The following is a 112,528-nucleotide window of genomic DNA, read 5'->3' as shown; positions in this document are numbered from 1 at the left end:
CAGCGGGCACGGCCGGCTTGACGCGTGCGGGCAGAGCATGAAGTGCTCGGTCACGGTCGCCCGGTACGCCCGGTACGAGCCGGGAGGGCGGAAAGCCTCCGGTCCCTTGCCGAACGGCGCGGCGCCCAGGTAGATCTCCAGACCCCGGTCCAGGTCGGTGCCGGTCAGCTCGCACGCGGTGGCGGCCATGTACACCGCCTCGTCGTCGCCCGGCTGCTGCTGCGAGTCGAACACGACGATGCCGACCCGGGGCCGGACCGCGATGTTGCGGACCTGCGTCGCCTCCGGTGAGGAGATCCAGTAGAACGTCGAGTACCCGTCGGCCACGTAGAAGACCGGTGAGGCCCAGGGATCGCCGTCCGTGTTCGCGGTCCCCAGCGTCATGAAGCGGTTGCCGTCGATGATCGCCCGGCCCTTGGCCTCCAGAACTCCGGTGTCCATGCCGAAACCGTACCGTCGTCGCCGCGGCGGCGCCCGGGAAGACTGTGCCAGGCCGTTCACCAGGAAAAACGCTATTCTTGTCGAAATGTGCACCCCCGAAGGCTCCTCGCCGAACGCCCGTACCGAGATCCGCACGGCGGCCGGTTCCCGGCGCCGCGGCGGCGGGCGGTTGGCAGGCATGCTGGCCGCCGCCGTGCTGCTGGGGTCCGCCCTGACCGGGTGTTCGAGCGCGGCGGCCAGCCCTGAAGCGGACAAACCGGCACGAACATCCGCTCCTTCGCCGATAGCGCCCACCGAGTCACGAAGCCCCGAGCCGGCCCGTGTCGGGAACGCCACCGCCGCGCCGTCCTGGCTGGGCACGCGCGTGCTGCCGGTAGGGCCGCAGGGGACCGCGGCAGCCCGGCAGACCCCGCCTGAGCTGCGTAACCGGTCGATCATCACCGCCGACGAGCTGCCGCCACCGGCGGACGGCCGCTTCCACGCCACCGTCCAGGCGGTGCCGGCCGACGTCCTCGCCCGGTCCAGCTGGACGAAGAACTGCCCCGTCGCCGCCTCCGACCTGCGCTACCTCACGGTCGTCTTCCGCGGCTTCGACGGGCGCGCCCACACCGGCGAGCTGCTGGCCAACGCCCGGGTGGCCGACGACCTGGTCACCGTGTTCAAGCGGCTCTTCGCCGCAGACTTCCCGATCGAGCGCATGCGGATCTCCAGCGCCGCCGCACTGAACGCGCCGTCGACCGGCGACGGCAACACCACCGAGGTGTTCGCCTGCCGGCCGGTGCGCGGGAAGAAGGGGTGGTCCCAGCACGCCTACGGCCTCGCCGTGGACCTCAACCCGTTCCAGAACCCGTACCGCAAGGGCGAGGTCGTGCTGCCGGAGCTCGCCACCTCCTACCTCGACCGGGCCGACGCGCGGCCCGGGATGGCGCAGCCCCGCGAGGAAGCCGTCCGGGCCTTCGCGGCGATCGGCTGGGGATGGGGCGGCGACTACCGGTCGCTGAAGGACTACATGCACTTCTCCGCCACCGGCGGCTGAGTCTGCGGCGACCCCGCGCCGACCGCTGTCGAACGGTCGGCGCGGGGTCGCGCCCAGGTCGTGCTCACGCGCCCAGGGTCAGCGTCCAGGTGTCGATCCGGCCGACGTCGGCGGCCGCCGCGTCCTGTACGCGCAGCCGCCACGTGCCGTTGGCGGCCTCGCCCGACAGGTTCACGGTGTAGGTCTGGTGGATGTCGTCGGCGCTGCCGCCGGAGCGGTTGCTCAGCGAGTAGCTCGTCCCGTCCGGTGCGACCAGGCTGACCACGAGGTCACCGCGGTACGGATGGACGATGTGCACCTCCGCCGCCGACGACGCCGAGGCCGTCCCCGGGCAGCCGCTGATGGTGATCGTGCTCTCCACCGCCGCGCCCGCGTCCGGGATCGCCACATCGGCCGGGTTGGTCGCCTTGCAGCCGCCCGCCCCGTTGACGGTGAGCGTGTAGACCGCGGTGCGGGTGGCGCCGGTGCCCGTACCGGTGATGGTGATCGGATAGGTGCCCGGCGCGACCGCCGCCGTGGTGCTCAGGGTCAGTGCCGAGCTGCTGCCCGCCGTCACGGCCGACGGGTTGAACGACGCGGTCACCCCCGTCGGCAGCCCGGACGCCGACAGGGCCACGCTCTGCGCGGAGCCGCTGGTCACGGTCGTGGCGACCGTCGCGTTCAGCGTGCCGCCCGGGTTGGTCGCGCCCGCCGCCGGGGACAGGGAGACCGCGTAGTCGTTGCCGGTGGACAGGCCCGTCTGCGCGATCGTCAGCGTGCCGGCGACCGGGTTGAGCCGCAGCACGGCACCGGCCGGCGGGCGCAGCGTGTAGTCGTAGTCGGTGGAGATCACGACGAGGCCGATGCGGTGCCCGGCCGCGAACACGTAGTCCCTGGGCTGCATGGCGAAGTTCAGCGTGTACTCCGTGCCCTGGACGACCTTCTCGCTGGTGGCGCGGCTGTTGCGGTTCTGCGGGTCGATCCAGCCGCGGGTGACGATCACGGGGGTGGTGCTGGTGCCCGTGCCGCCGTAGTCGACCAGCAGCGCGGTGACGTTGGCGTCGTTGCGGTTGGTGACGGCGAGCCGGAGCGAGACCCGCGGCGACCCGGTCAGCGTGACCGCGCCGGCCAGGTTGCCGGTCCGGTAGACCAGCCGGCTGCCGCTGGCGCTGTCCGGGCTCGCGACCAGCGTCGTCGCGGTGCTGGTGCGGCCGTTGTCGGTGAACTGCTGTGCCGAGGTGCCGGCCGGGGTGCCGAGGGTCAGGCCGCCGGGCGCGGTGGCCGAGGTCGCGTCGAGCTTGAACACGGCCTCGGTGGCGGCGGGGTTGGGCCAGTCGGTGTACTGGCGCCAGGTGCCGTCCTTGAACTGCACCTCGGCCCGGGGCGTGGTGAGGATGCCGTTGTCGACGCCCTTCAGGAAGTACTCGAACCAGCGCTCGACCGTCGCCCTGTAGTCCGTGCGGGAGGTCGTGCCGTGGCCGCCGTTGTGCAGCCAGATCTTGCGGGGCACGTCGGCGGCCCGCAGCGCGTCCCACCACTGCGCGTAGTGCTGGCCCTTGACGTTCCAGTCGGCCTGGCCGTGGATGACGAACACGCCCGCGGTGACCTTGTTCGCCTTGCCGACGTAGTCCCGGTCGGCCCAGAACTGCTTCCAGTCGCCGGTGATCCGGTCCTGGTCGGCCTCGATCTGGTTGATCCGGCTCGTGCAGTCGGTGCGGTCGAGCACGGCACGGGCCAGCACGTCGGCGTCCTCGCCCTGGTATCCGCCCGGGGCGACGACGAGCCCGTTGGCCCGGTAGTAGTCGTACCAGCTGGAGATCGCCGAGATCGGCACGATCGCCTTGAGCCCGGCGACGCCGGTGGCGGCGGCCATGTTCGGCAGCGTGCCGTTGTACGAGATGCCGATCATGCCGACGTTGCCGGTGCTCCAGGACGCCGTCACCTGGGCGCCCGAGGCGCTGAAGCCGCGGGCGCGGCCGTTGAGCCAGTCCACGACCGCGGTCGTGGCCAGCGTCTCCTGCATGTCCCCACTGGTCGGGCAGCCCTCCGAGGCGCCGGTGCCGAGGCTGTGGCCGAGCACGACCGCGTACCCCTTGGGCACGAAGTAGTCGTCGTACCAGTCGGGCAGGTCCGGCACCGGCCTGGCGACACTGACACCTGCTCCGGCCGCCGGCGGTATGCCCAGCGAGAACAGGCTCTCCTGCGGCAGGGCGCTGACGTTCACGCCGTGGTTGGCGGCGTTGGCAAGGCCGTTGCGGTACGGACTCTGCTCGAACACGACGGGGAACGGCCCGCCCGTCGACGGCCGGGCGATGTCGATGGCGATCCGGTCGAGCCGCCCGTCGCCGTTGGAGTCCACGCTGGACTCGACGTATACCCGCTCCTCGATCTGGGCGAGCGCGGCCTGCGGAGCCGCGCTCGCGCCGGCGGCCGGCACCGGAGCGGCGGCTGCGAGCAGCGCACAGATGAGCGTGACGCGGTGGGGTAACCGCATGTGGCTTCCTTCCAGGGGTGTCGGAACAGTCGCCGAACGTCGTGATAGCACGATGGTTGTCGATGTTGTCAGATCGACGATCGTGATTCAAGGCGCCCTTCGGTCACCGCTCGGGCTTGCCCCGAGGAGCCGGTACACCTTCCCGGAGGCAGGATCGACGGCCGGCGGCCGGCCGGTTCGAGCATCGTATGGTTCTGCCTGTCGAGCGCCCGGCGCCCAGCGCCCGGTGAACCGGTGCGGTGTGCCGGGCGCGCGGCTATGCGCCCTCGCGGGTCTCCAGGCCCACCGCCGCCTTCAGCTCGTCGACGTCGGCGTGCAGCTGGGGCCGGCCGTCGGCTTCGGCGATATGGCCCATCAGGTCGGCCAGGCCGTCGGCGATCGCGTTGAGCTTGTGCTGCACCGCCTTGTCCGCCCGGGTCTGGGTGTTCTGCAGCAGGGCGACCATGAGGAAGGTGACGATCGTCGTCGCCGTGTTGATGATCAGCTGCCAGGTGTCGAGGTCGCCGATGAGGAAGTAGGACGGCGCCCAGATCAGCACCAGCAGCACGCACAGCGAGAAGAACCAGGCCTTGGAGAAGAAGTTCGACGCGTGCGTGGCGAACCGGTCGAACGGTCCGAGGCCGGGGGTGATGTCGGAGGGCATCCGAGGCGGCGGCCCGTCACCGGTGCCGGGACGGGCGGCTGCGTCGTGCTGCTGCGCGGGAACATTCGCCATGCCATGCCGATACCGGCTGGGGGACCTGCTCAAACCGTGAGGGCGCGTCCGGTGGCGCGGGCGGGTGTCACCGGAGCTTCTCGGCGTGCTGCTGGCACGTGACGCAGTGGGTGGCCCACGGCATGATCTCGAGCCGGGCGAGCGGGATCTGCTGTGCGCATCTGCCGCAGGTCCCGAACGAGCCGTCCTGTAGCCGCTGCAACGCCGAGGCCAGGCGCCCGGCCTGCTCGCTGAGGGCGGCCGTCACGATGTCGTGCTGGGCCGTGTCGCTGATCAGCGAACCGGCGTCGGCCATGTCGCCGGTGTCCTGGTGCGCGGCCTGGCGCAGATCACGGGTCTCGGCCGTCTGCGTCGCGATCTGTTCCAGGGTCTGCTGGTAGCGGTGCCGCAGCAGGTCGGCCACCTGCTCCAGGTCCAGGCCGTCGTCGACTGTCGTCATGGAACGCTCCTCGTTTCGGGCAGCCGCCGACATCAGCATCGGCTCCGGCATCCGGGTGAGACGCCGTGCGGCATGAGAGATGCGACCCTACCGGCCGGAGCGACGTAGTCGACGAAGAAACACCGGACCCGTGGGCGGTATCAATCCCGGAGGTTCGCGGCCCACCCGCGCGATCCGGCGCCCGGTGTCACCGGTCGGGACCGTACAACCGGGCGATGTCGGGCGAGTCGAGCCAGCCGCTGTACGCCGGGCCCTGCGGCCAGCCTTCCGGGGAGTCCTGCCACTCCTCCTGCCGCCCGTACGGCAGCACGTCGACCAGGGGGAACGTGAACGTGAGCTGTTCCACCCCCCGACCGCTGGTGTGCCAGGTGCGGTACACGGTGTCGCCGTCGCGCAGGAACACGTTGAACGCGAAGCCGCCGCCGGGCGGTGCGTCGACGTCGGCCCCGAACGGGCTGTCGGCGGTGGAGTACCACGTCATCCTGTTGCCGACGCGCTCGGCGTAGGCCAGGGCCGCCTCGATCGGCCCCTGGGTGACGATCACGAACCGCGCGTCGTAGTTGTCGAGGAAGTCCAGCCGCGTGTACGACGAGGTGAGGCTGGTGCAGCCGCCGCACTGCCACTGCGCGTCCGGGTCCCACATGTGGTTGTAGACGATCAGCTGCGACCTGCCGTCGAAGACGTCGACGAGCCGGACCGGCCCCTCGGCCCCGACCAGGGTGTAGTCGGGCATCCGCACCATCGGGAGCCTGCGCCGCCGGGCGGCGATCGCGTCGAGCTCCCTGGTGGCCGCCTTCTCGCGGGCGCGCAGCTCGTCCAGCTCCTTGCGCCAGGTGGCGGAGTCGACGACGGGTGGCAAAGCAGTCATGGCCGACATCTCCTTCGTTCGTCTCATCGACCGTATCGCCATACGCCGGCCGCCGCGGTCTGGAACTCGCCGACACGGGAATCCGCCGGGAAACCGCCAAAGCGCCGCCGCCGCCGAAGTTGTCACTGAGTTGTGAAATACCCAACCCGCCCTCGCCCCCGCATCGACCGTTTTCCCAGTTCAGAGCGGCCACTGGCGATCCCGGCCGGTTTCTGCTCCCAGGCCGGGGGTATCGGCGCGCCGAGGCCGCAACGTCAGCGGCAGCTTCTGGAGGTGACCACCATGGGTATCGGCGCAAGCATCTTCCTGATCGTGCTCGGCGCGATCTTCACGTTCGCGCTCGACTTCGAAGTCGCCGGCATCGACATCGACGTGATCGGCTGGATCTTCATGATCGGCGGTGCGCTCGGCCTGCTGTTCACCGCGTTCATCTGGGGTCCGCGCAACCGCGCCCGGATCGTCAGCGAGCCGGCCGAGTACCGCCGGGTCGAGGAGCGCACCGAGATCTGACACTCCCACGGCGCCCCGCCACCCCGCGCGGGGCGCCGTCGGCACGTGAGGAGGTTTCCCGTGCGGCGCTTCGAGGTGGTCGCCAACCACGACGTGTGGGACGTGCTCGACGGCGACGACGTGGTCGGCATACACCCGCGCAAGCCGGATGCGCTCTGGCAGGCCGTCACCGCGGCCCGCGCCAGCACCCCCAGCCGCCTGGCCGTCATCGCCGCCGACGGGCAGGTCGAGAACACCACCGAGTTCCACCCCGGCGGCACCGCCACGGCACGACCCGAAGACCCTCCGGCCCCGTAGCCGGTGGCGGAAGAGCACCCCGCCCCGCCGCAGTCCTCCAGGCGGCCGCCGAACGTGCAGGCTCAGTCCTCGTCCTCCGACGCTCGGTGGATGCTCTCCGCGATGGCGTCGGCGTCCCAGCCGCCGTCCGAGCCGCTGTCCCGCCAGGTGGCCACCGCCTCCTCGGCCTGCTCCTCGTCCCAGTCGTAGTTCTCGACGAGGGTCTGCGCGATCAGCCGGTCCAGCGTCAGGTCGTCCATGCCGGGAGTCTAGGGCCGCACGGCGGACTGGACGGGACGGCGCTCGGGCCGGTAGCTTGCATTCGACCGTGACTTCGCCCGAGGAGGTGAGACCCATGAACGCTGGACCGATGTGGGTGCTCCCCCTTGCCGTCACGGCCGGGCGACTGACGTAGGCGTCGCCGGGAGCGCCTCGCTGATAAGGCACTCCCGAAAGGCAACACCTATGCACACTCAGTTCACCGCCGAGCCGTCGTCGGCTGCCCCGGCCGGATACGACGTGATCATCGCCGGGTGCGGGCCGACCGGCGCGATGCTGGCCGCCGAGCTGCGGCTGCACGACGTGCGGGTCCTCGTCCTGGAGAAGGAGACCGAGCCCGCGTCCTTCGTCCGCATCGTGGGGCTGCACATCCGCAGTATCGAGCTGTTGGCCATGCGCGGCCTGCTGGAGCGCGTCCGCGAGCGCGCCCGGCAGCGCCCGGCCGCGGGCTTCTTCGCCGCGATCAGCAAGCCCGCGCCGACGGGCCTGGACTCCGCGCACGCCTACCTGCTGGGCATCCCGCAGCCGGTCATCGTGCAGCTGCTCGAAGAACACGCGACCGCGCTGGGTGCGCAGGTCCGGCACGGCTGCGCGGTGGCCGGCCTCGTACAGGACGACGGCGGCGTGACCGTGGAGCTGGCTGACGGGGAGCGGTTGCGCACGCGCTATCTCGTCGGGTGCGACGGCGCGCGCAGTACGGTGCGCAAGCTGCTCGGCGTGGGGTTCCCCGGCGTGCCGTCCAGGACCGAGACGCTGATGGGCGAGATGGAGGCGGGGGTGCCGCAGGCGGAGATCGCCGCCAAGGTCGCCGAGATCGCCGAGACCGACCGGCGGTTCAGCCTCACGCCCTTCGGCGCAGGGGTCTATCGCGTCGTGGTCCCCGCTGCGGGGCTCAGCGGCCGGGCGGAGCCGCCCACCATCGAGGACTTCCGGCGGGAGCTGCGCACCATCGCCGGGACCGACTTCGGCGTGCACTCCCCGCGCTGGGTGTCCCGCTTCGGCGACGCCACCCGGCTGGCCGAACGCTATCGGGTCGGGCGGGTGCTGCTGGCCGGCGACGCGGCGCACATCCACCCGCCCATCGGCGGGCAGGGGCTCAACCTGGGCGTACAGGACGCGTTCAACCTCGGTTGGAAGCTGGCCGCGCAGATCCGCGGCTGGGCCCCGGCGTCACTGCTGGACACCTACCAGGCCGAACGTCATCCGGTCGCCGCGGACGTGCTGGACAACACCCGGGCCCAGCTGGAGCTGCTGTCCGCCGAGCCGGGCGCGCAGGCGGTGCGTAGGCTGCTCACGGAGCTGATGGACTTCGAAGAGGTGAACCGCCACCTGATGGAGAAGATCACCGCGATCGGCGTCCGCTACGACTTCGGCACGGGCCCCGGCCTGCTCGGCCGCCGCCTGCCCGACATCGACGTGAAGCAGGGCCGCCTCTACCGCCTGCTGCATCGCGGCCGCGGCCTGCTGCTGGACCGCACCGAACGCCTGACCACCGGCGGCTGGTCGGATCGGGTCGACTACCTCGGGGATCCCACTGCGGCGCTGGACGCTCCCTGCGTCCTGCTGCGCCCGGACGGCCACGTCGCCTGGATCGGTGACGACCAGCGGGACCTGGACGCCTGCCTCCACCGCTGGTTCGGCGATCCGGCCGGAAGACTCCACTGACAGACCGCTGATCGGCGGAGCAGCCGCCCCGCCGCTGATGCGGGGCGGCTGCTGCGCGATTCGTCAGGCGCGGATCCACTTCTGGTTGGTACCGGGTCCGCAGGGCCAGAGGATCAGCTGGGTGCCGGCGGCCGTACCGTTGTCGTAGGCGTCCAGGCACTTGCCGGAGCCGACGCCCGGTAGTGTGCGTCGCCATGCGGATCAATGCGTCGTTGGGCTGGCGCGATCCACTGTTTCTCGCGGCCCGCCCCTGGCCGGAACGCGTGCACCGGTTCACCGCGATGCTGCTGGTCGCGCAGCGGGCCAGCTACATCCTCCCGGCGGCGGCGGGCGTGTTCGCCCACGCCACGCCCTATGTGGACCGGCACGTCAACGTCCTGCTCCTCGGTGCGGCGCTGGTGTGGAACATCGTGCTGGTGCTCGCGGTACGCAGGCAGGGCTGGTTCGCGCCGTGGACCGTCGCCGGGGACGTGGTGATGACGTGCGTGCTGGTGCTCGCGGTATCCGCCAACGTGCCGCTCGCGGACCGGGTGGTGTCCGCGGTCAACTGGTCCTCGCCGGTGATGCTGGCTACCGGCGCGCTGCTGGGCGCCACCGTCCCGGGCCGTCACCTGGCCCCGGCGCTGGTCCCCGCCGGGGTGGCGTACCTGGTCGCCCATGCCGAGGACCTGGGGGTGGAGCGCCACTGGGCGGTCGACTTCGCGACGCGGCTCAACTCCTACGTCTGGTTCGCGGTGATCCTGCTGTTCATCGTGGGCTACCTGCGCGGTCAGGCCGCGCGGCTGGAGGACCTGAACCGGCAGCGGCTGCAGGCGCAGACCGAGCGGGCGCGCTACGCCGAGCGCATGACGCAGTTCCGGCGGCTGCACGACACGGTGCTGACGACGCTGACCGCCATCGCCCGGGGCGGGCTGGATCATCGGGCCGAGCAGGTGCGCCGCCGGTGCGCCGTGGACGCGGACTACGTCCGCCTGATGCTGGCCGACGAGTCGTCCGGCGGGACGCTCGCCGACCGGCTGGCCGAGGTCGCCGCGGCGGCCGCCGATCTCGGGCTGCGGATCAGGGTGTGGGCGGATCAGATCTCCGTCGAGCTGCCCGACGAGGTGGTGGCGGCGATGTCGGAGGCGTGCCGGGCCGCGCTGAACAACGTCGCGCTGCACGCCGGGGTACGCGATGCCAGGGTGACCGTGGTGGAGGACGGCGGCGTGGTCACCGTGCGGGTGGTCGATCGCGGCGCCGGGTTCGACCCCGCCTCCCGGCCCGGCTTCGGCCTGCGCTCGTCGGTCCGGGACCGCATGCGCGAGGTGGGCGGCGCGGCGGAGGTGTTCTCCGTGCCGGGCGACGGCACCTGCGTGGACCTGATCTGGCCGGCCCGGTCAGCGCAGCAGGCCGTCCTCACGGACCCGGCTGGCTAGGTCGAGTTTCGTGTACGTGGGCCGGCCGGCCCGGCGGTACTTCTCCTTCACGCGGTCCAGATAGTTCTTGGCGGTGGCCGGCTGGATCCCCAGCTTCCGCGCGGCCGCGGTCAGCGTCATCCCCGAGGCGTACGCCAGCAGGATCGCGCGTTCCTGCGGCGAGAGCACCGGTCGGTCCTCGCTGCGGTCGGCCAGCCAGGCGAACGCCAGCTCGGGGGAGTGCACCTCGCCGTAGGCGGCGACCTCGCGGACCGTGTCCAGCAGCGCGCCGAGGTCGTGGTCCTTGGTCAGGTAGCCGGCGGCGCCCGCGCGTACCACGCGGCGGCCCTGTTCGGCCGAGGCGACCACGCTGATCACCAGCACCCTGCTGCCCGCCGCGACGAGCCGCCGGACGTTGTCGACGGGGTCGGAGTGGTCGGCGAGCAGCAGGTCGAGGATGACCACGTCGTCGGCCCGGACGTCGCCGTCGAGCAGCTCGTCCACCGTGCGCGCGGTGCGCCGCAGCGTGACGTCGGCGACCGTGGCCAGCCAGGCTCGGATCCCGTCGAGGAGCATCTGGTCGTCGTCGACCACCGACACGGTCAGCACCGGTGGAGGATATATCAATCGACATGTGTCAAGACGCCTGTTCGTCTCTCTTAACCGCGTGCACCCCTCGAACGGATCATCGACGCATGCGATGGGGGAACCCCGGCGAGGTGCCGCCGGAAACGCTGGCCGCGGCCCTGTGCCCGCTGCTGGGTGACCGTACGGCCGCGTTCGTCCGCGCCGGGGTGGCCGCCCTCGACGGGCTCGCCCCCAGCCGGTCCTGGGCGCACGTCGGCGTCGCGCCCAAGCGCCACCTCGACCCCGCGCTCTACCACGACCTGGCCGCGCTGCTGGCCCGGCTGGGCGAACGGCCCGACGTCGAGAACGCGTTCCTGATGCACAAGCCACCGGGCATCCGGATCAGGGTGCAGACCACGCCGCAGCAGCGCGACGCCCTCGCCGCCGAGCTGCTGGACGAGCTGGCCGCCCTGCCCGGCGTCGAGCACGCCGAACCCGGCGTCTACGAGCCGGAGGAGCTGCTGTTCGGCGGCCCGGACGCGATGGTCTTCGCGCACCGGCTGTTCACCGTGGACACGCTCGCGTGGGCCGACTTCCACGCCCTCGGCGGCACCACCCCCAACTGGGCCTTCTCGCTGGCGCTGCTGCGGCACACCCTCAACGGCCTGGAGATCTCCGGCTGGGAGGACCTGGAGGTCTGGCGGCGCATCCAGCGCCAGACCTACCGCCGGCTGCCCGAAGGGCTCGACCAGACCCGGATCACCCCGGTCGTCGAGGCGATCAGGCTCGCCTGGGCCGACCCGCAGCGGCTGCGCGATGCGCTCGCACCCGCCGCCGCGGCGGTCGTGGAACGCCACCGCCCGGCGCTGCTGGCCGCGGGGGCCGCCTGGACGGCGGGCTACTTCACCCGGCCTGGCACGCTGATCGGACCCCGCGAGGCCGCCGCCTTCGTCACCATCTTCCACTGGAACCGCGGCCGCCTCAGCGCGATGACCCAGGCCCTGGCCGCGGCGGCCCTCGCCGACCGGAGCGCGCGGCCGTGACCGCGCTGCTGCGCTTCGCCGCGCTGCCCCTGACCGAGCTGCGCGACGCCGCCTCGCCCGGTCTGTTCCGGCAGCTCGACGACCTGGTCGCGGTCGAGCGCCGCTTTGCCGGGCACGCCACGACGCTCGCCGAGCGGATCGGACACGAGCTGGTGCCGTCGAGCGGCCTGACTGCTCGGCAGCGTGCGCTGGCCCTGCGGGTGCGGCGCGGCCTGCACGGCGGCGCGGCCGACGCGGACGACGTCGACACCCTGGCCGCCGCCGCTGCGGGGCTGCGCCCTGACCTGGCCGAGGGCCTCGCCTGCCTCGCGGTGCTGGTCCGTGATCTCGGCAAAGCCCGAAGCGGCTGGGACGACGCGGTGGCGGCCGAGCGGGATCGGCTGCACGCCCTGCCGTGGCGGCTGCTGCACCGTACGCCCGCCGGCCGGCAGGCCCTCGCCGAGAGCGCGGTCGCCGCCGACGTGGCCCGGCGGCTCGCCCACGGCGAACCGTGGACGTCCAAGCGGATGCGCCAGCGCAGCGAGTTCCTGTGGCGGATGCTGGTCCGGGGCAGCACCCGGGCGACCCCGAAAGGCTGGCTGGCGCACGTCGCGCCACTGCCGGCCGCCGGTGGCTGGCAGGCCGGCGGCCTCCTCACCGTCGGGGCCACCGCCGCCACCGAGACGGTGCAGAACTTCGCCGGAGCCCGCGAGCAGTCGGCGGCGCCCGGAGCGCTGCTGTCGGCGGCGCCGCTGGCCTGGAACGACACCGATGCCCTGCGCGTATGGCGGGTCGAGGGCACCGACCCGCCCCGGCTGCGGCAGGTCACCGTTCGCCGGACCGCGGCGATGGCGGCCGTCTGGTCCCTGGTCCAGCACCAGCCCGCGCCGGTACAGGAGGTCGTGAACAGCCTGGCCGGTGACGATCCGCGCGGGCGGCAGGTGCTGCTGGACTTCGTGCACCACCTGGTCGCGCTCGGCGTGCTGCACCTGTCCGCCCCGCCGCGCGCGGTGCGCAGCCCGTGGGCCCCGCTGGACACCCCCCGCCCCGCGCCGCCCGCTGACGGCCACGCCTACACCGACGTCTACCGCCCGGCCGCCGCCGGGCTCGACCCCGGCCACCGGGAGCTGCTGACCGGCGCGCTGCGGGCGGCGCTGCGCCTGATGGCACTGACCGATCTGGACTCCCGGCCCGCCGGAGGCCGGCTGCCCGCCGCGATCGGCGCCGAGCCGCGACCGCTGCTGGAGATCGTGGCCCGCTGCCTCGACGCCGACGACCCGCCCCCGCCCCACGCGGCACACCGCCACGACTGGCCCGCCGCGGCCGATCCCGGCTCGCCGTACGGTCGGCTGGCCGCCTGGGTGTCCGCGCGCCTCGACGGCGATCCAGGCACCGTCGACATCCCCTGCGAGCTGCTGTCGGAGGCGCCGCCGCAGCCGGTCGACTGGCCGACCGACGTCCTGCTGCGGCCGCTGGCCATCCCGGACGGGCCGGTCGCGGTCCTGGCCGACCTGGCCCCCGCGGGCGTGCTCGACGCGCGCTTCGCTCCCGCGCTGCGACTGCTGGACAGGGACCTTCCGCAGGTCGAGGACTATCGGTCGTTCCTGGACCGGGCGTCGTCGCAGGCGGGTATCCCGTTCGTGGAGCTGCTCATCCCGCCGCTGACCGTGATGGCCGCCAACGCGGTCCGCCGCCCGGCGTACACCACCTGGTGGACCGGCGACCCGGACGCGACCGGCTACTTCCCGCAGGGCCCGCGGGACCGGGCCGCGTTCCTGCCCCTGTCCGAGATCACCCTGCACGCCGTGGACGGCCGGGTGGTGGCCAACGGCCCGCACGGGCCGATCTGGCCGGTGTGCCACAGCGTACGGGTGCCGCAGGCGCCCTGGGACACCATCCGCGACCTGCTGCAGCGCGCCTCGCCGCAGGACGACCGGCGCCACTGGCGGCCGCTGTACTACTCCCTGCCCGGCTGGCCCGAACGGCGGTACATGCCGCGGCTGACCCTCGGCGGGGTGCTGGTCGTCAGCCCGGCACAGTGGCGCATCCCGCGTGCCGACCTGCCCACCCGCGCGCAGAGCCCGGCCCAGCAGGTGCGGACCGTGCACGGGCTGCGCGAGCGGCTGCGGCTGCCCCGATGGATCACGGTCGCCGCCGACCCGCACGACGATCCGGCCGTCGTCGACCTGGAGAGCCTGCACTTCGCGCGCCTGCTGGCCGAACTGCCCGGCACCCGGGACACGATCTGGGCCGCCGAGCTGCTGCCCGACCCCGGGCAGGCGCCCGTGCGCGACGAGTCGGTCCCCGGCCACCACGGCGGCCACCTCGCCGAGCTGCTCTTCCGGATGGATACCACCACCACGGCCGCAGCCCCGGCGGGCCGGCCGTGACACCTCAGACTTCCCGCGACCGCGGGGAGCGCCGCGCCACAGCGGCGAACACACCGAAAGGCGGTTCCCAGTGGAGACCAAACCCGTCGAGCTGAAGCTCAACGACGTCGACGCGCTCATCGCCGACCTCGAGACGGACTTCGCCGAGCTTCGCGAGCTCGCGCCGAACGCGGCCATGCCGCTGACCAACAACAGCTGCTGCGGCCGCGCCAGCTGCCACACCTTCTGACAGACGCGGCCGGGGCGGGCGCCACCCGCCCCGGCCGCTGCGGAGCACCGCCATGACGTTCACCTTGCCGCTGCTCGCCCGGATGCGCGGCGAGCAGGACCTCGCCCCGCTGCTGGCCTGGGCCGCCGAACACCGCGCCGGGGCCGCGCCCGCGCGCCTGCACGGCGGGGGCCTCGCCGCGGTCGCCGCCGGGATGAGCCACGCCGCCGCGGCCCACCTGCGCCTGCGGCCGCTGCTCGAACTGACCTGCCGCAACCTCGCGGCCTGGGTGGACGCCCAGACCGCCCCCCGCAACCTGACCTCGCCGCAGTACGACGTCGTCAGCGGCATGGCGGGCGTCGTGCTGGCGGTGGCCGCGGCGGCCGACACCGAACCAGCGGCGGCAGCGGTGCTGGCCTCGGCCCAGCGGTGGCTGCTGGAGCGCTGCGATCCGCACCTGCACGGCCTGCGGCACGGCCCGCACGAGCCGGTCGCGGCCGCCGCCTGGAACGCGGGCCGGTTCAACCACGGCCTGGCCCACGGCGTGCCGGGGGTGCTCGCCGCGCTGCTGGCAGCCCACGACCGCGTGCCGCCGCTGCGCGACCGCAACATGGAGGCGATCGGCCGTCTCGCCCGGCACCTGCACCGCGCCTCGTTCACCGACGACCGCGGTGTTCTCACCTGGGCCCGCAGCGACGCCGACGAGGGGCGGCACGGGCACCGGCAGGCCTGGTGCTACGGCACGCCGGGCGTCGCGTGGCAACTCGCCCGCGCCGGTGCCGTGCTCGGCGACTCCGGGCTCACCGAGTACGCCGTCGCCGCGATGAGGTCGCTGTGCGCGGTCTGGGACGACGGCGCCTACCTCGACCCGGACCCACCGGAGCAGCGGTACGCCTTCTGCCACGGCATACCGGGCACGATGGCCGTGGCGGGGCTGTTCGCGGCCCACCACGGGCTCGCTGAGGCCGCCCGGCTGCACGAACACCTGCGCGACCGGCTGCTCGAAGGCCGTCGGCAGCTCCCGGCCGACCCGACCTTCCTCGCGGGCGGGGGAGGGGCCGCGGTGCTCCTGCAACCGGCGTCGCCGGTGCCGTGGCAGCTGCTCGCGGCGCTGCCCGTGCCGCTCGGACCGCCGTCCCCAGCCGAACACGCGTCCTGACGCGCCCCGCCACGGGCAAAGGAAGGGCACCTTCTTAACGCTTTACGTAGAAGAAGGTGCCCTTCTTAACGGACGCTGCCGCGTGGCCGGCTCGTCCGGCCGTCCAGCGCGGCCACCCGTTCAGATCTGCGTTCGTGCGTGTTCGATGTGCCGGATGATGGCGTGCGCGCCGTGCTCGTGCGCGATGGCAGACGCCTCGTCGAGGGTGGCGAGCGCGTCGGCGCGGCGGTCCTGGGCGGCGGCGATGTAGGCCAGCCCGATCATGTTGGACGCCACGCCAGGCAGGATTCCGGCCTCCCGGCGCAGCCGGCACGACTCCTCCAGCCGCTCGCGTGCCTCGTCCAGGCGGCCGGCCGCGTGCGCCGCCACGCCCAGGTGCCGCAGCGCCTCGGCCTGGGTCGGCTTGTCGCCCGCCTGCGCTGCCAGCGAGCGGGACCGCTCGAGGTACGGCACCGCGGTCTCGTCGTCACGGCGGATGAACTGGTGGACGCAGCCGATCCAGAACAGCGCCTCGCCCTCGCCGCGCGCGTCGCCCAGCGCCCGGTACGACTCGAGCGCGCGCTCGAACAGCGCCAGCTCGGCGGGATCCTCGGCGGGCGGTGTACCGGCGTCGGCGGACGCGCTCTGGAACCGTGCGTGCAGCAGCAGCCCGCGCGTCATCGCCGCATCGGCTTCGAGCGCATCCAGGCCCCGTCCGGCGTCGGCCAGCGCGCTGCTGTCGCCGCCGTACACCACCCTCGCATAGACCTCTCTGGCCCGTACGATCCGATCGTCAGTGCTCATCGCCGCCCCCGTTGACGTCGTCAATGCCGATCCGGCAGTCTAATCCGGACATGCGCCGGTCATGGGACCCGTCGCCGTACGCCCTGTGCTACGCCGGGTCCGGGGCGTCGGCCGTGGCGGCCGGATCGGTCAGGAACGCCATCATGGTGTCCTCGACGCGCCCGCTGACCAGGGTCACGCCGTGGCTCATGCTGGAGCTGATGATCAGCTTCTTGTGCTTGGCGACGGACAGGCCGTACAGCTCCCTGGCGTGGTCGGCGAAGGTGCCGTCGAGGTCGCCCGCGACGAGGATCGTCGGCACGTCCAGCTTCTTGACCGCGGTCAGCGCGTCGGCGTCGTACACGGTCGGCGCGGACAGGGCGATCACCCCGTCGACCGGCGGCGTGGTGGCCGCCGCGGCCGCCAGGGCGATGGTGCCGCCGCGCGAGGCCCCGATGACGAACACGCGCTTGGCGCCCTCCTTGCGCAGATGCGCGATGCCGGCCTGGGCGACCTCCACGGCGTCGCGGGAGGTGATGTCCGGCGCCAGCGCCCGGTAGCCGTGCTGCGCCAGGATCAGCGCGAACGGGTACCACTGGCAGGCGGTGCCGTCGAGCTGGTGCAGCAGGACGACCCCGGTGTCGCCCGTGCCGACCTGGATCGCGGCCGTCATGTCCTGCTCGGCGTCGGTGATCGCGACCAGCGGGCCGGGGTCGTCCAGGCAGTCGACGTTGGCGGTGTCGATCACGCGCTGGCGGGCGGCCGCGGTCGGGTCGAGCTGTGCCGGCGACGCCGCGTCCGCGCCGCATCCGGCGGCGGTGGCGAGCAGGACGGCGGTGACGAAGCCGCCGACGGCCGTGGTGATGGTCCTCATGACAGTGCAGACCCGCTGGATGATCTGTTCGGTGGGGCCTGTCGCGGGAAATGCGGCAGGTTCGGCGGCCGCCGCCACGATGCGGTCCCGCGCAGGTGCCCCATCACCGGCTCCGGAACCCCGCTGTAGGTTCATCCCGTGATCACGGTGGAGATCTGTGTCAGCGACGTGCCGACCGCGCTGGTGGCGGAGGCGGCCGGAGCGGACCGGCTGGAACTGTGCGCCGATCTCGGCCAGGGCGGCACCACGCCGAGCCTGGGCACCGTCGAGGTGGCCCTGCGGACGCTGCGCACCGCCGCGCTGCGGGTGATGGTCCGGCCCCGCGGTGGCGACTTCCGGGTGAGCGAACTCGAAGAACAGGTGATGCTCGCCGACATCGCCGCCGTCCGGGCCCTGCCCAACCCGCACGGTCTGCCGCTCGGCGTGGTCGTCGGCGCGCTCACCGGCGACGGCCGCCTCGACCTGGCCGTCCTGCGCCGCCTCGTCGCGGCCGCCGGGCCGCTGCCGGTGACCGTGCACAAGGCCTTCGACGAGGTCGGCGACCAGCTCCGGGCGCTCGAGGAGATCATCGACCTCGGGGTGGACGCGGTCCTCACCTCCGGTGCGGCCCCCACCGCGCTCGACGGCGCCGCACGCCTCGCCGAACTGCGGCAGCGGGCCGGCGACCGGCTGCGGATCGTCGCGGCAGGAGGCATCCGGTCGCACAACGTCCGGCTGGTGCTCGACCGGGCCGGGGTCGAAGAGATCCACCTGCGGGCACCGGTGAGCCGGGACGGCCGCGAGGCCACCGACGCCGACGAGGTGCGCCGGGTCGTGGACGCCACGCGCTCCCTGTCCTGAGTACGCCACGCGACGGTCACGACAGGAACGTGCCGTAGGGGCCGTTGAGGATCGCGGTCTTCTGGGCTTGGCTGAAGTGCGTGTTCGAGTAGAACGACGCCGACATGGGTGTGCCGTCGATCGACGTTTCGTGGCGGGCCGGGGGAGCGCGGATGGTTACCAGCGGGAGTTGAAGCGGACGTCGCGGCGGGTGGCGTCGGGGGCGGCGAAGGCGAGCAGCCGCTCGCCCTCCTCGGTCAGCTCCTGCACGTCGCGGGTCGGGATCTGGAACAGCGGCCGCACCACCAGCGTCGCGGCGCCCTTCCTGCGGTCGATCGACCAGATCGCCCGGACGGCACCGTCGACGAGCACCGTGCCGGGCACGACCCCGGGCACGGCGAAGACGTCACGCAGGTCCCGGTCGTCGATGATCCGGCTGCTGTCGTCGTACGCCGAAAGCACGGCGTCGAAGTCGGCGAGGTAGCGCCCCGGCGCCGGGGTGTCCGGGTCCGGCAGCGGCGCGCCCGGCACGTCGAGCAGCTCGACGCCGTCCTCGCCCCGGTGGTCCACGAGCCGGTCGCCGAGCCGCTCGACTACCTCCCGCAGCCCGCCGAGCCCCGACCAGGCCTGCACGTCGCGAACCGTCGCCGGGCCGAACGCGGCGAAGTACCGCACCACCAGGTCGTCGAGGGTCATCCGCGGCCCGTCGCCGACGCCGAGCCAGTGCTCGGTGCTGGTGTATGCGGGCTGCCCGACCGCGCCCCACAGCCCGTGCGGCGGCACCTGCACCAGCGGCACCCCGGCCCGCACCGCCGCCCCGAGCGCGGCCGGATCGGCGTCCGGCCACTGACCCGCGAGCGCCGCGCCCAGCTCCTTGACGGTGTACGGCCGCTGCTCGACCAGCGCCCGCCCGGCGTCGGCGACCTCGTCGGGGTCGGCGCCGCGCAGCCGCTCGCGCAGCGCGGCAGACAGGCTGCGCTCCTGCACGGCCCGCAGGAACGGCCGGATGTCCACGGCGTCCCGGGCACTGACCAGGTGCGGCGTGGCCCGCATCAGCGGGGTGCGCACGGCCGCCCGTGCGGTGAGCAGCTCCGACAGGTCCTCGACCTGGAACTCCCGCAGCCGCGTCCACAGCCCGACGTACGGCGGGTTCGGCGCCTGGGCGGGCAGGCCGACCAGGTGCTCGATCGCCTCCAGCGGCCCCAGCGGCGAGCGCTCCAGCAGCAGCTGCCGCGCGAGCAGGGCACGGTTGAGATCGCGGCGGGTCAGCATGGGTGGATCATTTCACGGGCGGGTGCCCGCCTCACGTATCGGCATCTCGGTGCGGCCACGCACCGAGCCCGGCGGGCACGGTGGCACGCAGCGCGGCGATCCCGGCCAGCAGCTCGTCGCGCCGGTCGAGCGGCATCATCCAGTCCGGCAGGTCGACCTGGTACGCGGGCAGGTAGGCACCCCCGCCGGCCAGCCGTACGCGGGCACGCAGGTGCTGCTCGATCGCGTCCAGGTGGCCCGTCCCGTACGCCCACAGCCGCCGCCCGCCGTCGCAGGGCTGCTGCAACCACAGCGGCAGCCGGAACACCGGATCGTGCACGACGCTGCCGTCGCGGCGGTTGCCCTGCTTGAACTCCGGCCGCCGCGACGCCGTGTACGCGCACTCGGAGCAGTCCACCCGCCACAGCACCCGCCCAGGGCCGGGCACCGGGCACGCGACCACCGCCGGGCCGTCGCACCGCGGGCAGCGCACCAGGGTCGGCACCCGCCCCTGGTCGACCTCGGACAGGATCGCCGGGGACCGTTCCACCGGCTCCTCGACCAGTCCGAGTTCCCGCAGGTAGTCCCGCCATTGGCAGGGCTTCGGCTCGGGCAGGATCCGGTTGCCGACCACCCACGTCAGGTAACCGGCACGCAGGCGTACCCCCTTGTCGGGGTGCTCGCCCAGCTCCCGCAGCCGCTCGCGCATGGCGTCGTCGACCAGGACGCGGGCCAGCCGGGCATAGCGCTCGTCGCCGAGCCGGTGCGGCCGGGCGGCCGCCACCAGCACCAGCCCGGCCAGCACCGTCCGGATCCACTCCGGCAGCTCGTCCACGTGCCGGCAGAAGGTCCGCAACAGGCTCTTCTTCGTGCTCCAGGACTTGGCATGCCAGGCCCACTCGTGCGGGAACCGCACCTCCCAGTCCAGGTAGAGCAGGCGGTAGCGCACCGCGCGCGGCAGCCGCGCCAGCCCCGGCCGGGACCCGATCCACAGCCCGTCGGGCAGCAGCCGCCGGCTCGCCTCCCGGTGCTCCTCGGGAGTGGCGGCGGCGGCCCGCGCCGCGCGGAGCCCGTCCAGCCGCAGGTGCGCCTCATCGCGCCGGGCGGGATCCTCGCTGATCAGGTCCCAGGCCCAGCCGAACCGCTCGTCCCAGTCGTCGGCCACCCGGGCACTCGACCATGGAACGCCTCGCCCCGGCAAGAGCCTGTGCGGTCACCGGCCTCAGCCGTTTCCGGCGGGGAGGATGCTCTCGTAGGCGACCCGCAGGTGGATCGGTCCGCGCAGTACCGGGCTCGGGCGGTAGGGCGGTGGATCGGCGACCAGGCGCGGGTTGTGCAGCCGCTTGGCCAGCTGGGTCAGCGCGATCTGCGCCTCCAGGCGGGCCAGCGGCGCGCCGAAGCAGTAGTGGACCCCTCCGGCGAACGACAGGTGCACGTTGTCAGCGCGATCGGGGTCGAATCGGTCGGCGTGCGGGATGCACTCCGGGTCGCGGTTGCCCGACGCCAGCATGACGGCGATCGGGTGTCCCTTGCGGATGGTGGTGTCGCCGATCTCGATGTCCGACACCGCGGTGCGGAACGGCAGGATGTGCACCGACGGTTCGTAGCGCAGCAGCTCCTCGACCAGGCGGATGGCGAAACGGGGTTCGGTGCGCAGCCGCTCCAGCACGTCGGGGTGGCGCTGCAGGGTCAGCCAGCCGTTGGTGATCAGGTTGACGGTGGTCTCGTGCCCGGCGATGAGCAGCAGCATCAGCGTCGCGAACAGGTCGCCGCCCTCCAGGCGCCCGTCGGGGCTGTCGTCGGTGACGTAGCCGGAGATCATGTCGTCGCCGGGCTCGGTGCGGCGGCGCTGGGCGAGTTCGAACATGTAGTTGGACATCTGCTGCCGTGCGTCGTCGCGGGCCTGGACCTGCTCGGGGGTGGGCCGGGCCAGCGCGTTGACGATCGGGTTCACCCAGGCGCTGAACTTCGGCTCGTCCTCCGGCGGCACCCCGAGCAGGTGGCAGATGACGGCCACCGGGAACGGGTAGGCCACCTCGTCGACGAGGTCGACCTCCTGCTTTTCGGCGATCTTGTCGATCAGCCCGGTGACGATCCCCGAGAGCGCCGGCGTCAGCCTGTCGATGAGATCAGGCCGGTGCGGCGGCCCGAACTGGCGCATCGCCAGGCGGCGCAGCACGTCGTGGCGGGGCGGATCGGTGGTGATGAAGCTGTGCGGCCCCTCAGCGGGCGGCACCCTGTCGGCGAACTGGGGCAGCAGGTTGGTCATGTCCGAACTCAGCCGCGGGTCGTGCATGAGCGCGTAGATCTCGCGGTAGGTGCTGACGACGAAGGTGCCGTCGGACTCCTGCCACACCGGCTGGGAGCGCAGCTTCTCGTACAGCGGCCACGGGTTCGCGCGGTTGGAGAAGTCGAGGATCTGGTCGTAGAGGCTGGCCTCGGTCATCGCGTGGTCTCCTGCTCAGCGCCGGCCGCGTACCAGGGTGGCGCGGCGCTCGCTGGGGTCGTGGCCGGTGACCACGACGGTCGCGTCGCGGCCCGGGTAGGTCATGGCGGGGAACTCGGCCGGCACCGGCGTCGGGTCGGCCGGCGGGTTGGTCATGTCGTACGGCGGCGGGAACGGCGCGGCCTGCTCGATGAGCTTCTCGTAGAAGTCGAGCCACTTGCCCTGGTTCCAGGCGACGGCCCCGACGACCCGGCCCTTGTAGCCGTACGCGGCGACGAACTGGCGCTTGTCCACCGACCCCTGGGTGATCGCGATCTGGTCGGCGATCACCGGCACTCCGACCGACTTGATGTTGTTGCCGAACTGCAGCGACCAGAACGCCGACACCTCCAGGTGCGGCCAGCGGTCGGTCTTGCCGCTGATCATGTTGTGCGCGGCGACCTGCGCCTGGGTGACCGAGTTGCCCCAGTGCTCCATGGCCAGGAATTGGTAGCCGAACATCGGCTGCGGCTGCCGGGCGACGTCACCGGCCACGAACACGTCGTCGGTCACCAGGCCGTTGGCGTCGAACGCGCGGCAGCCCGCGTCGCACGCCACCCCCCACATGCCCACGGCCAGGTTCGAGCCCTGCAGCCACTCCACGTTGCGGATGCCGCCCAGCGCGACCACGGCCACGTCGACGTCGAGCGTGGTGCCGTCGGACAGCAGCGCCCGGCGCAGCCGGCCGTCCTCACCCTGCAGCGAGTCGACCCTCGTGTTGACCCGCAGGTCGACGCCGTGCTCGCGCATGATGTCCGCCGCGATCCGGCCGATCACCCCGCCCAGCGCCCCGGCCAGCGGGGCCGGGCCGGCCTCGGCCACGGTCACCGGGATGCCCAGCTCGACACAGACCGACGCCATCTCCGACCCGGTGAACCCGGAGCCGATGACCAGCACCCGGCGCGGCTCGGCCATCAGCCGCTCGCGCAGCCCGGTCGCGTCGGCGCGGGTGCGGATGGTGAAGACGCCGTCCAGCCCGGCCTCCTCCGGTACGAACCACGGTCGCGCTCGGACACCGGTGGCGATCAGCAGCCGGTCGAACCCGACGTGCTGGCCGTCGGCCAGGGTGACGAAGTTGTGCTCCAGGTCGAGGCCGGTCGCGGCAACGCCGAGCTTCCAGTCGGCGGCGATGTCGCGCCGCCGCGGCAGGGTCGTGTCGGCCGAGGCCGCCCAGCCGGTCTGCACCTGTTTGGACAGTGGCGGCCGGTCGTAGGGCTCCTCAGGCTCATCGCCGATCATGGTCAGCTTGCCGGTGAACCCCTCGGCACGCAGCTGCTCGGCCGCTTTCAGCCCGGCCAGGGACGCGCCCACGATCACGATGCGGCCCTCGTGGCGCAGGCGGTCGTCGCCGTCGGCCGACACGGTCGCGGTCGGCGGGGGTGTCGGCAGGTCGGCCATGTCCACCTGCAGCGCCTGCACCGGGCAGGCGGCAGCGGCGCGCAGCACCTTCTCCTGCAGCTCGTCCGGCGGCGCCGGGTCGAACATCAGCGCCTCGTCGCCGACCATGCGGAACGCCTCAGGCGCCAGGAATGCGCACTGCGCGTACCCCTCACATTTCGTCAGGTCCACCACCACACGCATGGAAGCCATCGTCCCACCGAGGCTGGGCACATCCGCTCGTTTACGACATTTTGCCGTGCTGGGCAGCCCTCAGCGACCTTTACGCCTCATTCGGCTGTGCCTGAACGGCCGCGGGTTCGCCGCCGGGCGCGCCCGCCTGCCAGGCGGCCCGCCAATCCACGATCAGCGCGGCGTACCCGTCGACCGCGGCCCGCGCGGCGGCGACGGTGTCCTGCCGCCGACCCGCGTCGAGGCGCGGGAAAGCGGACTGGCCGTGGGCTCCGAACGCGCGCGCAGTCGCCGCGAACGCCCGGTCCGCCGCCTGGTACCACCCTGACTCGTGCCCGAACAGCCGCACCAGCGTGGCCATGTTCAGCTCGGCCTGCACCAGCCGCCGCCCCGCCGTGCCGGTCGGGGTGACCAGGTCGACCCGGCGGCCGAACGGCACCCGCCGAGCACGGGGGACCAAGGTGAACCTCGGCTCTCCAGCGGCGGCCACACCTTCCAGGTGGGCGACCACGGCGGCGAGATCGTCGGCGACCGCGCCCGGGACCGAGGCCAGCGCCTCACTGCTGCGCGGGCGGCCCGCCGTCAGCCGGGCCCACAACGCGACGGTACGGACCATCGGCAGCGCCACCAGCAGCACGGTCGCCCCGACGGCCAGGATCACCACCAGCCCCGCCCAGCGGCCGGTGACGTCGGCGGTCAGCCGCCAGTCGAGGATCTCGGTGACGTCCGGGCCGGGCAGCGAGTCGACGACGTGCCACGCCGCGGCGGTCAGCGCCTGCGACGCCTCCGTCCACGGTCCCGCCACCGGGGCGGACCCGGTGGCCGCGTGCGCCGACCGCAGCAGCGTCAGCGCCGCGGCCGCCGCGATCACGAGGTGCACCGCCCGCAGCAGGTACGCCCGTAGATCCTGGCGCAGCCCGCCGGCCGTGTCGCCGTAGTCGGCGTGGCCCAGGATCGGCTGCCGCCGGATCACCGCCCAGACCAGGTGCACGAGGAACGCGACGGTGAACCAGCGGCCCGCGGTGATGAGCAGCTGGTCCAGCGGCAGCCCCCACGGCTGCCACGTCGCGTGATGGTGCAGCCAGACGGCGGCCGGGGCGTCGCCGCCCAGGAAGCCGATCACCAGCGTGAACGCGAGCAGCGCCTCCAGGAACTCCGGATCCGACCACAGGAAGACCAGCACGATCAGCAGCAGCACCAGCCATACGGCCAGGGTCACGCCGAGCTTCTCCCATGCCCCGAACGGTCCGGCCGACGGCAGCAGGAGCCGCCGCGCCGGGCTGTCCAACCAGACCAGCAGGGCCGCGCAGGCCAGGGTGATGAGGGCGGCCTGCTCGCTCAGGACGTCGTACATCCAGCGCACGGCGACCGCGGCCACGAGGGCCAGGGCCGCCGCCACCACGACACCCACCAGCGTGGTCAGGGACAGGATCCGGGTCGGCGTGTGGCGGTACAGCTCGACCAGGGCCCACCCGGCTCCGGCACCGGCGGCGATGGTGGTGAGACGCGGATCGGCCAGGCTGCTCCACAGCCTGCGGGCGCGGAACCGGTGCGCCAGCGCCTCCGAGTACTCGCGCTCCCGGGCGCGGTCCTCGGCCTGGCCGTACAGGGCGATGCCGACGCGGACCAACGGCGGGATGACCACGAGGATGAACGCCAGTTCGAGCACGTGGCCCGCCAGCCCCGGCAGAACCGGCGGCTCCGCCCATTCCAGCCGGGCCGGGATGTCGAGCAGCGGCACGGAGCCGACCAGCCGCCACAGGTAGAACCGCTCGATGGTCCACAGCGGCGGCGGGTCGTCCGACAGGGCGATCGTCAGCGCGACCACGGCCTGGACGCTGGCCAGGATGCCCGCGCCGGAGGTGATGAGCGCGATGAGCAGCAGGCGCCGCTGGCTCGGGTCGGCCAGCGAGACGACCACGTTGCGGGTGACGACGACCAGCATGACCACGGCCAGCGTGCCGATGACGGCCACGACCGCCCAGCGGCCGAACGGGCCGAATCCGACCGCCGCGGCCAGCAGCAGCCGGAGCAGCCCGACGAGCGCGGCGGTGGCGGCGAACGCGAGCAGGACCGGGGCGATCCACGCCCGGATCGGCTTGCCGGCCGTCTCGTCGATCCAGGCCTGCGCCCGGTCGCGCCACCGGTCGTACCCGTCGAACATCGGCGTCAGAAGACGCTCCACACTGTCCACTTCGGCTCCCCACCTCGTGCGCGATGATGATCCGCCGCGCCCCGGCAGCCGTCAATCTGAAGCGGGCCGGCTGCCGGCCGGCCGCGGCTGCAGGGTCTGGTCGGACTCGTCGTCGACGACCTCCGAGGCGAGGGGGTCGGTGATCCGTCGCGGGCGCATGGCGGCGACGAGCAGCGTGGTGATGCCGCCGATCAGGAGCAGGTCGCCGACGCTGAGCAACACGGCGGTGCCGGGCACGGCGATGACGTCACTGAGCCAGTAGAGGCGGTGCTGCCCTGCCTCCCACGCCGCATGGCCGACCGTCGTGTCAGCACCGGTCTGCCCGGCGGGCTGGGCGTACGGCATCTCGCCGCCGTTGACCGCGATGGCCAGCGCGTTCGCGGCAGCTCCGGCGAGCAGGGCGCTCAGCCCGGCCTGCTGGCCCCGCGTACGCCCGCGCAGGTTCACGCCCACCCATGCCGCGCTGAGCGTCCACGTCGCCGCCGCGAGCGCGAGGCCGCTGTCCTGGCGCAGCGGCTGCGGCAGCCAGCCGGGGTCGGCGTACCGCAGGGCCGCGATCGCGGCGGCTGCCCACAGCAGGGCGATCCACCGCAGCCGCAGCCGGGTCAGGCGCAGCGGGTCGCGGCCCAGGAGCACGCCCATGACCCCGGCTACGAGCAGCGGCGATGCGATGAACAGAGCCGCGGTGAGGCTGGGGACGGCCGTCACGGCGCTTTCGGGTCGTTCTGGATCATCGGTGCGGCGATCGTGTAGAGCGTGGTGAGCAGGGTCGCGGCGGTGACGATCGCGCCGGTCACGCGGACCGCGGCACGCTCCTTGAGCGGCTTCTTCTTCTCCATGAGTCCTCCCATCCAGGTCGCCGACACCAGGGTCGAACCGGCAGAGCCACATGTCAATGCGCCTGTCGGCCTTCACGCCCCGGCTCCACGGTCCGGATCGGCCTCCGGCGGATTCCTCAGTCGCACCCTGCCGCCGCGGCGGTCCGGCGTGGACCGTCGCGGCGGGATGCTCAGCCCTTCGTGGTCTCCGGCGGCGGGTCCTTCGGGTTGATGGCCGAGACGGCGCCGCGCTCGGCGGCCGTCGCGGCCGTCAGCGCGGCGCCGCCCAGCACTGCGGCCAGCAGGGCCGCGACAGCGGCCACCCGGGTGGTCACGGACATGTGGTGCTCCTTCATCATCAGGCCGCACCGGTGGAGTGCGGCTCGGACAGGTAGGTGTTGCCGCCGGGCACGGCGAACCGGTGGAAGCTCACGGTGACCGCCGGATCGAGCGCCCGCACCCAGTGCCACCAGCCGAACGGGATGAACAGCGCCTCACCCGGCTCCAGGACGGTCTCCAGCACGGTCGCCGACGCGTAGTCGGGGAACCGCGACAGGTCGGGGGCGTCCGCGTCGACATGGCTGAACGTCCCGCCGCGCGGATACACCAGGTGCCGCTGGAACGACGGCACCAGCCGCACCCGCTTACGGCCCAGCACCTGGCACAGCAGGATGTTCATGTTGTCGTGGTGCAGCGGCGTGACCGTGCCCGCCGGGCCCAGCAGCAGCGTCATCTCCTCCGGCAGGACGTCGTCGGGCACGATCCCGGCCGGTGGCACGATGTCGTCGCGCATGCCGGCCAGGCCGTCGCGCCGCCAGTTCTCGTTGCGCGGCACCATGTAGTTGTCGTTGCTCGGGCCCGCCTCCACCAGGTCCAGGTAGCTGCCGAACGGCATCGGCGTGCGGTGGGCGTCGTAGCGCCAGGCATGGTCCGGATCGGCCTCCCGGCCCGTCATCACCTCGACCGTCACGTCGCCGAACCGGTGACGCAGCCCGCCGAACGTCCACTCGCGCGCAGGGCTGCCGTCGAGCAGCCCTTGCAGCACCACGGGCCGGTGGCCGTGGTAGTACCGGGCGAAGAACTCCGCGGGCGCGACGCCGCGGCGCCGTTCCAGCACGCCACCGCCGTCGGCCGCGCGCAGCTGCCCGTACGCGTCCAGCAGCGCCTCGGCCCGGCCGTACTCGGCGGCGATCCGGCGGGCGGCGGCCAGGTACGGGTGGGCCGAGGCCCGCTCGACCTCCGCCGCGGCCGTCACCGCGTCGTGCCCGGCGTCGCGCAGCGCCGAGACGATCTCGCCGTCCGGCACGCCGAGGGCGACGTTCTCCGCCACCCAGCCGCGCCAGCTCCCGTCCAGGGCGGTCGGCGAGGGTGCCGTCACGCCCCGGCCTCGCTGCCCGGGGCCGGCGGCGGGGTTGGCCGGCGCGGCGCACGCGCCGGCAGCGTGATGCACTCGACGTAGTTGCTGCGCACGTGCGCCGGGATCGAGTCGGGCGCGCCGCCCGTACCCGCGACGGGACGAAGGGTCGGCTTCATCAAGGCTCCTCTGGGCCGGGCGGCGGGCCGGTCCCGCCGCGCCCGGTCAACCTGCCGCCACCCGCTCGCAGCCCGCGTGCAGCGCGCTTGCACCGCAGCTCAGCCCCTACCGGCGGCCGCTGTGGGCAGCCAAGTGCACCGCGCCGGTACCGTGTGTCACCGCTGTCGACACACTGCCGAGGAGAGTTGTGGAGTTCCGGATCCTTGGGCCGTTGGAGGTTCACTCCGGCGGCAGCGGCCTGAACCTGGGCGGCCCCAAGCCCCGCCTCATCCTCGCCTCGCTGCTGCTGGCCGGACGGAGCGTGGTCACCGTGGACCGGCTCATCGCCAACGCGTGGGGCGAGCAGCCCCCGCCGAGCGCGGTCAACGCGCTGCAGACCTACGTGTCCCGGCTGCGCGCGGCGCTGGGCGGCGACATCCTGGCCCGCCGCCCGGCCGGCTACCTGCTCGACATCGCCCCCGGCCAGGTCGACGCGCACCGGTTCGAGCAGGCCCTGGACCGCGGCCGCCGGCTCCTGGCCGCGGGGGACGGGGCGGCGGCGCTGGAGGTGCTGGCCGCCGCGCAGGCCCTGTGGCGGGGCGGGGTACTGTCCGACCTGGCCGAGGCGCCCTTCGCCCAGGGCGAGATCCTGCGCCTGTCCGAACTGAGGCTCGTGGCGGCCGAGACGCACGCCGAAGCGCTGCTGGCCGCCGGGCGCACCGCCGAGGCCGTCGCCGCCGCCCAGGCCCTCGTCGCCGAGCACCCGCTGCGCGAACGCGCCCGCGCCCACCTCATGCTCGCCCTGTACCGCGACGGCCGGACCACCGAGGCGCTCGACGCCTACCGGGAGGCCCGGCGCCTGCTCAACGAGGAGTTCGGCATCGACCCGGGCACGCAGCTGACCGCGCTGGAAGGCGCGATCCTGCGCCAGGATCCGGCCCTGACCCCGGCTCACCCGGCGGCAGCAGGCCCGGCACACCAGCCCTCGCCATCGGCCGTCCAGGCTCCGGCCACGACGGCGGTGACCGGCCACGCAGGACAGGCCGGCCGGGTCGATCTGCCCGCCGACCGGTTCATCGGCCGGCAGCGGGAGACGGCCTGGATCCACCACGCCCTGACCGAGCATCGGCTGCTGACCCTCACCGGACCCGGCGGCAGCGGCAAGACCCGCCTGGCCCGGCACGCCTGCCACGACCGCGGCCTGCCCGTCCACGTGGCCGAACTCGCCGAGCTGACCGACGCCACGCTGCTGGAGGCCACGCTGGCCCAGGCATTCGGGCTCGCCGTGCTCGCCGACCTCACCACCGTGGCGGCCGCGCTCGGCGACGGCCCCGTCCTGCTGCTGCTGGACAACTGCGAGCACCTGACGCATGAGCTGGCCCCCGTGGTGGCGCGCCTGCTGGCCGACGTGCCCGGCCTGCGGATCGTCGCCACCAGCCGCAGCCCGCTCGGCGTGGCGGGGGAGCGGCTGCTGCCGGTGGAGCCGCTCGGCCTGGCCGAGGCCGCGGAACTGTTCGGCGACCGGGCCGCCGCGCTGTCCCCGCACTGGCAGCCCAGTGCCGAGGAGCTGGCGACGGTCCGTGCGATCTGCGCGTCCGTCGACGGCCTGCCGCTGGCCGTGGAGCTGGCCGCCGGTCAGACGGTGGTCCTGTCCCCGGCCCAGATCCTCGCCGGGCTGGACCGGCTGGAGGCGGGCAGCCTGCGCCGGGACCTGCCCGACCGGCACCGCACCATGCGCAACACCATCGACGTCAGCCACCGGCTGCTCGACGACGGCCAGCGCGACCTGTTCGGCCGCCTCAGCGTGTTCGCGGGGACCTTCGACCTCGACGCCGCGGCGGCCGTCGCGGGCACCGGCAGCGGCGTGATCCTGCCCGCGCTGACCGGGCTCATCACCGGATCCATGCTGGCCACCGTCCCGGACACCAGCCCGCGCCGCTACCGCATGCTGCAGACCCTGCGCCAGTACGCCGAGCGCGGCCTCAGCGAGACGGACCGCGTGGACCTGCACCGGCGGCACCTGCGGTGGATCTCGCCGCTGGCCGCCGAGGCCGACCGCGGGCTGCGCGGCCCGGACGCCCCGCACTGGCTCGCGGTGCTGCGCTCGGCGCAGGCCGACGTGCGCGCCGCGCTCGGCCACGCCCTGTCCGGCGCGGACCCGCACGCCGGGCTGCGGCTGGCCGCCGACGCGTCCTGGTTCTGGTACCAGCGCGGGCACATCGCGGAGGGGCACCGGTGGCTGCTCGGCGCGCTCGACGCCGCCGCGGGCGCGGCGGCCGAGGACCGGGCCCGCGCGCTGACCGGGTTGGCCTGCCTGCGCTACCTCATCGGCGACTTCGGCGGCGCTGGGCAGGCCATCACGACCGCCGTCGAGCTGGCCACCGCCGGAGGCAGCGCGGCCACTCTCGCCCGCGCGCACGCCTACCACACCTACTACCTGGCGCTGGTCGGGCGCGGGGAGGACGCGGCGGCCGCCGCCCGGGACGCGGTCGCCCGGTCGCGGGACACCGGGCTGGACTGGCTGCTGGCCGAGGCGCTGATCATCGCCGGGTTCGTGGCGCGGCTGTGCGGCGACTCCGCTGCTGCGGCGTCCACCCTGGACGAGTCGGTCGAGGTCGGCGACCGGTGCGGCTTCGCGTGGGCGGCCAGCTCGGGCCTGTGGAACCGGGCCGGTCTGGCCGTGGACCTCGGCGACCTCGACACGGCGGAGCGGGCCGTGCGCCGGGCCGTGCGCGAGCTGGACCGCCACGACGACCTCACCGGCTGGCTGACCTGCCTGAACCTGCTTGCGGGGATCCTCAGCATGACCGGCCGCGGCTACGACGGGGCGGTGCTGCTCGGCGCCGTGCGGGCCCTGGGCGGCCGGGTGGGCTACGACCCGCTGCGGATGGATCCGCTCAACGGCGAGCGCACCGTCGCCGCCGTGGCCGCGTCGGTGACCGCCGCCGACCATGCCGCCGCGCTGCGGCAGGGCGCAGGCCTGAGCCGGGCCGAGGTCAGCGCGTTCGTCACCGCGACCGACGGCGCCGCGCCTCACCGCAGCTGACCGCGTCGTCAGCCGCGCGGCCCCTTCGGCGGGATGTCGTACACCTCGGCGACGGTGCGCGGCGGCACCGGTGGCACGGCCCGCAGCGCGGCGGCCGCGGCCAGCGCCAGCGTCAGGGCGAGCAGGAGCGGGGCGGCCCGGCGGATCGTGATGGTCTGCATGTTCGTCTCCTCGGCACTCGGGATCGACGGCCCCGCCCGCCGCACGGCGGGTGCGGTGGGCGGGGCCGCGTCGAGCGTGCCGGGGCGGCCTTGCCGCGGGCGTGCAGACGGCGTGCAGCCGCTCGACGGGCGCGGGTAGGACCGTCGCCGGACGGGCCCGTATCAGGCGCAGGCGGACAGGACGGCCTTCTCCGCGGTTCGCATCGCGGGCGACTCGATGACGGCCCGGAGCTTCGCCTGCTCGCCGTCGGAGCCTTCGACGGCGACGATCGCCTGCTCGACCGCCAGCTGGTAGGCGGAGATCTTCGCCTTGAGCTTCGCATCGGCGGTGAGTTCGGCGGACCCGGCGACGCCGACGTGCATCGCGGTGTAGACCGCGTTCAGGTCGGTGGTGGCCTTGGCGAGATCGTCGTGCGACAGCCCGCTGCGGCCGAGAACCGCCGCCACCGGCGCGAGCGCGTCGACGGCGGTCCGGCGGGCAGCGGTCACCGCATCGCACGCGTCGGCGATCCGCGGATCGAGCGTACGCGCAGGGGCGGCCGGGGCGGTCGTCGTGCGAACCGCGGCGGTCGCGGTGGGGCTCACCGTCGCGGCCGGACCGGCTGGCGTGGTCGCGGCTGGTGTGCCGGGGCCGGCCGGCGTGCCGGGGCCGGTGGCGGCGGTCGGTGTGGCCTGACCGCAGGCGGCGGCTCCCGCCAGGGCGAGACCTGCCAGCGCGATGGCCACCAGGGCGGTGCTTGGACGGCGGCCGGTGTCGAATCGCATGGATACTCCTTGCTGCCCGCTCGGCTGCCGGGCGGGCGGATCGGGATCAGAAGGCGAGCGCGGCGCGAGCGGCCAGGCCGAAACCGACCACGATGATGACGGAGGCGGTCGCCTCGGCGGGCACGGTGAGCCGGCCGAGCCACGCCCAGCGGTCGCGTGCCCGGAGCAGCAGCAGACCGGCGGCCGTGAGCATGGCCGCCATGCCCAGGCCGTACACGATGATCAGAATGATGCCGAACCAGAGACGGCCCAGCGCCGCCGCGCCCAGCAGCACGACCAGGGCCGTGGGACTCGGCACGAGGCCACCGGCGACGCCGAGCGCGGTGAGGTTCCGGCGGCGGCCGTCATGACCGTGGCTGTGGCTGTGGCCGTGATGATGGTGGTGGTGCGCTCCGTGGTGGTGATGGTGGTGCGGCCCTCCGTGCCGGTGGGCCCGCCGGTGCCGCAGGCCGCTGACGAGCAGGCCGATCCCCACGACGGTGATCAGGACACCGCTGGCCACGCCGAGCCACCTGAGCACCGATTCGGCGGCCAGGCCGGCGAACGTGGTGGTGGCGATACCGAGGATCAGCACCCCGGCGGTATGCGTGAGCGTGACGGTGCCGCCGACGATGACCGCGTCCCGCCGCCGCCCCTGCCGTCCGGCCAGGTACAGGGCCATCACGGTCTTGCCGTGCCCGGGAAGTGCCGCGTGCGCGGCGCCGAGCAGCGCCGCGAAGAGCACGGCCAGCAGCAGCACCTGCGGGGACGGGTCGCCGACGGCGCCGGCGAGCCACGCCTCGGCGCGCTGCAGCCAGCCGCCCCGCGGCGCGGGAGCGGTGGCCGGTGCGCTCGCGTCTGCTCCGGGCTGCAGCGTCAGCTGTGCCGACCGTTCGTAGGGCGGCAGCGTCGCCGGCATCGGGACGCCCGCCCCGGCCAGCACGATCTGGTTGGCGCCGACCCGATCGGGCAGGTATCCGTTCACGACCGAGATGGACGCCGCCGGGTCCACTCGGGCCGGGGCCGACATCCGGCAGGTGAGCCGGATGGTCTCCATGCCCGCCGGGCCCTGCCGCTTCGCCTCCTGGGACTGCAGGGTCCATCGCAGCGGCGCCTGCCCGACGGCGGCCCGCAGCTCGGTGGCGAAGGCGGTGCAGTCGGGGGTGAGCTGTTTGGCCGCGACCTCGCCGACGTCGAGCACGGCGACGACGTCCACCCGGTCGGTGTGCAGGGTCACCTCGACCAGTTGGTCGATGGAGAAGGGGGTCAGCGGGTGGGCGGCGATGGCCGCGCCGAGCAGGACCGTGAGGATCACGAGACACACTCCGTGGCGGTTGTCGACTCACGAGGGCGGATGCGGCGGTGGCGTGTGGGGGCGGGCGGTCGCCGCACCCCCACACGGTCAGCGCACGTGCACGTACGGATGTGCGGCGTCCCGCGGTTCAGCTGATCCGGGTGACCTTCACGGCGTCGGCGATGACGTATCCGGTTCCGGCGGTCCACCGGCTGACGCCCACCTTGTTCTCGTCTCCGGCGGACAGGGTGAAGTTGCCGAGGGACACCCATTTACCGCCGTTGGCGCGCTGGTTGACGTTCACGATCTGGTTGCCGGTCGGGGTGACCACGATGTACGGCGTCACGTCGTTGTATCCGGCGTTGGCCGAGTACCAGACCGCGACCTGGTAGGTGCCCGTCGCCGGGATGTCCACCTTGTACCAGGCGGGGTCGCTGGCCGAGACGGGATCGGCGAACCGGTAGTCCGCCCCGTACCGCTGGCCGGAGTAGGTCGACGTCCCCCAGCTCGCGCTCGCCGTGAACCTGCCGGGGGTGGTGTTGTCGACGACGGTGCTCCACGCGGCGGGGATCAGGTTGAGGTTGCTGAGGACGAACTGGTTCGCCGCGTCGGTCTTGTACGTGTTGAGGAAGGGGGAGTAGGTCTTCACGTCGAGCGTCTTGGCGTTCGGGTCGACCGTCATGATGCGCAGGAAGCTGTTGGGGTCGCGCTGGGAGGAGTTCTGGTAGTCCGCCTGGATCTGGTGGACCGTGTTGCCCTTGGTGCCCTGCTGCGTGATCACACCGGCGTTGACGTAGTGGCCGGAGAACGTGAACCGGAAGTTGCCCTGCTTGCTGACCAGGTTGGTCCACAGGTTGTTGCCGTTGGTGTCCTTGGTGGTGCCGTTCTGGTAGGCGTGGGTGACCAGGATGGCGTTGTGGTTGGGGTGCGCGGCCACCACGGAGTTGGCCCACGTGATCTCCGCGGCGCTGGGCGCGTACTTCATCGCCACCACCAGCCAGTCCACGCCGCCCGCGCTGAACGTGTGGTAGGTGTTGTCGTTCTGGTTGGCGGGGTACGTCCCGCCGAACGACGGCAGCGCGGTGAAGTTAGACCGTGGGTAGTGGGTGTTGTAGCGGGTGGCGGCGCGGGTGGTGACCGAGTCCAGGTCGTGGTTGCCCGGCCCGATGATGTAGGGCACGTCGTCGGTGGGCAGGCCCATCGCGCTCTTGCTGTTGTTCCACTGGGCGAGCTGGTCGGAGTTGTCGACCACGTCACCGACGTGCAGCACGTACTTGATGTTCCGTGCCGTCCGCTGGTCGGCGACCCACTGCATCTGGGCCCGGTACACCTCAGGCCAGTACTCGGAGGCGTACTGGGTGTCCGGCAGCATGACGATGGTGAAGGTCTCCGCGGCCAGTGCCTGCGCGGGTGCCGCAGGGCCGTGTAGGACCGTCACCATGAGCGCGGTCAAGGCCGCCCCGAGCAACCGGGTGGTCTTGGTGATCCTCATTCGTTCCTTCCTTCGTCGGTCGGTGGAGCAGGACCGTGCGGCACGTGGCATGAAGGACCGTCCCCGGCCCGGCCTGGGCGGAAGGGGCATCCACATTGCACTGACGAAGAAAGTTTCCGAACGGCGCCGAAAGACCGCAACTAACCTTTAGCGATTGATGTCAATCTGTGACGTGGGGTCGCCCACGGTTCACGAACCGCTCACCTGCGATAAAGGTCGGCCCACGAAGCCACGGCGGCACCACGAGGTTCCCCGGTGGAGGGCTTAATCACCGGATAAGGTGTTTGATGCGGTATGAGCCCGTATGCAACAGCCTCCGCCGGCCGCGTAGCCGGCCGTGACCGCGTCCCGGAAAGGAACGCCACGTGAGCAGCCCCACTGAGCCGGAGACGGTGGCCCCACCCGGACAGGGCCGGGTGCTGACCGCGTTGATCCTGGTCGCGGCCGTGGCCAACCTGAACCTCGCCGTCGCCAACGTGGCGCTGCCGGACATCGGCCTGGCCTTCGACTCCTCGCAGACCGCGCTGAACCTGATCGCCGTCGCCTACTCGCTCGGACTGGCCTGCTCGGTGATCTACCTGGGTGCGCTCGGTGACCGCTACGGCCGCAAGCTGATGCTCTTGCTCGGCGTCGCCCTGTCGATCCCTGCCTGCCTGCTGGCCGCGTACGCCCCGACCGACACTGTCCTGATCGTGGCGCGGCTGCTCGGCGGCTTCGCCGCGGGCATGGCCTACCCGACGACCCTGGCACTGATCACCGCACTGTGGTCCGGCGCCGCGCGCACCAAGGCCATCGCGCTGTGGTCGGCGCTCGGCGGGGCGATCTCCGCGCTGGGGCCGCTGGCCGCGGGCTTCCTACTGGAGCACCACTGGTGGGGGTCGGTCTTCCTGCTCACCCTGCCGCTGGCCGCCGTCGCGCTCATCGCCGCGCTCGTGCTGGTCCCCGCCCACGTCAACGAGACCACCGAGCCCGTCGACAACCTCGGCGGCGTGCTGTCCGTGGCGCTGGTCGGCGCGCTCATCCTCGCCATCAACTTCGCCCCGGTGCCCGGCTCCGGGACCCTGGTCGCGGTCTTCACCGCGGTCACCGTGCTGGCCGGCGCCGCGTTCGTCGTACGCGAGCGCCGTGCCGCCAACCCGCTGTACGACCTGAACGTCGCCTCGCGCCGGATCTTCTGGGTCGCCGCGTGCGCCGGCATCGTCGTGTTCGGCTCGCTCATGGGCGCGATGTTCATCGGCCAGCAGTTCCTGCAGAACGTCCTGGGCTACTCGACCATCGACGCGGGGATGGCGATCCTGCCCGCCGCCCTGTTCATGGTCATCTGCGCGCCCCGCTCGGCCAGGCTCGTGGAGACCCACGGCGCGCGCTTCACGCTGCTGGTCGGATACGTGTTCGTGCTGCTGGGCTTCCTGACCATGCTGCTGCTGTGGGGTGAGGGCGCCGCCTACTGGAAGATCGGACTCGGCTACGCCTTCATCGGGGCCGGAGTCGGGTTCGCGGGCACCCCGGCCTCGCGCTCGCTGACCGGAGCCGTGCCGGTCACCCGCGCGGGCATGGCGTCGGGCACCGCCGACCTGCAGCGCGACCTCGGCGGAGCGATGATGCAGTCGATCTTCGGCGCCCTGCTCACCGCCGGCTACACGGCCGCGGCGACCGCCGACCTCGCCACGGCGCCTCCCGCCGACGTGAACGCGAGCGTGCAGGCCCAGCTGACCAAGTCGTTCGCCGGCGCCGCGGCCACCGCCCAGCAGTACCCCCAGTACAGCGAGCAGATCACCGCCGCCGCCAAGACCGCGTTCCTGGAGGGCGACCAGTGGGCACACCTGGCCGGCATCGTCGCCGTCCTGATCGGCGGCGCACTGGTGTACTTCTTCTTTCCCCGGATGCGGGATGAGCGCAAGCTGCTCGCCGCGTACCACGCCCAGGACACGGCGCGGGTGCCGGCGGCCGAAAGCCGCTGACCGGGCGGCTGTGCTCAGGGCAGCAGCTCGACGTAACCGTCACTGCCGTGCACGCGGATCCGCTGCCCGTCGGCGATGAGCCGGGTCGCGTCGGCCACCCCGACGACGGCCGGCAGGCCGTACTCCCGGGCGATCACCGCGCCGTGCGTCATCAGCCCGCCCACCTCCGTCACCAGGCCGGTGACGGAGACGAAGAGGGGTGTCCAGCTCGGGTCCGTGTGCGCCGTGACGAGGATGTCACCGGGTTCGAGATCCGCCTGGGCCAGGTCCAGGATGACGCGGGCCCGCCCCTCGACCGTCCCGGCGGAGACCGGCAGGCCGGCCAGCGCCCCGTCCGGCACGTCGTCGCGCCGGTACGCGCCGGAGACGGCCTCGCCGTCCGAGGTCAGCACCCGCGGCGGCGTGAGCGCCTGGTACGACCGGAACGCCTCCCTGCGCTCCGAGACGAGCCGCGCATCCACGGTGCCCGACCGCACGGCGTCGTGCAGCTCCTGGAACGTCAGGTAGAACGCGTCCTCCACGTCGGGCAGCACGCCCGACCGCACGAGGCGCTCGGCCTCGGCGACCAGGGCCTGCTTGTAGACGAAGTAGCGGCTGACGATGTCGTACTTCGGGTACTCCCGGTACCCGATGAAGGTCCGGACCCGGTCGATCATCCGCTTGGTCTCGGCGGCCTTGCGGTCCCCGTCCGGCAGGGCCCGCAGGCGTGACAGCACGTCCTGCTCCTTCTGCAGCGCCTGCTGCCGCCCCCGTTCGAAGCGCCGCGCTGCGGCGCCCGGCTCGAAGTTCCGGACGTTGTCGAGGATCGCCGGCACCAGCGTGGCCGGGCGCTCGCGCCAGCGCGGGCGGGTGATGTCGATCTCGCCGACGCAGCGCATGCCGTACCGGTCGAGGTAGGCGTCGACGGCGTCGCGCGCCTGCGCTCCGCCGGCGAGCTTCGGCAGCTCGTCAAGGAAGCCGTCGTCGCCCGCGACGTCCTGCAGGAACGCCACCACCTCCGGATGCGGGCGGATCACATCGGCGACGTCCAGCAGCGCCAGCCCCATCTCCGACGTGATGTTGCCCGGGGCGGACAGCGTCAGGGTGTCGGCCGCGTTCTTCTCACCCAGCCAATCCTGCAGCCGGTCGTTGAGCCACCAGGTGGCCTCCATACCCGCCATGATCGCCTGCATGCTCAGCGGCTGGGCGAGGACGCGTTTGTGCTCCTGGACCGCCTCCAGCAGGAACTCGAACAGTGCCGGTCCGCTGTGGTCCGCGATGTCGCGCCGCAGCGCGGCCAGGGACGCCTGGCTGCGCTCGATCAGCTCGGCGACGATGGCCGGATCGGTCTCGATCGGGGCGGGCGCGCCACCGGGCGGCGGACCGGCGGGACCGTCGTCAGGCAGCGTCGGGATGAAGTCGCCGCGCTCGAGGACAGTCTCCAGCGCGTCCCTGACCAGCGGATCGCCCTTGCCCATCAGATCCAGCAGGGCGGCGCGGTTCGCGGGCGAGGCCAGGCGCCGGGCGACGTCGACGAACAGCCTCCCGCCCGCCTCGTGCATCGGCGCCATGGCCGTCAGCTGCCACATGGACAGCCCCAGCGGCTTCATCGCGTCGGTCATCATCTGCTGGTGCCCCACGGACACGTAGAGATGATTCTCCTGGTCGTGCGCGGTGGGCACGGGGAACAGCGTGGTGATCGGCCGGCTCTGCACGATCTGGAAGCCGTCGCCGTCCAGGCACCACTCGATGTCCTGCGGACGGCCGAAATGCGCCTCGATCCGCCGCCCCAGCTGCACCAGCCGTACGACCTGGGCATGCGTCAGCGCCGGCTGCTCCTGCCGCGGCAGGTCGATCGCCACCTCCCGCGTCCCGCCGCCAGGCAGGGCACTGACGGCAAGCTGCTTGGCGGAGACCGTCTCGGCGATCACCTCGCCGTCGCGCACCTTGAAGACGTCCGGGTTCACCAGGCCGGAGACCAGCGCCTCGCCCAGGCCGAACCCGGCGTCCACGGTGGCGACCCTCCGGTTGCCCGTGACCGGGTCGGCCGTGAACAGGATGCCGGACACCTCCGCGAAGACCATCCGCTGCACGACCACGGCCATCTGCACCGTGCGGTGATCGATGCCGTTGCGCAGGCGGTACGTCACGGCCCGCTCGGAGAACAGCGACGCCCAGCACAGGCTGACGTGATCGAGGATCGCCTCCGGCCCCACCACGTTCAGATAGGTGTCCTGCTGTCCGGCGAAGGACGCCGTCGGCAGGTCCTCCGCCGTCGCGCTGGACCGCACGGCGTAGGCCGCCTGCTCGCCGTGCCGGGCGAGCGCGCTGGTGATCTCCGCCGCCAGCTCGGCCGGGACGGCGATCCCCGCGACGGTCCGGCGGACCTCCGCGCTGAGCGTGCGGATCGCCTCCCGGTCGTCCGGGTCCAGGCGCGACAACCGGCCGAGCTGATCGCCGAGCGTCGGCTCCTGCGCCATGACCTGCCGGAACGCATCCGTCGTCACGCAGAACCCGGCGGGCACGCGGATGCCCTCGATCCGCGACAGCACCCCCAGGTGCGCGGCCTTGCCGCCGACCACCGCCAGCTGCGTACCGTCGACCTCTTGCAGCTCCAAGACACCCACGTCGTTGCCCCCTGTCCTCGTCGGCGCCGGGTCGGCCGCCGATTCTGCGGCAAGACCGGGGTCTTGCCGCAAGACCCCGGGTGCGCTATACGTTAGAAGTGGCAGGGGGCGTTCTTCCTGCCTCTTCTTCTGCCGTCGCCGCGTGGCGGCCGCTCAGTCGAGGCAGAACTCGTTGCCCTCGACGTCCTGCATCAGCAGGCACGACTCGTTGAACTCGTCGGCACGCCACAGGTGTACGCGGGTCGCACCGAGCGCGACCAGCCGGGCGCATTCGGCCTCCAGCGCGGCCACGCGCTCCTCACCCTTGAGCCCGGTGCCGACCCGCACGTCGAGATGCAGCCGGTTCTTGACGACCTTGCCCTCCGGCACCCGCTGGAAGTACAGCCGCGGGCCCACCCCGAAGGGATCCATGGCGACGGCCGCCGCACCCTGGCGCTCGGCCGGCAGCGTGCGTTCGTAGTCGTCCCACGAGGCGAAGCCCTCCGGCGGCGGCGGGACGACGTAGCCCAGCACCTCGCACCAGAAACGGGCGACGCGCCCAGGCTCTGCGCAGTCGAAGGTGACCTGAACCTGCTTGATCGACTTCATCCCTACACCCTAAGGGCAAGATCTGTCCGACCCGAGTCCGATGCGGCGGGAGCACGAGCGCGCTCCCGCCGCGCATGGGTCAGCCGGCGAGGGCGATGTCGGTGACCTGCCCGCCGCCCGCCATGGTCAGCCACGAGGTGTACGGTCCCTGCTTGGCGTAGTAGTTACCGCTGCCGATGAAGGCGAACCAGTCCTGGCCGTTGACGGCGACGTCGCGCACCTGCCCGCCGGTGGCCAGCGCCAGCCAGTCGGCGTAGAGCCCGGCCTTGGCGTAGAAGTCGCCCGACTGGATCCAGCCGATCCAGTTCCCGGCGAGCACCACCCTGGTCGCGCCACCGGCGTTGACCGCCCGCCACGACGCGTACGCGCCGTCCTTGGCGTTGAGGATCCCGGCCGCGTTGACGAACGCGAACCGCTCGCCGCTGATCGCGATGTCGCGCACCTGCCCGCCACCGGCCATGCTCAGCCAGCCGCCGAAGATGCCCTGCTTGGCCAGGAAGTCGCCGCCCTGGATCAGCCCGATCCAGTCGCCGTTCAGCTCCACCCGCGTCGCCCCACCGGCGTTGATCGCCTGCCAGGCCGCGTACGGCCCGTCCTTGACGTACGCGACGCCCGCCGTGTTGACGAACGCGAACCGGTTGCCGCTGATCGCGATGTCGCGCACCTGCCCGCCGCCGGCCATGGTGAGCCAGCCGCCGTAGACGCCGTCCTTGGCGTAGAAGCTGCCGCCCTGGATCCAGCCGATCCAGTTGCCGCCGAGCACCGCCTTGGTCGCGCCGCCCGCGTTCACCGCCTGCCAGGAGGCGTACGCGCCGTCCTTGACGTGCAGCACGCCCGCCGCGTTCACGAAGGCGAAGCGTTCGGCGACGGCGCCCGCGGCGGGCAGGTCGGCGAAGGGCAGGTTGATCGCCGCGCCCTTGGTGACCGTGCCGCCGCAGGTGTACGCCGGGCTGATGCCGTAGACGGCGTTGTTGCGCCAGATCTCGAAGTGCAGGTGCGGGCCGGTGGAGTTGCCGGTGCTGCCGACGTACCCGAGCAGCTGGCCCTGGCCCACCGCCTGCCCCGCGCCGACCGACGGCGCCTGCACCATGTGCAGGTACCGGGTGACGTAGCCGGCGGCGTGGGAGACGGTCACGGTGTTGCCCCCGCCGGAGGTCCACCCGGCGAACGTCACCGTGCCGGGGTAGGCCGCGCCGATCGCCTTCCCGCTGTTCGCGGCGATGTCGACGCCGTAGTGGTCACTGTCGGTGCTGCCGCAGCGGTTGGACAGCACGCCGGTGACGACGCCGTCCACCGGCTGGATCATCGCGCCGGTCTGCGCGGCGGCCGGCTGCGCCGGGACCAGCACCAGCGCGCCCATGAGCGCCGCGACCGCGAGGCTCCACCATGTTCTCTTCGCCGCCCGACCTGTCATCGACCGTCATCTCCTTCCGGGGGGTGTGGCCGGAGAAGTTAGCAACAGCCGCGTACAGCGCGTGTACATGTCGGGATAGGAGCGCGCGGGACGGCTGTGCGCGGCAGGCGCTTCCCGTGAGAGCGCTCTCGCCCGTATCGTCGGGATACCGCTATCCACGGACGAGGCGGAGGGTGCAGGTGCCGCATGAGCAGGTCAAAGCCGACCATCGATGACGTCGCGCGGGTGGCGGGCGTGTCCCGGGCCACGGCATCACGGGTGATCAACAACGCGCCGGGCGCGTCCGGGCCGTTGCGGGTGCGGGTGCACGAGGCGGTGGCCAGACTCGGCTACCGGCCCAACGAGGCGGCTCGCGCCCTGGCCTCCGGCCGGCCGCGGGTGGTCGACGTGATCGCCGTGAGCTGCAACCTGCCCGGCGGCTGGCTGGGCTCGAACCCGTACTACGGCCGGGTCCTGGCCGGGATGATGCCGCTGCTGGAGGGCATCGGCGCCCAGCTGCGGGTGCACGCCCTGACGCACGAGTCGGCGGCCGAGTCGCTGGACGAGATCGCAGCCGGCGTCACGCTGGGCGCGGTGCTGTCCGACATCACCCCGGCGCTGGCCGCACGCTTCCACCGCCGCTGCCGGCGCGTGGTCTCGCTGGTGCCGACCGCGGAGACGGTCCCGGCGATGGTCGCCGACAACATCGGCGGGGCGTACGCGGCGATCACGCACCTGCACCGCCTCGGCCGCCGCCGGATCGCCGCGATCCACGGCCCGGCGGCCAGCACCTGCGCCGCCGACCGGCGCATCGGGCACCTGCGCGCCCTGCAGCGGCTGGGGGCGGCCGAGATCAGCGCCGAGGCGGCGTTCACCCGGGAGGGCGGCTACGACGCCGCGCAGCGGCTGCTGGCGCAGCACCCGGACCTCGACGCCGTCTTCGTGGCCTGCGATCTGATGGCGGCTGGCGCGGTCCAGGCGCTCACGGCCGGCGGCAGGCGCGTGCCCGAGGACGTCAGCGTCATCGGGTTCGACGACAGCGTGGCTGCGATCTGCGCGAACCCGCCGCTGACCACGGTGCGCCTGCCGGTGGAGGAGATGGCCGCCGCCGCGGTGCGGCTGCTGCTGTTCGGCGACATCGCGCCCGGCCACCGCCAGCAGTTCCCGGCCGAACTCGTGCTGCGCCAGAGCACCGCCCGCCGGGACGCACGCGGATCGTGAAGATCGTTCGCGGGTGGGTTACTGTTGCCAGCCGGCGAGCTGGTCAACGGTGTACGGAGAGATCGTGATGGCGACAGTGCAGTCTGAGTCCACCGTCCCCGCCCCCGGGCGCCGCGCCCCGCGGCAGTTCGCGGTCGTGCTCGCCCTGGCCGCCGTGCTGGTGCTGGTGGATCAGCTGACCAAGTGGTGGGCGGAGTCGAAGCTGACCGGCCGGGCGCCGATCCAGGTCGTCGGCGAGCTGATCCAGCTGCGGCTGACCTACAACCCGGGTGCGGCGTTCTCCATCGGGACCGAGTACACCTGGGTGCTGACGCTGTTCGCGGCGGCGACCGTCGCGGTGATCACCTTCGTCGCCCGCCGGGTGCGGTCGCGGGCCTGGGCCGTGGGGCTGGGCCTGGTGCTCGGCGGGGCGACCACCCACCTGCTGGACCGGCTGCTGCGGGAGCCGGGTTTCGCGCGCGGCCATGTGGTGGACTTCATCGACTACGGCCCGTTCGTGGGCAACGTCGCGGACATCGCGCTGGTGCTGGGAGTGGCCCTGACCATGGTGCTCAGCCTGCGCGACATCCCGATGAGCGGGCCCGCCGCCGAGCCGGCGACCGCGCCCGAGCAACCGGCCGCGACGCCGTAGCCACCCGCCCGCCGTACGCGGACCGGTGCGGCCCGGCGGGCCGAGTGGCCGCATCTTCGACCGGGACGGGCCGTTGTCCGTGGTCGTGATTCCGGCCGATGATTTTCGGCGGACGCTCACGTCCACATAGGTCGGAGGCACCGTGGACACCGGACAGCACCTCGCATCGGCCGCGTCGCCCGAGCAGCCGCCCGCGGCACCCGGTGACTGGAGCGATCCCCACGACCACTGGCTGCGCCACCCGCCCGAGCTCGCCTCCGCGCTGCTGGCCGAACGCCTCGCCACCGCCGCCGTGCTCGTCACGCGGGCCGACGCCGAGCAGGTGTCGCGCGAGGTCCGCAAGCGCGCCAAGCGCCGTTCCAAGCTGTGGCTGCTGATGCTGCTGCCATGCCTGTTCGTGCCGGTGTTCGGCGTGCTGGTGCTACTGGCCGTGGTGGTGTACCTGGTCCGTTCGCTGGCCGCCTTCGAGGAGCCGATCCCGTTCACGCTGCGGCTGCGCCCGCACGGGGAGGGCACCCGCGTCGTGCCGGCCGACCCGGACGTGCTGGACAGCGTGGTCGGCCGGGAGCTGCGGCGGCTCGCCGCCGAGTCGGGCACCGAGCGGCAGGTGCTGTCGGCCCGGCTGTTCGCCGGCCCGGTGCGCCTCGGGTGGGCGCGCCCGGCTGTGGCGAGCCCGCCCCGGCCCACGATGACCGGCGTCGGTGTGCCGCGCCTGCGCCGCGCGCCGACCTCGTGGAACGGGCAGCTGCTGGCGCTGGTGGCGGTCCCGACGGGCATGCTGCTGTACGCGATCTGGGTGTACTTCCTCTTCATCGGCGCTCATCCGGCGGTCACCGGGCAGCAGGCGCAGCTGGTGGCGTACTCGCTGGGCCCGATCTTCGCCGCCCTGGCCTGGCCCGCGCTGCGGACCTACACCTGGGGCAGGGGCTGGGTGATCCCGACGGCGTTCGCCGCCGCGGTGATCGCGCTGTGCACCTTCATCGTGCACGGCACGCCGTTCTACGGCACCGCGATCGTGCTGTGGGCGGCACCGGCCCTCATCGCGCTGCTGCTGAGCCGGGCCGCCCCCGGCCGGGCCGCGCTGCGGTTCAGCCCGGACTGGCAGCGCGGGAGCGACCACGCCAAGGACGCCTACGCCGCGGCGCTGGCGGCCTGGGCGTCCACGGCCGCCGCCCGGCCGGTGCCGCCTCCGGCGAGGCCCGTCTTCGTGTTCGGCGGAGAGCCCGCGTCCTGGGACCTGCTGACCACGACGCTGGGCAGCGCGGTGCTGGGCGGGGGCGGACGGCTGGCGGTCATCCAGCTCGGACCGGTCGCCTGCGCCACGACGCTGGCCGAACTCGCGGCCGCACGTGGGGTATCCGTACGCCACAGCGGCCCGGAACCGCGGGCCGGGGCCACCGGAAACGGTCCGCAACTGGAGATCGTCGACCTGGCTTCCGTGCCCGATGACGCGGCGACGGCCCTGACCGGTCACGCCGCAGCCGGATCCTGGCTCGTCGTGGCGGACGCGGGACGGCTCGCGCCGGAGCATGTGCGGTCGCTGCTGGCGGCTCGCGCAGCCCAAGCCGGGCTGATACTGCTGTTTGCCCAGCCCGACTCGGAGACGCTGAAACTGGCCGCGTCCACAGCGGCGACCACCGGGTTCCTGCGAGTACGCGAGCAGAGCAAGGCCGAGCTGGCCGCCGGGTTCATCGGGCCGGTCGCCGTCGAGGTCGGGCCGCTGCTCGGCGGTGCCGCCGCACCGGGGCCCGGGACCGCCGCGCCGCCCTGGCCCGTCCCTGTCCGGCAGGTGGCCGACGCCCGGCTGCTGGGCGCGCTCGACCCGGCCGACATGATCGTCGTGGACCTCGCCGCCGACGGGACCCGGCAGGTGAGCTGCGTCGGTATCGACCCGGTCCTGTCCTGGACCCCCGGGCCGCCGCCGCCGACCGCCGCCGCCCGGGCGCGGGTCAGCCGTCCGGGCACGCTCGTGCAGCGGGTCGCGGCCGTCGCCGCGGTCGCGGGCGTCGTGCTGTTCGCGGCGGTATGGTTCGAGCCCGAGCCGCCGTACGTGGGGCTGCCGCAGACGCCCCGGCTGGTGCTGAGCCTGCCGCAGTACCGGGGGGCCATGGGGATCGCGCTGAGCCCGGACGGCTCCATGGTCGCGGGCGGCAGCTCGGACGGCCGGGCCTACGTGTGGCATCTCGCCACGGGCCGGCGCACCGAGCTGACCTCGTCGACCAGCAATCTGAACAACGTGGACTTCAGCCCCGACGGCCGGATGCTGGCGGGCGGCGCCGGTTCGGGTGAGGTCGTGCTCTGGGACCTGGCCACCGGCGAATCCACCATGATCATGGAACAGGAGAACAGCTCCACCATGACGGAGGTGGCGTTCAGCCCCGACGGAACGCTCCTGGCAGCGGCGATGAGTGACGGCAGCATCCGGCTCTGGGACGTCAAGGCCGCGAAGATCGTGGCGCAGCTTCCCGATCCGGTTCTCAACGCGCGGCTGGTCGGCGTGCAAGCCATCGCCTTCAACCCGGGCGGCGCGACGCTCGCCGCCGGCTACCTCGACGGCAGTGTGCTGCTGTGGGATCCGCGCAAGGCCACGATCGTGGCCAGGCTGGCCGAGCCAAGCACCTTCGCGGGAGGGTGGCAGCCCACGATCGCCTTCAGCCGTGACGGCGCGATCCTCGCGGCCGGCGAGCCCACGGGCGGGATCCGGTTGTGGGACCGGTCCAGGGGCCGGACGATGGCCACGCTCCCGGGCTCGGAGTCCGCCCCCGTGCGGGCGCTGGGCTTCAGCCCTGACGGCAGGACGCTGGTCTCCTCCGACGGCACCGACACGATCGTGTTCTGGGAGTTCGCCGACGGCAAGCGCCTGGGCACGCTACCCGCGCGCCTGAGATTCGTCACCGATCTGCTGTTCTCCCCGGACGGCCACACGCTGATCTTCAGCGCCGTGTCCGAGACCTACGACTACGAGCACGTGCATCTGTGGGACACGAGCTGGTTCAGCCGCTGACCCGGCCGGCCGGGCCGGCCCGTACCAGGTCGCGGCGACCGCGGCGACCAGCAGTGCCGCCCCGGCCAGGGCCAGCGCGATGCCGCGCCGCAGCGCCCGCACCGACAGCAAGGCCTCGACATGCTCGTGGTACGCGGGGGAGTGGAACTCGTCCATGGGCAGCAGCCGCAGCCAGCCCGTCGCGGCTCGGATCAGCGACAGCGCGCCTGCGGTCCCGATCACGAGCGCCAACAGCAGCAGCACGCCGACCGCCCGTGCCCACGGCGGCGTCAGCTCACCGATGTCGGAGCGCCCCTTCACGATGCCGAACCCGGCAACGGCCGCCAGCAGCCCGCCGATGCCGTTGCGCCAGGAGGCCGCCGCCGCTCTGACCCGGGCGAGTTCCGTGCGACGCAGGGCGTCCAAGGCCTGCGCGGTGTGCAGTTCGTGCACGGTGGCGGCGGGCCCGGGCCGCAGTACAGGACTCATCAGGCCGCCACCTCGACGATCATCTTCCAGTAGGCCCCGCAGCCGCTGTACCCCTCCGGCCGGCCCGCGTGCTCCAGGGGACACGTGCATATGAACAGCCGCGACGACGGGTCGGACGAGCCGTCGGGAGGCGGCGGGGCCGGCCCGTCGTCGCGACCGGCGAACACCGTGTTCACCAGGACGATCTCCATTTCCCCCCGGCACTGCGGGCACGGGCCGGTGACCAGCACGATGCCGTGCCTGGCCTCGGCGGTGGTGAACGTCTCGGCCGCCGTGTTGGCGTAGGAGCCGTCGGTCCGCTCCTGGTACGGCGACGGGTCGTGCGGCGCGGGCGGTGGGCTGGTCGTCATCTCGCTCCTCGTCGGTGGGCCTCAGGGCCCGGTGTGGGTGAACGGGGCCCAGACGCTCAGGGAGTTCTTCTCGTCGAGCCGCAGCGCGTCGACAGCGTGGTGCAATGCGCGGGCGGCCTGATCGGGGGTGAACGCCGGGCGGGCCAGCTGCGCGTAGAAGTGCTCCACGAGCGGTGCCGTCACGTGGTCTTCGATGGACCACATCGTGCCGACGACGTGGCGGAATCCGGCGTGGTGCAGCGCGCTGGCCAGCGTGATCACCTCGTCGGGCGCCGTGGTGCCGCCGACGTTGGTCTTGCACGCCCCGAGGAAGGCGAATTCGCCGACTCCGTGCGGCGCCCGGCTGATGTCGGCGATGCTCAGGGTGGTGTCGTACAGGATCGGGCCGCCCTGGAACGGGTCGGTGAGGTCCTGGTCGGCGTGGCAGCTGAAGTGCACCCAGTCGTGCTCGCGCAGCCCGGCGCGCACCGCTGCCGCGGTGGCGTCCTCGCCGGACAGCACGGTGCATCGTGCGGCGAACGTCTTCACGAGCAGCCGCTCCACCTTCTCGGCGCTGAGGAGCCGGGTCGCGCCGGGTTTGTCGCCCAAGGCCACCAGGAGCATCTTCCTCTCGGCGGCCGACGGTCGATGCTTCCTGGCCCGGGTCAGCGCGTCGAGCGTGGGCGTGTACGACGACACGACGTGCGCCATGACGCGATCGTCCTGCCTGCCGGACCGGTGGTAGCCGGCGGCGTGCAGCGGCAGCAGCGTGAGCAGGCCGGTCGGGCACCACCACAACCGGGGCGCGACTCCGTCCGTGGCGGGTCCGATGCCGAGCATGTCCAGGACCGGTGCGGCCAACGCGTCCCAGAGCCATTCGGTGATCTCGATCAGCCTCTTGTCCAGCAGCGCTGACGCCTCCTTGTAGGCCTTGGACGCTACGTCCAGCGCCTGAAGCGCGGCAGGGATGCCGCCTGGGACTTCCTGCGGCTGAGCCTCGGCGAGCATCCGCCGTTGATACGCGGCTTTCTCCCTGGCGTAGGCCTGCTCGACCGACTGCTGCGCGTGGTCAAGCCGTTGCCTGTTCTTCTCGACCGCGTCTGTGGTCATCGCGCGGAGCGGGACGACCTCGATGCCGGTGGGCAGCACGACGACGGCGTCGCTGCGCCACTTGCTGACGTTGACCACCACCACCGGACCGTCAGCCGCCACGGCGGTGTAGTCGTCCGGCTCGTGCTGTTCGGTGGGCGGGGGCGTCATCACGGCCGCCCTTCGTGGCGCGCTCGCAGATCGCTGTGCAGCAGGGCCAGCACCCCGGCGGCCAGGATCGTGGACAGCACCGAGGTGAGGAACGCGGCCACGCCCTGCAGCGGCGGCCACATCACGAACAGGCAGCCCACCAGCAGGAAGATCGCCGTGGCGAGCAGCGTGAGCAGGATCAGGTAGCCGAAGGCACGCCAGAGGTTCGAGCCGAGCAGCGTCCATGACCGGCGCAGGGCGGCGGCGGGGCGGAGGCCTTCCACGGCCTGCACGCACAGGGTGACCGCGGTCGTGGTGACGACCGGGACCGCAGCCAGCACCGTGGCCGCCAGCGCGGCGGTATGGCCGAGCGCGTCGGCCGCGAACCATACGGCGATGACGGATGCCGCGGCGAGCAGCGCGGTGAGCAGGAGGCGGCCGGGCCGGCAGTCGCGCAGCGCGCCGAGCGCGCCGATCTGCTCCCCCTGGATCGACCGGCCTGTGGCGGCGACCAGGGCGTATCCCGTGACGAGGAGGATCGCGGCGGCGGGGGACAGGAACAGCAGCCATTCCGCCGTGGTGGTATGCGGGAGGAGATCTGCCAGCACCAGCAGGCAGCCGGCGGCGGCGGCGTTGCCGGCCACTGCCAGGACGGTGCAGGTCACCCGGTTTCGCCAGGCGAGCAGGGCCGCCGCGCTGACGATCTCACCGGCGGTCAGCGGTCGCAGCGGGATGCCGCCGGGCGGTGGCGGTGGGGCGGTGTTCCAGCCGCCGGGGCCGGCGGGGTCCTGCTCGTCAGAGTGCGGCGGGTTCGGCATGCGCTGCTCCGGCGTTGTCGTGCGCTTCCTGCAGTGTCTGCGCGAAGATCACGCATCTCCCCTGTTCCAGCACGGCCAGGGCATGGGCCGCCGAACCGCGGTTGAGTTCGGCCGCTGCGGCGTCGGATGCCAGCGCTTTGACGTTCTCGAGGATACGTTCGCGGCTGCGGTGGGACATTCGTGCTGGCGCAAACCCGTCCAGTAGCTTGACGGCGCGGCCGAGGGCGGCCGCCGTGCTGTCCCAGTCGAGCTGGTCAGCGTGGATGTCGGCGAGTGCCCGCCCGGCGGCGATACACACCGCGGGCAGGCCGGGGCCGTCGAGGCTTCGTCGCAGGGCGGCGATGGCCAGGTCCCGGTCCGCGGGCCGGCCGGTGGTATGGAACCGCTGCTCCAGGGCCAGTCCGTGAAGGTGCTGGCCCAGCGCGTGGTCGAGGCTGTCCGGCCGGATTCGGGCGGCGGCACGGGCGGCGGTCGACACCGCTCTGTCCAGTGTCCGCGCGGCGGTGCGGGGGTCGGTTCGGCGTTGCGCGTCGGCGTGGACGCGCAGCACGCGGGACAGTCTCAGCTCGGCCACGGCGCGCTGGGCCGGCCGGTGCTGGCTGCGGACGGAGTCGTGGGCCGCGAGCAGCGCCTCGGTGAGCAGATCGGATCGCTGCGGGTCGGCCTCGTACATCGCGAGCCGGGTGTCCACGTAGGCCGCCAGGTGCACGGCCCGCAGCGGGTGCTGCGACGGCATGCGCCGTACGAGGCCGCCGAAATCGGCTTGGCCCTGTTCCACGGCGGCGGCGTCGACGCGGCGCTCTACCGGGTCCGTGGCCACGGCGACGTACTCGATCCAGAGGTCGTCGGCCTCCACCGCCTGGAACGGTGTGTCCTGCTCGCGCAGCCACCGGCGGTGTCACGCCGACTCGTCGCGGCGGGCGGGGTCGCCGCTCAGCTGGAAGTGGTCGTCCAGGATCGCGCTCAGGTGCCGGGCGCAGCGGAACTCGGCTTCGGGCTGGTCGCGGTTGCCGTGGTGGACGCGGTGGCTGAGGCCGACGATGGCGTCGAGCGCGTCCAGGCCAACCAGCTGCCGGCCGGCCACGTCCATACGGGCCCGCTGCACGGCGAAGAACAGTTCCAGCAGGCCGGACCGGGCCTCCTGGCCGCTGGCGGTGATTGCGGTGGCGAGCCGGGCCGCGGTTTCGGCCAGCAGCCGTCCTCCGTCGAGGCCGCCGCCGTCGGACAGCGACGTCGTGAGGTCGTGGGCCAGCCGCAGCCGTCGGGTCGACGCGGTGCGGCGCAGCCGGATGCAGCGGCGCAGCGCGGCCAGTGCGTCGGCCACGTCGGCGCGCGCGGCGGTCGTGTGGGCGGCCCGGTCGTGGCAGGCGGCGCGGGCCAGCAGGTCGGTGATCAGCCAGCACAGGCACAGTTCGGTCCGGGGGCTGAGCAGGGTGCCCCACCGGCCGGAGCCCAGGTGCAGGTCGTTGACATGCTCGCTGACCTCGGCGAGCTTTCGGCTGATCCGGACCAGGGGGTGCAGGGCCCGCGGACCGGGCCGCCCGGCGCGCAGTATCCGCCGCCATTGGGCCCTGCGCCGCAGCACCAACGCCACCAGCCGCGCCCGCCGCGACGGGTACGAGCACACGTACAGCAGCAGTAAAAGAAACCGCGTCATCAAGGGCGAGCATCGCACAGGCGTTGTCGAACCGGCCTCCTCCGCCCGGCTCGTGTCCGCATACGACAGTGCATTTTCGCAGGTCCTCGGCCTCGATCGGCGGCGCTCCTTGCAGGCTGCCAAACCGTTGCTAAGAGATAGATAAACTTCCAGGAATCGTTGGCGAACGGGGTCGTTGTCGGCTTACGTTGGAGGCGTCGCAGGGGCCTCTCCGACAAATCCCGAAACATCCGCCCGACGAAACGGGGAACCAACGATGAACCGTGTCCTTCGGCGTGCCATCTGCGCGCTGGCGGTGAGCGGAGCACTGGTGCTGAGCGCCGCCCCCGCGGCGAACGCCGCACCGGACCAGTCCGTGTCGCAGGCGGCAGTGGCAAGGCCCGCCGCCACCGCAGCGAAGCCCGTCCCGGCCTCGGACCTCGGGGTCCTGGCCCTGTCCTGTCCCTCCGGCATGCTCTGCGTCTGGCCCAACACCGACGGCAGCAGCGGCCGGTGCACCTGGGTGAACGCCGACAACGACTGGCGCGTCACGCCGGTCGTCTGCTCCTGGACGTCGTCACAGCGGGTCAAGGCGATCGTCAACAACGGCACCAGCACGACCTATGACGGCGTGTGCCTGTATCAGGGCGCCAACTACTCGAACGCGCAGGTCTGGGTCGCCCAGGGCTATGGGCTGACCGACGCCACCGGCTGGACCCTGCGCTCGCACCGGTGGGTCCGCCCCACCGATCCCTGCTGATCAGCTGATCACCACACCCAGGCCGTCACGCCACATCGGAGTGCGGCCGAGGGTGAACACACCGCTCGCCGGGGCCGGGCGCGGACACCATCCGCACCCGGCCCCGGCCCGTCCTGCTGGATGGGCGCCGCGTTGCGGCATCGACGATCACGCCATAGCTTCGACTGCGGCCATGACGGACGTGCGTATTCAGGTGCTCGGCCCGGTCGGCGCCTGGCGCGGCGGGGAGCCGGTCGACGTCGGCCCGGCCGGTCAGCGCGCCGTGTTCGGGCTGCTGGCGTTGCACTGCGGCCAGCTGCTGCGCCGCGAGGACCTCGTCGCCGGGCTGTGGCCGGACCGGCCGCCGCCGCCGAGCGCGACCAACGTGATCCAGACCTACGTGCTGCGGCTGCGCAGGTTGCTGGAACCCGGGCGGTCCGCCCGAGCCCCGAGCACGGTGCTGCGCAAGGCCGGCGACGGCTACCGCCTGTGCCTGCCCACCGCCGCAGTGGACCTGCTGCGCTTCCGCGATCACGTCACCGCGGCCGTATCGGCGCAGCAGCTTGGCCGATACGGCGACGCCGCGGCCGCGCTGGCCGAGGCGCTGCGGCAGTGGCAGGGCGCGCCGCTGGCGGACGTCCCGGTGCTCGCCGAGCATCCCGGCGTCGTGGCGCTGACCGCCGAGCGGCAGGAGGCGCTGGCCCGCTACGGGGAGCTGGCCGTCGCCGCGGGCAGTCCCGCCGACGGGCTGCCCGCGCTGGAGGAGGCGGTGGCGGGGCAGCCGCTCAACGAGGCGTGGCACGCCAGGCTCATTATCGCGTATCAGGCCGCCGGCCGGCGCGGCCAGGCGTTCGCCGTCTACCACGACGTACGCCGGCGGCTGGCCGAGGAACTCGGTGTCGACCCCGGCGCCGAACTGGCCGCCGCGCACGCCGCCCTGCTGCACGCGGAGCGGGCGCCGCGCAGCGCGGCCACGGTCCCGGCGCAGCTGCCCGCGGACACCCACGCCTTCACGGGCCGCACGGCCGAGCTGGCGCAGCTCGACCGGCTGCTCGACGCACCGGCCGGCGTGCCCGCGATCGTCGTGTCCGGGGCGCCGGGGGTGGGCAAGACCGCGCTCGCGGTGCACTGGGCCCACCGGATCGCGCCCCGGTTCCCCGACGGTCAGCTCCACCTGAACCTGCGCGGATTCGATCCGGGCGGCGTCGCCATGGCACCGGCCGACGCGGTCCGCCGCGCGCTGGACGCGCTGGGCGTGCCCGCCGAGCGGCTGCCGCCCACTCTGGACGCCCAGGCCGCGCAGTACCGCAGCGTGGTCGCCGGGCGCCGTCTGCTGATCGTGCTGGACAACGCCCGCGACCCGGCGCACGTGCGGCCGCTGCTGCCCGGCACGCCCGGCTGCCTGCTGCTGGTCACGTCCCGCGATCAGCTCGCCGGGCTGGTGGCGGCCGACGGTGCGCACCCGCTCCCGCTCGAACCGCTCGCCCCGGAGGATGCCCGCCTGCTGCTGACCCGGCGGGTGGGCGCCGCGCGGCTGGCCGCCGAGCCGGCCGCGGTGGCCGAGATGCTCGACCGCTGCGGCGGGCTGCCGCTGGCCCTGGTGATCCTCGCGGCCCGTGCGGCGCTGAACCGCCGCCTGCCGCTGGCGGCCGTCGCGGGGGAGCTGCGCGGCGACGGGCGGCTCGACGCGCTCACGACCGGCGACCCGGAGACCGACCTGCGAGCCGTGTTCTCGTGGTCGTATCACGCCCTGGCCCCGGCGGCGGGACGGCTGTTCCGGCTGCTCGGACTGCATCCGGGGCCGGAGGTGACGGCCCCGGCGGCGGCGAGCCTGCTGGCCGCCTCGGTCACCGAGGCCAGGAGGCAGCTCGCCGAGCTGGTGCGGGCGGGCCTGGCGGACGAGCCGGTGGCGGGCCGGTACACGCTGCACGACCTCGTACGCGCCTACGCCGCGGAGGTCGCCCGGCTCGAACCCGCCCGCGGCCGCCGCGCCGCCGTGCTGCGGATGCTCGACCACTACCTGCACACGGCGTACGCCGCCGAGCAGCTCACCCAGCCGCGTCCGGACGATCCGCTGGCGGAGCCCTCCCCGGCGGCCGCCGCCCCGGCCGAGGTCACCGACGCCGAGCAGGCGCTGGCCTGGCTGGACGCCGAGCGGGCCGTCCTCGTCGCCGCCGTCGAGCGAGCCGCCGACGTGTCACCCGGGCGCGCGTGGCGGCTGGCCCGGACCCTGGCGACCTATCTGGACCGCCGTGGGCACTGGGCCGACCTGGCCACGGTCCAGCAGCTCGCCGTGGCGGCGGCGCGGCAGGACGGCATGCCCCGGGCCCGGGCGGTGGCGCACCGGTCGCTCGCCCGCGCGTACATCCGGCTGCGCCGCATGGACGAGGCGCAGGCCGAGCTGCGGCAGGCCGGCGTCCTCTACCGAGAGGCGGGCGACCTGACCGGGCAGAGCCGGGTCGAGCTGGACCTGTCGCTGATGTGGGAGCGGCGGGGCGGGTTCGGGCAGGCGCTGGAGCACGCCCGGCGGGGCCTGGAGATCCTGGTCGCCGCCGGTGACGCGCACGGGGTGGCGCGGGCCCGCAACGCGGTCGGCTGGTGCCACGCGCTGCAGGGTGATCATGTCGCGGCGCTGGAGCACTGCCGCGCGGCGCTGGCCGGGCTGGAGGAGCTGGGCGACCGCAGCGGCATCGCCTCGACGCTGGACAGCATCGGCTACGCCCACCACCACCTGGGCGAGCACGAGCGGGCCGCGGCAGCGTTCCGGCAGGCCCGGGGCATCTATCACGAGCTGGGCGACGGCCACCTGGAAGGGCTCGTGCTCAGCCACCTCGGCGACGCCCTCGCCGCGGCCGGTGACGGCACGGCCGCCCGTACGGCATGGCAGCAGGCGCTGGCGCTGCTCGACGACCGCGACCCACCTGAGGCGGCGCAGGTCCGGGCGAGGCTGGCCGGCGACCGGGTCGGCACGCGGCGCTGACCGCCGGGGCCGGTGGCCTGCGGCGTCCAGTCGCGGTTCAGTCGCGGTCCAGTCCGGGGTGCCAGGATCGGGACTCGACCGGCATCGCCGTGCGGGAGCAGCTCCCGGCCGGGCCGCGGCTGTGCGTCCCCTCCGGACATGCAGAGGAGAGCATCGATGAGATCGTTCCTGAGGCGCTCGGCGGCAAGGTCGCTGCTGGTGGCGCTGGCCACGGTGGGCGCCCTGGTGCTGCCCGCCGCCGCCACGCCCGCGCACGCGGCGTGGGGCCCGGCGCAGCCGGTGACCATGCAGATCCGCCACTACTACCCGACCGGCGCCAGCGTGCAGCTCGGCTGGGTCGAGGGCACCGTCCAGTTCGACGACGGCGGCAGCGCGCTGCGCTACAACCTGACGGTCTGCCGGCAGTCCAGCTACATGCTGCCGTACCTGACGATCAACGTGAACATGTACTACGCGGGCGGGCGCAAGTACTCCACCTTCGTCACGAACGTCTACCCGAACTACACCGGCAACGCGACCGGCCAGCCGTGCTACTCCTCGACCGGCACCGCCTCCGGCGAGTTCACCTCGGCGAACTTCAGCAACGTCGAGTTCCTGGTGTACGGCAGCACGTTCGAGGGGCAGTCCTACGTGGTCAAGAGCCAGGACCGGGTCCTCTACAACCCGTACTGAGCCGTGCCGGTGCGGGCGGGGTCCGTCGCGGACCCCGCCCGCACCATCGATCGGCCCGTCCGGCGGACAGGTGGGAGTGGCGACGGTCGATGTAATTCGCGCCGTCTTGGCCTATGCTGCCCACAGGGCGAGCCGTTGGGCGTGTGATCGGTACCGGTTACTCCTCACACTGCTGGAGACGTCTGCCATGCCCATCTCCGACCTGCTGTCCCGGCCGCTGCGTGCCCTCCTCGCGCTCGCCGCCGCGGCCGCGATGCTGCTGGCGGCGGCGCCCGCGGCCCTTGCGGCCGCCGACACCGCGGCGCCGACCGCGCCCGGCACGCCGACCTTCACCCAGGTGACCGCGTTCGCGGTGACCCTGACCTGGACACCCTCGACCGACGACGTCGGGGTCAGTGAATATCTCGTCCGGCGGACCCTGCCCACCGGCGGCACGTGGACCGACGGCACGCCCGGCACCACCAACACGATCACGATCCGGGACCTCACCCCGAACAACGAGTACACGTTCGCCATTCTCGCCACCGACGCGGCCGGCAACACGTCGGCGGCCTCGCCCGCGGCGAGTGTGCGCACCCTGCGCTACACCGCGGGGACGATGTGCTCGGTGACCTACCGGCCGATGAGTTCGGGCAGCGGGTCGTTCTTCGCGCAGGTCGACATGACCAACCTGACCGAGGGCCCGTGGCAGGAGTGGACGCTCGCCTTCACACTCGCGCCCGGCCAGCAGATCCGGCCTGAGTGGGGCTTCCGGCAGAACGGCACGCGCTGGAGCCAGACCTTCGTCTGGCTGTGGTCGAGCGGTGCCGGGCCGCTGCAACCCGGCGGCACCAGATCGACGACGTTCGCGGGCACCTACACCGGCACCAATGCGCCGCCGACCGAATACGCCATCAACGACCACCCGTGCACCGTGACCGGCGTCGCCGTCCCGCCGGGCCAGCCCGGGAACCTGACCGCGACCGACGTCAGGCCGGGCAGCGTCTCGCTGTCCTGGACCGCGGCCACGCCCGGGAGCAGGCCGATCAGCGGGTACGAGGTGCTGGTCGACGGATACCGCTACACCTGTGTCGGGGTGAACCCGCTGGGGTGCCTGGTCTCCGGCCTGTCACCGGCGACCAGCTATGCGTTCTCGGTGCGGGCGGTGGACACCGCGGGGCTCACCGGCGCCGCGGCCACCATCGTGGTGTGCACACCCGCGGCGACCCCGCCCACGCCGCCGAGCGGACCCGTGGTCTCCGGGATCACCGCCACCGGCGCCACCCTCACCTGGACGCCGTCGACGGCGGGCACGGCCCCGCTGGCCGGATACGTGGTCTACCGCCTCGACGGCGCCACGGAGACGGCGGTCTCGGTCACCCCCAACGCCACGACGACGACCGCGACCCTGACCGGGCTGACCCCGGGCGCCTCCTACGCGTTCCGGGTGCGCGCCCGCGACACCGGCGGGGTCCTGTCGGCCCCGTCGCCCACGGCGGCGTTCACCACCTCGGCGCCGCCCAGCACGTGCAAGGTGGCGTACGCCGTCTCGGACTGGGGCAACGGCTCCGGCTTCACCGCGAACCTGACCATCACCAACACCGGGACCACCGCCGTCTCCGGCTGGACGCTGCGCTTCGCCTACCCCGCCGGGCAGCGCGTAGTGCAGGGCTGGAACGCCGCCTGGGCCCAGACCGGGACCGACGTCACGGCCGCGAATCTGAGCTGGAACGCCACCATCGCACCGGGCGCGTCGACGGCCGTCGGCTTCAGCGGCGCGCACACCGGCACGAACCCGAGGCCGGCTACGTTCACGCTCAACGACGTCACCTGCACGGTGTCCTGAAGGGCCGGCTGTGACGGCGAGTCCAGGCCCGGTTCCCGGCGGCGATGAGCCGGGATTGGCAGGATTCGTCGTGTGAACACGACGGGCGGGGAAGCCGCCGCAGCAGGTCCGCGACGTGGACAACCGCGGGACGCGGCCGCTGCGGCGGCCCTGGCGAAGTACGACCGCCGGGCCCGGATCCCGATCATCCTGTCCGCCGTGCTGCCGCTGATCGTGGTCCCGGAGCAGGGCAACTGGATCGCCGTCCTGATCAACGTCGTCTCGTGGTTCGTGTTCGTCGCCGACTTCCTCGTGCACCAGCGGCTGTTCGTGGACTACCTGGGCACCCGCCTGGGCAGGTTCGACCTCGCGATCGTGCTGCTCACCGCGCCGTGGTTCCTGCTCTCCGGGGCGCACGGCGGCGGCATCGTGGTGGTCCTGCGGCTGGCCAGGCTCGGGCGGCTGCTGATCGCGACCAAGGGCGTCCGGCACCTGTTCGCCCGGCTGGGGCGGGTCGCGATCGTCGCGGGGGCGGTCCTGTTCGTGGGCGCGGCGATGGCGTTCTACGCCGAGCGCCCCGTCAACCCCGAGTTCGCCACCTTCGGCGACGCCGTCTGGTGGGCGACGGTCACCCTGACCACCGTCGGGTACGGCGACATCGTGCCGATCACGACCGCGGGCCGGGTCGACGGCGCCGCGATCATGATCATGGGTGTCGCGCTGCTCGGCCTGCTCGCCGGTTCGCTCGCCAGCTTCTTCGGCCTCGAACCCAAGCCGAACGGCACCGGTCCGGAGCCCTCGAACGATCCGGTGCTCGCCGAACTCGCCCGTCTCCGGGCCGAGGTCCAGGAACTCAACGCCCTGCGGGAACAGCTGGCCGTGCTCACCCGTCAGCTCTCCCCGGGCGACGGATCGGCCCCGGGCCCCGACTGAGCCACCCCGCGCGCGGCGGCCCGGACGTCCGCAAGGAACTTCTCGTCGGGGCTGCACGGATCGCCCTGGTGGATGCCCTGGCGGGCGGAGAGGCGGCGAACCTCGGCCAGCTCTTCGCGCAGCAGCGGCAGGCAGTCCGCGGCGGCCGGGCCCATCTCCGCCCACACCCCGACGATCGTGGGGCGGGTGAGCGGATGCGCCTGCCACTGCCGGGTGAGGACCGGCTGAACAGCGCCGGCGTCACCGGTGACTGCCCACAGGGCTCGTGCCACGTCCACGTGCAGCCAGCCGGCGGGGGTGTCCCGGCGGCGCAGCACACGTCGCAGCGCGCTGAGGGCGGCGGGCGCGGCAGTGCCGATCTCCGCGAGTGCGCCTGCGGCGTCGCGGACGGCGCCGGCCTCCCCGGTCAGCAACGGGGTCAGCAGCGCGGCCGCCTCTGCCGCGTCCCCGCCGACCTGATACGACGCGACCGCGGCGGCAGGGGCGAGCCGCGGGTCCCCGGCGGCGGCGACCCGGCGCAGCAGCGGCAGGGCGGCGGCGGCCGCCGGGCCGAACGACCCGATCGCGGCGAGCGTCCACCGCTCGGGCGCCTTCGCGAGCAGCTCGGGCAGCGCCTCGGCACCGCGCGGGCCGAGGGACTTCAGCGCGAACGCCAGCGAGACCATCCGCTCGTCGCCGTCGCTCAGGCCGGCAACCCGCCGCCGGATGACCGGCACCAGCTCGGCGGCTCGTTCGCCGAGCCCGGCGAGCAGATAACCGGTGTTGCGTGGCATCTCCTCCTGCTCCAGCGCCCAGGCCAGGACCGGGAGTACGCGAACATCGCCGAGCTGGGCGAGCCTGGCCGGGACCGGGCCGAGCGTGGGCAGGCCGTGCGCCCAGCGCACCGTCCAGGCCGTCTGCTGGTCGTCGTCGTTCCAGGACGCTTCCCGCACGCCGTTCGCGAGCGTCTCGGCCAGCGCGTCGGCGGCCGGCGCGGCCAGGCTGCCGAGGCCGTCCAGGACCCGCACCGCCCGGCGGCGCAGCTCGTCGTGCGGGCTCGCGAGCTGCCGGCCTGCGAGCGCGGCCACGTCCTGATACGACCCGCGCCAGCCCTGTGCGAGGTGGAGGGTCGGATACATGGCGTCGAGGCGCCGTTCCCAGTCGTCGGCGGCGAGCAGGTGCGTCACCAGCGCGGTGCGCTCGGCGACGCGGTCGCCGAAGGAGTTCACGACGGCGCGGACCAGCGTGTCCAGCGCGGCCCGGCTGCGAAGGCGGTCGGCGGCTTCCTGCCGCTCCCGAACCGCCCCGATGAGCGTCGCGGTGTGGAAACCGGCCGGGGTGGGCGGCTCGCCGTGCTCGGCGTACCCGGCGTCGAGCAGGTCGAGGGCGGCGTCCAGGGTGAGTCGGCCGGCCGCCGCGGGCAGCGTGTTGAGCTCGGCGAACAGTGTCAGCCGGACCCGGGTGTCGGGTTCGCTCGCCAGCAGGTCGGCCACCCACCCCGCGACGCCGGCCGCGTGGCGTGCCCGGCCGAGGTCGGCGACGGCCGCGACGATCGCGGCGCGCACCGCCGGATCGGCCTCCTCGGCGTAGCGGGCCCGCAGGAACGAGGCGGCGTCGGAGCCGCGGGAGCGGCAGGCGCGCAGCGCCTTCACCGCGGCGGCGCGCACCGCGGGCTCGTCGTCGGCCGCCAGCGCGCACCAGAAGGGGAACTGGGCGGTGACCAGATCACGAGCCTGCGCGGCGGGTCCTTTCAGGCGGCCGTCGTGGTCGCCGCCGCCGATGCTCGCGACGAGTTCGACGACCTGGCCGGCGCCCGCCCGGCCTGAGCCACAGATCCGCAGCAGGAACGGGATCGCCTCGACGGTGCAGCGGTAGACGTCGCCCTGGTGGTGCACGGCGCCGTACATCGCGTCGAGCGCTTCCTCGCGGGCGGCCGGATCGGGGTCGGCCAGCCCGCGGATCAGCGCGGGCACCTCGCCCGCCCGCCCGTAGGCATGCCGCATCCGGCCCCACGGGATCGTGTCCAGCCCCGCGAACAGCGTCGTGTCATCGATCATGTCGTCCTCCGCCGCGGAGCATAGGCACGGGGACCGACAGCTGCGTGGCCGTCCGAGTCGCTCCATCCGGGGCCTCAGTCCGAGAAGCAGAGGCCGAGCCACCGGGCCGTGACCGCCTCGAACCTGCTGGGCTTCAGGGCAGCGGCCCCGGCACGGCGGTGCGAGACTGGCGCGGTGACTGATCCGTATCGGACGCTGGGCACCGGCTACGCGCAGCAGCGCAGACCCGATCCGCGCGTGGCGGAGCTCATCGAGCAGGCGCTCGGCGAGGCGCGCACGGTGGTCAACGTCGGCGCCGGAGCGGGCTCGTACGAGCCGGTGGGCCGTCGGGTGCTCGCCGTCGAGCCGTCACCGGTGATGATCGCGCAGCGGCCGCCGGGCAGCGCGCCCGTGGTGCGTGCCGTCGCGGAGCGGCTGCCGCTGGCCGATAAGAGCTTCGACGTCGGCTTGGCCGTCCTCACCGTCCATCACTGGACCGATCCGGTACGCGGGCTGGCCGAGCTGCGCCGCGTCTCGCGCCGCCAGGTGGTGCTCACCTGGGATCCCGTGGTGGTGGCGCGGTTCTGGCTGGTGGCCGACTACCTGCCGGAGATCGCCGCTGCCGAGGCGGCCCTGCCCACGTGCGACTTCGTCAGCGAGCAGCTGGCGCCGGTACGCGTGACCGAGGTGCCGGTCCCGCACGACTGCACCGACGGGTTCCTGGCCGCGTACTGGAACCGGCCGCGCGCCTACCTCGACCCGGCGGTGCGCGCCTCGATCTCCTCGCTGGCCAGGCTCGACCCGGCCCGGGTCGCCGCGGCGATGCGGCGCCTGAGCGACGACCTGGACAGCGGGCGCTGGCAGGAGCGCCACGGCACGCCGGGGGAGGCGGGCGCGGCCGACGTCGGCTACCGGCTGGTCAGCACCCTGGCGTAGCCGATCAATGCTCGTCGCCGGGGGAGGCGGTCCGCATCTCCACCATGATCTGCTCCGCGTCGAGCGTGTCGAGGGCGAGTTCCAGCTCGCGTGCGTCGTAGCGGCCGGTGGACCGTGCCGCCAGCAGCGCCGAGCGCTGGTTGTCGATGACGCGCAGCCGCAGCTCGCGATACTGCCGGACCAGCCGCGCCTTCGCGAGCACGTCGATGTCGTGGCCGGCCTCGTCGCGGACCACGTCGGCCCGGACCCGGGCCAGCACCTGCGGGTCGTACGCGCCGCCGTCGGCGCGGGCCAGCCCGGTGTCGTCGAGCACGTCGCGGGCGGCGTCCTGGCCGGTGCGCCGCAGCGCCGCCAGGTCGGCGCCCTCCTGGGGCGACGGATCGCTCAGGTTCAGGCGGCGGAGCAGCCAGGGCAGCGTGCCGCCCTGCACGAGCAGGGTCCCGGCCGCCACGGTGAAGGCGACCAGCACGACGAACGAGCGGTGCGGGAAGTCGACCGGCAGCGACTGGGCGGCGGCCAGGGTGACCACGCCCCGCATCCCGGCCCAGACCAGCAGGACCCCCTCCGGCTGTCGCAGCGGCCTGCTGGTGAGGTAGTCGATGTCGGCGATGCGGCGCACGATGGCCTGCCCCAGCCGTTCGGCCTGCGCGACCGGGAACGCGCGCGTCCCGCGCGGGCCGGTGATGACGACCTTGCCGTCGTCGCCGGCCTGGGCGGCCTGCCTGCCGACGGACTCGTGCCAGGACTGGACGGCGTCGCGCCGTGCCGCGGCGCGCCGGGCGCGCCGGGCCAGCGAGACCAGCAGCGGCGCAAGGTAGGCGGCGCGGACGGCCAGCACCGCGACGGCGGCCAGGGCGCCGAGCGCGACCGCGGTCCACACGCTGTCCCGTTCGGCCTTCACGTCCTCGACCAGGCCGAACAGTTCCAGGCCCATGAGCAGGAACACGCCGCCTTCGAGCAGTGTCTCGACGGTGTGCCAGTTGGAGCGTTCGGACAGCCGGTCCTGCGGGCCGAGGTAGCGGGCCGACCCGGCTCCGGTCACCAGGCCCGCGGTGACGACGGCGACCAGCCCGGAGGCGTGCAGGTGCTCGGCGGGCAGGTAGGCCAGGAACGGGATCACGAACGACAGCGCGGTCGACAGCGTCGCTCCGCCCGCGCGGCGGCGGGCGAGCAGCCCGAGCCAGCCGACGAGGGCGCCGCACGCCGCGGCGGCGGCCACCGCCCAGAGGAAGTCGCCGATGACGTGCCACACGCTGACGGCCGCGGCCGTGGCGGCGACCGCCGAGCGGAGCAGGACCAGTGCGGACGCGTCGTTGAGCAGCCCTTCGCCTTCGAGCACCGTGATGACGCGCGACGGTGCGCCGAGCCGTTTGGCGATCGCGGTCGCCACGGCGTCGGTGGGGCTGACGATGGCGCCCACGGCGATCCCGCCCGCGAGGCCGAGACCGGGGATCAGCGCCCAGAACAGCAGGCCGAGCAGCAGTGACGTCAGGACGACGAGGACGACCGACAGGCCGCTGATCGCGGTGAAGTCACGCCGGAAGTCCATCGTGGGCAGCGAGACCGCGGCGGAGTACAGCAGCGGGGGCAGCACCCCGGCGAGGATCACCTCGGGTCCGACCTCGACGGCCGGGACGAACGGCAGGAAGCTGACGGCGATGCCGACGGCGACCAGCAGCAGTGGCGCGGCCACGCCGGTGCGGCTGGCCAGGGAGTTGACGACGACGATGGCGACGACCGCGGTCACCGCGATGAGCAGCAGTTCCATACCTCAGACGAGCTTACGGGCAGCGGGCGCGGCCGCCGCGAGACGGCCGCGCCCGTCCGCGGTCAGCGCCCCAGGAGCGCCTTGGCCATCCTGCCGAACAGGCGCTCGATCTCCGACCCGAACGGGTTGTCGTGCACCATGTACGTCCACGTCGCGCTCGGGCGCTCCAGGCCCGCGTCGGCGGGCGTCCAGTCCGGCCGCTCGATCCGTGCCGCCATGAACGTCTCCGCCGTGTCCGCGTCGGCCTCGTCCAGCATCTGCTGGAAGGCGGGCACCGCGACCCGGTGGAACTCGTCCAGCGGGTCCTGCCGGCCCAGCGCGCGCAGGTGCACCCCGTCGCGCACGTTGGCCAGCATGCCCAGGTGGTCGGCCCAGCCGCGGTCCAGGTGGTGCAGCGCGATCTGCCGCGCCACCTCCTCGGCCGCCTCCTCGCCGATCGCGGCCACGACCTCGGCGTACCGCTCCGCGACGGTGACCGTCTCCAGGCCGCCGTCCGGCTCGCCGTCCTCATCGGTCCACTGACCGGCGGCGACCAGGCTCCGGTCAGCGGGGAACCGCGCCTTGCCCTCGCGCAGCAGCTCCGCCGCCGCGTCGGTGGTCAGCAGGGCGGTGCGGCGCCGCGCGAGCACCTGCCGCTGCCGCTCGATCAGGACGCCGTAGCGCCACGTGTTGCGGTGGATCTCGAAGTCGACGCCCTCGGCGACGCGCTGCGCGTGCCCGACCGCCCAGTCCACGTGCGGGCCGGTCACCCGGCCGTCCCCGGCGGTGGTGCCGCCGATACCGTCGCCGTGCCGGACGATCAGCTCGTCCTCGCGGCTGACGAAGAACACCGAGCCGCCCGGGTCGCCCTGGCGCCCGGCCCGGCCGCGCAGCTGGTCGTCGACCCGGCGGCTGTCGTGGCGGCCCGCGCCGATGACGTAGAGGCCGCCCAGCTCGGCCACCGCCGCGCGGTCCGCACCGTCGCTGCCGCCCAGCCGGATGTCGGTGCCCCGGCCCGCCATCTGCGTGGACACGGTGACCGCGCCCCGCCCGCCGGCCTCGGCGATCACCGCGGCCTCGTGCGCGTCGTTCTTGGCGTTGAGCACTGTGCACGCGATGCCGCGGTCCTGCAGCAGTGCCGCGAGCCGCTCGGACTCGGCCACGTCCAGCGTGCCGACCAGCACCGGCCGGCCCGTCTCGTGCGCCGCGGCCACCTCGGCGGCCAGCGCCTCCTCCTTCTCCTCGATGGTCGCGTACACCCGGTCCGGCTCGTCGACCCGGACGTTGGGCGTGTTCGGCGGGATGACCGCGACCTCCAGGCGGTAGAACTCGCGCAGCTCGTCACCGACGGTCGCGGCCGTGCCCGTCATGCCCGCGACGGTGGGGTAGAGGGCGATGAACGCCTGCACGGTGATCGTCGCGAGGATCTCGCCCTCGTCGGTCGCCGCCAGGCCCTCCTTCGCCTCGACCGCCGCCTGCAGCCCGTCGGGCCAGCGGCGGCGCCGGGCGACCCGGCCCCGGAACTCGTCGACCAGCGCGATCCGGCCGTCCTTGACGATGTAGTCCACGTCCACGGACAGCAGCGTGCGGGCGTGCAGGGCCAGGTTGACCGCGGTCAGCCGGTGCAGGTTCTCCGGCGCGTAGAGGTGGATGCCGCCCCAGGCCCGCTCGACCAGCGCCGCCCCGACGTCGGTGAGCTGCACGTTGCGGCCGTCGTCGATCACCTCGAAGTCCCGGCCCGGTCGCATCGCCGCGACCAGCGTCGCCGCCGCGCTGGCGTCCGACGTGGCGTCGGCCAGGCTGCCGGCCACCACCAGCGGGACCCGGGCCTCGTCGATCAGGATCGAGTCCGCCTCGTCGACGATCACGGTGTACAGGCCGGGCATGACCGTGTCCTCGGCCCGCAGCACCTGCTGGTCGCGCAGGAAGTCGAAGCCCGCCTCGCTCACCGACACGTAGGTGACGTCGCAGCGGTACGCCGCCGCGCGCTCGTCGTGCGTGCAGCCTTCGCCGACCGAGCCCACGGAGAGGCCGAGCATCCGGTACACCGGGCCCATCCAGCGCGCGTCGCGGTCGGCGAGGTAGTCGTTGGCGGTCAGCACCTGGACCTGGGAGCCGCGCACGACGTACCCGTAGGCGGCGATGACCGCGGCCAGCGTCTTGCCCTCGCCGGTGGCCATCTCCACGACGTTGCCCTGCAGCATCGCCATCGCCCCGAGCAGCTGCACGTCGAAGGCGCGCTCGCCGAGGGCGCGGCGGCCGGCCTCGCGGCCCGTCGCGCAGATGTCGGCCAGGTCCTCCGCGTCGATGGGCAGCGGCTCGGCCAGGGGCGCCTGCCCGTCGCGGGGCTTGCTGATGATCTCGCGCAGCTCTATGGCGCGCGCGGTGAACTCCGCGTCGGTCAGCGCGGTGAGCTCGTCCTCCAGCTCCAGGATCCGCGGCAGGATCGCCTCAAAACGGTCAAGACTGACCGTCGTACCGGGGCGCTGCATGAATGTGCGCAGCTTCATCTTCAAGCGATCAGCCAAACCCATGCCGCAAAGGTACGTCGTCCGCGGCGATATGGCGGCCCGGCTCCCATCCGTCCGGGCTGTGACGCTCCGGGGCGATCACGAACGCGATCCGTGATCATGTTCTGATGATCGGATGCGCGGTGCACGTATCGGCAGCCTCATCGGCTCCATCGGCGGTCTGGTGTTCATTCTGATCAACGCGGGCTCGCTGGCAGCACCGCTGGACACGGTGCTGCGGGTGCTCGGCGGGCTGGCGTTCGCCGCCGTGGTGTGGCTAACGGTGGTCAGGCCGCGGCCCGGCGGATCACCCGACGGACCCCCGTCCCGCCGGGCGATCCGCGTCTACGGCACGTCGGTGACCGCGATGGCGCTCGCCATCCCCGTCGGCGCCGGCCTGATCAACAATGTGCTGCACCGGCCGGAGCTGACCGTGCCCTGGGTCGTGCTCGCGGTGGGCCTGCACTTCCTGCCGTTCGCGAGCGCGTTCGAGGCGCCGGTGTTCGCCAGGCTCGGCTGGGTGCTGACCGCCGTGGCGGTCGCCGGGGCGGTGCTGAGCCTGGCCCTCGGCGCGACGGCCGCGGCGTGGACCGGGGTGCTGGCGGGATTCGTCCTGCTCGGGTTCAGCGCCTCCGGGCCGGGCCGGGCCCGCGAGCAGGCCGTCGTCACGGGCTGAACCTTCTCGCCGGCAGGGGGTCAGCCTTCGGCCTGCTGCTCCCAGAGTCGGACGAACAGGCGGTACGAGGCGTCGGCGGCGGCCGGGTCGGCGCCCGCGAGCAGGTCCAGGAGCAGGCCGCGGCTGGCGGCGACGCCAAGGCGGAGGGCGTCGCGGTCGACGGGCAGGCCGAGCTGCCCTGCCGCCGCCTCGCCCGCGTCGAGCCATGGCTCGGTCAGCTTGTCGAGGAACCCCTCGGTGCCGGGCGTGCCGTGCACGGCCACCCCGGCGACCTCGAAGAACAGCCGGACGTACGGCCGCAGCGCGGGATCGGAGACCTGCTGCCAGAGCAGCAGCATGAGCTGACCGGCCGAGCCGCCGGCCGCCGCGAGCCGGTCGGCCAGCGTGCCGAGCAGGTCGCGCTGCTGCTGCTCGATCAGGGCGACGATCGCCGCGAGCAGGCCCTCGCGGGAGCCGAAGTGGTAGATGAGCATCCGGTGGCTGGTGCCCACCCCGGCGGCGATCTCGCGCAGGCTCCTGCCGGTCAGGCCCTCGGCGGCCGCGTACGCGACCACACGTCCGAGCATCTCCTGGCGGCTGGCGGAAGCGTTCATGTACCAGATGGTACATTCGAGGTATGCGATGGGAAGACACACTCGTGATCGACGCGCCGGTGGACGTGCTCTGGAGTCTGACGGCCGACGTGCAGCGGTGGCCCGACCTCACGCCGACGATGACCCGGGTGACCCGCCTCGACGACGGGCCGCTGCGGGTCGGCAGCCGGGCGCGGATCAAGCAGCCCGGCCAGGCCGAGGCGGTGTGGACGGTCACCGAGCTGACCGAGGGCCGCGGCTTCAGCTGGCAGACCCGGTTGCTGGGCCTGACCATGATCGGCTCACACCGGCTGGCGCAGGTCGGTGACGGCTGCCGCAACACTTTGGGCATCGAGGTGCACGGCCGCGGCGCGGGGATGTTCTGGCTGGTGTTCGGCGCGCTGATGCGGCGAGCGGTCCGCACCGAGAACCGAGGGTTCCGCGACGCCGCGCTGCGGGTCTGCGGCAAGGCGCAGGAGGGCGCCGATCACCGGCACGCGTAGAGATCGACGCCGCCGCGGGCGGTGCGGTGTCGACGTCGATCGAATATTCTATCTAGCCTATGGGTTTTATATGATTTAGGCTTCGGCTGCTTCTCCGTTCCGAGTGCGAAGGAAGTCGAATGTCCCGTGCGCACACCGCCGCCGACCGCTACGGCGACCCGGCCGCCGTCCTCGGCGTGCACAGCGAGGTCCTGAGCCTGCAGCTCGCGCACCGGTCGGTGCGCCGGTTCGGCCCGCGCGAGGTCACCGACGACGAGCTGACCGCGCTGATCGCGGCCGCACAGTCCGCGCCGACGTCGTCCAACCTGCAGCCGTGGAGCGTGGTGGCCGTCCGCGACCCGGATCGCAAGGCACGCCTGGCCGCGCTCGCCGCCGGCCAGGCGTTCATCGCGCAGGCGCCGCTGTTCCTGGTCTGGGTCGCCGACCTGGGCCGCGCCAGCCGCCTGGCCGAACGCGCGAACACGCGGGCCGGGGCCGTGGACTACCTGGAGACCACCGTCATCGGCTTCGTCGACACCGCGCTGGCCGCGCAGAACGCGGTGCTCGCCGCGCAGTCGCTCGGGCTGGGCTCGGTGTTCGTCGGCGCGATCCGCAACCGCCCAGAGGAGGTCGCCGCCGAGCTGCGGCTGCCGCCGCACACGGTGGCGGCGTTCGGGCTGGCCGTCGGCACCCCGGACCCCGCCGAGCAGGCCGGGGTGAAGCCGCGGCTGCCGCAGGGCGCGGTCCTGCACCGGGAGCAGTACGACGTCGCCGCCGACGCGCACATCGCCGCGTACGACGAGCGGCTGTCGGCGTACAACGGCCGGTTCGGGCTCTCGGGCAACTGGAGCGACCGCGTGCTCGAACGGCTCCGGGGCCCGGAGTCGATGGCCGGGCGGCACCGGCTCCGGGAGGTCCTGGAGCGACTGGGCCTGCACTCGCGCTGAACGCCCGCCGGGCTGCTCAGCTTCGGCCGGACGGCTGCGGTGTCACCTCGACGACGAGGTGCTTGGTCACCGGCTGCTCGCTCTGGCTGCTCACGTCGGCCAGGCCGCACAGCACGTTCAGCTCCGGCATGTACCCCGCCGCGTTACCCCGCGGGATGTCGTACGCGACCGCGCGGTAGCCGTACACCGTGCGCCGGGTGCCGTCACGGGAGAAGCTGGTCACGTCGATCAGGTCGAACTCGGACAGACCCCGCTCGCGCATGTCGCCGGCGTTCATGAAGATCACCGTGCGCAGCCCGGTCAGACCCCGGTAGCGGTCGTCGTTGGAGTAGATCGTCGTGTTGAACTGGTCGTGCGAGCGGACCGTGGTCAGCATCAGGCGTCCCTGGCCGGGATCGACGTCGTCGGGCAGCGGCCCGGCCCAGAACTCCGCCCGCCCCGATGGCGTCAGCCACACCCGCTCGCGGGCCGGCTGCGGGAGGCGGAACCCGTGCGGGCGGCGGGCCTTGGCGTTGAAGTCGTCGAACCCGTCCAGGACCCGCGCCATGACGTCGCGGATGCGGTCGTAGTCGTCGACGTACGCCTGCCAGGGTGTGCCGCTGTCCGGCAGCGTGGCCCGCGCGAGCCCGCCTAAGATCGCGCACTCCGAGCGCAGCTGCGGCGACGCGGGATCCTTCATGCCGTACGAGATGTGCACCATCGCCATCGAGTCCTCGACGGTGACGCCCTGCTCGCCGCCGGCCTGCCGGTCGCGTTCCGAGCGGCCCAGGCACGGCAGGATCAGCGCACGCCTGCCGTGCACGACGTGGCTGCGGTTGAGCTTGGTGCTCACCTGCACGGTCAGGTCGCAGTTGCGCAGCGCCTCGAACGTGCGCGGCAGGTCCGGCGCGGCCAGCGCGAAGTTGCCGCCCAGCGCCACGAACACCTTCACGTCGCGGCGCTGCATCGCCTCGATCGCGGCGACCGTGCCCAGGCCGTGCTCGCGAGGCGGGTCGATGCCGCACACCTGCGCGAGCCGGTCCAGGAACGCGGGGGTGGGCCGGTGGTCGATGCCGCAGGTCCGGTTGCCCTGCACGTTGCTGTGCCCGCGCACCGGCGCCGGTCCCGCGCCCTCGCGGCCGATGCTGCCGCGCAGCAGCAGCACGTTCATGATCTCGCGGACCGTGTCCACGCCGTGCTCGTGCTGGGTCAGGCCCAGGCACCACGCGATGATCAGGCGCTGCGACCTCAGGTAGCTGCCCGCCAGGCGCCGGATGTCGGCCTCGGCGATGCCCGCGCCCCGCACGATGTCGTCCCAGGACGTCGCCGTGACCGCGGCCCGATACGCGTCGAAGCCGTTCGTGTGCTGCTCGATGAACTCGCGGTCGAGCGCGGCCGGGTCGGTCTCGGCCGCCTCCAGCAGGGCCTTGCCGACGCCGCGCATCAGCGCCAGGTCGCCGCCGATGCGGACCTGCACGTTCATGGTGCCGGTGCGGGTGGTGCGGAAGGTCGCCATGTCGGCGAACTCGTGCGGCACGATGGTGCGCCGCGACGCCGCCTCGATCAGCGGGTTGATGTGCACCAGCGCCGCCCCGCGCCGGTCGGCCTCGGCCAGCCAGGTCAGCATGCGCGGCGCGTTGGTGGCCGCGTTGTCGCCCATCAGCCAGATCGCGTCGGCCAGCTCCCAGTCCTCCAGGTCGGTGGTGCCCTTGCCGGAGCCGATCGCCGCCGTCAGCGCCCGGCCGCTGGCCTCGTGGCACATGTTGGAGCAGTCGGGCAGGTTGTTGGTGCCGAACTCGCGTACCCACAGCTGATAGAGGAACGTCGCCTCGTTGCTCAGCCGCCCGGAGGTGTAGAACGCCGCCTCGTCGGGGCTCGCCAGCCCGCGCAGCGCCTGGCCCACCATGGCGTACGCGTCGTCCCAGGAGATCGGCACATAGTGGTCGGTGTCCGGGTCGTAGCTCATCGGCTCGGCGAGCCGGCCCACCGCCTCCAGGTCGTGGTCGGTCCACCCGGCCAGCTCGGCGACCGGATGGGCCGCGAAGAACTCCCGGTCCGCGTGGGCGGGGGCCATCTCCCAGGTGACGTGTTTGACGCCGTTCTCGCAGATGTCCAGGCGCAGGCCGGTCGGGTCGTCCGGCCAGGCGCAGCCGGGGCAGTCGAAACCGCCGTCCTCCTGGTTCATGTTCAGGATCGCCCGGATGCCCTCGACCGGCTCCGGCGAGCGCAGCAGCACCTTGCCGACGCTGCGCGCCGCGCCCCAGCCCGCGGCGGGGTGGTGGTACTCGTGGCGGGAGTGGTCGCCGTCGGGGACCGGTCCGCGGCCGAGCGCGGCGACGCCGGGCACGGCGCCCATCATGAGCTGTTCGGCGTCGTCTGCCGGGTTCGGAGTCGGTGCCATCGGGTCCCGCCTTCCCCGGCCGGGCGCGGCGGCGCCGGCCGTGTCGGATGCCGGTGCGACCTGCTCACTTTATGCGGGTACGGCGGCCCGTTCCGGGGTTCCGGGCAACTCGCGCATGCCCGTGGCGGTCACGCACCGCCTGCTGCGGGTTTGCGGGCGCGGATGCGCTCGACCGTGCCGGCCTTGAGGCGCTCGGCCTCCTCGATCCGGAAGCCCGCGGCCTGGACCAGGGGCAGCTGGCGGCGGGTGAAGTGCTCCCCGGCGGTGCGTACGGTGATCTGCTCGAACAGCCGCTGGGCGGCCCGCAGCGGCAGCCACGTGCTGGCCACGTGGTCGACGAGCAGCACCTGGCCACCGGGCACCAGGACGCGGAACATCTCGGCGATGGCCGTGTCAGGGCGCGGAATGGAGCACAGCGAGAGCGCGCACACCACCGTGTCGAACGACGCGTCGGCGAAGGGCAGCCGCTCGGCGTCGGCTTCCCGCAGCTCAGCCGCCAGGCCGAGGTCCGCGGCCCGCTGCCGGGCGATGGCGAGCATCGCGGTGCTCAGGTCCACACCGGTGACGGTGACTCCGGGCCGGTAGTGGGGCAGGTTGCGGCCGGTGCCGACCGCGATCTCCAGCACCCGGCCGTGCGCGCGCCGCCCGAGCCACTCGCGGGCGCCCGGGAACCAGGCCTTCTCGAAGAAGGACATCTGCCTGTCGTACGCGGGCGCGGCCCTGTCCCACACCCGCCGTTGCCGTGAGGTCGCGTTCTCACCCGCCGGTGATGCTGCCGAGCCCGTCATGACGATCCACGATACGACGGCCGGGCGAACCGGCGGCGACCTGCGGCCTATCGCGACGCGGCGCCCGACCCCTCGCGGGGCAGGACCGTCAGCACCCGCACGATGTGGTCGCGGAACTCGGCCATGTAGCCGGCGAGGAACGCCCTCGTGGACTCGTCGGTGACCTGGCCGTCGCCGGGGAACAGCGTGTCGTTGAACTGGATGTACGCCTCGGGCGCGGTCATCTGCCGGGCGTTGCAGAAGCTGAGCACGCCGCGCAGCGCCTGCTGGGCGAGCGCCGTGCCGATCTGGCCGATGGAGGCGCCGATGACCGCCGCGGGGATGTGGTCGAACGCGTTCTGCCCCCACGGCCGCGACGCCCAGTCGATGGCGTTCTTCAGCGCGCCGGGGATCGACCGGTTGTACTCGGGCGTGACGAACAGGATCGCCTGGGACCGGTGGATGGCGTCCTTGAGCGCGACCGCCTCCGGCGGATAGCTCGCGTCGTGGTCCGGGCTGTACAGCGGCAGATTGCCGATCGGGATCTCGGTGAACTCCAGCTCCTCGGGCGCGAGCCGGATCAGCACCTTGGCTAGTTCCCGGTTGACGGACGTCGACGAAAGACTGCCGACGAAGTATCCGACCTTGTAGGTGGTCATGGCGCTGCCCTTCCTGGCGGCTTCTCCTTCGTCTGCATGCTTCTCCCTCCGGTGCCCGCTGTACGCCGGTTCGGGGGGTTCCGCGTAGGGCTTAGGACGGCGGCGACCGGGGCCGGTGTCCGGTGGCACGCTTGGTAGCGTCGCGGCCATGGCACGCCGATGGCTGTTTCCCGCACTGCTCGCGGCCGGTGGCGCCGCGATCGCCGTTCACCAGGCCAGGACCGGCTCTCCGGTCGCCGCGGTGGTGCTCGCGCTGGTCTTCGGCGTGCTGGCGGTGCTGCTGTCGCCGCTGGCCTTCCCTGCGTCCCTAGCCGCGGCCGAGGCGCAGCGCCGTAGCGCCGCAGACGGCGGCCCCGTCATCTACTGGCGGCCCGGCTGCCAGTACTGCATGCGCCTGCGGATCCGGCTCGGCGCCGTCGCGCGCCGGGCGCACTGGGTCGACATCTGGCGCGACCCGGAGGGCGCCGCGGCGGTGCGCGCGATCACCGGCGGCGACGAGACGGTACCGACCGTGGTGCTGGGCGGCGAGCCGCACGTCAACCCCGATCCCGGGTGGCTGCGCGGGCAGCTTGCCCGATAGTCCTCACTGGCTCAAGACCCGCCCCGGATCAGCCATGCCCGTCGATATACTCTGAGGGTATATACGCGGTGTATACTCTCGGGGTAGGGTACTCGGCATGAGTGTCCCCCTAACCCTCCTCGGGCTGCTGGAACGCAAACCCGGCCACGGCTACGACCTCAAACGCGACTACGACACGTTCTTCAGCCGCGGCAAGCCGCTGCCCTTCGGGCAGGTGTACGCCACGCTCGGCCGGCTGGCCCGCGACGGCAAGGTCGTGATCGGCGACGTCGAGCCCGGCGTCGGCCCGGACCGCAAGCGCTACGTCATCACCGATGCGGGCGCCACCGAGGTCGACACGTGGCTCACCGAGCCGGTCGAGGCCGAACCCCACCTGCAGGCGGTGCTGTTCACCAAGGTCGTCCTCGCCCTGATGCTGGACCGCCCCGCGGAGGACTACCTGGATACCCAGCGCGGCGTGCACCTGCGGCGGATGAAGGAACTCACCGAGCTCAAGCGGACCGGAACCCTGGTCGACGCGATGCTGGCCGACCACGGCCTGTTCCACCTCGAGGCCGATCTGCACTGGATCGACGTCACCGTGGCCCGCCTCGACGCGCTGCGCCAGGTGGTGCGCGCATGACGCTGCTCGAAGCACGAGACGTGGCCCTGTCCTTCGGCCAGACCCCGGCGCTGCGCGGCGCGACGCTGTCGGCGCAGCCCGGCGAGATCGTCGCCATCATGGGGCCCAGCGGCTCCGGCAAGTCGACCCTGCTGCACTGCCTGGCCGGGATCCTGGTGCCCGACCAGGGCGAGATCTGGTTCGACGGGCAGCGCATCGACACCATGAACGAGAGCCGGCGCAGCCTGCTGCGCCGCGACCGGTTCGGGTTCGTCTTCCAGTTCGGCCAGCTCGTGCCCGAGCTGACCGCGGAGGAGAACGTTGCGCTGCCGCTGCTGCTCGGCGGCGTACGCCGACCGGCCGCGCTGCGGCGGGCCCGGCCCTGGTTCGAGCGGCTCGGCCTGGCCGGGCTGGAGCGGCGGCGCTCCGGCGAGCTGTCCGGCGGGCAGGCGCAGCGCGTGGCACTGGCCCGAGGGCTGGTCGCCGAGCCGGGCGTGCTGTTCGCCGACGAGCCGACCGGCGCCCTCGACACGCTGACCGGCGAGCAGGTGATGGACCTGCTGGTGTCCTCCGCCCGGGAGCAGGGCACGACCGTCGTCGTGGTGACGCACGAGGCGCGGGTCGCGGCGTACGCGGACCGGCAGGTCGTCGTCCGCGACGGCAAGGTGAACGCGCTGGTGACGGCATGATCCGGTTCGGGATCCGGATGTCGCTGGCGGGCGGCCGGGAAGCCGCGACGCGGCTCGCCGTCATCGCGGCGGCCGTGGCGCTCGGCGTCGGCATGCTGCTCGCGTCCGTGGCCGGCATGAACGCCGTCGGCGCGCAGAACCAGCGCTACGCCTGGCTCAACAGCGCCATCGCGCCGCAGTCGGCCGAGCACGACCCGATGTGGTGGACGGTCCGGGAGGACTACTTCCACGCCCGGTCCATCGGCCGCGTCGAGGTCGCCGCGCTGGGACCGGACGCCCCCGTCCCGCCGGGCCTGCCGCGGGTGCCCGCGGCAGGGGAGTACTACGCCTCCCCGGCCCTGGTGGACCTGCTGGGCAGCACGCCCCCCGCGGAGCTGGGCGACCGTTTCCCGGGCCGGCAGGTTGGCGTCATCGCCGACGAGGGACTGCCGTCGCCGGACTCGCTGCTCATCGTCATCGGACGGACCCCGGCCGAGGTCGAGCAGCTCGGCGGCAGGCAGATCACGCAGATGATGGCCGCCGAGTCGGCCGGCTGCGACGGGTGCTTCATCGGGCTCAACGGCGACGCGATGACGCTGGTGCTGTCCGTCGTGGCGGCGGCGCTGCTGTTCCCGGTGCTCATCTTCATCGGCACCGCGACCCGGCTCGCCACGACCCGCCGCGAGCAGCGCTTCGCCGCGATGCGGCTGATCGGGGCCACCCCGCGGCAGATCTCGGTCATCGCGGCGGTGGAGTCCACGCTGGCGGCGGCCGTCGGCACCCTCGCCGGGTTCGGGGTGTTCCTCGGCATGCGGCCGGTGCTCGCCGCGATCCCGTTCACCGGTGAGCCGTTCTTCGCCGCCGACCTGTCCCTCGACCCGGTCGACGTGCTGGTGGTGGCGTTCGGGATCCCGCTCGGCGCGGTGGTGGCGGCGCTGCTGGCGCTGCGGCGGGTGCGGATCTCGCCGCTGGGGGTCAGTCGCCGGGTCACGCCCCGGCCGCCCGGGGCCTGGCGGCTCATCCCGCTGGTCGGCGGACTGGTGGAGCTGGCGTGGTTCATCGGCCGCCGGCCGGACGGCACCAACGCGCAGCTGACCGCGTACCTGTCCGGGTTCGTGCTGATCCTCATCGGGCTGGTGCTGGCCGGGCCGTGGCTGACGATGGCGGGCGCCCGGGTGCTGGCCGGGCGGGCGAGCCGCCCCGCCGCGCTCATCGCCGGGCGGCGGTTGTCCGACGATCCGCGAGCCGGGTTCCGGGCGGTCAGCGGGCTGATCGTCGCGCTGTTCGTGACCAGCGTCGCGACCGGCACGATCACCACGTTCGTGGCCAACCGGGGCGCGCCCCGCACCGACTCGGTCGCCGCGACGAGTCTGTCCAAGACGTTCTGGCAGGAGGACGGCGCGGGACCGGCGCTCAGCCAGATCCCGGCCGGGCTCGCGGCGATCCCCGGCGTGCGGAGCGTGACCCTGGTGCACGTCAACCCCGACCCGGAGGGGTGGCAGGGCGTCGTCACCTGCGCGGAGCTCGCCCGCCTGGCCCGGTTCGGGACCTGCCCGCCCGGGGCGCAGACCGCGGCCGTGTCGAGTGACCTGCTCGGCCGGCGCGACCTGACCAAGGACGAGCACGTGTGGGCGGCCTCGACCGCGACCCCGGCCGTGGCCGAGGCCCAGCCGATCCTGTCCGTGGTCGTCGACACCACCAGCCGGTCCGCGTTCGAGCAGGCCCGCACGATGCTGGAGCTGGCGTTCCCGGCCGGGCGATTCCCGGCCAGCGTGGCGGAGTGGGAGGCGAACAACGCCCGGCAGCTGGTCCAGTTCCAGCAGCTGGCCAACGTGATCATGCTGGCCAGCCTGCCGGTAGCCGGGTGCAGCCTCGCGGTCAGCATCGCGGGCGGGCTGAGCGACCGCAGGCGGCCGTTCAGCATGCTGCGCCTGACCGGGGTGCAGCTGAACACGCTGCGCGGGGTCGTCGCACTGGAGAGCGTGGTGCCGCTGGCGGCCGCGTCGGTCGTCGCGATCGGCATGGGCCTGCTCGCCTCGCACCTGTTCCTGCGGGCGCAGCTCGGATACGAGCTGCTGGCGCCGGGACCGTCCTTCTATTTCATGGTCGGCGCGGGTCTGGCCGTGTCGCTCGGCATCATCGCCTCGACGCTGCCGCTGCTGCGTCGCATCACCGGCCCGGAGGTGGCCCGCAACGAGTGAGCCGGGTACAGCGAAGGGGCCGGATCCGCTCACGCGGGTCCGGCCCCTTCGTCGGCGATCAGCCCAGGTACTTGGCCAGGTCGTCGAGGATCTTGTTGGCGGCGGTGACGCCGATGCCGGTCATCCAGGTCTCGTCCGCGACGACCTGCGTCTTGCCGGCCTTCACCGCGCCCAGCCCCGCCCACAGCGGACCGGCGGTGATCTTCTGCTGCTCGGCGGCGGCCTTCTCGCCGTACGCGGCGACGAACACGAAGTCGCCGTCCACCTCGGTGACGCGCTCGGCGCTGACCTTGTCGAAGCGCTTGTCGTCCTTGCCGGCCAGCAGCTGCCGCTCGGGCCGGCCGAGCCCCGCGTCGCCGAGCACGATGCCCGAGAACGACTCCGGACCGTACACGCGGATATGGTCGGGCATGAACCGCACGATCGAGATCTTCAGCGCGGCGGCGTTCGGGATGGCCGCGCCGACCTCGTCCGCCCGCTTCTCGTAGGCGGCGAGCAGGTCCTTGGCCTGCTGCTCCTTGCCCAGCGCCCTGCCGTCGAGGAGGAAGTTCTCCTTCCAGGTCTTGCCGACGTTCTCGGTGAACACGGTCGGCGCGATCTTCGACAGCTCGGCGTAGAACTTCTCCTGGCGGAACTTGCTGCCCAGGATCAGGTCGGGCTTGAGCCCCGCGATGGCCTCCAGGTCGGGCTCGGTGAGCACGCCGACCTCGGTGATGCCGTCGGTCGCACCGGCGCCGAAGTAGGTCGGCCAGCCGGTCAGCTCACCGGCGCGGGCCGCGCCCACCGGCTTGACGCCCAGCGTGAGCGCGGTGTCGACCTTGTCGGTGTCCAGCACGACCACGCGCTGCGGGGCGGCCGGGACCTTGCTGGTGCCCATCGCGTGGACGATCTCGACGGTGGCCGCGGTGTCCTTGTCGCCGCCGTCGGCGGTGTTGCCGCAGCCGGTCAGGGCCAGCCCGGCCGCGATCGCGGCCGTGAGCAGAAGACGCCTGTGCACAGCGTCACTTCCTTTCGGGTCGTTACTCAGGGTCGGGGGATGACCAGCGGCGCGCCGGTCAGCGGGCACGTCACGACGGCGCAGGCCAGGCCGAACACGTCGGTCATCAGCTGCTCGGTGACGACCTCGTGCGGCGCGCCGGTCGCGACGACGCGGCCGTCCTTCATCGCGATCACGTGGTCGGCGTGCCGGGCCGCCTGGTTCAGCTCGTGCAGCACCGCGACGACGGTGCGCCCGCCGTCGCGCAGCCGCTCCAGCAGCCGCAGCACCTCGACCTGGTGGGCCAGGTCCAGGTAGGTGGTGGGCTCGTCGAGCAGCAGCGCCTCCGTCTGCTGCGCCAGCGCCATCGCGATCCACACCCGCTGGCGCTGCCCGCCGGACAGCTCTTCCACGGGCCGGGCGGCCAGCTCGGCGATGTCGGCGTCGGCGAGCGCCGCCGCGACCGCCGCCTGGTCGCCGGGGCTCCACTGCTGCCACCAGCGCTGGTGCGGCTGGCGGCCCCGGGCGACCAGGTCGGCGACGGTGACGCCCTCGGGGACCAGCGGCGCCTGCGGCAGCACGCCGAGCCGCTGGGCGACCTCGCGCGGGGGCAGGTCGTGCAGCACCGCGCCGTCGAGCAGCACGCTGCCGCCGCGCGGTTTCAAGAGCCGGCCGAGGGTACGCAGCAGCGTCGACTTGCCGCAGGCGTTGGGCCCGATGATGACGGTGAACCGGCCGGGTGGGACGGCGACCGACAGCCCGTCGAGGACGGTCCGCTCCTCGTAGCCCGCGACCAGGTCGCGCCCTTCGAGTCTCATCGACGCCTCCGGATGAGCAGGTAGACCAGGTAGGGGCCGCCGATGCCGGCGGTGAGCACGCCCACGGGCAGCTGGGTCGGGGCCAGCAGCATCCGCGCGGCCAGGTCGGCCAGCACCACCAGCACCGCCCCGGCCAGCGCGGAGGCGACCAGGGGCGGCCGCTCCGCGCCCGTGAGCCGCCGCGCGACCTGCGGGGCGACCAGCGCCACGAAGTCGACCGCGCCCACCTGGGCGGTGGCCGCCGCGGCGAGCACCACGCCCAGCGCACCGGCGCCGAGCCGCCGGGCGGCGGGCCGTACGCCGAGGGCGCGCGCGGTGTCGTCGTCCAGGGCGCTGGTCCGCAGCGCGCGCGCCGCCCACAGCAGCGCGGGCAGGGCGAGCAGCAGCACCAGGCCGATCGCCCCGGCCTCCTCGTAACCGCGGCCGTTGAGGGAGCCGATGAGCCAGATCTGCGCGCGCAGCGCGTCGATGCTCTCCGCCGAGCTCATCACGACCTCGATGCCGGCCCGCAACGCGAACGCCACGGCGACCCCGGCCAGCACGAACCGGTGCGCGGCGAAGCCGCTGCGCGCCCCGAACGCGAACACCGCCACCGCCGCGAGCAGGCCGCCGGCCAGCGCGCTCGGCGCGACCAGCTCGTAGGCCAGGCCGGAGGTCAGCGCGATCGTCGCCGCCAGCCCGGCGCCCTGGGTGACGCCGATGACGTCGGGGCTGGACAGCGGGTTGCGGGCCACCGACTGGATCAGCGCGCCGCCGAGGCCGAACGCGACCCCGCAGACCACGCCGAGCACCACCCGGGGGAAGCGCAGCTCCCGCACGATCACGTCGTGTTCGGTGCCGCCGGTCAGCAGGGCGCGGACGACCTCCAGCGGAGGGACGGTGCGGGTGCCGATGCCCGCCGCCACCACCACCGCCGCGACCAGGAGGGCGGCCAGGCCGATGGTGACCAGCAGGGTACGCCGGTGCAGCACGAAGCTCGCCGGGCCGACTCTGATGATCATGCGGTGACCGTCCGGGCCCGGCGGACCAGCCACAGCAGCACCGGCGCGCCGACCAGCGCGGTGACCACGCCCGCGGCGACCTCGCCGGGCGGGCTGATCACCCGGCCGAGCACGTCGGCCAGCAGCAGCAGCGCCGCGCCCAGCAGCGCGGACAGCGGCAGCACCCAGCGGTGCGCGGCGCCGACCAGCGCCCGCGCGGCGTGCGGCACGGCGAGGCCGACGAACGCGATCGGCCCGGCCAGCGCGACCGCGGCTCCGGTGAGCACGATCGCGGCGACCGCGGCGAGCAGGCGTACCCGCTGGATGCGGTGGCCGAGGCCGCGCGCGGCGTCGTCGCCGAGGGCCAGCGCGTCCAGGCCGCGCGCCGTCACCACGGCCAGCACCAGCCCGATCGCCAGGAACGGGGCCATCTGCCCGGCCATGGCCGGGGTGCGCCCGGCGATCGAGCCGACGACCCAGAAGCGGTACTGCTCGAAGGTGGCCGCGTCGATGCTGAGGATGCCGTAGATGACGGCGCCGAGCCCGGCGTCGATCGCGGCCCCGGACAGCGCCAGGCTGACCGGGCCGGACCCGTCGCGGGTGCGCGCGGCGACCAGGAACACCAGGGCCCCGGCGAGCGCGGCCCCGGCCAGGCCGAACCAGATCCAGCCGGCCAGGCTCGCCACGCCGAAGAACGCGATGGCCGCCACCACGCCGGTCGCGGCGCCCGCCGAGATGCCCAGCACCCGGGCCTCGGCCAGCGGATTGCGGGTCAGCGCCTGCATGAGCACGCCCGCGACCGCGAGCGCGGCCCCGACTTCGAGCCCGACGAGGGTACGCGGCACCCGCAGCTCGCGGACGATCAGCGCCGCCTCGCCGGCCGACGGGTGGAGCAAGGCGTCGAGCGCCTCGCCGAGCGGGATCGGGCGGCTGCCGATGGTGAGGCTGGCGGCGACGGCGGCCAGCAGCACGAGCACGCCGAGCAGGAGGTATCCGCCCCGCTTCGCCGCACCGCGCATGACCGCTCCCTAGATCACTGACGATCCGCGAGCTTAGGTAAGGCAGCCCTTAGATGTCGACCCGGGGTGATGCACGCCTCAGCCGTGATCGGGCAGGTCCGAGCGGCTGCACCGGGCTGCCGGAGCCGTGGCGGCCAGCCCATAGAATCGGCGATCGTGCCGACGGATTCCACGATGGGCGAACGGGTGACGGCGGCACGATCCCTCGCCGAGTCGTTTCTGGACGACGCCCGCACCGCAGATCCGGTCACGCTGCGAGCGGTGGTGCGGCGCCTGGAGGAGCTGCGCGGGCGGTCGCCGGACGACGAGGTCGAGCTGCTGTTCCACACCGCGGCCGGGGTGGTCGGGGTCCGCACCCGCCAGCCGTACGCGAGCAGGCACCTCGACACCGCGCTGCGGCTGTTCGACCCGGACCGGTTCGGCCAGGACGAGCTGTACCTGGAGTGCGCGCTGCTGTGCGCGCTCAGCGCGATCCGGCCGCACGAGGCCCGCGCCCGGTTCGCGCACCTGGTGGACCGGCTCGATGCGCCGCCCGCCCGGCTGGCCCGGCTGCTCACGATGATCGGGCTGGGCGACGCGTGGTCCGGCGACGTGGCCCGGGGCCAGGCCGCACTGTCGCGGGCGCGAGCGCTGGCGATCGAGGCGGGCCGGGTGGACATCCAGGCCGAGGCGACCTCGTTCCTGGCCAAGGTCGAGGCGCTGCGCGGCGACACGGCCGCCGCGAGCGAGCACCTGAGCGAGGCCCGCGGCCTGGCCGCGCGGGCGGCGTCGAGCTGGGTCGCGGCCCACCTCGCCGAGTGCGCCGCACCACTGCACCTGGTCAACGGTGACGTGCAGGCCTGGGTGGGGGTGCTGGAGTTCCTGGTCGGCACCGCAGTCGGGGCGAACTCGGGGCTGTTCTACGAGCATCGCTGGGAGCTGGCCACCCACCACGCGCTGCACGGCGACCGGGCGCAGGCGCTGCGGCTGCTCGCGGCCATCCCGGACCCGCCGCTGGAGTGGCCGGGGGCGCCCGCGCTGCCCGCCTGGCGCGCGTGGATCACCGACCCGGACGACCCGGAGACGATGGCCCGGTTCGAGCGCTCCCTCACCGGGCTGAACCGCCCGGCCGAGCGCCTGTCCCGAGCCCGGATGGCCTGGCTGCTCGGCGAGCGCCACGCCTGGCTGGGCCGCCGCGCCGACGCCATCCGCCTGCTGGAGACGGCCGCCAGCGGGTACGCCGCGATGGGCGCGGGCGGCCCGCTGACCCGGGTCAGCGTGGCGCTGGACCGGGTGGCGGCCCCCGTGCCGGTGTCGCCGCGCCAGGATCTGCCGCTCACTCCCACCGAGCTGCGGGTGGCGCAGTCGGTGGCGGTGGGGATGAGCAACCGGGAGACCGCCGACCAGCTCGGCGTGTCCGCCAAGACGGTCGAGTTCCACCTTGCCAACATCTTCCGCAAGCTGGCCGTGCGCAACCGGACCGAGCTGGCGGCGAGCCTGACCCGCCCGGCCGGGGCATGACCGTGGCGCGGTCCCGCCGGACCGCGCCACGGCAGGCGGCTCAGGCCTTGAGGAACTTCTCGATCGCCGCGACCAGGGCCAGGGGAGTCTCCTCCATCGGGTAGTGGCCCGCGTCGGCGAGCACGCACAGCTCCGCGTTCGGGTACCACCGCAGCCAGGTGGCGCGCATGACGTCGGCCGACAGCGCCGGATCCTGCCCGCCCGCGATCACCAGGGCCGGGGTGGTGTTGCCGGCGACCTCGGCGTGGAAGTCGGTGCGGGCCCAGGCGGTCAGGTAGGCCCGGAACGCCTCGACGTTGGAGTTGCCGAGCGACGCGGCGACCATCTCGTCCAGCCAGGCGGCGGGGAGCCGGCCGCCGGTGGTGAAGTCGATGATCGCGCGCCGGTTGCCCGGCTCGTCGGCGGCGCCGGAGAACAGCGCCCAGCCCTGCTCGTCGAACGGCACGCCCGAGGCGGGCACCGGGTTGACGCCGACCAGCTTGCGGACCCGGCCGGGCGCGTCCAGCATGACGCGCTGGATCACGCTGCCGCCCATCGAGTGGCCGATCAGCGAGAAGTCGTCCCAGCCGAGCTTGTCGGCCACGGCGGTCACGTCGCCCGCGATCTCGGCGATGGCGTACTCGCCGGTCAGGTCGCGGGCCTGGCCGTAGCCGCGGTAGTCGGGGAACACGTAGGTGAAGGCGTCGCCGTCGAGATAGGGCACGACCTTCGCGAAGGCGCGGCGGTCACCGAACCAGCCGTGCAGCGCGATGACGCGGTGCGGCCCGGAGCCGTGGACGTCGTAGGGAAGGGCAACGGCTGACATGGTGGCTCCCTCGCCGATCGATGGTGATGCCCGGATGCCGGGTGGGTCAGTTTAGAAGCGGGAGCGCGGCCGACGGAAACACTCACGCGACGTGTCGCCGTATTCTAGTACTAGAATGAAGTCATGACGCTGACCGACGCCGAGCTGACCCTGCTCGGGCTGCTTCTCGAGCAGCCGCGCCACGGGTATGACCTGGAGCGCGTCATCGAGGAGCGCGGCGTGCGGGCCTGGACGGCACTCGGGTTCTCCTCGATCTACTACCTGCTCGACAAGCTCGCCGCGCGCGGCCTGATCGAGGCGGCCGCGACCCCGGCCGGGGAGCGGCGGACGGCCAGGTCGCGCGCGACGTATCGGGTGACGGAGGCGGGCCGCCTGCTGTGCGAAGCCGCCACGAAGGACGCGCTGGCGGCGCTGACACCGGTGCGCTCGCGCGTCCTCATCGGCCTGGCGAACAGCCCGGGTCTGCCGGACGAGGACGTGGCCGCCGGACTCGCCGCGCGGCTGGACGCGCTGCGGGATCAGCTCGCCGAACTGCACGCCGCCAGGGCCCGGCAGGAGCCGCTGCCCGCCGCGGCCGCGGCGATCTTCGACTACTGCGAGGCCATGCTGCGCGCCGACGCCGGCTGGACCCAGGCGACCCTCGCCGACCTGACCAAGGAGACCCCGTTGGACAAGTACGACGTCAAGAAGGCTTTCCGTGAGCTGTACGCGCCCCCGTCACGGGACTTCGCGGTCGTCGACGTCCCCGAGCTGCGCTACCTCGCGGTCGACGGCCACGGTGACCCGAACACGTCCGCCGCGTACGTGAACGCCGTCGAGGCGCTGTACGGGGTGGCGTACGCGGTGAAGTTCGCGAGCAGGAAGGCCGGCGGGCGGGACTTCACGGTCGGGCCGCTGGAGGGGCTGTGGCGAGCGGACGATCCATCGGTGTTCCTCACCCGGGACAAGACCGCCTGGTCGTGGACGATGATGATCAGCCAGCCGGACTGGGTCACCGAGGACATGGTCCGCGCCGCCGTCGCCGCCGTCGCCGCCAAGAAGCAGAACCCGGCGCTGGCCGAGCTTCGGCTGCGCAGCCTGGCCGAGGGCAGGTGCGTGCAGATCCTGCACGTCGGCTCCTACGACGACGAGGCGCCGACCCTGAAGCGCCTGCATGACCGTTACCTGCCCGAGCACGGCCTGACCTTCAACGGCGACCACCACGAGATCTACCTCAGCGACCCGCGCCGCACCGAGCCCGCCAAGCTCAAGACGATCCTGCGGCAGCCCGTCAAGGCCGCCTAGCGGGTCAGGGCGCGCAGAGCTGGGCGCGCAGGGTCTGCCAGGTCCACTGCTCCCACCGCAGCGGCGACCATCCGCGGTCGCGGGTGAACAGCAGGTAGAGCTGCGTGCTCAGCAGCGCGTACAGCAGGTCGGCGGCGGCTACTGGCTGCACGTGGCGCCCGCGCTGGTCATCCAGGGCTTCGGCACGGGCCTGACGATCCCGGCGGTGATCATGCGGGCGATGTCGAACGTGGCACCGGCCGGCGCGGGGCTGGCCTCCGGGGTCAACAGCACCGCGCAGCAGGCCGGGGCGGCCGCCCCGTGCTGCTGGCCGAGCTGCTCGACGAGTGGGAGCGCCGCTGCACCCGGGAGGTCATCGCCCGCGCCGACGCCGAGGGCGGCGACGCCGCCGACCGCATCCGCCGCGTCGGGCAGCTGAGCTCCTCGGACGACCTGCACCGGATCGACCTCGCCGTCCGCGCGTGGGCCCGGCACGACGAGTCCGTCGCGGCGCGGCTGCGGCGCATCGACAACGAGCGCATGGACTTCCTGCGGCAGGCGTTCGGGACCTTCGTCCCTGACCCGGCCGAGGTCGAGGCGCGCAGCACCCTGATGTTCGCGCTCGCCATCGGCCGCCACTTCATCGCCGCCGACCACCCCGCACGCACCACCCGCGACGCGGTCGCGCTCGCCGCGGAGCACCTGCTGCGCCCACCTCAGTGGGGCGGCGCATCGGGGTAGCGGGCGCCGTTGAAGGTGACGCGCAAGGTGTACACCGAGGTCCCGGCGGTGATGAACAGGTGGTTGAGCTTCGGGCCGCCGAAGGTGAGGTTGGCGACCGACTCGGGCAGCAGGAGCTTGCCGATGAGGGTGCCGTCGGTGGCGAAGCAGTGCACACCGTCCCAGGCCGCCGCCCACACCCGGCCCACGGCGTCGACGCGCAGGCCGTCGAAGCGCCCGGCGTCGCAGGTGCCGAAGACCGCTCCGCCGGTCAGCCGCCCGTCGGCGGTGACGTCGAAGACGCGGATGTGGCTCGGCTCCTGGCGGGTGTCGGCGATGTACAGCCGCTGCTCGTCGGGGGAGAAGGCCAGCCCGTTGGGCCGGCAGAAGTCGTCGGCGACGACGCTCAGGTCGCCCGTGGCCGGGTCCAGCCGGAAGACGTAGCAGGCGCCGTCGAGCTCGCTCTCGGCCTGGTTGCCTTCGTAGTCACCGGTGATGCCGTAGGGCGGGTCGGTGAACCAGATCGTGCCGTCGGCCCGCACCGCGACGTCGTTCGGGCTGTTCAGGCGCCTGCCCTGGTAGCGGTCCACCAGCACGGTGACGCTGCCGTCGTGTTCGGTGCGGGTGACCCGGCGGTTGCCCTGCTCGCAGGTGATCAGGCGGCCCTGGCGGTCGACGGTGTTGCCGTTGGCGTAGCCGGAGCCGTGCCGGAACACGCCGACGGCGCCGGTGGTCTCGTCCCAGCGCAGCATGCGGTCGTTGGGGATGTCGCTCCACACCAGGTAGCGGCCCGCGGGGAAGTAGGCGGGACCCTCGGTCTTGCGGGCGCCGGTGTGCAGGCGCTCGACGACGAAGTCGCCGTCGCAGTAACGGAACCGCTCGTCGAGCACGATGAACTCGGCGGGGATGGTGTCGGCCACGGTGGTGCCTCCCAGATCTGAACGGTGTATGACAGGAGCCTAGCTGTACCGAATCTGGTATGGTCAACTCCCGAGTCAGTTGAATCACATCAAGGATGTCGCGCATGGTGGATGATGTCGATCGGAGACTGCTGGCCCGCCTGCAGGAGGATGCCACGCAGTCCTATGCGGAGCTGGGCAGGGCGGTCGGCCTGTCCGCGGGCGCGGCCCACGACCGGGTGCGCAAGCTGCGCGAACGCGGCGTGATCCGCCGGACGACGGTCGACGTCGACCCCGCCGCCGTCGGCCGGGGCGTGTCCGCCTTCGTGATGGTGGACGCGAACGCGTGGATGGGCGACGCGCCCACCCGGGACGCGCTGCTCGCGATCGACGGCATCGAGGAGGCGCACATCGTGGCCGGGGCCGCCTCACTGCTGGTACGGGTCCGTGCCGCGACCACCGAGGAGCTGCAGGCCACCCTGCGGCAGATCTTCGCCGTGGACGGTGTCACCGGCACCCAGACCGTCGTGGTGCTGGAGACCTTCTTCGAGCGCCCGCTGCGGGTGCTGCCGTGAAAGTCGGCCGTCCTACGGCATGTTCCCAGCTCATGCACAGGAGGAGTGGCTAACGTCGGCGCATGGACGACAAACGTGCCCGGCGGGTGGTGGACGTGCTGCGCGAGCGGGGCATTCCCGCGCACCTCTCGCTCGCCGGTGGTCACCGCCGTGCGGGCATCCGGATCGTGCTGACCGACGGCCGCGAGGCGCTGTGGGACACCGACGGCACCGCCGGGCTGGAGGCGCAGGTGCTGCGCGACGGGATGCTGGTCGGCTTCGTGCCGCACATCCCCGGCTCCGAGGACTTCACCGAGGAGCAGGTCGTGGACGCGATCGCCCGCACCGACTACGACCAGCCGATCGCCCGGCAGCGCCGCGAGGCCCCGCCGCCGGCCGCTCCGCTGCCGATGGAGGGCGGGTTCTTCCGCCGCCTGTTCGACGGCTTCCGCTGATCCGCCGCGCGCCCGTGCCGCGCCAGGTTGGCACGAGCGTGCCGTGGACAGTCAACCGTTAAGTTTGTTAACTTCGATCCCCAAACATCGACAGATACCAACGTCCATCTGTTGATGCGTGCCGGAACGTGTGCGAACACCGACCGCCCGGAGCGAGGTGGATCCGATGCGCAGACTGACAGCCGTCCTTACAGCCCTGCTCGCCGCGACCGCGGGAGCGGTGATCGCGCCACCGCCCGCCGCGGCGGCACCCGTGTGCGCCCTCTACTGCGACACCCGCGACCCCTCGCTGGCCCGCCAGGAGACCTTCCCCGTGCCCGAGGTCAACCTCAACGGGCGGCGCCTGGTGCTGCACGTGTCCGACCCCGACCGGATGGCCTGGGCCAGCATCGACAACGGCGTGCTCGGCGACTCCGTGTGGCTCGACCGCAGCTGGACCGACGGATCCAGCTGGGACGGCCTGCTCGGCAGGGCGAGCATCCCGGCCACCTGGACCGGCACCCGCACCCTGATGTACAACTTCGCCGACCCGGCCGCGCACCGGCGCGGCATGGTCCGCGCCTGTGGCGACGCGGGCGGGGTCACCTGCACCGCCTGGGCGTACGTCAAGGTGTGCGACACCGTCTGCGACGGCGCCGACCCCGCGACCGCCGTCGGCGACAGCCTGCCGGTGCCCGGCACCGTCCTCAGCAACCGCCGCATCGACCTGCACATCGACACCCGCGGCCTGGCCTGGGCCACGCTCGGCTCCGGCCAGGCGGGCGACGAGGTGTGGCTCGACCGCTCCTGGGACGAGGGTGCGAGCTGGCCGGGTGGCTCGTCGCTGGGCCGGGTCAGCGTCGCCGCCGGGGCGACCTCCGTACGCACCACGATGATCAACACGCGGGATCCGCGGTCGCTGCTCTACGGCGGCGCGGTGCGTGCCTGCGGCCGGGCCACCGGCGGTGCCAACGGCAGCTGCACCGCCTGGGCGCGCCCGGCCGCCGATCGCGCGGCCGCCGCCGCCGACGCCCTCGCCCACGCCTACCGCACCGACACCGCGTGGTGGCCGTCGAGCTGGTGGAACTCCGCCGTCGCGGTCACCGCGCTCGGCGACTGGTCGGCCCGGACCGGCCGCACCGACTACCGCTGGCTGATCGACCGGACGTACGAGCTGAACAAGGGCGTGATGCCCGCCGGGCAGAAGAGCACCGACGCGATCGAGGGCAGCTTCATCAGCCGCGCGATCGACGACACCGGCTGGTGGGCGCTGGCCTGGCTCCAGGCCTACGACCTCACCCGCGACGCCAAGTACCTGAACACCGCCGTGACGATCGGCAACTACATGCATTCCTACTGGGACGGCGTCTGCGGCGGCGGGGTCTGGTGGAACCGCGAGCGCACCTACAAGAACGCGGTCACCATCGGCCTGTACGTCCGGCTCACCGCCGCGCTGCACAACCGCATCCCCGGTGACACCCTGTGGCTCGGCCGGGCGAACGCGGGCTGGAACTGGTTCGCGGCCAGCGGGATGATCAACGGATCCGGGCTGGTCAACGACGGGATCACCAGCGGGTGCGGCAACAACGGGCAGACCGTGTGGACTTACAACCAGGGCCTGGCCGTCGGTGCGGCAGTCGAGCTGTGGCGGGCCACCAGCAACGCGTCGCTGCTGGCCTCGGCGCGGCAGCTGGCCGACGCCGCGATGAACTCGGCCGTGCTGACCCGCTCCGGGGTGCTCACCGAGTCGTGCGACCCGGCCAACAGCTGCGACGACAACCAGAAGCAGTTCAAGGGCATCTTCATGCGGTATCTGATGGACCTCGCCGACGTCACCGGCGTGGCCGCGTACCGCACCTACGCGCAGCGGCAGGCGGACGCCGTCTGGCAGTCCAACCGCGACAGCCTCAACCGCATCGGCCTGCGCTGGGCGGGCGGCACCCCGAACGCGCGCGACTGGCGGACCCAGGCCTCCGGGCTCGGTGCGCTGCTCGCCGCCACCGCGGGCCCGGCGACGCCCCCGCCCCCGCCGCCCACCGAGGCAGCCTGGGCGCCGAACGTGTCGTACGCGACGGGCACGGTGGTCACCTACGCCGGGGCGCGCTGGCAGTGCCGCCAGCCGCACCTGTCGCAGGTCGGCTGGGAACCGCCGAACGTGCCGGCCCTCTGGCTGCGGCTCTGACGGGGTGGGCCGGCCCGGGGCCGGCCCATGCCCTCTCACAGCGAGGCGAGCTGCTTCACGTTCTGCCCCGCGCCCGGTTCGGACGCCGCCGCCGAGCTGCGGCTGCTCGCCGCCTGGCACGTCACCGCGTCCCGCCGGTGAGAGCGGGTCACGAGCCGTCGCGCAGCTCGGCGAGGCCCTCGGGCTTGAACGTGACCTCGCTGAAGGCGGCGGCGCAGCCCTGGCCCGTGGGGGATTGTGCCTCGAAGCCCACCGCCGCGGGCTCGTCGAGGGTGAAGTAGCGGATGAAGTGCCAGAAGCCGCCGTCGGCGGAGGCGTGGAAGGCGTACGCCCGCCCGGTGCGCGAGACCCGCAGCCAGGCGGTGTCGCCCTCGACGGCGAAGGCGTTGGCGTCGTCGGACACGCCGCGCGTCACCACGGAGACGATCATCGGCTTGGCCTGCGGCGACAGCTCGAAGCACAGTTTGGCCCACTGCGTGTCACCGGCGAAGAGCAGCAGCACGCCGGCGTCGTAGGTGGCCGCGAAGCCCACCGTGACCTTGGCCGACAGCTGGAAGTCGCCGTCGGCCGGCATCGTCAGCCGCGGGGCGTTCACGGTGGGCGCCCCGCCCGCCGGGTCGACGAACATGTCGGTGCGCGGACCCGCGGTGATCTCGACGCCCGTCGGCGTGGACGCCCAGGCGGCCGGGGCGAGGCCCCAGGTGAGCGGCGTGGGGATCCCGCTGATGGTCACGGCGTCCGGCATGCGTCCATGAAACCACGCCCGGCCGTGGCCGGTGGGGAGCGTATCGCCGAAGGTGGATGATGTGGGCCAACACACCCGAAACCGGCAGGCGCGGAGACGGCGACCAGGACTAGCGTCCCCGTCATGCTCACCCGGTTGATCAGCCGCCTGCCCGCCGACCAGGCCACCCGTGCCCTGATCCTGAGCACCCTGGCCGGGTCCACCTCGCGCGGCCTGTTCATCACGGTGAGCGTCATCTTCTTCACCCGCTCGGTCGGGCTGTCGGCCGCCGAGGTCGGGCTCGGCCTCACCATCGCGGCAGTGGTCAGCCTGTTCGCCGGGGTGCCCGCCGGGCACCTGGCCGACCGGATCGGCCCGCGCGGCGTCATGGTCACCTTCGGTGCCGCACGCGCGGCGCTGATGCTCGGCTACCTCGTCGTGGACGGCTTCATCGGCTTCGTCGCCGTCGCCTGCGCGGTGCAGCTGCTGGAGACCGGGTTCAGCGCGGCGAACGGCGCCCTCATCGCCGGATCGATCCCGGGTGAGCAGCGGGTGCGCACGCGTGCCCTGCTGCGCTCGGTGACGAACGTGGGCTGGGCGGTCGGCGCGGTGATCGCGGGCGTGGGGCTGAAGTTCGACACCCGGACCGCGTACTCCGTGATCATCGTGGTGTGCGTCGCGATCGCGCTGCTGGCCAGCACCCTGGTGCTGCGGGTGCCGCCGGTCGCGCCGCAGCCGAAGGCGGCCTCGGGCCCGGCGCTGGTCGTGCTGCGGGACCGGCCCTACCTCGCCCTGGCGGCGCTCAACGGGGTGCTGTGCATCCACTACGGCATGCTGAACGTGGCCGTGCCGCTGTGGGTGGTCGAGCGCACCGACGCCCCGACCTGGGTGGTCGCCGGGATGACGCTGCTCAACGCGATCGTCGTCGCGCTGTTCCAGGTCCGGGCCAGCCGTGGCACGGCCACCGTGGAGGGCGCCGCCGCCGCCCAGCGCGTCTCGGGGTTTCTGCTGCTCGGCGCGTGCGTGCTGTACAGCCTCGCCGCCGGGCTGCCCGGCTGGGCGGCCGCGCTGATCCTGTTCGCCGCAGCCGGTGTGCACGTGCTCGCCGAGCTGCGCCAGGCCGCGGGCTCGTGGGGCATCTCGTTCGGCCTCGCCCCCGATCACGCCCAGGGCCAGTACCAGGGCCTGTTCGGCACCGGCTTCTCGGTCGCCGGGGTGATCGCCCCGGCCCTGCTGGCCACCGTGGTGGTCGGCTGGGGCTGGCCGGGCTGGGTGCTGTTCGGCGTGGTGTACGCCGCCGCCGGCGCGGCGGTGCCGGTCACGGTGCGCTGGGCGCGGCGCGCTCGCGCCCACGCCGTGCAGCTCGAACCCGCGCTGGTCTGAACGCAGGTCCGGCAGGCGGCGGGGTCGCGGCGCCGGACTCCCGTACGGTGCGCCGGTCCGGATCGGACCACGGGTCCGTCTGCGCCGCATCGGCGCTGATATAACCGTGCGGTGCGCGTGCGGCGGCAGTCCTGGCAGAGCTACTGGTACGAACTGCGGTTCCGTCCTGAGGGCGACCCGTCGTTCGCGCCCATGAGCCCCGACGGGCCCCGGCGGGTGCCGGACGAGTCGCTGGCGCTGGGCACGGTCGGCGAGTTCGCCGAGGGGCTGCTCGCCGCCGGTGCCGACGAACTCGACGACCTGCGCGGCGAGCTGCGGGTGCTGGTCTACACCGAAGCCGCGCCCGCCCCGGGCACCGAGCCGGTGCTGGTACGCACGGTCGAACTCGGGCGCCATTAATCGGTGGGACATCGGTAACTGTCGTTTCGGGTACTTGTCTGAGCACGGGAGTCGCGGTGGGCTGGAGCGGCGGTTCACAGGTGAGAAGTGGATGTTGTGGGCGCGCTGTAACGGGCTTCGGCGTGGTGGTGTGACGGGCGTGTAACCGGCCGTTTCTACCGTCGTGGTGCGGCTCGGTCGCCGACCGTGGCGCCGGCCCTGCAGGAGAGGGTGGTGCGTCGAGGTGCCCGAGGCAGAGGCCGCGAGCCAGGTCCGGACCGTGTGCTCGTACTGCGGCGTGGGTTGTGGCATGGTCCTCGACGTCGTCCGCGAGCCGGGCGGCCGCCGGGTCGTGCGCAAGGTCGCCGGGGACCGCACCCACCCGGCGAACCGCGGCCGCCTCTGCACCAAGGGTGCGACCAGCGCGGAGATGCTGGCCGCGCCGGGCCGGCTGGACACCGCCCGGATCCGCCCGGCGCGCGGCGCGGACCCGGTCGAGACCGACCTCGACACGGCCGTGGCCGAGACCGCCCGGCGGCTGCGCGCGATCGTCGACGAGCACGGCCCGGACGCGCTCGCCTTCTACGTCTCGGGGCAGCTGACGATCGAGGCGCAGTACCTGGCGAACAAGCTCGCCAAGGGCTTCGTGCGGACCAGCCGGATCGAGTCGAACTCGCGGCTGTGCATGGCGAGCGCCGGATCGGGATACAAGCTGTCGCTGGGCGCCGACGGCCCGCCCGGCTCCTACGACGACTTCGACCACGCCGACGTGTTCCTGGTGATCGGGTCGAACATGGCCGACTGCCATCCGATCCTGTTCCTGCGCATGATGGACCGGGTCAAGGCCGGGGCGAAGCTGATCGTCGTCGACCCCCGCCGCACCGCCACCGCCGACAAGGCCGACCTGTTCCTGCAGATCCGCCCCGGCACCGACCTCGCCCTGCTGAACGGGCTGCTGCATCTGCTGGCCGCCGACGGCTGCCTCGACGAGACGTTCATCGCCGAGCACACCGAGGGCTGGGCGGCGATGGCGGAGCTGCTGGACGGCTACCCGCCGCAGCGGGTGGCCGAGCTGACCGGCCTGGCCGAGGACGACCTGCGCCGCGCGGCCGGCTGGATCGGCGCGGCCGGGGCATGGATGAGCTGCTGGACCATGGGGCTCAACCAGAGCACGCACGGCACCTGGAACACGAACGCCCTGGTCAACCTGCATCTGGCCACCGGTGCGATCTGCCGGCCGGGGGCGGGGCCGTTCTCGCTCACCGGGCAGCCCAACGCCATGGGCGGCCGCGAGATGGGCTACATGGGTCCGGGCCTGCCGGGGCAGCGCTCGGCCCTGTCCGCGGGGGACCGGGCGTACACCGAACAGGTCTGGGGCCTGCCCGAGGGCAGCGTGCGGGCCGAGGCGGGCACCGGCACCGTGGACATGTTCGCGCGCATGGCCGCGGGCGAGATCAAGGCGTGCTGGATCATCTGCACCAACCCCGTCGCGTCGGTCGGCAACCGCCGGACCGTCATCGAGGGCCTGGAGGCCGCCGAGCTGGTCGTCACCCAGGACGCGTTCGCCGACACCGAGACCAACGCGTACGCCGACATCATGCTGCCCGCCGCGATGTGGGCCGAGACCGACGGCGTGATGGTCAACTCGGAGCGCGGCCTGACCCTGTCCCGGCAGGCCGTCGACGCACCCGGGGAGGCGCTGCCGGACTGGATGCTGATCGCGCGGGTCGCGGCCGCGATGGGCTACGCCGACGACTTCACCTACGCCGACGCCGCCGAGGTCTTCGCCGAGATCCAGCGCTTCACCAACCCGGCCACCGGCTACGACCTGCGCGGCGTGACCCACGAACGGCTCGCCGGAGGTCCGGTGCAGTGGCCGGCCGCACCGGACGGCCCCGACCGCAACCCGGTCCGCTACCGCAACGACGGGGTCAGCCAGCCCGTGCTCGTCCACGCCGACGGCACCCGCCCGCGGCTGGTGTTCCCGACCCCGACCGGGCGCGCGGCGTTCCACCCGCGCCCGCACCTGCCCCCGGCGGAGATGCCCGACGAGGCGTACCCGTACCTGCTCAACACCGGGCGGGTGCAGCACCAGTGGCACACCCTCACCAAGACCGGCAAGGTCGCCAAGCTCAACCGGCTCAACCCCGGCCCGTTCGTCGAGGTCAACCCGGCCGATGCCGCGCACCTCGGCGTCGCCGACGGCGACCTGGTCGAGGTCGCGTCCCGGCGCGGCCGGGCGGTGCTGCCCGCCACGGTCACCGACCGGGTCACGCCCGGCGCCTGCTTCGCGCCGTTCCACTGGAACGACCTGTTCGGGGAGTACGTCAGCGTCAACGCGGTGACCAGCGACGCCGTGGACCCGATCTCGCTGCAGCCCGAGCTGAAGGTGTGCGCGGTGGCGCTGACGAAGGTCGCGGTGCCGGGGGAGGCGCCGACGGCCGTGATCGTGCCGGAGCTGCCCACGGCCGAACCCGCCACCGCGCCCGGCGCGGTGCCGGACATGCTGCGGGGAGTGCTCGCGCTGGGTGACGACGTCGCCTTCACGCCCGACGACGTGCAGCGCCGTTACCTGGCCGGCTTCGTCGACGCCCTCTCGGCCGCCCCGCCGGGGCCGGGACAGGTGCCGGTGCTGCCCGCGACCGCGCCGTTCAGCGCGGATGAGGCGCTGTGGGTCGACGGGCTGCTCGCCGGGATGTACTCCCGCGCGTCACGCGACCGCGACGGCGGCTCGGCGGACACCGCGGCCCGCGCGGTGCACATCCTGTGGGCCTCGCAGACCGGCAACGCCGAGGAGTTCGCCACCACCGTCGGCCGCCGGCTGGCCGAGTCGGGCTGGCGGCCGGCCGTGCACCGGATGAGTTCCGCGCTGCCGCAGGTCCTCGCCGACGGCGCCGACCTGCTGTTCATCACCAGCACGTTCGGCGACGGCGACGCCCCCGACAACGGCACCGGCTTCTGGCAGGCGCTGCGGGCCGACAGCGCGCCACGGCTGGACGGGCGCCGCTATGCGGTGCTCGCCTTCGGCGACTCCAGCTACGCCGACTTCTGCGGCCACGGCCGCCGCCTCGACGCCCGCCTGGCCGAGCTCGGGGCCACCGCGCTGCTGCCCCGCGTCGACTGCGAACCCGACTACGACCACACCGCCCGCGGCTGGCTGGAACAGGTCCTCGGCACCCTGGCCGGGCCGGCCGCCCTGGCCGGTGGCGGCCGTGCCTCCCGGCCCACCAAGGACGCGCCGCTGACGGTCACCCTGACCGGCAACCGGCTGCTCAGCCTGCCCGGCTCGGCGAAGGAGGTGCGCCAGTTCACCTTCGACACCGGCGGTGCGCTGGCGTACGAGGCGGGCGACGCCCTCGGCGTGTGGCCGGTCAACTGCCCCGAGCTGGTCGCCGAGTGGCTCGCCGTCACCGGGCTGGACGCCGCGGAGCCCGTCGAGGTGCCCGGCCACGGTGTGCTGCCGCTGGGCGAGGCGCTGCACCGCCGCCTGGAGATCACGAAGATCACCCCGGATCTGCTGCGCCTGGTCGCCGACCGCGGCCACGACGCGCAGCTGGCCGCGCTGCAGCGCGCCGACAACACCGGCGAGCTGGCCAAGTGGACCTGGGGGCGGCAGGCGGTCGACGTCATCGCGCACCGGCCGGTGCGGGCCACCGCGCAGGAGTGGGTGAACGTGCTGCGGCGGCTGCAGCCCAGGCTGTACTCCATCTCCTCGACGCCGGTGGTCGAACCCGACCGGATCAGCCTGACCGTGTCGGTGGTCCGCTACCACAACCCGGCCGGCCACACCCGCAAGGGCGTCTGCTCGACCTACCTCGCCGACGCCGCGCCGGGCGCCGAGATGGAGGTGTTCGTGCAGCGTTCGCCGCACTTCCGGCCGCCGGAGGATCCGGCCGTGCCGATGGTCATGGTCGGGCCGGGCACGGGCGTCGCGCCGTTCCTCGGGTTCCTCCAGCAGCGGCACGCCCTCGGGGCGACCGGGCGCAACTGGCTGTTCTTCGGCGAGCAGCGCCGCGCCACCGACTTCTACTACGCCGAGGAGCTGGCCGCGCTGCGCCGGCACGGCACGCTGACCCGCCTGGACACGGCGTTCTCCCGCGACCAGCGCAGCAAGGTGTACGTGCAGGACCACATGCGCGAACACGGCGCGCAGCTGTGGTCGTGGCTGGCCGAGGGGGCACACCTCTACGTCTGCGGGGACGCCAGCCGGATGGCCAAGGACGTGGACCGGGCGCTGCGCGAGGTCGTCGCCGCGCACGGCCACCTGGACCCCGACGGCACCGCGGCGTACCTGGAGCAGCTCGTGGCCGACCGCCGCTACGTCCGCGACGTCTACTGACGGGCGCGGGTTTGCCGAGATGGCAACAATACTTGCCGTACGCGTGGTCGCGCCTACCGTAGAGGGCTCAGCGGAGGCCGTCCCGGCTGCCGCGTGACCTCAAGGGATCCCTGCGCATGAGCCACCGTCACGACCCGCACCCGGAACCGCAGGCGTTCGGCCCGCAATGGTGGGAGGACCACTACCGGCAGCACGGAGCCGGGCACGGCGCGCCGAGCCCGCAGCTGGTGGCCGAGGTGGCGGACCTGCCCGCCGGGTCGGCGCTCGACGCGGGCTGCGGCCGGGGCGCCGACGCGCTGTGGCTAGCCCGCCGGGGCTGGCAGGTGACCGCGGTCGACGTCTCGCCGACGGCGATCGGCCAGGCCGAGCAGCTCGCCGCGGCAGCCGGCGGTGACGTGGCCGCGAACATCTCCTGGGTCGCCGCCGATCTGGCGACCTGGCCGCCGCCCGCGCGGTACGACCTGGTGGTGAGCCAGTACGTGCACCCCGGCATACCCTTCGGCGAGTTCGTGGCGCGCCTGGCCGACGCCGTCGCGCCGGGCGGCACGCTGCTCGTGGTCGGGCACGACCACGCCGACGCGCACTCGGCGGCGCACGCCCCCGAACAGGCCTCGATCGGTCTCGACAGCGTCACCGGCGCGCTGCCCGCACCGCTGTGGAGCGTCGAGACGGCCGAGTCCCGGACCCGGCACCTCGACCACGGCGGGACCCGGAAGACCTTCCACGACCTGGTGGTCAAGGCCCGCCGCGCCCGGTGAAGGGGCGACCCGCGCTCAGAGCGTGACGCGAAACCGCACCCGGCCGACGCTACCCCGCGGCGGCCCGGTAAACGGCGGTCGGGCGGGTCCATGAGCGGGCTCACCACGGCGACGCCGTGAACAAGGCCCGTCCACGTGGGTTTGCCGCCGCCGGTTCCGGGGATGCAGATCGCAACCATGGAGGAGGCGAGCATGCCGGGCGTGCCACAGCAGTCGTCAGCAGACCTGATCAAGCTGGCGGGGGAGCAGCTGTCCGAACTCGTCCGCGCCGAGGTGGCGCTGGCGAAGGCGGAGCTGCAGGACAAGGCTGCCAAGACCGCGGTGAGCGCGGGCCTGTTCGGCGCGGCCGGGGTGAGCGTGTTCTGGGCGGGCGCCGCCCTGGCCGCCGCCGCGGTGCTCGGGCTGGCGCTGGTCCTGCCGGCGTGGCTGGCCGCGCTGGCGACCGCGGGGGGCCTGCTGCTGATCGCGGCCGTGCTGGCGCTGGCCGGCCGGTGGCGGCTGCGGCGCGCCGGTTCGCCGGTGCCGCAGCGGGCACTGCGCGGGCTGCGTGCCGACCTCGCCACGCTGACCCATCCCGCCGCGGACGCGGCGCACCTGGAACGGATGTGACCGTGAGTGACACGACCGCCGAGATCGCACGAATCGACGCACACGCCACGGCGGCACGTGCGGCGCTGAGCCAGACCCTGGCGCAGCTCACCGAACGCGCCGACGTGGCCGGCCGGATCAAGGCCAGGACCGCCGAGGTCACCGGCCAGGCCCTGAGCGCCATCCAGGACCGGCGTAACCAGCACCTGGCCTGGCTCGCGGCCGGGGTGCTGGTGGTCGCCGCGATGGCGTTCCTGGCCCGCCGCCGCTCCTGACCACCGGTCATGGTCGAAGCTCCCGTCCGCGGTGAGCCCGCGTGGCGGGAGCTTCGACCATGAAAGCGGGCCTGTGCTGGATTAACACGGGTCAGGCCGGGTAGACGGGCCGGGAAGCAATGACGAGCGAGGAGGCCAGCATGACGGAGCTGAACACCGAGCCCTGGGACCCGTGGAACTACCGAGCGGTGCTCGATTACAAGCCGGTCGCCGAGGGCGGCGAGAAGGACATCGTCGGCTTCCGGGTCGAGGCGAGCGACGGCGGCATCGGCAAGATCGACGAGCAGACCGGCGAGGTCGGCTCGCGGTACGTCGTGGTCGACACCGGCCCGTGGATCTTCGGCAGCAAGGTGCTGCTGCCTGCCGGGCTCATCAAGGACATCGACCTCGACGACGAGCGCGTCTACGTCGACTGCACCAAGGACGAGATCAAGGACGCGCCCGAGTACGACGCCGAACGCCACGACGACACGGTGTACCGCGACGCGCTGGGCTCGTACTACGGCCAGATCTGGCCACGCTGACCACACCCGGGGGTAGGACGCGGTGGCGGGCTGAGGGGCCCGCCACCGCGTCGCCGTTCAGTCGTCGTCCTCGTCCTCGTAGTCGTCATCGTCAGCGCCGTAGTCGAGCTCCCAGGTCTCGATGTCATGCTCGGCCATCACCGCCGCCTGCTCCTCCTCGCGGCCCAGCGCCCGCAGCGCGGTCGCGCGCACCACGTGCAGCCGGTACGCGTTCGCCCGGTCGGCGTCGCCGACGACGTCGCAGGCGAGCCGCTCGGCCTCGGCCGGCCGGTCCCGGCGCAGCAGGTGACGTGCGGTGAAGACGGCCGCCTCGACGCGCACGGCATCGTCGCGGCAACCCATCGCCTGCTCCGCCCGCGCCAGGGCCAGCTCGTCGTCCCGGTCGTCGTGCAGGCGGGCCGCCGTCAGGTGCAGCCGGCCGCCCATCGATTCCCACGCGTCGGTGTCGATGCCGGCGGGCGGGTCGGCGAGCCGGGCATCCGCTCTCTCCAGCAGCGCCACGGCCCGCTCCGGTGCGGCACCGGACAGGCAGACCACGGCGTCCTGCAGCGAACTCAGCTCGGCGAGCCGGTCGCCCGCCTCGCGGTGCAGCGCGGCCGCCTGCTCCCGGCGCTCGGCGCGCGGCTCGCCCCAGAACAGCAGCGCGGCCTGGTCCAGCAGCTCCGCTCGGCGCGAGGTCGGCACGGACGGCTCCGCCAGCAGCAGGTCGAGCACGGCGAGCGCGTCGTCGCGCTGCCCGGCCCCGCGGTAGAGGTCCCACAGCAGCTCGCGGGCCCGCAGCAGCGCCTCGGGCAGCCCGGCGCGCTCCACGGCCAGCGCGGCCTCCTCCGCGGCGGTCAGCCGGATCTCGCGGTCGTTGTGCTCGCGCAGCAGGTATGCCGCGTCGAGGCGGGCCAGCGCGGCCGCCGCGACGTCACCGGCGGCCGTGTGCTCGGCCACCCGCGCCTGCGCCTGCGCGATCAGCGGCCGGGTCCGCCTGCCCACGGTGTCCAGCACGCTCAGCGCGAGCTTCGCCAGCACCGGCTCGGCCGAGATCCGCTGCCGCAGCAGCTCGCTCTGGTACGTGTTGCCGTTGCGCGCGTCGAACCGCGCGGCCAGCTCCTCGGCCTGCGCCTGCAACCGCTCGCGCAGCACGTCGACGGTCACCACGGCGCGGCGGCCGTCCGGGCCCGTCGGACCCTGCACGGTGGCGGCGCCGTGCCCGGCCTCGCCCAGCCGGCGCAGCACCAGCACCGCCGGGCCGAGGAAGCTGAGCGTGTCGGCCGGCGACACCGGCGCTTCGAGCCAGGGCAGGTGCCGTTCCACCAGCTCCAGCGCGCGGGTCTCGTTGCCGGTGCGGGCGAGGAACTCGATGTGCACGGCCAGCGAGGCCAGGTGCAGCCGCTCGGTCCGGATGGTGCGGTACGCCAGGCGGTGCAGCTCCAGCGCCCGGCGGTGCTTGCCGGTGTGCAGGTACGCCGTCATCAGGCTGGTGCGCACCCGCGCCGGCTGGGTGCGGCACCAGCTGTTCTGGTGCGGAGCCGCCACCGCGATCGCGTCGGTGTGCCGGCCGAGCGTGTTCAGGTAGTCGGCCTGCGCCGTCGGCACGCACACCGAGCAGTTGGACAGGCTGTCCCGCTTGGCCGTGACCATGTCGTGGTAGGACGCGGCCGCCTGGTCGAAGTCGCCCACGTGCAGCGCGATCTGCCAGCGGGCCTGGTGCACCGGGTGCAGGCTGTGCCCGCCGCGCAGGTAGCGGGCGCGCATGTCGTCCAGCACCCGGTACGTGCGGTCCAGCGGGATGTCCGGGAAGTCCGGCAGCGCGTTGACGATCCATTTGAACTGCCACAGCAGCGAGTGCTCGGTGCCGGGGCCGCCGATCTCCGGATCACGGTCGTACGCCGCCAGCGACAGCGAGAACGCCAGGAAGGCGCGCCGGTCGTCGCCGCCGAACACGTACTTCTCGATCGCGTCGTCGCGGAACTCGAAGGCCAGCCGGTCCTGCCCGGCCGCGTCGGCGGCCCGGATCGCCGCGTCGAGCGCGGCGTGCTGCGCGGCCCCGTCCGGCATCGCCATCGCCGCCGAGAACGCCGTCCGCAGCTCCTGTTCACTTGTCGTCATGCCGCACCGCCCTGCATGGCCCGGCCGAGCAGGCCCAGGAACGACTGGTTGAGCGCCGCGGTGTCCACCGGCCGCAGCGGCTGCCGCCCCAGCAGCAGCGCCTGCACGTAGAGCCCCTCCACGACCAGCACGGCCAGGTCCGGCTCGGTCACCGTGACGGTCTGCCGGATCAGCGGGTTGCGGTGGTTGAGCACCAGCTGCGGCCGGTCGGTGCGGCCCGCGGTGAACGAGCCCAGGATCGACGCCCACACGTCGTCGACCTGCTCCTGGCCGCGCTGCATGTCGATGTGCAGCGCGGTGTCGCCGTCGAGCAGGTACAGCGCGGGCAGGCCGGCCGGGTCGAAGGCGCGGATCAGCACCTCGACGCCGAAGCGGTCCATGATGCGCTGCGCGCCGACCAGGAACGAGCGCAGCCGCAGCTCCTCACCGGGTGGCAGCTCCTCCAGCCGGGTCGACAGGTCGCTGGCCGACAGCGCCTCGACCGCGATCTTCTCGTCGAGTGAGGGCAGCCGCGCCAGCAGCTCCGCGTCGTACACGTAGCCGGCGTTGACGACCGCGAGGCCCTGTGCCGAGGCGACGGCGGCGATCTGGCGGAACTCGTCCAGCGACGGCACGTAACGCACCACGCCGTAGGTGTCGCGGAACTGGGCCAGCGACATCGGGCCGACCGTGGTCTCGTACGGCCACCACTGCTCGACCAGGCGCAGCATCTCGTCGTCGTGCACCGCCAGGGCCTTCACGCCCAGGTAGTGGATCTGCAGGAACTGCGCGAGGCGGGCCTCGTCGACCGTGCCCAGCCGGGTCATCCAGCCGCGCAGCCGGTCGCCCAGCTCGTCGCGCACCTGCGCCAGCAGCGCGTCGTCGTAGAGCGCCTCGCGGCTGGCGGTCGGGCGCAGCTCGCTGGTGTCGATGACACAGCGCACGAAGAACGCCCAGTCCGGCAGCAGCCCCTCCACGCCCTCGCTGAGCAGCATCTGCTTGAGATAGACCCGGTGCGCCGCGCGGGCGGCCGGGTTGGACGGCATCGGCAGCACGAACGCGACACCGCGCAGGCCCGCCTCGGCCACGTCGAGGTCGATCACGTCGAACGGGGTGAAGCCGAAGGCCTCCTCGGCGTACGACAGCAGCCGCGCCCGCCGGGCCACCGGCGCCTCGCCCTCGCCGGTCTCCCACGGGGCGAGCCCGGCCGTCACCGGCTCACCGTCGACGCGCACCGGGAACGGCAGCATCGAGCCGTACAGCGTGGCCAGCTCGCGGACCGTCTGCGGCAGCAGCCACTCCTCGGCACCGCGGCGCGGCCGCAGGGTCACCACCGTGCCCGGCGTGTCCAGCGCGTCGTCGCCGTCGAGCACCCGCACCTGGTAGCTGCCGTCGGATGAGCCGAGCCACTCCACGGTCGGGTTGTCGCCGCAGCGGGTGCGCACCTGGATGGTGTCGGCGACGAGGAAGCACGACAGCAGGCCGATGCCGAACTGGCCCAGGAACTCGTGGCGTGCGAAGCCCAGATCATCGCGCTTGGAGCTGCGCCCGATCGTGGCCAGCAGCTCGTGCACCTGCGGCTCGGTCAGGCCGATGCCGTTGTCGGTGACGGTCAGCGGCTCGCCGGGCTGCCCGGGGGTGCGGATCTCGATCGTCCCGGCGTGCTCGGGACGGGTCACCCGCACCGCGGTGATCGCGTCGACGGCGTTCTGCATCAGCTCGCGGACGTAGACCCTCGGGCTGGCGTAGAGGTGGTGGCTGAGCAGGTCGACGATGCCGCGCAGGTCCACGTGGAAGGTGTACGACACCGGTGTTTCCTCCGTGATCGGGGTGGGGAGCGCTGACGCTACCTTCCACCCCCGACGGAGCATGACGGGTTTTCCCGGAGACGGCGGGGCCCGGCCGATCACGTCGATCGGCCGGGCCCCGGTCAGCGGCGGGTCAGTTGAGGTCGAACCGGTCCAGGTCCATGACCTTCGTCCAGGCGGCGACGAAGTCCTTCACGAACTTCTCCTTCGCGTCCTGGCTGGCGTACACCTCGGCGAGGGCGCGCAGCTGCGAGTTCGAGCCGAAGATGAGGTCGACCGCGGTCGCGGTCCACTTCACCTGGTCGGTGCTCACGTCGCGGATCTCGTACACGTGCTCGCCGGTCTCCGCCGCCTTCCACCGGGCGCCGGGGGAGAGCAGGTTGACGAAGAAGTCGTTGGTGAGCACCCCGGGCCGGTCGGTGAGCACGCCGTGCTCGGTGCCCCCGGCGTTCGCCCCGAGCGCGCGCAGGCCGCCGATGAGGACGGTCATCTCCGGCGCGGTCAGGTTGAGCATGTACGCGCGGTCGACCAGCAGCACCTCCGGCATCAGCTTCTCGCCCGGCCGCAGGTAGTTGCGGAACCCGTCGGCCCGCGGCTCCAGCACCTTGAACGACTCGACGTCGGTCTGCTCCTGGGTGGCGTCGGTGCGGCCCGGGTGGAACGGCACGGTCACCGGGACCCCGGCATCGCGTGCCGCCTTCTCGACCGCGGCCGAGCCGGCCAGCACGATCAGGTCGGCGAGCGAGATCTTCGCGCCGTTCGAGGCGTTGAACTCCTGCTGGATGCCTTCCAGCGTCTGCAGCACGGCCTCCAGCTGCTGCGGCTGGTTGACCTCCCAGCTGCGCTGCGGCTCAAGCCGGATCCGCGCGCCGTTGGCGCCGCCGCGCTTGTCGGTCGACCGGAAGCTGGCGGCCGACGCCCACGCGGTGGAGATCAGCTGCGCGGTGCTCAGGCCGGACTCCAGCACCTTCGCCTTGAGCGTGGTGACGTCGGCGTCGCCGACCAGCTGGTGGTCGACGGCCGGCACCGGGTCCTGCCACAGCTGCGCCTCGGGCACCCACGGGCCGAGGAAGCGGCTGACCGGGCCCATGTCGCGGTGCAGCAGCTTGTACCAGGCCTTGGCGAACGCCAGCGCGAACTCGTCGGGATTCGCCAGGAAGCGGCGCGAGATCTTCTCGTACGCCGGGTCGACCCGCAGCGACAGGTCCGTGGTGAGCATGGTCGGGCGGTACTTCTTCGACGGGTCGTACGCGTCCGGGATGATCTCCTCGCCGTCCTTGGCGACCCACTGCTTGGCCCCGCCGGGGCTGGTGGTCAGCTCCCACTCGTGGCCGAACAGGATCTCGAAGAAGCGGTTGCTCCACTGCGTCGGCTTGTCGGTCCAGGTCACCTCCAGACCGCTGGTGATCGTGTCGCGGCCCTTGCCGCTGGCGTTGCTGCTCAGCCAGCCCAGGCCCTGCGCCTCCAGCGGGGCCGCCTCCGGCTCCGGTCCGACGTGGTCGGTCGCGACGGCGGCGCCGTGGGTCTTGCCGAAGGTGTGGCCGCCGGCGATGAGCGCGACGGTCTCCTCGTCGTTCATCGCCATCCGGGCGAAGGTCTCCCGGATGAAGTGCGCCGCCGCGGCCGGGTCGGCGTTGCCGCGCGGGCCCTCGGGGTTGACGTAGATCAGGCCCATCTCGGTCGCGCCGACCCCAGCCGCCATCTGCTTCTCGTCGACGTAGCGCTCGTCGCCCAGCCAGGCGTCCTCCGGACCCCAGAAGATCTCCTCGGGCTCCCACACGTCCGGGCGGCCGAAGCCGAAGCCGAACGTCTTGAAGCCCATCGACTCCAGCGCGACGTTGCCGGCGAGCACGAGCAGGTCGGCCCAGGAGACCTGCTGGCCGTACTTCTGCTTGACCGGCCACAGCAGGCGCCGGGCCTTGTCCAGGTTGGCGTTGTCGGGCCAGCTGTTGAGCGGGGCGAAGCGCTGGCCGCCGTCGCCCGCGCCGCCGCGCCCGTCGTGGATGCGGTAGGTGCCCGCGGCGTGCCAGCTCATCCGGATCATCAGGCCGCCGTAGTGGCCGAAGTCGGCCGGCCACCAGTCCTGCGAGGTGGTGAGGACCTCGGTGATGTCCCGCTTGAGCGCCTCGACGTCGAGCTTGCCGAACTCCTTGGCGTAGTCGAAGTCCTCGCCGAGCGGGTTGCCCTTGGCCGAGTGGGCGTGCAGCACCGACAGGTCGAGCTGGTTGGGCCACCAGTCCCGGTTGGTGCGCGGGCGGCCACCGGTCTTCGCGGTCGGCGAGGGGATCGCCGGGTTCTCGCTCTCACTGCCCTCCGCGGTCACCGAGTCGTGCGCGACCGGGCAGCCGGCCGCCTCCTTCTGGTCCACGCCCTGGGCGCTGGTCGGGCCGTTGGCCTGGGTGTCGCTCATTGCTTCCTCCGAACTGGCGGTTCACTGGAACTACGGTCGGCCGCGCAGCCGGGGCAGGTGCCCCAGTACACGACCTCCGCCTCGTCGACCGCGAAGCCGTGGTCGTCGGAGGCGGTGAGACAGGGGGCGTCGCCGACGGCACAGTCGACGTCCGCGATGGCTCCGCAGGAGCGGCACACGACGTGGTGGTGGTTGTCGCCGACGCGCGACTCGTAGCGGGCCACCGCCCCGGCCGGCTGGATGCGCCGGATCAGGCCCGCCTCGGTGAGCGCGCGCAGCACGTCGTACACCGTCTGGTGGGAGACCAGCGGGTGCTCGGCGCGCACCAGCGCGATCACCGTCTCGGTGTCGACGTGCGGGTGCTCGCGCAGCGCGGCGAGCACGGCCAGCCGGGGCCGGGTCACGCGCAGGGACGCGGTACGCAGCTGCGTCTCGAAGTCGGATGTCATGAGATCAAAGGCAACTCATCTGGAACAGTTCAAGTTTACCCTCGAAGTGTACAGGTGATTCGCCGGGTATTGCCGCTTTCAGTATTTCTACGCCACGGGCGAACACCGCCCGGGGACGGACACGCGGAACAGGAGATGGTTTGCGGCCCCATGGCAGGGGGCAGAAGGGCGGTGGCATTCATAACGCGCAAAGGAGAAGGTCATGACTGTCGCCGGAATCATCTCGGCCCTCATCGTTGGTCTGATCATCGGCGCGCTCGGCCGGCTGGTCGTGCCCGGCCGTCAGGGCCTGCCGATCTGGCTGACCATCGTGGTGGGCATCGTCGCCGCCCTCATCGGCACCGCGCTCGCGCAGGCCGTCGGGGTGGCCGTGACCGATGGCGTCGACTGGATCGAGCTGGTCTTCCAGGTGGGTCTGGCCGCGCTGGGTGTCGCGCTGCTCACCGGTGTCCGCGGGCGCAGCTCCGTGTGACCGGCACCTGGAACGCCGGGGCCGGGACGGTTCGCCGTCCCGGCCCCGGCGTCTGTCCGTCCGGATGAGATCGCCCGGCACCCTCGCCGAGGGCCGTCGCGAGGCGACGTACCCTACTCCGAGTTGCAAGTGACTCTGCTGGATCCGGCCTGTGAAGGTGGTCGCGTTGCTCCGTCCGGGAACGATGCTGGCACAGCGGTATCGGCTGGAACAGCGCGTCGGCAGCGGCGGCATGGGCGAGGTGTGGCGCGCCACCGACCAGGTGCTGGGCCGCGAGGTCGCGGTCAAGTGCCTGCTGGGCGGGCTGCCGGACGAGCCGGCCTTCGTACGCCAGTTCCGGGCCGAGGCGCGCATCATGGCGACCATCAGCCACCCCGGCGTGGTCGAGGTGTACGACTTCGGCGACGACCCGGCCGTCGGCGTGTACCTCGTCATGAAGTTCATCGACGGCGAGTCGCTGTCGCAGGTGCTGGCCCGCGCCGGGCGGCTGAGCGCGGCGGCGACCATGCGGCTGGTGGCGGAGGCCGCCGAGGCGCTGCACGCCGCCCACGGCAAGGGCGTCACCCACCGCGACATCAAGCCCGGCAACCTGCTGCTGCGCCCGGACGGCAGCACTCTGGTCACCGACTTCGGCATCGCGCGCTCCGCCGACGCCACCGGCCACACCGCCACCGGTTCACTGGCCGGCACCGCCGGGTACATCGCACCCGAACGGGCGCTGGGACAGCCCGCGACACCCGCCTCGGACGTCTACGCGCTCGGCGTCGTGGCCTACCGCTGCCTGGCCGGGCACGCGCCGTTCACCGGCGACAACATGGTCGAGCTGGCGCTGCGGCACGTGCACGACGCGCCCCCGCCGCTGCCCGCCGACGTGCCGCCCGGCGTACGGGCCCTCGTGGAACGGGCCATGGCGAAGGACCCGGCGCACCGCTGGCCGTCCGCCGCCGCGCTCGCCGACCAGGCGCGGCGCGCCCTCACCGAGCCGGTCCCCGACCTGCCCGCGACGGCGGCCGTGCCGACCCGGCGCCAGGCCGTCGTGCCGATGCCGGTGAGCACACCGGAACGCCCGGCGAACCGCGGGCACCGGCGCGGGCGGCTGCTCGGCGCGGCCGTGGCGTGCCTGATCGTCGCGGGCGTCGCGACGGCGGGGATCATCCTCAGCCGCCCCGGCGACCCGCAGCCGCACACGCTCTCCGAAAGCCCCGGCACCGTGCCGATGAGCCCGGTCGGCGACGCCGGTGTCCCCAGCCCGCCCGTCCGCCCCAGCGCGACGGCGGCAGCGAGCCCCGGCACCGTCACCGCCGCCCCCAGCGCCGCTGCCACCAGCCCGAAGGCGGGCGCCGCGACCGCGCCGCTGGCCGCGCCCGCCAACCTCACCGCGACCCCGATCAGCCACGACACCGTCCGCCTGCGCTGGACGGACCGGTCGTCGGCCGAACGCGGCTTCACCGTCATCGACGGCGTCACCTCACGCGACGTCGGCCCGAACACGACGACCTACGACTGGACCGGCCTGGCCGCCGACACCCACGCATGCTTCAAGGTCCGCGCGTACGGCGCGTCCGCCGTCTCGGCGTATCACCCGGCCGCGCAGAACAGCTGGGTGTGCGCGACCACCCTGCCCGGCGCGGGCCCGGCGGCGCCGTCCGGCCTCACGGCCACCACGCCCGGCCCCGACCAGATCCGGCTGCGCTGGACCGACAACGCCGGCGACGAGACCGGCTTCACCATCACCAACGGCAACACGACCCGCAACGTCGGTGCCAACGTGACCGGATACGACTGGACCGGCCTGGACGCCGGCACCTACATGTGTTTCAAGGTCCGCGCCCACAACGCCGCAGGGGTGTCGGCGTACACCCCGTCCGCGCAGAGCGACTGGGTCTGCATCACCACACCCGTCACGTAGCCCACGTCACCAGCCTGACGGCGGGGCTTCGAGGTGCACGGCCTTCGTCACGGTCATCTCGTCGAGCAGCTCCGGCCCGTACCCGAAACCCTGACCGCTGCCCCGGCGGGGATGCGCCGCACCGCCCGGTGCCCCGCCGAACACGGCGTTCACCTTCACCGTGCCCACGGGCAGCTCGCGCCACGCCCGCTGGGCGTTGCTCATCGAGCCGGTCAGCACGGTCGCGGCCAGCCCGTACGGGGAGTCGGCGGCCCGCGCCAGCCCCTCGTCGAAGGAGTCCACGGTCACCACCGGCGCGACCGGCCCGAACGTCTCCTCGCGGAGCACCGCCATGTCGTCGGTGCACTCGGCGAGCACCGTCGGCGGGTAGTGCGCACCCGGCCCGTCCGGGACCACCCCGCCGCACACCAGCCGCGCACCGGCCGCCACCGCGTCCTCGACCTGGGAGTGCACCGCGTCGCGCAGCCGCCGGTCGACCAGCGGCCCGACCTCGCCCGCCCACGTGCCCGCCTCGGCCGCCAGCGCCGCGACGAACTCCGCGGCCACCTGACGGTGCACGTATACGCGCTCCACCGCCACGCAGATCTGCCCCGAGTTGGCGAACGCGCCCAGCGCCGCCTGCCGCGCCGCCCAGACCGGATCCACGCCCGCGTCCACGATCAGCGGGTCGCTGCCGCCGTTCTCCAGCAGCGCCTTGGCGCCGGTGCGGGCGCACGCCGCCGCGATCGACCGGCCGGTCGCGGTCGAACCGACCTGCGCCACCACGTCCACCGCCGACCCGGCCAGCGCCGCCCCCACCGAGCCGTCGCCGTTCAGCAGCGAGAACACCGCCGCAGGGAAGTGCGGCGCCATGAGCCGGGCGAGCCGCCAGCCGGTGGCCGGGGTGCGCTCGCTCGGCTTGTACAGCACCGTGTTACCGGTGACCAGGGCCGCGCCGAGCAGCCCGCAGGAGACGGCGACGGGGTCGTTCCACGGCGTGATCACGGCGACGACGCCGCGCGGCCCGTACGCCATCAGGTCGACCGCCTGGTCGTCCCCGGCCAGCGCGCGGCCGCGATGGACCGGACCCAGCTCCGCGTACTGCCGCAACGTGCCGACGCCCGCGCCGATCGACTCCCGCGCGCCGTCGACGGGCTTGCCCATCTCGGCCGACATGGTCCGTGCCAGCTCGTCGGCTGCCTCCGCCACGGCGTCCGCGGCCGCGTGCAGCGCCGCCGCCCGCACCCCGGCCGCGGTACGCGCCCAGCCGGGCGCCGCGGCCCGCGCAGCGGTGACCGCCGCCGCCACGTCCGCCTCGGAGGCGATCGGGACCCGGGTCACCGGCTCGCCGTCGAACGGGCTCCGCACGACCAGCTCGCCGGTCCCGCTGCCGGCGCCCCAGCTGCCGTTGATCAGATGCTCGACCTCGTGCATGGGCAGTGCCTTCCCCGTGCGGCGCACACGAACGCGGCCGCCGTCCCCAGTGCCCGGTCCAAACTATCAGCGCAGGTGAAGCTGGGTGCGATAACGTCCCGCAGGGGCTGCGGCCCGATCCGGGCGTCTACGGTCAGGCGCGGCGGCGGGTGCCGGTGCGCCGGCCGGCTCCAGTAGCGTCGGTCTGTCCCGCGCCCGACCGTCCACGGAGCACCGATGACCGCCAACAGCCCGGCCGCCAGACACCGCACCCTGTCCCCGTGGCGGACGGTCGTCGTGTTCGGGCTGGTCAGCCTGTTCGCGGACCTGGTGTACGAGGGCGCCCGGTCGATCACCGGGCCGCTGCTCGGCGCGCTCGGCGCATCCGCGCTGGTCGTCGGCGTGGTGACCGGGGCGGGGGAGGCCATGTCCCTGCTGCTGCGGCTGGCGTTCGGGCCGATGGCCGACCGCACCGGCCGCTACTGGACCCTCACCCTGGCCGGGTACGCGCTGACCGTGGTGTGCGTGCCGCTGCTGGCCGTCACCCCGGCGCTGGGCGCGGCCGGGCTGGCCGTGGCCTGCGCGCTGATCCTGATCGAGCGGGCGGGCAAGGCGGTGCGCAGCCCGGCCAAGTCGACGCTGCTCGCACGGGCCGCCGCGACGGTGGGGCGCGGCCGTGGCTTCGGCGTCCACAAGGCACTCGACCAGGTGGGCGCGTTCGCGGGCCCGCTGGTGGTCGCCGCGATGATCGCCGCGACGGGCGTGATCTGGCCCGCGCTCGCGGTGCTGGCCGTGCCCGGCGTCGCGGCGATCCTGCTGCTGCTGTGGCTGCGCCTCCGGATGCCCGATCCCGCGCCGGCCGACCATCCCGTTCCGGCCGCGACGCCGGGCCTGCGCGGGTGGCTCGGCGGTGGTCTGCCCCGGCCGTTCTACCGGTTCGCCGCCGCCGCGGCGGCCGCCACCGGGGGACTGGTCACCTTCGGGCTCATCTCGTATCACGCCAGCCAGACCGGGCAGGTGCCACTGGCCGCCGTGCCCCTGCTCTACTCCGCCGCGATGGCCGCCGGGGCGGTCGCCGCCCTGGCCAGCGGGCACCTCTACGACCGCTGGGGCGCCCGGGTGCTCTACGCCCTGCCCGTGCTCGGCGCGGCCGCGCCCGCCCTGGCGCTGGCGGCCGGCACCGCCGCGATCGTGGCGGGCAGTGTGCTGTGGGGCGCCGCCGTCGGGGTCCAGGACTCCACCGTGAAGGCGCTCGTCGCCGACCTGGTGCCCGCGCCCCGGCGCGCGACCGCGTACGGCCTGTTCGCCGCGATCCAGGGCGCCGCCGCGCTGGCCGGCGGCATCCTCGCGGGCCTGCTGTACGAGCGCTCGCTGACCCTGCTGATCGTCGTGCTGGCACTGCTTCAGCTGCTGGCCATGGTCCTGCTCGCCTTCACGACCCGCGCCGCACGGCGGAGCTGACCGGCTTTCGTCAGCGCCTCGCCGACCGGGTGCCACCGGCCGGTCCGGGCCATGGCGGGCTCTGCCTTCTGCCCACTTCGGACTCGTAACAAACCTGCCCCCGGCTGTTCTCAATTGACACTTCCGTAGATCGACATCTGCTGCTACGGTCACACAGAAAGGTTTGTTAACAGATCCATGGACTGGAGGAAGCATGGCCCCCACCACGCACCTTGACCTGGACGTTCAGGACGTCTCCACCGGCGACTGGGACCAGCTGGTCGGCGAGATCATGCGCAACGCGGGCGAGCTCAGCCCGCAGGACCCGGAGTTCGCGCCCATCACGGGCTGCGGCTGCGGCTGCTCGTGCGCCTGCGCCTGCGGCTGCTGATCCACAGCTAGATCGCGACGGTGGCCGGGTCATACCGCGCCACCGTCGCTTCTTATCGGACGTCGTCCCGGGGGAGGGGTCATGAGCGTCGATCTCGGTGCACTGGTCAGCCCGCTGGGCGTGGTCAGCGGCCTGCGGCCGCTGCTGCCGGACCGCGGCCTCGACGGCCTCAGCCACGTGGTGGCGTCCAGCGGCGACTCGCACATCGGCCACCACGACAACAACCCCCAGGTCGGCACCGGGCGCAGCTTCGACGCCGCGCTCGCCGACACGATCGCGATCGCCGAAGCCGCAGAGCGGTACGTCGGCAGCTACCCGGAGGCCGAGACCGTCCGGGCCCGCGCCGCCGACCTGCCCGGCCCCGCGATCGACCTCACCATGCTGCCCCGCTGCTCCGAAGCTGAGTACGCGCACCCGGACTGCCGGGCCGTCCCGCCCGATCCGGACGCGGAAATCCGCTGGCTGCGCGGCACCGACCTGATGACCGGCGACCCGATCTGGGTTCCCGCCGTGATGGCCTGCTACGGCCTGCACCCCGAGCCCGCCGAGCGCTTCGTCCACCAGATCTCCACCGGGCACGCCGTGCACGTCGAGCCGGCGCGGGCGCTGCTGGGCGGGCTGCTGGAGGTCGTCGAGCGCGACGCCATCGCCGTCACCTGGCTGCGGCGGCTGCGGCTGCCGCTGCTCGGGCCAGCCTCGATCAGCCCGGCGGTGCGGGAGCTGCTCGACCACGGCCGCCGCCGCTTCCTGAACAACGTGCTGTTCAACGCCACCACCGACGTGGGCGTGCCGACGGTGTACGCCCTGCAGCAGGCGCCCCACGACCCCGAGGCGGCCAACGTGATCGGTGCGGGCACGGGCCGCACCCTGGCGGAGGCGGCGCAGAAGGCACTCATCGAGATCCTCAACATCCGGCAGCTGTTCCACCACGGCGAGGCGCCGGTCACCGACTACGCGAAGTTCGGCGGCGTCATGGACGGCGCCCGCTACATGGCCGTCGCCGAGCGCGCCGAGGCCTTCGCCTTCCTCACCGAGGACCTCGACCGGCGGCCCGTCTCGGACCGGTGCCTGGAGCTGCCCGACGACCCGCGGCAGGCGATCGTGCTGGTGCTGGAGCGGCTGCGCCGGATCGGGGCGCAGGCGGTCTGCGTGGACCGCACGTCGGCCGAGCTGCGCCGGGTCGGGCTGGTCGCGCTCACCGTGCTGGTGCCGCAGCTGCAGCCGATGTCGCTGGCGCCGCTGGTGCAGTTCCGCGCCCATCCGCGATTGATCGAGGCGCCGGCCGCGATGGGCGTGCCGGCCTCCCCGGAGCAGGAGCAGAACCCGTGGCCGCAGCCGTTCGCCTGAGGGAGACGGCGGTCGCCGCCGTCGGAGAGTTCGGCCGTGCCGTGCAGGCCCGGCTGCTGGCCGGGGGCGCGACCGCGCTCGACGCCGACCGGCCCGAGCCCGGCCCCGCCCGTGCCCTGGTGCTCGTGTCCTGGCGGCCCGAACCGGACCGCGCGCAGCGCTTCGACGAGCTGGCCCGCCGGGCGGGCATCGGCTGGCTCCCGGTGGTGCTGGACCATCCGCTGCTGGTCGCCGGACCCTGGCTCGCCCCCGCCGGGCCGTGTTACGACTGCTACCTGTTCCGCCGCGAGCAGCACGACCCGAAGTCGCGGCATCGCGCCGACCTGCTGGCCGCATACCGTGCCGACGACACCCTCGGGGTGTACGGCCACCTGCCGCACCACGTCCGGATGGCCGAAGGGCTCGTCCGGCTCCTGCTCCAGAACCCGCGACCCGGCATGACCACCATGGCCGACCTGGCCACCATGACGGTGAACCGGGCCGACCTGATCGCCCGGCACGGCTGCCCCCGCTGCCGCGCCGCCGACACCTGGGGCGGCGACGCCGGGCTGGCCGCGATCCTCGCGGCGACCGCAGGGCGCCTGCCGGAAGGAGCAGCGCGATGACCCGGCTGGATCATCCCGCGACGGCGGCCGGGCTCGCCGTCGTCAGCACTCGTGACGGCCTGCTGGTCGAGGGCGGCCGCACCCGCCGCCTGTTCACCGGCGCCGCCGCGCACGAGTTGCTGCCGGTGCTGCTGCCGCTGCTCGACGGCCGGACCAGCCTGGCCGCGGTGGCGGAGGCGACCGCGCTGCCGGTCCCGCAGCTCGCCCAGGCGATCGCCCTGCTGCATCGCAGCGGCCTGCTCCACACCGGACCGGTGGACCGCGCCGACCCCGCCGAGGCGTTCCTCTCCCGCGCCCTGGCCGCCGCTGGAAGCGGGCACCAGCCCGCGACGGTGCGCGAGAAGCTCGCGGCGACCACGGTCGCGGTCGCGGCCGCGGCCGCGGATCCGCTGGGCGAGCTGATCGCCGCCGACCTGGTGCAGTCCGGCGTCGGCACCGTGACGCGTGAGCCCACCGGCACGGCGGCGCTGGCCGTCGCCACCGACGACCGGCTTGCCGACGCCGCGGCCACCGGGGTGCCCGTGCTGCGCCTCGGCGGGGACGACGACGGCGTCGAACTCGGTCCGCTGTTCGCCGGGCCGGACACCGGTTGCCCGGACTGCTTCGGGCAGGCGCCCCGGCCGTCGTGGCCGCCCGGTGCACCGGGCGCGGGCACCGGCCGCGCGGCCGACAGCACGGACACGGGCGCGGCGCAGCTGCTCAGCGCGCTGGCCACGGCTGAGGTGATCAGCTTCCTCACCGGACTGTCCACCCCGGTCACCATGCGCCGCCTCCACCGGATCGGCACCACGGACCTGCGCCGCAGCGTGTACGAGGTGACGCCCGCCGCCGGCTGCGCGACCTGCGCGATGACCGCCGACAGCCCGATCGGGCGGCTGGAGTGGCTCAACCGGAAGTCGCCAGGGCAGGCCCGGGACGCCCGGTCGGTGCCCACGACCGCCGACCTCGACCTGGCGACCTCGCCCCGCATCCCGCTGAGCGACGCGCCGTCCTGGCTGCACCCGCTGCTCCCGGCGGCCACGGCGCGGCCGTACGCCGACACCTACCTGCTCGGCGTCGCGGGCCTGCCGCACCCGGTATACCGCTGGTCGCCGACCGCGCAGACGCTCATCGCGACCCGCGGCGACCTCGACACCTGCCCGACCGTCGCAGGACTGCCGGGCGCGCCAGCGGCCGTGCTCGTCTACGTCGCCGCCACCGCCCGGCTGACCCCGTCCTTCGCCGAGCAGAGCCTGCGCCGCGCCTTCCTAGCCACCGGCCGCGCGCTGGCCTCGCTCACCGCCGCAGCGGCCGACTGCGAGGTCGTGCAGGCCGACGACGTCGACCCGGCGCTGGCGGAGCTGCTCGAACTGCACCCCGGCGGCGAACACGTCGCCGCCGTGGCCGGCATCTACCCGAGGGGGTCCTGATGCCCGTCCAGCCCAGGGACACCACCCTCGACGACGCGCTGCGGCTCGACTTCGCCGGACCGCTCCCAGCGCGCCCCGACGACCTCGGCGCCTGGGTGCTCGACGCGCTGGCCGCCGCGCCGGAGCCGCTGAGCGCCTGCGTCGTCGTGCACCGCTTCGGCGACCTCGCGGCAGGCACGTACTGCCTGGACTCGGCCGGGTGTCTGCATCGGACCGCCCCGCCGCTCGCGCACCTCGACGCGGACGTGGCCGTGCTGCTGGGCGGCCCGGCCACCAGCTCGCCCGCCGCGTTCCGGCGGCTCGGCGTCGCCGCGGGGGTCGTCTCCCGGCACCTGGCGCTGCGGCTCGGCCCGCGCTTCGTGCGGGTGGCGTCCGACGACGAGACCACAGCCTGGCCGCTGACCACTGCGAACAGATCGCTGACCCACCTCACCACCGTCACCGGCAAGGAAGCGCGATGACCGCATACCA

The 112,528-nt window shown here is 73.4% G+C and carries 101 protein-coding genes and 1 pseudogene (2 of these 102 only partly in view); 50 read left to right on the top strand and 52 right to left on the bottom strand.

The window, feature by feature from the left end:
- Window positions 1–441, bottom strand: the 5' portion of a protein-coding gene (locus Cba03nite_RS14560; RefSeq protein ID WP_203746057.1) for a pyridoxamine 5'-phosphate oxidase family protein. 42 nt of this gene lie to the left of the window's left edge; only the first 441 of its 483 coding nucleotides appear in the window; the start codon lies at window positions 439–441; its stop codon lies off the left edge, out of view.
- 85 nt (window positions 442–526) lie between these two features.
- Here Cba03nite_RS14560 and Cba03nite_RS14555 point away from each other — a divergent pair, with 85 nt between their 5' ends.
- On the top strand, window positions 527–1,477 hold the full coding sequence (locus tag Cba03nite_RS14555; RefSeq protein WP_239125732.1) for a M15 family metallopeptidase: 951 nt from the start codon (window positions 527–529) through the stop codon (window positions 1,475–1,477).
- A 64-nt stretch (window positions 1,478–1,541) separates the two neighbouring features.
- Here Cba03nite_RS14555 and Cba03nite_RS14550 read toward each other — a convergent pair whose 3' ends face one another.
- The 4 genes from Cba03nite_RS14550 to Cba03nite_RS14535 form a co-directional block, all read right to left on the bottom strand.
- The gene (locus tag Cba03nite_RS14550) at window positions 1,542–3,950 is read right to left on the bottom strand and encodes a CocE/NonD family hydrolase (RefSeq protein ID WP_203746056.1); all 2,409 of its coding nucleotides are present in this window, start codon (window positions 3,948–3,950) and stop codon (window positions 1,542–1,544) included.
- Window positions 3,951–4,206: 256 nt separating this feature from the next.
- Window positions 4,207–4,665: a low affinity iron permease family protein gene (locus Cba03nite_RS14545; RefSeq protein ID WP_239125731.1), complete on the bottom strand. Its 459-nt coding sequence runs from the start codon at window positions 4,663–4,665 to the stop codon at window positions 4,207–4,209.
- A gap of 67 nt (window positions 4,666–4,732) precedes the next feature.
- Window positions 4,733–5,104 carry a TraR/DksA family transcriptional regulator gene (locus tag Cba03nite_RS14540; protein ID WP_203746055.1) on the bottom strand — a complete coding sequence of 124 codons (372 nt, stop codon included), beginning with the start codon at window positions 5,102–5,104 and terminating at the stop codon, window positions 4,733–4,735.
- A gap of 187 nt (window positions 5,105–5,291) precedes the next feature.
- On the bottom strand, window positions 5,292–5,972 hold the full coding sequence (locus tag Cba03nite_RS14535) for a DUF899 domain-containing protein (protein WP_203746054.1): 681 nt from the start codon (window positions 5,970–5,972) through the stop codon (window positions 5,292–5,294).
- Window positions 5,973–6,254: 282 nt separating this feature from the next.
- Here Cba03nite_RS14535 and Cba03nite_RS14530 point away from each other — a divergent pair, with 282 nt between their 5' ends.
- Together Cba03nite_RS14530 and Cba03nite_RS14525 are read left to right on the top strand one after the other, a co-directional pair.
- On the top strand, window positions 6,255–6,482 hold the full coding sequence (locus Cba03nite_RS14530) for a DUF6458 family protein (RefSeq protein ID WP_203746052.1): 228 nt from the start codon (window positions 6,255–6,257) through the stop codon (window positions 6,480–6,482).
- Between the two features lie 60 nt (window positions 6,483–6,542).
- On the top strand, window positions 6,543–6,779 hold the full coding sequence (locus Cba03nite_RS14525) for a hypothetical protein (RefSeq protein WP_203746049.1): 237 nt from the start codon (window positions 6,543–6,545) through the stop codon (window positions 6,777–6,779).
- Window positions 6,780–6,841: 62 nt separating this feature from the next.
- Here Cba03nite_RS14525 and Cba03nite_RS14520 read toward each other — a convergent pair whose 3' ends face one another.
- On the bottom strand, window positions 6,842–7,018 hold the full coding sequence (locus Cba03nite_RS14520) for a hypothetical protein (RefSeq protein ID WP_203746047.1): 177 nt from the start codon (window positions 7,016–7,018) through the stop codon (window positions 6,842–6,844).
- A 205-nt stretch (window positions 7,019–7,223) separates the two neighbouring features.
- Between Cba03nite_RS14520 and Cba03nite_RS14515 the strand changes: the two genes are divergently transcribed.
- A complete protein-coding gene (locus tag Cba03nite_RS14515; protein ID WP_203746045.1) occupies window positions 7,224–8,702 on the top strand; it encodes an FAD-dependent monooxygenase in 1,479 nt (492 codons plus the stop codon).
- Window positions 8,703–8,765: 63 nt separating this feature from the next.
- Here Cba03nite_RS14515 and Cba03nite_RS14510 read toward each other — a convergent pair.
- A pseudogene (locus Cba03nite_RS14510) lies at window positions 8,766–8,867 on the bottom strand (RICIN domain-containing protein); the annotation flags it as partial.
- 29 nt (window positions 8,868–8,896) lie between these two features.
- Between Cba03nite_RS14510 and Cba03nite_RS14505 the strand changes: the two are divergent.
- The gene (locus Cba03nite_RS14505; RefSeq protein WP_203746043.1) at window positions 8,897–10,117 is read left to right on the top strand and encodes a sensor histidine kinase; all 1,221 of its coding nucleotides are present in this window, start codon (window positions 8,897–8,899) and stop codon (window positions 10,115–10,117) included.
- Here Cba03nite_RS14505 and Cba03nite_RS14500 read toward each other — a convergent pair.
- Complete coding sequence (locus Cba03nite_RS14500) at window positions 10,079–10,705, bottom strand: response regulator (protein WP_203746041.1); 627 nt, start codon at window positions 10,703–10,705, stop codon at window positions 10,079–10,081. The genes Cba03nite_RS14505 and Cba03nite_RS14500 overlap by 39 nt on opposite strands.
- Window positions 10,706–10,791: 86 nt before the next feature.
- Here Cba03nite_RS14500 and Cba03nite_RS14495 point away from each other — a divergent pair, with 86 nt between their 5' ends.
- The 4 genes from Cba03nite_RS14495 to Cba03nite_RS14480 all read left to right on the top strand — a co-directional run bounded on the left by Cba03nite_RS14495 (window position 10,792) and on the right by Cba03nite_RS14480 (window position 15,442).
- On the top strand, window positions 10,792–11,706 hold the full coding sequence (locus Cba03nite_RS14495; RefSeq protein ID WP_203746039.1) for a thiopeptide-type bacteriocin biosynthesis protein: 915 nt from the start codon (window positions 10,792–10,794) through the stop codon (window positions 11,704–11,706).
- Window positions 11,703–14,075: a lantibiotic dehydratase gene (locus Cba03nite_RS14490; RefSeq protein ID WP_203746037.1), complete on the top strand. Its 2,373-nt coding sequence runs from the start codon at window positions 11,703–11,705 to the stop codon at window positions 14,073–14,075. Before Cba03nite_RS14495 ends, Cba03nite_RS14490 begins: the two co-directional genes overlap by 4 nt.
- Before the next feature lie 70 nt (window positions 14,076–14,145).
- Window positions 14,146–14,304 carry a hypothetical protein gene (locus Cba03nite_RS14485; RefSeq protein ID WP_203746035.1) on the top strand — a complete coding sequence of 53 codons (159 nt, stop codon included), beginning with the start codon at window positions 14,146–14,148 and terminating at the stop codon, window positions 14,302–14,304.
- Window positions 14,305–14,356: 52 nt separating this feature from the next.
- Window positions 14,357–15,442 carry a lanthionine synthetase LanC family protein gene (locus tag Cba03nite_RS14480; protein ID WP_203746033.1) on the top strand — a complete coding sequence of 362 codons (1,086 nt, stop codon included), beginning with the start codon at window positions 14,357–14,359 and terminating at the stop codon, window positions 15,440–15,442.
- 120 nt (window positions 15,443–15,562) lie between these two features.
- On the opposite strand, the gene Cba03nite_RS14475 is transcribed toward Cba03nite_RS14480, so the two are convergent.
- Together Cba03nite_RS14475 and Cba03nite_RS14470 are read right to left on the bottom strand one after the other, a co-directional pair.
- Window positions 15,563–16,225 carry a tetratricopeptide repeat protein gene (locus tag Cba03nite_RS14475; RefSeq protein WP_203746031.1) on the bottom strand — a complete coding sequence of 221 codons (663 nt, stop codon included), beginning with the start codon at window positions 16,223–16,225 and terminating at the stop codon, window positions 15,563–15,565.
- A gap of 88 nt (window positions 16,226–16,313) precedes the next feature.
- On the bottom strand, window positions 16,314–17,078 hold the full coding sequence (locus Cba03nite_RS14470; RefSeq protein ID WP_203746029.1) for an alpha/beta hydrolase: 765 nt from the start codon (window positions 17,076–17,078) through the stop codon (window positions 16,314–16,316).
- 138 nt (window positions 17,079–17,216) lie between these two features.
- On the opposite strand from Cba03nite_RS14470, the gene Cba03nite_RS14465 reads away from it, so the two are divergent.
- A complete protein-coding gene (locus Cba03nite_RS14465) occupies window positions 17,217–17,918 on the top strand; it encodes a copper homeostasis protein CutC (RefSeq protein WP_203746027.1) in 702 nt (233 codons plus the stop codon).
- Window positions 17,919–18,074: 156 nt separating this feature from the next.
- On the opposite strand, the gene Cba03nite_RS14460 is transcribed toward Cba03nite_RS14465, so the two are convergent.
- The 10 genes from Cba03nite_RS14460 to Cba03nite_RS14420 form a co-directional block, all read right to left on the bottom strand.
- Complete coding sequence (locus tag Cba03nite_RS14460) at window positions 18,075–19,169, bottom strand: winged helix DNA-binding domain-containing protein (RefSeq protein WP_203746025.1); 1,095 nt, start codon at window positions 19,167–19,169, stop codon at window positions 18,075–18,077.
- Window positions 19,170–19,200: 31 nt separating this feature from the next.
- Window positions 19,201–20,313 (bottom strand): hypothetical protein, encoded by a 1,113-nt coding sequence (locus Cba03nite_RS14455; protein WP_203746023.1) that lies wholly within the window; start codon window positions 20,311–20,313, stop codon window positions 19,201–19,203.
- A gap of 57 nt (window positions 20,314–20,370) precedes the next feature.
- Entirely contained in the window at window positions 20,371–21,594 is a 1,224-nt protein-coding gene (locus Cba03nite_RS14450; RefSeq protein ID WP_203746021.1) for a cytochrome P450, read from the bottom strand.
- Window positions 21,595–21,609: 15 nt separating this feature from the next.
- Window positions 21,610–23,223, bottom strand: a complete 1,614-nt coding sequence (locus tag Cba03nite_RS14445; protein ID WP_203746019.1) for an FAD-dependent oxidoreductase — start codon at window positions 23,221–23,223, stop codon at window positions 21,610–21,612.
- A 70-nt stretch (window positions 23,224–23,293) separates the two neighbouring features.
- Entirely contained in the window at window positions 23,294–25,387 is a 2,094-nt protein-coding gene (locus Cba03nite_RS14440) for a hypothetical protein (protein WP_203746018.1), read from the bottom strand.
- A 60-nt stretch (window positions 25,388–25,447) separates the two neighbouring features.
- Complete coding sequence (locus Cba03nite_RS14435; RefSeq protein ID WP_203746017.1) at window positions 25,448–26,104, bottom strand: DUF5317 family protein; 657 nt, start codon at window positions 26,102–26,104, stop codon at window positions 25,448–25,450.
- Complete coding sequence (locus tag Cba03nite_RS40300; protein WP_275411588.1) at window positions 26,101–26,235, bottom strand: hypothetical protein; 135 nt, start codon at window positions 26,233–26,235, stop codon at window positions 26,101–26,103. The genes Cba03nite_RS14435 and Cba03nite_RS40300 overlap by 4 nt, the downstream gene beginning before the upstream one ends.
- A 170-nt stretch (window positions 26,236–26,405) precedes the next feature.
- Window positions 26,406–26,555, bottom strand: coding sequence for a hypothetical protein (locus Cba03nite_RS14430; RefSeq protein WP_203746016.1), 150 nt, complete (start codon window positions 26,553–26,555; stop codon window positions 26,406–26,408).
- Between the two features lie 17 nt (window positions 26,556–26,572).
- Complete coding sequence (locus tag Cba03nite_RS14425; protein WP_203746015.1) at window positions 26,573–27,592, bottom strand: cupin-like domain-containing protein; 1,020 nt, start codon at window positions 27,590–27,592, stop codon at window positions 26,573–26,575.
- The gene (locus tag Cba03nite_RS14420) at window positions 27,589–27,747 is read right to left on the bottom strand and encodes a hypothetical protein (RefSeq protein ID WP_203746014.1); all 159 of its coding nucleotides are present in this window, start codon (window positions 27,745–27,747) and stop codon (window positions 27,589–27,591) included. The genes Cba03nite_RS14425 and Cba03nite_RS14420 overlap by 4 nt, the downstream gene beginning before the upstream one ends.
- 212 nt (window positions 27,748–27,959) lie before the next feature.
- Here Cba03nite_RS14420 and Cba03nite_RS14415 point away from each other — a divergent pair, with 212 nt between their 5' ends.
- Window positions 27,960–30,773 (top strand): AfsR/SARP family transcriptional regulator, encoded by a 2,814-nt coding sequence (locus tag Cba03nite_RS14415; protein ID WP_203746013.1) that lies wholly within the window; start codon window positions 27,960–27,962, stop codon window positions 30,771–30,773.
- Window positions 30,774–30,781: 8 nt separating this feature from the next.
- Here the strand turns inward: Cba03nite_RS14415 and Cba03nite_RS14410 are convergent, their stop codons facing one another.
- The 4 genes from Cba03nite_RS14410 to Cba03nite_RS14395 form a co-directional block, all read right to left on the bottom strand.
- Entirely contained in the window at window positions 30,782–30,934 is a 153-nt protein-coding gene (locus Cba03nite_RS14410) for a hypothetical protein (protein ID WP_203746012.1), read from the bottom strand.
- Between the two features lie 162 nt (window positions 30,935–31,096).
- Window positions 31,097–31,699: a hypothetical protein gene (locus tag Cba03nite_RS14405; protein ID WP_203746011.1), complete on the bottom strand. Its 603-nt coding sequence runs from the start codon at window positions 31,697–31,699 to the stop codon at window positions 31,097–31,099.
- 46 nt (window positions 31,700–31,745) lie between these two features.
- Window positions 31,746–32,993 carry a nickel/cobalt transporter gene (locus Cba03nite_RS14400; RefSeq protein WP_203746009.1) on the bottom strand — a complete coding sequence of 416 codons (1,248 nt, stop codon included), beginning with the start codon at window positions 32,991–32,993 and terminating at the stop codon, window positions 31,746–31,748.
- Between the two features lie 127 nt (window positions 32,994–33,120).
- On the bottom strand, window positions 33,121–34,464 hold the full coding sequence (locus Cba03nite_RS14395) for a golvesin C-terminal-like domain-containing protein (protein WP_203746007.1): 1,344 nt from the start codon (window positions 34,462–34,464) through the stop codon (window positions 33,121–33,123).
- 365 nt (window positions 34,465–34,829) lie between these two features.
- Between Cba03nite_RS14395 and Cba03nite_RS14390 the strand changes: the two genes are divergently transcribed.
- Complete coding sequence (locus tag Cba03nite_RS14390) at window positions 34,830–36,425, top strand: MFS transporter (RefSeq protein ID WP_239125730.1); 1,596 nt, start codon at window positions 34,830–34,832, stop codon at window positions 36,423–36,425.
- 14 nt (window positions 36,426–36,439) lie between these two features.
- Here Cba03nite_RS14390 and rph read toward each other — a convergent pair whose 3' ends face one another.
- The 3 genes from rph to Cba03nite_RS14375 all read right to left on the bottom strand — a co-directional run bounded on the left by rph (window position 36,440) and on the right by Cba03nite_RS14375 (window position 41,033).
- Window positions 36,440–39,031 (bottom strand): rifamycin-inactivating phosphotransferase, encoded by a 2,592-nt coding sequence (gene rph / locus Cba03nite_RS14385; RefSeq protein WP_203746006.1) that lies wholly within the window; start codon window positions 39,029–39,031, stop codon window positions 36,440–36,442.
- A gap of 153 nt (window positions 39,032–39,184) precedes the next feature.
- On the bottom strand, window positions 39,185–39,619 hold the full coding sequence (locus tag Cba03nite_RS14380) for a VOC family protein (RefSeq protein ID WP_203746005.1): 435 nt from the start codon (window positions 39,617–39,619) through the stop codon (window positions 39,185–39,187).
- Window positions 39,620–39,698: 79 nt separating this feature from the next.
- Window positions 39,699–41,033, bottom strand: coding sequence for a M23 family metallopeptidase (locus Cba03nite_RS14375; RefSeq protein WP_203746004.1), 1,335 nt, complete (start codon window positions 41,031–41,033; stop codon window positions 39,699–39,701).
- Between the two features lie 186 nt (window positions 41,034–41,219).
- Between Cba03nite_RS14375 and Cba03nite_RS14370 the strand changes: the two genes are divergently transcribed.
- From Cba03nite_RS14370 to Cba03nite_RS14360, 3 genes are all read left to right on the top strand, one after another.
- Window positions 41,220–42,233 (top strand): LacI family DNA-binding transcriptional regulator, encoded by a 1,014-nt coding sequence (locus Cba03nite_RS14370; protein WP_203746003.1) that lies wholly within the window; start codon window positions 41,220–41,222, stop codon window positions 42,231–42,233.
- Between the two features lie 67 nt (window positions 42,234–42,300).
- Complete coding sequence (locus Cba03nite_RS14365) at window positions 42,301–42,864, top strand: signal peptidase II (protein WP_203746002.1); 564 nt, start codon at window positions 42,301–42,303, stop codon at window positions 42,862–42,864.
- A gap of 142 nt (window positions 42,865–43,006) precedes the next feature.
- Complete coding sequence (locus Cba03nite_RS14360; RefSeq protein WP_203746000.1) at window positions 43,007–45,868, top strand: WD40 repeat domain-containing protein; 2,862 nt, start codon at window positions 43,007–43,009, stop codon at window positions 45,866–45,868.
- A gap of 467 nt (window positions 45,869–46,335) precedes the next feature.
- Here Cba03nite_RS14360 and Cba03nite_RS14355 read toward each other — a convergent pair whose 3' ends face one another.
- From Cba03nite_RS14355 to Cba03nite_RS14335, 5 genes are read right to left on the bottom strand one after another with little or no spacing between them, the layout of a single operon-like run.
- On the bottom strand, window positions 46,336–46,686 hold the full coding sequence (locus tag Cba03nite_RS14355) for a hypothetical protein (protein ID WP_203745999.1): 351 nt from the start codon (window positions 46,684–46,686) through the stop codon (window positions 46,336–46,338).
- 21 nt (window positions 46,687–46,707) lie between these two features.
- Window positions 46,708–47,925 (bottom strand): CHAT domain-containing protein, encoded by a 1,218-nt coding sequence (locus tag Cba03nite_RS14350; RefSeq protein WP_239125734.1) that lies wholly within the window; start codon window positions 47,923–47,925, stop codon window positions 46,708–46,710.
- Window positions 47,925–48,722 (bottom strand): hypothetical protein, encoded by a 798-nt coding sequence (locus tag Cba03nite_RS14345; protein ID WP_203745997.1) that lies wholly within the window; start codon window positions 48,720–48,722, stop codon window positions 47,925–47,927. The genes Cba03nite_RS14350 and Cba03nite_RS14345 overlap by 1 nt, the downstream gene beginning before the upstream one ends.
- Complete coding sequence (locus tag Cba03nite_RS14340) at window positions 48,700–49,578, bottom strand: hypothetical protein (RefSeq protein WP_203745996.1); 879 nt, start codon at window positions 49,576–49,578, stop codon at window positions 48,700–48,702. The genes Cba03nite_RS14345 and Cba03nite_RS14340 overlap by 23 nt, the downstream gene beginning before the upstream one ends.
- A 42-nt stretch (window positions 49,579–49,620) precedes the next feature.
- Window positions 49,621–50,379: a hypothetical protein gene (locus Cba03nite_RS14335; protein ID WP_203745995.1), complete on the bottom strand. Its 759-nt coding sequence runs from the start codon at window positions 50,377–50,379 to the stop codon at window positions 49,621–49,623.
- Between the two features lie 256 nt (window positions 50,380–50,635).
- Here Cba03nite_RS14335 and Cba03nite_RS14330 point away from each other — a divergent pair, with 256 nt between their 5' ends.
- The 5 genes from Cba03nite_RS14330 to Cba03nite_RS14310 all read left to right on the top strand — a co-directional run bounded on the left by Cba03nite_RS14330 (window position 50,636) and on the right by Cba03nite_RS14310 (window position 57,486).
- Entirely contained in the window at window positions 50,636–51,118 is a 483-nt protein-coding gene (locus Cba03nite_RS14330) for a peptidase inhibitor family I36 protein (RefSeq protein WP_203745994.1), read from the top strand.
- A 172-nt stretch (window positions 51,119–51,290) separates the two neighbouring features.
- Window positions 51,291–54,077, top strand: a complete 2,787-nt coding sequence (locus Cba03nite_RS14325) for an AfsR/SARP family transcriptional regulator (protein WP_203745992.1) — start codon at window positions 51,291–51,293, stop codon at window positions 54,075–54,077.
- Window positions 54,078–54,233: 156 nt separating this feature from the next.
- Window positions 54,234–54,749 carry a hypothetical protein gene (locus Cba03nite_RS14320; RefSeq protein WP_203745990.1) on the top strand — a complete coding sequence of 172 codons (516 nt, stop codon included), beginning with the start codon at window positions 54,234–54,236 and terminating at the stop codon, window positions 54,747–54,749.
- Window positions 54,750–54,936: 187 nt separating this feature from the next.
- Window positions 54,937–56,574: a cellulose binding domain-containing protein gene (locus Cba03nite_RS14315; protein WP_203745988.1), complete on the top strand. Its 1,638-nt coding sequence runs from the start codon at window positions 54,937–54,939 to the stop codon at window positions 56,572–56,574.
- A gap of 72 nt (window positions 56,575–56,646) precedes the next feature.
- Window positions 56,647–57,486 (top strand): potassium channel family protein, encoded by an 840-nt coding sequence (locus Cba03nite_RS14310; protein ID WP_203745986.1) that lies wholly within the window; start codon window positions 56,647–56,649, stop codon window positions 57,484–57,486.
- Here Cba03nite_RS14310 and Cba03nite_RS14305 read toward each other — a convergent pair.
- On the bottom strand, window positions 57,444–59,522 hold the full coding sequence (locus Cba03nite_RS14305; protein WP_203745983.1) for a HEAT repeat domain-containing protein: 2,079 nt from the start codon (window positions 59,520–59,522) through the stop codon (window positions 57,444–57,446). The genes Cba03nite_RS14310 and Cba03nite_RS14305 overlap by 43 nt on opposite strands.
- A 174-nt stretch (window positions 59,523–59,696) precedes the next feature.
- On the opposite strand from Cba03nite_RS14305, the gene Cba03nite_RS14300 reads away from it, so the two are divergent.
- Window positions 59,697–60,437: a class I SAM-dependent methyltransferase gene (locus Cba03nite_RS14300; protein WP_203745981.1), complete on the top strand. Its 741-nt coding sequence runs from the start codon at window positions 59,697–59,699 to the stop codon at window positions 60,435–60,437.
- 4 nt (window positions 60,438–60,441) lie between these two features.
- On the opposite strand, the gene Cba03nite_RS14295 is transcribed toward Cba03nite_RS14300, so the two are convergent.
- The gene (locus Cba03nite_RS14295; protein ID WP_203745979.1) at window positions 60,442–62,205 is read right to left on the bottom strand and encodes a cation:proton antiporter; all 1,764 of its coding nucleotides are present in this window, start codon (window positions 62,203–62,205) and stop codon (window positions 60,442–60,444) included.
- Window positions 62,206–62,267: 62 nt separating this feature from the next.
- A complete protein-coding gene (gene secA2 / locus Cba03nite_RS14290; RefSeq protein ID WP_203745977.1) occupies window positions 62,268–64,718 on the bottom strand; it encodes an accessory Sec system translocase SecA2 in 2,451 nt (816 codons plus the stop codon).
- Window positions 64,719–64,830: 112 nt separating this feature from the next.
- On the opposite strand from secA2, the gene Cba03nite_RS14285 reads away from it, so the two are divergent.
- A complete protein-coding gene (locus Cba03nite_RS14285; protein WP_203745976.1) occupies window positions 64,831–65,370 on the top strand; it encodes a hypothetical protein in 540 nt (179 codons plus the stop codon).
- Between the two features lie 20 nt (window positions 65,371–65,390).
- On the opposite strand, the gene Cba03nite_RS14280 is transcribed toward Cba03nite_RS14285, so the two are convergent.
- On the bottom strand, window positions 65,391–65,963 hold the full coding sequence (locus Cba03nite_RS14280) for a TetR/AcrR family transcriptional regulator (protein ID WP_203745975.1): 573 nt from the start codon (window positions 65,961–65,963) through the stop codon (window positions 65,391–65,393).
- 23 nt (window positions 65,964–65,986) lie between these two features.
- Between Cba03nite_RS14280 and Cba03nite_RS14275 the strand changes: the two genes are divergently transcribed.
- Together Cba03nite_RS14275 and Cba03nite_RS14270 are read left to right on the top strand one after the other, a co-directional pair.
- A complete protein-coding gene (locus tag Cba03nite_RS14275) occupies window positions 65,987–66,445 on the top strand; it encodes an SRPBCC family protein (protein WP_203745974.1) in 459 nt (152 codons plus the stop codon).
- 119 nt (window positions 66,446–66,564) lie between these two features.
- Window positions 66,565–67,371 carry an NADPH-dependent oxidoreductase gene (locus Cba03nite_RS14270; protein WP_203745973.1) on the top strand — a complete coding sequence of 269 codons (807 nt, stop codon included), beginning with the start codon at window positions 66,565–66,567 and terminating at the stop codon, window positions 67,369–67,371.
- 16 nt (window positions 67,372–67,387) lie between these two features.
- Here the strand turns inward: Cba03nite_RS14270 and Cba03nite_RS14265 are convergent, their stop codons facing one another.
- The 3 genes from Cba03nite_RS14265 to Cba03nite_RS14255 all read right to left on the bottom strand — a co-directional run bounded on the left by Cba03nite_RS14265 (window position 67,388) and on the right by Cba03nite_RS14255 (window position 71,177).
- A complete protein-coding gene (locus Cba03nite_RS14265; RefSeq protein ID WP_203745972.1) occupies window positions 67,388–69,751 on the bottom strand; it encodes an FdhF/YdeP family oxidoreductase in 2,364 nt (787 codons plus the stop codon).
- A 128-nt stretch (window positions 69,752–69,879) separates the two neighbouring features.
- Entirely contained in the window at window positions 69,880–70,446 is a 567-nt protein-coding gene (locus Cba03nite_RS14260; protein ID WP_239125729.1) for a class I SAM-dependent methyltransferase, read from the bottom strand.
- A gap of 140 nt (window positions 70,447–70,586) precedes the next feature.
- The gene (locus Cba03nite_RS14255; RefSeq protein ID WP_203745969.1) at window positions 70,587–71,177 is read right to left on the bottom strand and encodes an NADPH-dependent FMN reductase; all 591 of its coding nucleotides are present in this window, start codon (window positions 71,175–71,177) and stop codon (window positions 70,587–70,589) included.
- 148 nt (window positions 71,178–71,325) lie between these two features.
- On the opposite strand from Cba03nite_RS14255, the gene Cba03nite_RS14250 reads away from it, so the two are divergent.
- The 4 genes from Cba03nite_RS14250 to Cba03nite_RS14235 all read left to right on the top strand — a co-directional run bounded on the left by Cba03nite_RS14250 (window position 71,326) and on the right by Cba03nite_RS14235 (window position 75,227).
- Window positions 71,326–71,757, top strand: a complete 432-nt coding sequence (locus Cba03nite_RS14250; protein WP_203745967.1) for a glutaredoxin family protein — start codon at window positions 71,326–71,328, stop codon at window positions 71,755–71,757.
- Window positions 71,758–71,854: 97 nt separating this feature from the next.
- Window positions 71,855–72,379: a PadR family transcriptional regulator gene (locus Cba03nite_RS14245; protein WP_203745965.1), complete on the top strand. Its 525-nt coding sequence runs from the start codon at window positions 71,855–71,857 to the stop codon at window positions 72,377–72,379.
- A complete protein-coding gene (locus Cba03nite_RS14240; RefSeq protein WP_203745963.1) occupies window positions 72,376–73,047 on the top strand; it encodes an ABC transporter ATP-binding protein in 672 nt (223 codons plus the stop codon). The genes Cba03nite_RS14245 and Cba03nite_RS14240 overlap by 4 nt, the downstream gene beginning before the upstream one ends.
- The gene (locus tag Cba03nite_RS14235) at window positions 73,044–75,227 is read left to right on the top strand and encodes an ABC transporter permease (RefSeq protein ID WP_203745961.1); all 2,184 of its coding nucleotides are present in this window, start codon (window positions 73,044–73,046) and stop codon (window positions 75,225–75,227) included. Before Cba03nite_RS14240 ends, Cba03nite_RS14235 begins: the two co-directional genes overlap by 4 nt.
- A 58-nt stretch (window positions 75,228–75,285) precedes the next feature.
- On the opposite strand, the gene Cba03nite_RS14230 is transcribed toward Cba03nite_RS14235, so the two are convergent.
- From Cba03nite_RS14230 to Cba03nite_RS14215, 4 genes are read right to left on the bottom strand one after another with little or no spacing between them, the layout of a single operon-like run.
- Window positions 75,286–76,224 carry an ABC transporter substrate-binding protein gene (locus Cba03nite_RS14230; protein ID WP_203745959.1) on the bottom strand — a complete coding sequence of 313 codons (939 nt, stop codon included), beginning with the start codon at window positions 76,222–76,224 and terminating at the stop codon, window positions 75,286–75,288.
- Between the two features lie 26 nt (window positions 76,225–76,250).
- The gene (locus Cba03nite_RS14225; protein WP_203745957.1) at window positions 76,251–77,021 is read right to left on the bottom strand and encodes an ABC transporter ATP-binding protein; all 771 of its coding nucleotides are present in this window, start codon (window positions 77,019–77,021) and stop codon (window positions 76,251–76,253) included.
- On the bottom strand, window positions 77,018–78,022 hold the full coding sequence (locus tag Cba03nite_RS14220) for a FecCD family ABC transporter permease (protein ID WP_203745955.1): 1,005 nt from the start codon (window positions 78,020–78,022) through the stop codon (window positions 77,018–77,020). The genes Cba03nite_RS14225 and Cba03nite_RS14220 overlap by 4 nt, the downstream gene beginning before the upstream one ends.
- On the bottom strand, window positions 78,019–79,020 hold the full coding sequence (locus Cba03nite_RS14215) for a FecCD family ABC transporter permease (RefSeq protein WP_203745952.1): 1,002 nt from the start codon (window positions 79,018–79,020) through the stop codon (window positions 78,019–78,021). Before Cba03nite_RS14215 ends, Cba03nite_RS14220 begins: the two co-directional genes overlap by 4 nt.
- 156 nt (window positions 79,021–79,176) lie before the next feature.
- On the opposite strand from Cba03nite_RS14215, the gene Cba03nite_RS14210 reads away from it, so the two are divergent.
- Window positions 79,177–80,520, top strand: coding sequence for a helix-turn-helix transcriptional regulator (locus Cba03nite_RS14210; protein ID WP_203745950.1), 1,344 nt, complete (start codon window positions 79,177–79,179; stop codon window positions 80,518–80,520).
- 40 nt (window positions 80,521–80,560) lie between these two features.
- On the opposite strand, the gene Cba03nite_RS14205 is transcribed toward Cba03nite_RS14210, so the two are convergent.
- On the bottom strand, window positions 80,561–81,325 hold the full coding sequence (locus Cba03nite_RS14205) for an alpha/beta fold hydrolase (protein WP_203745948.1): 765 nt from the start codon (window positions 81,323–81,325) through the stop codon (window positions 80,561–80,563).
- A 123-nt stretch (window positions 81,326–81,448) separates the two neighbouring features.
- Here Cba03nite_RS14205 and Cba03nite_RS14200 point away from each other — a divergent pair, with 123 nt between their 5' ends.
- Window positions 81,449–82,609, top strand: a complete 1,161-nt coding sequence (locus Cba03nite_RS14200; protein ID WP_203745946.1) for a GyrI-like domain-containing protein — start codon at window positions 81,449–81,451, stop codon at window positions 82,607–82,609.
- A gap of 4 nt (window positions 82,610–82,613) precedes the next feature.
- Here the strand turns inward: Cba03nite_RS14200 and Cba03nite_RS14195 are convergent, their stop codons facing one another.
- A complete protein-coding gene (locus Cba03nite_RS14195) occupies window positions 82,614–82,760 on the bottom strand; it encodes a hypothetical protein (protein ID WP_203745944.1) in 147 nt (48 codons plus the stop codon).
- Between the two features lie 149 nt (window positions 82,761–82,909).
- Between Cba03nite_RS14195 and Cba03nite_RS14190 the strand changes: the two genes are divergently transcribed.
- Window positions 82,910–83,329, top strand: a complete 420-nt coding sequence (locus tag Cba03nite_RS14190; RefSeq protein ID WP_203745943.1) for a hypothetical protein — start codon at window positions 82,910–82,912, stop codon at window positions 83,327–83,329.
- Here Cba03nite_RS14190 and Cba03nite_RS14185 read toward each other — a convergent pair.
- Window positions 83,305–84,228, bottom strand: coding sequence for an SMP-30/gluconolactonase/LRE family protein (locus Cba03nite_RS14185; RefSeq protein ID WP_203745942.1), 924 nt, complete (start codon window positions 84,226–84,228; stop codon window positions 83,305–83,307). The two genes, Cba03nite_RS14190 and Cba03nite_RS14185, sit on opposite strands and share 25 nt — an antisense overlap.
- A 104-nt stretch (window positions 84,229–84,332) precedes the next feature.
- Between Cba03nite_RS14185 and Cba03nite_RS14180 the strand changes: the two genes are divergently transcribed.
- The 3 genes from Cba03nite_RS14180 (at window position 84,333) to Cba03nite_RS14170 (ending at window position 87,377) form a co-directional block, all read left to right on the top strand.
- On the top strand, window positions 84,333–84,782 hold the full coding sequence (locus Cba03nite_RS14180; RefSeq protein ID WP_203745941.1) for an Lrp/AsnC family transcriptional regulator: 450 nt from the start codon (window positions 84,333–84,335) through the stop codon (window positions 84,780–84,782).
- A 62-nt stretch (window positions 84,783–84,844) separates the two neighbouring features.
- Window positions 84,845–85,216 carry a hypothetical protein gene (locus Cba03nite_RS14175; protein ID WP_203745940.1) on the top strand — a complete coding sequence of 124 codons (372 nt, stop codon included), beginning with the start codon at window positions 84,845–84,847 and terminating at the stop codon, window positions 85,214–85,216.
- Between the two features lie 166 nt (window positions 85,217–85,382).
- Window positions 85,383–87,377, top strand: a complete 1,995-nt coding sequence (locus tag Cba03nite_RS14170) for a glycoside hydrolase family 76 protein (protein WP_203745939.1) — start codon at window positions 85,383–85,385, stop codon at window positions 87,375–87,377.
- Window positions 87,378–87,525: 148 nt separating this feature from the next.
- Here Cba03nite_RS14170 and Cba03nite_RS14165 read toward each other — a convergent pair whose 3' ends face one another.
- Window positions 87,526–88,122 carry a DUF1349 domain-containing protein gene (locus tag Cba03nite_RS14165; protein WP_203745938.1) on the bottom strand — a complete coding sequence of 199 codons (597 nt, stop codon included), beginning with the start codon at window positions 88,120–88,122 and terminating at the stop codon, window positions 87,526–87,528.
- A gap of 123 nt (window positions 88,123–88,245) precedes the next feature.
- Between Cba03nite_RS14165 and Cba03nite_RS14160 the strand changes: the two genes are divergently transcribed.
- The 7 genes from Cba03nite_RS14160 to Cba03nite_RS14130 all read left to right on the top strand — a co-directional run bounded on the left by Cba03nite_RS14160 (window position 88,246) and on the right by Cba03nite_RS14130 (window position 96,346).
- Window positions 88,246–89,484 carry an MFS transporter gene (locus Cba03nite_RS14160; protein WP_239125728.1) on the top strand — a complete coding sequence of 413 codons (1,239 nt, stop codon included), beginning with the start codon at window positions 88,246–88,248 and terminating at the stop codon, window positions 89,482–89,484.
- A gap of 111 nt (window positions 89,485–89,595) precedes the next feature.
- On the top strand, window positions 89,596–89,883 hold the full coding sequence (locus tag Cba03nite_RS14155; RefSeq protein ID WP_203745937.1) for a hypothetical protein: 288 nt from the start codon (window positions 89,596–89,598) through the stop codon (window positions 89,881–89,883).
- A gap of 223 nt (window positions 89,884–90,106) precedes the next feature.
- Window positions 90,107–94,201 (top strand): bifunctional nitrate reductase/sulfite reductase flavoprotein subunit alpha, encoded by a 4,095-nt coding sequence (locus Cba03nite_RS14150; protein ID WP_239125727.1) that lies wholly within the window; start codon window positions 90,107–90,109, stop codon window positions 94,199–94,201.
- Window positions 94,202–94,317: 116 nt separating this feature from the next.
- Complete coding sequence (locus tag Cba03nite_RS14145; RefSeq protein WP_203745935.1) at window positions 94,318–94,959, top strand: class I SAM-dependent methyltransferase; 642 nt, start codon at window positions 94,318–94,320, stop codon at window positions 94,957–94,959.
- 162 nt (window positions 94,960–95,121) lie between these two features.
- Window positions 95,122–95,568, top strand: coding sequence for a phage holin family protein (locus Cba03nite_RS14140; RefSeq protein ID WP_239125726.1), 447 nt, complete (start codon window positions 95,122–95,124; stop codon window positions 95,566–95,568).
- 2 nt (window positions 95,569–95,570) lie between these two features.
- Entirely contained in the window at window positions 95,571–95,822 is a 252-nt protein-coding gene (locus Cba03nite_RS14135; protein WP_203745933.1) for a hypothetical protein, read from the top strand.
- Window positions 95,823–95,962: 140 nt separating this feature from the next.
- Window positions 95,963–96,346, top strand: coding sequence for a PRC-barrel domain-containing protein (locus Cba03nite_RS14130; protein ID WP_239125725.1), 384 nt, complete (start codon window positions 95,963–95,965; stop codon window positions 96,344–96,346).
- A gap of 57 nt (window positions 96,347–96,403) precedes the next feature.
- Here Cba03nite_RS14130 and Cba03nite_RS14125 read toward each other — a convergent pair whose 3' ends face one another.
- From Cba03nite_RS14125 to Cba03nite_RS14110, 4 genes are all read right to left on the bottom strand, one after another.
- Window positions 96,404–98,446, bottom strand: coding sequence for a soluble NSF attachment family protein (locus tag Cba03nite_RS14125; protein WP_203745931.1), 2,043 nt, complete (start codon window positions 98,444–98,446; stop codon window positions 96,404–96,406).
- Window positions 98,443–100,233 (bottom strand): HSP90 family protein, encoded by a 1,791-nt coding sequence (locus Cba03nite_RS14120; protein ID WP_203745930.1) that lies wholly within the window; start codon window positions 100,231–100,233, stop codon window positions 98,443–98,445. Before Cba03nite_RS14120 ends, Cba03nite_RS14125 begins: the two co-directional genes overlap by 4 nt.
- Before the next feature lie 133 nt (window positions 100,234–100,366).
- On the bottom strand, window positions 100,367–102,643 hold the full coding sequence (gene katG / locus Cba03nite_RS14115) for a catalase/peroxidase HPI (protein WP_203745929.1): 2,277 nt from the start codon (window positions 102,641–102,643) through the stop codon (window positions 100,367–100,369).
- Complete coding sequence (locus Cba03nite_RS14110) at window positions 102,640–103,092, bottom strand: Fur family transcriptional regulator (RefSeq protein WP_203745928.1); 453 nt, start codon at window positions 103,090–103,092, stop codon at window positions 102,640–102,642. The genes katG and Cba03nite_RS14110 overlap by 4 nt, the downstream gene beginning before the upstream one ends.
- A gap of 202 nt (window positions 103,093–103,294) precedes the next feature.
- Between Cba03nite_RS14110 and Cba03nite_RS14105 the strand changes: the two genes are divergently transcribed.
- Both Cba03nite_RS14105 and Cba03nite_RS14100 read left to right on the top strand, forming a co-directional pair.
- Window positions 103,295–103,564, top strand: coding sequence for a GlsB/YeaQ/YmgE family stress response membrane protein (locus Cba03nite_RS14105; protein WP_203745927.1), 270 nt, complete (start codon window positions 103,295–103,297; stop codon window positions 103,562–103,564).
- 166 nt (window positions 103,565–103,730) lie between these two features.
- Window positions 103,731–105,473 carry a protein kinase domain-containing protein gene (locus Cba03nite_RS14100; RefSeq protein ID WP_239125724.1) on the top strand — a complete coding sequence of 581 codons (1,743 nt, stop codon included), beginning with the start codon at window positions 103,731–103,733 and terminating at the stop codon, window positions 105,471–105,473.
- A 6-nt stretch (window positions 105,474–105,479) separates the two neighbouring features.
- Here the strand turns inward: Cba03nite_RS14100 and Cba03nite_RS14090 are convergent, their stop codons facing one another.
- Window positions 105,480–106,886: an aldehyde dehydrogenase family protein gene (locus tag Cba03nite_RS14090; protein WP_203745925.1), complete on the bottom strand. Its 1,407-nt coding sequence runs from the start codon at window positions 106,884–106,886 to the stop codon at window positions 105,480–105,482.
- 216 nt (window positions 106,887–107,102) lie between these two features.
- On the opposite strand from Cba03nite_RS14090, the gene Cba03nite_RS14085 reads away from it, so the two are divergent.
- The 7 genes from Cba03nite_RS14085 to Cba03nite_RS14055 all read left to right on the top strand — a co-directional run.
- Entirely contained in the window at window positions 107,103–108,326 is a 1,224-nt protein-coding gene (locus Cba03nite_RS14085) for an MFS transporter (RefSeq protein ID WP_203745924.1), read from the top strand.
- 193 nt (window positions 108,327–108,519) lie between these two features.
- Window positions 108,520–108,696, top strand: coding sequence for a hypothetical protein (locus Cba03nite_RS14080; protein ID WP_203745922.1), 177 nt, complete (start codon window positions 108,520–108,522; stop codon window positions 108,694–108,696).
- Between the two features lie 81 nt (window positions 108,697–108,777).
- Entirely contained in the window at window positions 108,778–110,043 is a 1,266-nt protein-coding gene (locus tag Cba03nite_RS14075) for a YcaO-like family protein (RefSeq protein WP_203745920.1), read from the top strand.
- Entirely contained in the window at window positions 110,022–110,648 is a 627-nt protein-coding gene (locus tag Cba03nite_RS14070; RefSeq protein WP_203745918.1) for a TOMM precursor leader peptide-binding protein, read from the top strand. Before Cba03nite_RS14075 ends, Cba03nite_RS14070 begins: the two co-directional genes overlap by 22 nt.
- Window positions 110,645–112,057: a hypothetical protein gene (locus Cba03nite_RS14065; protein ID WP_203745916.1), complete on the top strand. Its 1,413-nt coding sequence runs from the start codon at window positions 110,645–110,647 to the stop codon at window positions 112,055–112,057. Before Cba03nite_RS14070 ends, Cba03nite_RS14065 begins: the two co-directional genes overlap by 4 nt.
- Window positions 112,057–112,518, top strand: a complete 462-nt coding sequence (locus tag Cba03nite_RS14060) for a hypothetical protein (RefSeq protein WP_203745914.1) — start codon at window positions 112,057–112,059, stop codon at window positions 112,516–112,518. The genes Cba03nite_RS14065 and Cba03nite_RS14060 overlap by 1 nt, the downstream gene beginning before the upstream one ends.
- On the top strand, window positions 112,515–112,528 hold the 5' portion of the coding sequence (locus Cba03nite_RS14055; RefSeq protein ID WP_203745912.1) for a hypothetical protein. 1,159 nt of this gene lie beyond the right edge of the window; the window shows 14 of its 1,173 coding nt (coding positions 1–14); the start codon lies at window positions 112,515–112,517; its stop codon lies off the right edge, out of view. Before Cba03nite_RS14060 ends, Cba03nite_RS14055 begins: the two co-directional genes overlap by 4 nt.

Source organism: Catellatospora bangladeshensis (genome assembly GCF_016862575.1).
Taxonomy (GTDB): Bacteria; Actinomycetota; Actinomycetes; order Mycobacteriales; family Micromonosporaceae; genus Catellatospora; species Catellatospora bangladeshensis.
Note: the sequence above shows the minus strand (reverse complement) of the source record. Positions and strands in the feature narration are given on the sequence as shown.

Bases quoted from the DNA above. Each gene is read 5' to 3' on its own strand.
- Cba03nite_RS14450 (WP_203746021.1), bottom strand. From the start codon at position 21,594: ATGACCGAGGCCAGCCTCTACGACCAGATCCTCGACTTCTCCAACCGC.
- Cba03nite_RS14370 (WP_203746003.1), top strand. From the start codon at position 41,220: ATGAGCAGGTCAAAGCCGACCATCGATGACGTCGCGCGGGTGGCGGGC.
- Cba03nite_RS14445 (WP_203746019.1), bottom strand. From the start codon at position 23,223: ATGGCTTCCATGCGTGTGGTGGTGGACCTGACGAAATGTGAGGGGTAC.
- Cba03nite_RS14205 (WP_203745948.1), bottom strand. From the start codon at position 81,325: ATGTCAGCCGTTGCCCTTCCCTACGACGTCCACGGCTCCGGGCCGCAC.
- Cba03nite_RS14545 (WP_239125731.1), bottom strand. From the start codon at position 4,665: ATGGCGAATGTTCCCGCGCAGCAGCACGACGCAGCCGCCCGTCCCGGC.
- Cba03nite_RS14285 (WP_203745976.1), top strand. From the start codon at position 64,831: ATGCGCGGTGCACGTATCGGCAGCCTCATCGGCTCCATCGGCGGTCTG.
- Cba03nite_RS14505 (WP_203746043.1), top strand. From the start codon at position 8,897: ATGCGGATCAATGCGTCGTTGGGCTGGCGCGATCCACTGTTTCTCGCG.
- Cba03nite_RS14220 (WP_203745955.1), bottom strand. From the start codon at position 78,022: ATGATCATCAGAGTCGGCCCGGCGAGCTTCGTGCTGCACCGGCGTACC.
- Cba03nite_RS14270 (WP_203745973.1), top strand. From the start codon at position 66,565: ATGTCCCGTGCGCACACCGCCGCCGACCGCTACGGCGACCCGGCCGCC.
- Cba03nite_RS14245 (WP_203745965.1), top strand. From the start codon at position 71,855: ATGAGTGTCCCCCTAACCCTCCTCGGGCTGCTGGAACGCAAACCCGGC.
- Cba03nite_RS14255 (WP_203745969.1), bottom strand. From the start codon at position 71,177: ATGACCACCTACAAGGTCGGATACTTCGTCGGCAGTCTTTCGTCGACG.
- Cba03nite_RS14380 (WP_203746005.1), bottom strand. From the start codon at position 39,619: ATGAAGTCGATCAAGCAGGTTCAGGTCACCTTCGACTGCGCAGAGCCT.
- Cba03nite_RS14555 (WP_239125732.1), top strand. From the start codon at position 527: ATGTGCACCCCCGAAGGCTCCTCGCCGAACGCCCGTACCGAGATCCGC.
- Cba03nite_RS14160 (WP_239125728.1), top strand. From the start codon at position 88,246: ATGCTCACCCGGTTGATCAGCCGCCTGCCCGCCGACCAGGCCACCCGT.
- Cba03nite_RS14180 (WP_203745941.1), top strand. From the start codon at position 84,333: ATGGTGGATGATGTCGATCGGAGACTGCTGGCCCGCCTGCAGGAGGAT.
- Cba03nite_RS14365 (WP_203746002.1), top strand. From the start codon at position 42,301: ATGGCGACAGTGCAGTCTGAGTCCACCGTCCCCGCCCCCGGGCGCCGC.
- Cba03nite_RS14065 (WP_203745916.1), top strand. From the start codon at position 110,645: ATGACCCGGCTGGATCATCCCGCGACGGCGGCCGGGCTCGCCGTCGTC.
- Cba03nite_RS14430 (WP_203746016.1), bottom strand. From the start codon at position 26,555: ATGTCCGTGACCACCCGGGTGGCCGCTGTCGCGGCCCTGCTGGCCGCA.
- katG (WP_203745929.1), bottom strand. From the start codon at position 102,643: ATGAGCGACACCCAGGCCAACGGCCCGACCAGCGCCCAGGGCGTGGAC.
- Cba03nite_RS14470 (WP_203746029.1), bottom strand. From the start codon at position 17,078: ATGAGGACCATCACCACGGCCGTCGGCGGCTTCGTCACCGCCGTCCTG.
- Cba03nite_RS14125 (WP_203745931.1), bottom strand. From the start codon at position 98,446: ATGACGACAAGTGAACAGGAGCTGCGGACGGCGTTCTCGGCGGCGATG.
- Cba03nite_RS14405 (WP_203746011.1), bottom strand. From the start codon at position 31,699: ATGCGATTCGACACCGGCCGCCGTCCAAGCACCGCCCTGGTGGCCATC.
- Cba03nite_RS14420 (WP_203746014.1), bottom strand. From the start codon at position 27,747: ATGAAGCCGACCCTTCGTCCCGTCGCGGGTACGGGCGGCGCGCCCGAC.
- Cba03nite_RS14175 (WP_203745940.1), top strand. From the start codon at position 84,845: ATGGACGACAAACGTGCCCGGCGGGTGGTGGACGTGCTGCGCGAGCGG.
- Cba03nite_RS14350 (WP_239125734.1), bottom strand. From the start codon at position 47,925: ATGACGCCCCCGCCCACCGAACAGCACGAGCCGGACGACTACACCGCC.
- Cba03nite_RS14085 (WP_203745924.1), top strand. From the start codon at position 107,103: ATGACCGCCAACAGCCCGGCCGCCAGACACCGCACCCTGTCCCCGTGG.
- Cba03nite_RS14250 (WP_203745967.1), top strand. From the start codon at position 71,326: ATGGCACGCCGATGGCTGTTTCCCGCACTGCTCGCGGCCGGTGGCGCC.
- Cba03nite_RS14280 (WP_203745975.1), bottom strand. From the start codon at position 65,963: ATGAACGCTTCCGCCAGCCGCCAGGAGATGCTCGGACGTGTGGTCGCG.
- Cba03nite_RS14330 (WP_203745994.1), top strand. From the start codon at position 50,636: ATGAACCGTGTCCTTCGGCGTGCCATCTGCGCGCTGGCGGTGAGCGGA.
- Cba03nite_RS14275 (WP_203745974.1), top strand. From the start codon at position 65,987: ATGCGATGGGAAGACACACTCGTGATCGACGCGCCGGTGGACGTGCTC.
- Cba03nite_RS14475 (WP_203746031.1), bottom strand. From the start codon at position 16,225: ATGAGCACTGACGATCGGATCGTACGGGCCAGAGAGGTCTATGCGAGG.
- Cba03nite_RS14090 (WP_203745925.1), bottom strand. From the start codon at position 106,886: ATGCACGAGGTCGAGCATCTGATCAACGGCAGCTGGGGCGCCGGCAGC.
- Cba03nite_RS14325 (WP_203745992.1), top strand. From the start codon at position 51,291: ATGACGGACGTGCGTATTCAGGTGCTCGGCCCGGTCGGCGCCTGGCGC.
- Cba03nite_RS14335 (WP_203745995.1), bottom strand. From the start codon at position 50,379: ATGACGCGGTTTCTTTTACTGCTGCTGTACGTGTGCTCGTACCCGTCG.
- Cba03nite_RS40300 (WP_275411588.1), bottom strand. From the start codon at position 26,235: ATGGAGAAGAAGAAGCCGCTCAAGGAGCGTGCCGCGGTCCGCGTGACC.
- Cba03nite_RS14550 (WP_203746056.1), bottom strand. From the start codon at position 3,950: ATGCGGTTACCCCACCGCGTCACGCTCATCTGTGCGCTGCTCGCAGCC.
- Cba03nite_RS14105 (WP_203745927.1), top strand. From the start codon at position 103,295: ATGACTGTCGCCGGAATCATCTCGGCCCTCATCGTTGGTCTGATCATC.
- Cba03nite_RS14495 (WP_203746039.1), top strand. From the start codon at position 10,792: ATGCGATGGGGGAACCCCGGCGAGGTGCCGCCGGAAACGCTGGCCGCG.
- Cba03nite_RS14355 (WP_203745999.1), bottom strand. From the start codon at position 46,686: ATGACGACCAGCCCACCGCCCGCGCCGCACGACCCGTCGCCGTACCAG.
- Cba03nite_RS14480 (WP_203746033.1), top strand. From the start codon at position 14,357: ATGACGTTCACCTTGCCGCTGCTCGCCCGGATGCGCGGCGAGCAGGAC.
- Cba03nite_RS14295 (WP_203745979.1), bottom strand. From the start codon at position 62,205: ATGGAACTGCTGCTCATCGCGGTGACCGCGGTCGTCGCCATCGTCGTC.
- Cba03nite_RS14165 (WP_203745938.1), bottom strand. From the start codon at position 88,122: ATGCCGGACGCCGTGACCATCAGCGGGATCCCCACGCCGCTCACCTGG.
- Cba03nite_RS14520 (WP_203746047.1), bottom strand. From the start codon at position 7,018: ATGGACGACCTGACGCTGGACCGGCTGATCGCGCAGACCCTCGTCGAG.
- Cba03nite_RS14410 (WP_203746012.1), bottom strand. From the start codon at position 30,934: ATGCAGACCATCACGATCCGCCGGGCCGCCCCGCTCCTGCTCGCCCTG.
- Cba03nite_RS14130 (WP_239125725.1), top strand. From the start codon at position 95,963: ATGACGGAGCTGAACACCGAGCCCTGGGACCCGTGGAACTACCGAGCG.
- secA2 (WP_203745977.1), bottom strand. From the start codon at position 64,718: ATGGGTTTGGCTGATCGCTTGAAGATGAAGCTGCGCACATTCATGCAG.
- Cba03nite_RS14235 (WP_203745961.1), top strand. From the start codon at position 73,044: ATGATCCGGTTCGGGATCCGGATGTCGCTGGCGGGCGGCCGGGAAGCC.
- Cba03nite_RS14145 (WP_203745935.1), top strand. From the start codon at position 94,318: ATGAGCCACCGTCACGACCCGCACCCGGAACCGCAGGCGTTCGGCCCG.
- Cba03nite_RS14460 (WP_203746025.1), bottom strand. From the start codon at position 19,169: ATGCTGACCCGCCGCGATCTCAACCGTGCCCTGCTCGCGCGGCAGCTG.
- Cba03nite_RS14345 (WP_203745997.1), bottom strand. From the start codon at position 48,722: ATGCCGAACCCGCCGCACTCTGACGAGCAGGACCCCGCCGGCCCCGGC.
- Cba03nite_RS14515 (WP_203746045.1), top strand. From the start codon at position 7,224: ATGCACACTCAGTTCACCGCCGAGCCGTCGTCGGCTGCCCCGGCCGGA.
- Cba03nite_RS14265 (WP_203745972.1), bottom strand. From the start codon at position 69,751: ATGGCACCGACTCCGAACCCGGCAGACGACGCCGAACAGCTCATGATG.
- Cba03nite_RS14110 (WP_203745928.1), bottom strand. From the start codon at position 103,092: ATGACATCCGACTTCGAGACGCAGCTGCGTACCGCGTCCCTGCGCGTG.
- Cba03nite_RS14075 (WP_203745920.1), top strand. From the start codon at position 108,778: ATGAGCGTCGATCTCGGTGCACTGGTCAGCCCGCTGGGCGTGGTCAGC.
- Cba03nite_RS14170 (WP_203745939.1), top strand. From the start codon at position 85,383: ATGCGCAGACTGACAGCCGTCCTTACAGCCCTGCTCGCCGCGACCGCG.
- Cba03nite_RS14060 (WP_203745914.1), top strand. From the start codon at position 112,057: ATGCCCGTCCAGCCCAGGGACACCACCCTCGACGACGCGCTGCGGCTC.
- Cba03nite_RS14375 (WP_203746004.1), bottom strand. From the start codon at position 41,033: ATGACAGGTCGGGCGGCGAAGAGAACATGGTGGAGCCTCGCGGTCGCG.
- Cba03nite_RS14315 (WP_203745988.1), top strand. From the start codon at position 54,937: ATGCCCATCTCCGACCTGCTGTCCCGGCCGCTGCGTGCCCTCCTCGCG.
- Cba03nite_RS14305 (WP_203745983.1), bottom strand. From the start codon at position 59,522: ATGATCGATGACACGACGCTGTTCGCGGGGCTGGACACGATCCCGTGG.
- Cba03nite_RS14535 (WP_203746054.1), bottom strand. From the start codon at position 5,972: ATGACTGCTTTGCCACCCGTCGTCGACTCCGCCACCTGGCGCAAGGAG.
- Cba03nite_RS14395 (WP_203746007.1), bottom strand. From the start codon at position 34,464: ATGAGGATCACCAAGACCACCCGGTTGCTCGGGGCGGCCTTGACCGCG.
- Cba03nite_RS14225 (WP_203745957.1), bottom strand. From the start codon at position 77,021: ATGAGACTCGAAGGGCGCGACCTGGTCGCGGGCTACGAGGAGCGGACC.
- Cba03nite_RS14540 (WP_203746055.1), bottom strand. From the start codon at position 5,104: ATGACGACAGTCGACGACGGCCTGGACCTGGAGCAGGTGGCCGACCTG.
- Cba03nite_RS14200 (WP_203745946.1), top strand. From the start codon at position 81,449: ATGACGCTGACCGACGCCGAGCTGACCCTGCTCGGGCTGCTTCTCGAG.
- Cba03nite_RS14530 (WP_203746052.1), top strand. From the start codon at position 6,255: ATGGGTATCGGCGCAAGCATCTTCCTGATCGTGCTCGGCGCGATCTTC.
- Cba03nite_RS14260 (WP_239125729.1), bottom strand. From the start codon at position 70,446: ATGTCCTTCTTCGAGAAGGCCTGGTTCCCGGGCGCCCGCGAGTGGCTC.
- Cba03nite_RS14240 (WP_203745963.1), top strand. From the start codon at position 72,376: ATGACGCTGCTCGAAGCACGAGACGTGGCCCTGTCCTTCGGCCAGACC.
- Cba03nite_RS14080 (WP_203745922.1), top strand. From the start codon at position 108,520: ATGGCCCCCACCACGCACCTTGACCTGGACGTTCAGGACGTCTCCACC.
- Cba03nite_RS14140 (WP_239125726.1), top strand. From the start codon at position 95,122: ATGCAGATCGCAACCATGGAGGAGGCGAGCATGCCGGGCGTGCCACAG.
- Cba03nite_RS14215 (WP_203745952.1), bottom strand. From the start codon at position 79,020: ATGCGCGGTGCGGCGAAGCGGGGCGGATACCTCCTGCTCGGCGTGCTC.
- Cba03nite_RS14320 (WP_203745990.1), top strand. From the start codon at position 54,234: ATGAGATCGTTCCTGAGGCGCTCGGCGGCAAGGTCGCTGCTGGTGGCG.